The organism is Pseudomonas sp. Root329 (assembly GCF_001424925.1).
GTDB classification, from domain to species: Bacteria; Pseudomonadota; Gammaproteobacteria; order Pseudomonadales; family Pseudomonadaceae; genus Aquipseudomonas; species Aquipseudomonas arabinosi.
This window is the reverse complement of record NZ_LMCV01000008.1, coordinates 1-115,343: the sequence shown is the minus strand read 5'-3', so window position 1 is coordinate 115,343 and position 115,343 is coordinate 1. Positions and strand designations below refer to the sequence as shown.

The 115,343-nt window shown below is 60.3% G+C and carries 96 protein-coding genes and 2 pseudogenes (1 of these 98 running past the window's edge); 48 read left to right on the top strand and 50 right to left on the bottom strand.

The annotated features are described in order from the left end of the window. The 16 genes from ASC74_RS09920 to ASC74_RS09845 form a co-directional block, all read left to right on the top strand. Positions 1-1,148: the 3' portion of an acyl-CoA synthetase family protein gene (locus ASC74_RS09920; RefSeq protein ID WP_056741223.1), read on the top strand. The gene continues 535 nt to the left of window position 1, outside the view; 1,148 of the gene's 1,683 nt are visible here — the last part of the coding sequence; the start codon falls outside the window, past its left edge; its stop codon occupies positions 1,146-1,148. 131 nt (positions 1,149-1,279) lie between these two features. Next, positions 1,280-2,014 (top strand): glycosyltransferase family 2 protein, encoded by a 735-nt coding sequence (locus ASC74_RS09915; RefSeq protein ID WP_056741221.1) that lies wholly within the window; start codon positions 1,280-1,282, stop codon positions 2,012-2,014. Then, positions 2,011-2,952: an LpxL/LpxP family acyltransferase gene (locus ASC74_RS09910; RefSeq protein ID WP_056741219.1), complete on the top strand. Its 942-nt coding sequence runs from the start codon at positions 2,011-2,013 to the stop codon at positions 2,950-2,952. The genes ASC74_RS09915 and ASC74_RS09910 overlap by 4 nt, the downstream gene beginning before the upstream one ends. Beyond that, positions 2,933-4,477 carry an HAL/PAL/TAL family ammonia-lyase gene (locus tag ASC74_RS09905; protein ID WP_056741217.1) on the top strand — a complete coding sequence of 515 codons (1,545 nt, stop codon included), beginning with the start codon at positions 2,933-2,935 and terminating at the stop codon, positions 4,475-4,477. The genes ASC74_RS09910 and ASC74_RS09905 overlap by 20 nt, the downstream gene beginning before the upstream one ends. Next, complete coding sequence (locus ASC74_RS09900) at positions 4,470-4,895, top strand: acyl-CoA thioesterase (RefSeq protein ID WP_056741216.1); 426 nt, start codon at positions 4,470-4,472, stop codon at positions 4,893-4,895. The genes ASC74_RS09905 and ASC74_RS09900 overlap by 8 nt, the downstream gene beginning before the upstream one ends. Positions 4,896-5,050: 155 nt before the next feature. Next, positions 5,051-5,620 (top strand): outer membrane lipoprotein carrier protein LolA, encoded by a 570-nt coding sequence (locus ASC74_RS09895; RefSeq protein ID WP_056741247.1) that lies wholly within the window; start codon positions 5,051-5,053, stop codon positions 5,618-5,620. Continuing rightward, entirely contained in the window at positions 5,604-7,943 is a 2,340-nt protein-coding gene (locus ASC74_RS09890) for an MMPL family transporter (protein WP_056741214.1), read from the top strand. Before ASC74_RS09895 ends, ASC74_RS09890 begins: the two co-directional genes overlap by 17 nt. Further along, positions 7,940-9,100, top strand: a complete 1,161-nt coding sequence (locus ASC74_RS09885; protein WP_046045633.1) for a hypothetical protein — start codon at positions 7,940-7,942, stop codon at positions 9,098-9,100. Before ASC74_RS09890 ends, ASC74_RS09885 begins: the two co-directional genes overlap by 4 nt. Then, positions 9,087-10,334 (top strand): NAD(P)/FAD-dependent oxidoreductase, encoded by a 1,248-nt coding sequence (locus tag ASC74_RS09880; protein WP_056741212.1) that lies wholly within the window; start codon positions 9,087-9,089, stop codon positions 10,332-10,334. Before ASC74_RS09885 ends, ASC74_RS09880 begins: the two co-directional genes overlap by 14 nt. Beyond that, the gene (locus tag ASC74_RS09875) at positions 10,331-11,056 is read left to right on the top strand and encodes a class I SAM-dependent methyltransferase (RefSeq protein WP_056741210.1); all 726 of its coding nucleotides are present in this window, start codon (positions 10,331-10,333) and stop codon (positions 11,054-11,056) included. Before ASC74_RS09880 ends, ASC74_RS09875 begins: the two co-directional genes overlap by 4 nt. Continuing rightward, on the top strand, positions 11,056-11,691 hold the full coding sequence (locus ASC74_RS09870) for a hypothetical protein (RefSeq protein WP_082555791.1): 636 nt from the start codon (positions 11,056-11,058) through the stop codon (positions 11,689-11,691). Before ASC74_RS09875 ends, ASC74_RS09870 begins: the two co-directional genes overlap by 1 nt. Further along, entirely contained in the window at positions 11,688-12,884 is a 1,197-nt protein-coding gene (locus tag ASC74_RS09865) for a beta-ketoacyl-[acyl-carrier-protein] synthase family protein (RefSeq protein WP_056741208.1), read from the top strand. The genes ASC74_RS09870 and ASC74_RS09865 overlap by 4 nt, the downstream gene beginning before the upstream one ends. Continuing rightward, positions 12,881-13,342: a hotdog family protein gene (locus tag ASC74_RS09860; protein ID WP_046053972.1), complete on the top strand. Its 462-nt coding sequence runs from the start codon at positions 12,881-12,883 to the stop codon at positions 13,340-13,342. The genes ASC74_RS09865 and ASC74_RS09860 overlap by 4 nt, the downstream gene beginning before the upstream one ends. Then, complete coding sequence (gene fabG, locus ASC74_RS09855) at positions 13,339-14,067, top strand: 3-oxoacyl-ACP reductase FabG (protein ID WP_056741207.1); 729 nt, start codon at positions 13,339-13,341, stop codon at positions 14,065-14,067. Before ASC74_RS09860 ends, fabG begins: the two co-directional genes overlap by 4 nt. Next, positions 14,067-15,293, top strand: a complete 1,227-nt coding sequence (locus ASC74_RS09850; protein WP_056741205.1) for a beta-ketoacyl-ACP synthase — start codon at positions 14,067-14,069, stop codon at positions 15,291-15,293. The genes fabG and ASC74_RS09850 overlap by 1 nt, the downstream gene beginning before the upstream one ends. A 162-nt stretch (positions 15,294-15,455) precedes the next feature. After that, complete coding sequence (locus ASC74_RS09845; RefSeq protein WP_056741203.1) at positions 15,456-15,893, top strand: hypothetical protein; 438 nt, start codon at positions 15,456-15,458, stop codon at positions 15,891-15,893. Positions 15,894-15,935: 42 nt separating this feature from the next. Here ASC74_RS09845 and ASC74_RS31595 read toward each other — a convergent pair whose 3' ends face one another. The 3 genes from ASC74_RS31595 to ASC74_RS09835 form a co-directional block, all read right to left on the bottom strand. Then, positions 15,936-16,073, bottom strand: a complete 138-nt coding sequence (locus tag ASC74_RS31595; protein ID WP_156400810.1) for a hypothetical protein — start codon at positions 16,071-16,073, stop codon at positions 15,936-15,938. A gap of 176 nt (positions 16,074-16,249) precedes the next feature. Then, positions 16,250-16,540 carry a DUF6124 family protein gene (locus ASC74_RS09840; protein ID WP_056741201.1) on the bottom strand — a complete coding sequence of 97 codons (291 nt, stop codon included), beginning with the start codon at positions 16,538-16,540 and terminating at the stop codon, positions 16,250-16,252. A 516-nt stretch (positions 16,541-17,056) separates the two neighbouring features. Continuing rightward, positions 17,057-17,959 carry a LysR family transcriptional regulator gene (locus ASC74_RS09835; RefSeq protein WP_056741199.1) on the bottom strand — a complete coding sequence of 301 codons (903 nt, stop codon included), beginning with the start codon at positions 17,957-17,959 and terminating at the stop codon, positions 17,057-17,059. A gap of 166 nt (positions 17,960-18,125) precedes the next feature. On the opposite strand from ASC74_RS09835, the gene ASC74_RS09830 reads away from it, so the two are divergent. Beyond that, complete coding sequence (locus ASC74_RS09830; protein WP_442965772.1) at positions 18,126-19,352, top strand: MFS transporter; 1,227 nt, start codon at positions 18,126-18,128, stop codon at positions 19,350-19,352. Positions 19,353-19,539: 187 nt separating this feature from the next. Here the strand turns inward: ASC74_RS09830 and hemE are convergent, their stop codons facing one another. The 11 genes from hemE to ASC74_RS09775 form a co-directional block, all read right to left on the bottom strand. Continuing rightward, positions 19,540-20,607, bottom strand: a complete 1,068-nt coding sequence (hemE, locus tag ASC74_RS09825) for a uroporphyrinogen decarboxylase (protein ID WP_056741195.1) — start codon at positions 20,605-20,607, stop codon at positions 19,540-19,542. 252 nt (positions 20,608-20,859) lie between these two features. After that, positions 20,860-22,278, bottom strand: a complete 1,419-nt coding sequence (locus ASC74_RS09820; RefSeq protein WP_008149580.1) for an FAD-dependent oxidoreductase — start codon at positions 22,276-22,278, stop codon at positions 20,860-20,862. A 33-nt stretch (positions 22,279-22,311) separates the two neighbouring features. Continuing rightward, the gene (gltB, locus tag ASC74_RS09815; protein WP_056741193.1) at positions 22,312-26,757 is read right to left on the bottom strand and encodes a glutamate synthase large subunit; all 4,446 of its coding nucleotides are present in this window, start codon (positions 26,755-26,757) and stop codon (positions 22,312-22,314) included. A 507-nt stretch (positions 26,758-27,264) separates the two neighbouring features. After that, positions 27,265-28,857 carry an AAA family ATPase gene (locus ASC74_RS09810; RefSeq protein ID WP_056741191.1) on the bottom strand — a complete coding sequence of 531 codons (1,593 nt, stop codon included), beginning with the start codon at positions 28,855-28,857 and terminating at the stop codon, positions 27,265-27,267. Positions 28,858-28,867: 10 nt separating this feature from the next. Next, positions 28,868-29,968 carry a 3-dehydroquinate synthase gene (aroB, locus tag ASC74_RS09805; protein WP_056741189.1) on the bottom strand — a complete coding sequence of 367 codons (1,101 nt, stop codon included), beginning with the start codon at positions 29,966-29,968 and terminating at the stop codon, positions 28,868-28,870. Positions 29,969-30,119: 151 nt separating this feature from the next. Further along, positions 30,120-30,638, bottom strand: a complete 519-nt coding sequence (gene aroK, locus ASC74_RS09800) for a shikimate kinase AroK (protein ID WP_010464421.1) — start codon at positions 30,636-30,638, stop codon at positions 30,120-30,122. 4 nt (positions 30,639-30,642) lie between these two features. Beyond that, positions 30,643-32,733 carry a type IV pilus secretin PilQ gene (pilQ, locus tag ASC74_RS09795; RefSeq protein ID WP_056741187.1) on the bottom strand — a complete coding sequence of 697 codons (2,091 nt, stop codon included), beginning with the start codon at positions 32,731-32,733 and terminating at the stop codon, positions 30,643-30,645. A 13-nt stretch (positions 32,734-32,746) separates the two neighbouring features. Further along, entirely contained in the window at positions 32,747-33,274 is a 528-nt protein-coding gene (locus tag ASC74_RS09790) for a pilus assembly protein PilP (protein ID WP_056741185.1), read from the bottom strand. Continuing rightward, positions 33,271-33,894 (bottom strand): type 4a pilus biogenesis protein PilO, encoded by a 624-nt coding sequence (gene pilO / locus ASC74_RS09785; RefSeq protein WP_056741183.1) that lies wholly within the window; start codon positions 33,892-33,894, stop codon positions 33,271-33,273. Before pilO ends, ASC74_RS09790 begins: the two co-directional genes overlap by 4 nt. Next, positions 33,891-34,457 carry a PilN domain-containing protein gene (locus ASC74_RS09780; protein WP_056741181.1) on the bottom strand — a complete coding sequence of 189 codons (567 nt, stop codon included), beginning with the start codon at positions 34,455-34,457 and terminating at the stop codon, positions 33,891-33,893. Before ASC74_RS09780 ends, pilO begins: the two co-directional genes overlap by 4 nt. Continuing rightward, entirely contained in the window at positions 34,457-35,521 is a 1,065-nt protein-coding gene (locus ASC74_RS09775) for a pilus assembly protein PilM (RefSeq protein WP_046045616.1), read from the bottom strand. The genes ASC74_RS09780 and ASC74_RS09775 overlap by 1 nt, the downstream gene beginning before the upstream one ends. Before the next feature lie 218 nt (positions 35,522-35,739). On the opposite strand from ASC74_RS09775, the gene ASC74_RS09770 reads away from it, so the two are divergent. Beyond that, positions 35,740-38,181 (top strand): penicillin-binding protein 1A, encoded by a 2,442-nt coding sequence (locus tag ASC74_RS09770; RefSeq protein ID WP_442965771.1) that lies wholly within the window; start codon positions 35,740-35,742, stop codon positions 38,179-38,181. A 243-nt stretch (positions 38,182-38,424) separates the two neighbouring features. Here the strand turns inward: ASC74_RS09770 and ASC74_RS09765 are convergent, their stop codons facing one another. The 3 genes from ASC74_RS09765 to rpmE all read right to left on the bottom strand — a co-directional run bounded on the left by ASC74_RS09765 (position 38,425) and on the right by rpmE (position 40,922). Further along, complete coding sequence (locus ASC74_RS09765) at positions 38,425-39,693, bottom strand: malic enzyme-like NAD(P)-binding protein (RefSeq protein WP_056741177.1); 1,269 nt, start codon at positions 39,691-39,693, stop codon at positions 38,425-38,427. A 183-nt stretch (positions 39,694-39,876) separates the two neighbouring features. Further along, the gene (locus ASC74_RS09760; protein WP_056741175.1) at positions 39,877-40,677 is read right to left on the bottom strand and encodes a thermonuclease family protein; all 801 of its coding nucleotides are present in this window, start codon (positions 40,675-40,677) and stop codon (positions 39,877-39,879) included. Between the two features lie 14 nt (positions 40,678-40,691). Beyond that, complete coding sequence (gene rpmE / locus ASC74_RS09755) at positions 40,692-40,922, bottom strand: 50S ribosomal protein L31 (protein ID WP_008080648.1); 231 nt, start codon at positions 40,920-40,922, stop codon at positions 40,692-40,694. Positions 40,923-41,212: 290 nt separating this feature from the next. Between rpmE and ASC74_RS09750 the strand changes: the two genes are divergently transcribed. From ASC74_RS09750 to ASC74_RS09705, 10 genes are all read left to right on the top strand, one after another. Beyond that, positions 41,213-43,432 (top strand): primosomal protein N', encoded by a 2,220-nt coding sequence (locus ASC74_RS09750; RefSeq protein WP_056741173.1) that lies wholly within the window; start codon positions 41,213-41,215, stop codon positions 43,430-43,432. A gap of 210 nt (positions 43,433-43,642) precedes the next feature. Further along, on the top strand, positions 43,643-45,379 hold the full coding sequence (gene argS / locus ASC74_RS09745) for an arginine--tRNA ligase (protein ID WP_056741171.1): 1,737 nt from the start codon (positions 43,643-43,645) through the stop codon (positions 45,377-45,379). Between the two features lies 1 nt (position 45,380). Then, on the top strand, positions 45,381-46,085 hold the full coding sequence (locus ASC74_RS09740) for an SPOR domain-containing protein (protein ID WP_056741169.1): 705 nt from the start codon (positions 45,381-45,383) through the stop codon (positions 46,083-46,085). Between the two features lie 230 nt (positions 46,086-46,315). Beyond that, the gene (gene hslV / locus ASC74_RS09735) at positions 46,316-46,846 is read left to right on the top strand and encodes an ATP-dependent protease subunit HslV (RefSeq protein ID WP_007899242.1); all 531 of its coding nucleotides are present in this window, start codon (positions 46,316-46,318) and stop codon (positions 46,844-46,846) included. A gap of 55 nt (positions 46,847-46,901) precedes the next feature. Continuing rightward, complete coding sequence (hslU, locus tag ASC74_RS09730) at positions 46,902-48,242, top strand: ATP-dependent protease ATPase subunit HslU (RefSeq protein WP_056741167.1); 1,341 nt, start codon at positions 46,902-46,904, stop codon at positions 48,240-48,242. Positions 48,243-48,396: 154 nt separating this feature from the next. After that, a complete protein-coding gene (locus ASC74_RS09725; RefSeq protein ID WP_008149540.1) occupies positions 48,397-48,774 on the top strand; it encodes a gamma-butyrobetaine hydroxylase-like domain-containing protein in 378 nt (125 codons plus the stop codon). 257 nt (positions 48,775-49,031) lie between these two features. Beyond that, complete coding sequence (phaC, locus tag ASC74_RS09720) at positions 49,032-50,711, top strand: class II poly(R)-hydroxyalkanoic acid synthase (RefSeq protein ID WP_056741165.1); 1,680 nt, start codon at positions 49,032-49,034, stop codon at positions 50,709-50,711. 155 nt (positions 50,712-50,866) lie between these two features. After that, positions 50,867-51,721: a poly(3-hydroxyalkanoate) depolymerase gene (gene phaZ / locus ASC74_RS09715; RefSeq protein ID WP_056741163.1), complete on the top strand. Its 855-nt coding sequence runs from the start codon at positions 50,867-50,869 to the stop codon at positions 51,719-51,721. 128 nt (positions 51,722-51,849) lie between these two features. Then, positions 51,850-53,532, top strand: coding sequence for a class II poly(R)-hydroxyalkanoic acid synthase (phaC, locus tag ASC74_RS09710; RefSeq protein WP_056741162.1), 1,683 nt, complete (start codon positions 51,850-51,852; stop codon positions 53,530-53,532). Between the two features lie 27 nt (positions 53,533-53,559). Next, positions 53,560-54,177, top strand: a complete 618-nt coding sequence (locus ASC74_RS09705; RefSeq protein WP_056741160.1) for a TetR/AcrR family transcriptional regulator — start codon at positions 53,560-53,562, stop codon at positions 54,175-54,177. Positions 54,178-54,335: 158 nt separating this feature from the next. On the opposite strand, the gene ASC74_RS09700 is transcribed toward ASC74_RS09705, so the two are convergent. From ASC74_RS09700 to ASC74_RS09690, 3 genes are all read right to left on the bottom strand, one after another. Continuing rightward, entirely contained in the window at positions 54,336-55,169 is an 834-nt protein-coding gene (locus tag ASC74_RS09700) for a phasin family protein (protein WP_056741158.1), read from the bottom strand. Between the two features lie 10 nt (positions 55,170-55,179). Further along, complete coding sequence (locus tag ASC74_RS09695; RefSeq protein ID WP_056741155.1) at positions 55,180-55,602, bottom strand: phasin family protein; 423 nt, start codon at positions 55,600-55,602, stop codon at positions 55,180-55,182. A gap of 224 nt (positions 55,603-55,826) precedes the next feature. Next, positions 55,827-56,102: a polyhydroxyalkanoic acid system family protein gene (locus ASC74_RS09690; RefSeq protein ID WP_056741153.1), complete on the bottom strand. Its 276-nt coding sequence runs from the start codon at positions 56,100-56,102 to the stop codon at positions 55,827-55,829. Between the two features lie 155 nt (positions 56,103-56,257). On the opposite strand from ASC74_RS09690, the gene ubiE reads away from it, so the two are divergent. The 11 genes and pseudogenes from ubiE (at position 56,258) to ASC74_RS32600 (ending at position 64,297) form a co-directional block, all read left to right on the top strand. Then, positions 56,258-57,028, top strand: a complete 771-nt coding sequence (gene ubiE, locus ASC74_RS09685; protein ID WP_007948968.1) for a bifunctional demethylmenaquinone methyltransferase/2-methoxy-6-polyprenyl-1,4-benzoquinol methylase UbiE — start codon at positions 56,258-56,260, stop codon at positions 57,026-57,028. Then, entirely contained in the window at positions 57,028-57,651 is a 624-nt protein-coding gene (locus ASC74_RS09680) for a ubiquinone biosynthesis accessory factor UbiJ (RefSeq protein ID WP_056741151.1), read from the top strand. The genes ubiE and ASC74_RS09680 overlap by 1 nt, the downstream gene beginning before the upstream one ends. After that, positions 57,648-59,252: a ubiquinone biosynthesis regulatory protein kinase UbiB gene (gene ubiB, locus ASC74_RS09675; protein ID WP_056741149.1), complete on the top strand. Its 1,605-nt coding sequence runs from the start codon at positions 57,648-57,650 to the stop codon at positions 59,250-59,252. Before ASC74_RS09680 ends, ubiB begins: the two co-directional genes overlap by 4 nt. A gap of 79 nt (positions 59,253-59,331) precedes the next feature. After that, a complete protein-coding gene (gene hisI / locus ASC74_RS09670; RefSeq protein ID WP_056741147.1) occupies positions 59,332-59,733 on the top strand; it encodes a phosphoribosyl-AMP cyclohydrolase in 402 nt (133 codons plus the stop codon). Next, positions 59,726-60,058, top strand: a complete 333-nt coding sequence (locus ASC74_RS09665) for a phosphoribosyl-ATP diphosphatase (RefSeq protein ID WP_008047820.1) — start codon at positions 59,726-59,728, stop codon at positions 60,056-60,058. The genes hisI and ASC74_RS09665 overlap by 8 nt, the downstream gene beginning before the upstream one ends. A 25-nt stretch (positions 60,059-60,083) precedes the next feature. Beyond that, positions 60,084-60,353: a twin-arginine translocase TatA/TatE family subunit gene (locus tag ASC74_RS09660; RefSeq protein WP_046045601.1), complete on the top strand. Its 270-nt coding sequence runs from the start codon at positions 60,084-60,086 to the stop codon at positions 60,351-60,353. A 10-nt stretch (positions 60,354-60,363) separates the two neighbouring features. Beyond that, positions 60,364-60,813, top strand: a complete 450-nt coding sequence (tatB, locus tag ASC74_RS09655; RefSeq protein ID WP_056741145.1) for a Sec-independent protein translocase protein TatB — start codon at positions 60,364-60,366, stop codon at positions 60,811-60,813. Then, entirely contained in the window at positions 60,810-61,604 is a 795-nt protein-coding gene (gene tatC / locus ASC74_RS09650; protein ID WP_056741142.1) for a twin-arginine translocase subunit TatC, read from the top strand. The genes tatB and tatC overlap by 4 nt, the downstream gene beginning before the upstream one ends. Next, entirely contained in the window at positions 61,601-62,308 is a 708-nt protein-coding gene (locus tag ASC74_RS09645; RefSeq protein ID WP_046045598.1) for a 16S rRNA (uracil(1498)-N(3))-methyltransferase, read from the top strand. Before tatC ends, ASC74_RS09645 begins: the two co-directional genes overlap by 4 nt. 51 nt (positions 62,309-62,359) lie before the next feature. Continuing rightward, positions 62,360-63,439: pseudogene (locus ASC74_RS32605) on the top strand (methyl-accepting chemotaxis protein); the annotation flags it as partial. Next, on the top strand, positions 63,425-64,297 hold the full coding sequence (locus ASC74_RS32600) for a methyl-accepting chemotaxis protein (protein ID WP_442965770.1): 873 nt from the start codon (positions 63,425-63,427) through the stop codon (positions 64,295-64,297). The pseudogene ASC74_RS32605 and the gene ASC74_RS32600, both read left to right, overlap by 15 nt. A 154-nt stretch (positions 64,298-64,451) precedes the next feature. Here ASC74_RS32600 and ASC74_RS09635 read toward each other — a convergent pair whose 3' ends face one another. The 21 genes from ASC74_RS09635 to hutC all read right to left on the bottom strand — a co-directional run bounded on the left by ASC74_RS09635 (position 64,452) and on the right by hutC (position 90,390). Further along, the gene (locus ASC74_RS09635; protein WP_046045596.1) at positions 64,452-65,186 is read right to left on the bottom strand and encodes an amino acid ABC transporter ATP-binding protein; all 735 of its coding nucleotides are present in this window, start codon (positions 65,184-65,186) and stop codon (positions 64,452-64,454) included. After that, complete coding sequence (locus tag ASC74_RS09630; protein WP_056741138.1) at positions 65,179-66,138, bottom strand: amino acid ABC transporter permease; 960 nt, start codon at positions 66,136-66,138, stop codon at positions 65,179-65,181. Before ASC74_RS09630 ends, ASC74_RS09635 begins: the two co-directional genes overlap by 8 nt. Positions 66,139-66,315: 177 nt before the next feature. Further along, positions 66,316-67,113 carry a transporter substrate-binding domain-containing protein gene (locus ASC74_RS09625; protein WP_046045731.1) on the bottom strand — a complete coding sequence of 266 codons (798 nt, stop codon included), beginning with the start codon at positions 67,111-67,113 and terminating at the stop codon, positions 66,316-66,318. A 208-nt stretch (positions 67,114-67,321) separates the two neighbouring features. Continuing rightward, the gene (mdoH, locus tag ASC74_RS09620; protein WP_056741136.1) at positions 67,322-69,892 is read right to left on the bottom strand and encodes a glucans biosynthesis glucosyltransferase MdoH; all 2,571 of its coding nucleotides are present in this window, start codon (positions 69,890-69,892) and stop codon (positions 67,322-67,324) included. Then, a complete protein-coding gene (locus ASC74_RS09615) occupies positions 69,885-71,729 on the bottom strand; it encodes a glucan biosynthesis protein G (protein WP_046045593.1) in 1,845 nt (614 codons plus the stop codon). Before ASC74_RS09615 ends, mdoH begins: the two co-directional genes overlap by 8 nt. Positions 71,730-72,050: 321 nt before the next feature. After that, the gene (gene dtd, locus ASC74_RS09610) at positions 72,051-72,488 is read right to left on the bottom strand and encodes a D-aminoacyl-tRNA deacylase (RefSeq protein ID WP_008149496.1); all 438 of its coding nucleotides are present in this window, start codon (positions 72,486-72,488) and stop codon (positions 72,051-72,053) included. Then, complete coding sequence (pip, locus tag ASC74_RS09605) at positions 72,485-73,456, bottom strand: prolyl aminopeptidase (protein WP_056741134.1); 972 nt, start codon at positions 73,454-73,456, stop codon at positions 72,485-72,487. The genes dtd and pip overlap by 4 nt, the downstream gene beginning before the upstream one ends. A gap of 113 nt (positions 73,457-73,569) precedes the next feature. Next, complete coding sequence (locus tag ASC74_RS09600; protein WP_056741130.1) at positions 73,570-74,490, bottom strand: alpha/beta hydrolase; 921 nt, start codon at positions 74,488-74,490, stop codon at positions 73,570-73,572. Continuing rightward, positions 74,487-75,437 (bottom strand): choline ABC transporter substrate-binding protein, encoded by a 951-nt coding sequence (locus ASC74_RS09595; RefSeq protein ID WP_056741128.1) that lies wholly within the window; start codon positions 75,435-75,437, stop codon positions 74,487-74,489. Before ASC74_RS09595 ends, ASC74_RS09600 begins: the two co-directional genes overlap by 4 nt. Before the next feature lie 267 nt (positions 75,438-75,704). Beyond that, positions 75,705-76,508 carry an N-formylglutamate deformylase gene (hutG, locus tag ASC74_RS09590; RefSeq protein WP_056741126.1) on the bottom strand — a complete coding sequence of 268 codons (804 nt, stop codon included), beginning with the start codon at positions 76,506-76,508 and terminating at the stop codon, positions 75,705-75,707. 10 nt (positions 76,509-76,518) lie between these two features. Beyond that, positions 76,519-77,724: an imidazolonepropionase gene (gene hutI, locus ASC74_RS09585; RefSeq protein ID WP_056741124.1), complete on the bottom strand. Its 1,206-nt coding sequence runs from the start codon at positions 77,722-77,724 to the stop codon at positions 76,519-76,521. 17 nt (positions 77,725-77,741) lie between these two features. Continuing rightward, positions 77,742-79,151, bottom strand: a complete 1,410-nt coding sequence (locus ASC74_RS09580; RefSeq protein WP_046045587.1) for an amino acid permease — start codon at positions 79,149-79,151, stop codon at positions 77,742-77,744. Positions 79,152-79,309: 158 nt separating this feature from the next. Beyond that, entirely contained in the window at positions 79,310-80,842 is a 1,533-nt protein-coding gene (gene hutH, locus ASC74_RS09575; RefSeq protein ID WP_056741122.1) for a histidine ammonia-lyase, read from the bottom strand. Positions 80,843-80,957: 115 nt separating this feature from the next. Next, a complete protein-coding gene (hutH, locus tag ASC74_RS09570) occupies positions 80,958-82,481 on the bottom strand; it encodes a histidine ammonia-lyase (protein ID WP_056741119.1) in 1,524 nt (507 codons plus the stop codon). 157 nt (positions 82,482-82,638) lie between these two features. After that, positions 82,639-83,469 (bottom strand): quaternary amine ABC transporter ATP-binding protein, encoded by an 831-nt coding sequence (locus tag ASC74_RS09565; protein WP_008149478.1) that lies wholly within the window; start codon positions 83,467-83,469, stop codon positions 82,639-82,641. Next, on the bottom strand, positions 83,466-84,317 hold the full coding sequence (locus ASC74_RS09560) for an ABC transporter permease (RefSeq protein ID WP_056741117.1): 852 nt from the start codon (positions 84,315-84,317) through the stop codon (positions 83,466-83,468). The genes ASC74_RS09565 and ASC74_RS09560 overlap by 4 nt, the downstream gene beginning before the upstream one ends. A 70-nt stretch (positions 84,318-84,387) precedes the next feature. Further along, entirely contained in the window at positions 84,388-85,356 is a 969-nt protein-coding gene (locus ASC74_RS09555; protein WP_046045583.1) for an ABC transporter substrate-binding protein, read from the bottom strand. A 69-nt stretch (positions 85,357-85,425) separates the two neighbouring features. Next, positions 85,426-86,898: a purine-cytosine permease family protein gene (locus tag ASC74_RS09550; RefSeq protein WP_056741115.1), complete on the bottom strand. Its 1,473-nt coding sequence runs from the start codon at positions 86,896-86,898 to the stop codon at positions 85,426-85,428. 138 nt (positions 86,899-87,036) lie between these two features. Further along, positions 87,037-88,704, bottom strand: a complete 1,668-nt coding sequence (gene hutU, locus ASC74_RS09545; protein ID WP_162247439.1) for a urocanate hydratase — start codon at positions 88,702-88,704, stop codon at positions 87,037-87,039. Positions 88,705-89,141: 437 nt separating this feature from the next. After that, entirely contained in the window at positions 89,142-89,711 is a 570-nt protein-coding gene (locus ASC74_RS09540) for a HutD/Ves family protein (RefSeq protein WP_056741110.1), read from the bottom strand. Positions 89,712-89,721: 10 nt separating this feature from the next. Next, positions 89,722-90,390: a histidine utilization repressor gene (gene hutC, locus ASC74_RS09535; protein WP_236713266.1), complete on the bottom strand. Its 669-nt coding sequence runs from the start codon at positions 90,388-90,390 to the stop codon at positions 89,722-89,724. A gap of 200 nt (positions 90,391-90,590) precedes the next feature. Here hutC and ASC74_RS09530 point away from each other — a divergent pair, with 200 nt between their 5' ends. Further along, entirely contained in the window at positions 90,591-91,955 is a 1,365-nt protein-coding gene (locus tag ASC74_RS09530; protein WP_056741108.1) for a formimidoylglutamate deiminase, read from the top strand. A gap of 93 nt (positions 91,956-92,048) precedes the next feature. On the opposite strand, the gene ASC74_RS09525 is transcribed toward ASC74_RS09530, so the two are convergent. Both ASC74_RS09525 and ASC74_RS09520 read right to left on the bottom strand, forming a co-directional pair. Further along, the gene (locus ASC74_RS09525) at positions 92,049-92,618 is read right to left on the bottom strand and encodes a lipocalin family protein (protein WP_056741106.1); all 570 of its coding nucleotides are present in this window, start codon (positions 92,616-92,618) and stop codon (positions 92,049-92,051) included. A gap of 31 nt (positions 92,619-92,649) precedes the next feature. Next, positions 92,650-92,904, bottom strand: a complete 255-nt coding sequence (locus tag ASC74_RS09520; RefSeq protein WP_033055306.1) for a lipoprotein — start codon at positions 92,902-92,904, stop codon at positions 92,650-92,652. Between the two features lie 283 nt (positions 92,905-93,187). On the opposite strand from ASC74_RS09520, the gene ASC74_RS09515 reads away from it, so the two are divergent. Continuing rightward, on the top strand, positions 93,188-95,080 hold the full coding sequence (locus ASC74_RS09515; protein ID WP_156400809.1) for a methyl-accepting chemotaxis protein: 1,893 nt from the start codon (positions 93,188-93,190) through the stop codon (positions 95,078-95,080). A 135-nt stretch (positions 95,081-95,215) separates the two neighbouring features. On the opposite strand, the gene ASC74_RS09510 is transcribed toward ASC74_RS09515, so the two are convergent. The 5 genes from ASC74_RS09510 to ASC74_RS09490 all read right to left on the bottom strand — a co-directional run bounded on the left by ASC74_RS09510 (position 95,216) and on the right by ASC74_RS09490 (position 104,834). Further along, on the bottom strand, positions 95,216-95,818 hold the full coding sequence (locus ASC74_RS09510) for a DUF924 family protein (protein ID WP_056741103.1): 603 nt from the start codon (positions 95,816-95,818) through the stop codon (positions 95,216-95,218). A 3-nt stretch (positions 95,819-95,821) separates the two neighbouring features. Continuing rightward, a complete protein-coding gene (locus ASC74_RS09505; protein ID WP_056741101.1) occupies positions 95,822-96,832 on the bottom strand; it encodes a class 1 fructose-bisphosphatase in 1,011 nt (336 codons plus the stop codon). A 304-nt stretch (positions 96,833-97,136) separates the two neighbouring features. Then, positions 97,137-98,510, bottom strand: coding sequence for a DUF3999 domain-containing protein (locus tag ASC74_RS09500; RefSeq protein WP_056741099.1), 1,374 nt, complete (start codon positions 98,508-98,510; stop codon positions 97,137-97,139). Then, positions 98,507-102,094, bottom strand: coding sequence for a DUF2339 domain-containing protein (locus ASC74_RS09495; protein ID WP_056741098.1), 3,588 nt, complete (start codon positions 102,092-102,094; stop codon positions 98,507-98,509). The genes ASC74_RS09500 and ASC74_RS09495 overlap by 4 nt, the downstream gene beginning before the upstream one ends. A gap of 289 nt (positions 102,095-102,383) precedes the next feature. Then, entirely contained in the window at positions 102,384-104,834 is a 2,451-nt protein-coding gene (locus ASC74_RS09490) for a glycogen/starch/alpha-glucan phosphorylase (RefSeq protein ID WP_056741096.1), read from the bottom strand. A 255-nt stretch (positions 104,835-105,089) separates the two neighbouring features. Here ASC74_RS09490 and ASC74_RS09485 point away from each other — a divergent pair, with 255 nt between their 5' ends. After that, positions 105,090-105,533 carry a YkgJ family cysteine cluster protein gene (locus ASC74_RS09485; RefSeq protein ID WP_046045571.1) on the top strand — a complete coding sequence of 148 codons (444 nt, stop codon included), beginning with the start codon at positions 105,090-105,092 and terminating at the stop codon, positions 105,531-105,533. A gap of 133 nt (positions 105,534-105,666) precedes the next feature. Here the strand turns inward: ASC74_RS09485 and typA are convergent, their stop codons facing one another. Together typA and thiI are read right to left on the bottom strand one after the other, a co-directional pair. Beyond that, complete coding sequence (gene typA / locus ASC74_RS09480) at positions 105,667-107,487, bottom strand: translational GTPase TypA (RefSeq protein WP_046045570.1); 1,821 nt, start codon at positions 107,485-107,487, stop codon at positions 105,667-105,669. A 139-nt stretch (positions 107,488-107,626) separates the two neighbouring features. Next, positions 107,627-109,081 carry a tRNA uracil 4-sulfurtransferase ThiI gene (gene thiI, locus ASC74_RS09475; RefSeq protein WP_056741094.1) on the bottom strand — a complete coding sequence of 485 codons (1,455 nt, stop codon included), beginning with the start codon at positions 109,079-109,081 and terminating at the stop codon, positions 107,627-107,629. 330 nt (positions 109,082-109,411) lie between these two features. On the opposite strand from thiI, the gene glnA reads away from it, so the two are divergent. The 6 genes and pseudogenes from glnA to ASC74_RS09445 form a co-directional block, all read left to right on the top strand. Further along, complete coding sequence (gene glnA, locus ASC74_RS09470) at positions 109,412-110,818, top strand: glutamate--ammonia ligase (RefSeq protein ID WP_046045568.1); 1,407 nt, start codon at positions 109,412-109,414, stop codon at positions 110,816-110,818. A 325-nt stretch (positions 110,819-111,143) separates the two neighbouring features. After that, positions 111,144-111,653: a DUF4124 domain-containing protein gene (locus ASC74_RS09465; RefSeq protein WP_056741243.1), complete on the top strand. Its 510-nt coding sequence runs from the start codon at positions 111,144-111,146 to the stop codon at positions 111,651-111,653. Then, on the top strand, positions 111,650-112,270 hold the full coding sequence (locus ASC74_RS09460; RefSeq protein WP_056741092.1) for a DUF4124 domain-containing protein: 621 nt from the start codon (positions 111,650-111,652) through the stop codon (positions 112,268-112,270). Before ASC74_RS09465 ends, ASC74_RS09460 begins: the two co-directional genes overlap by 4 nt. A gap of 230 nt (positions 112,271-112,500) precedes the next feature. Beyond that, positions 112,501-113,586 carry a nitrogen regulation protein NR(II) gene (gene glnL, locus ASC74_RS09455; RefSeq protein WP_008149435.1) on the top strand — a complete coding sequence of 362 codons (1,086 nt, stop codon included), beginning with the start codon at positions 112,501-112,503 and terminating at the stop codon, positions 113,584-113,586. Beyond that, a complete protein-coding gene (gene ntrC / locus ASC74_RS09450) occupies positions 113,583-115,019 on the top strand; it encodes a nitrogen regulation protein NR(I) (protein WP_008149434.1) in 1,437 nt (478 codons plus the stop codon). The genes glnL and ntrC overlap by 4 nt, the downstream gene beginning before the upstream one ends. Positions 115,020-115,109: 90 nt before the next feature. Then, a pseudogene (locus tag ASC74_RS09445) lies at positions 115,110-115,343 on the top strand (IS110 family transposase); the annotation flags it as partial.

Here is a 115,343-nt window from a genome sequence, read left to right as displayed (position 1 = left end):
TTCGAGTGCTGTGGCCGCTGTGCGCCGGACGCTCGTTTGTGCGCAAGCAGCTGGCCTTCCCTGAAGACCTGCAGCGCGCCAGCCGCGAACACCCGGTGTTCGCCTGGGTCGCCAGCCCGGCGCTGCTCAAGCGCATGAGCGACAACCTCGACTGGCCCGCATTAAGTGCAGTTCGCCGAGTATTTTCCTCCGGCGGCGCCTTGCCGGCCGAGGCCGCGCAAAGCCTTCAGCAACGCCTGCAGCAATGGCCGACAGAAATCCTCGGCAGCTCGGAAACCGGCGGCATCGCCTGGCGTCAGGGCCACGCGCTCTGGCAGCCCTTTGCTGATATCGAGTTGAGCCAGGACAGCGACGGTGCGCTGCTCATTGCCTCGCCATACTTGCCGCCCGGGCACATCGAACACACCGCGGATGCCGCGCGAATCGCTGCCGACGGCCGATTCGAACTGCTCGGACGGCTGGACCGGATCGTCAAACTGGAAGAAAAACGTATCTCTCTACCAATGCTGGAACAGGCCCTAATGGCCCACGACTGGGTCGCCGAAGCGCGTCTTGGCGTGGTTCAGGAAAACCGCGCTTCGTTGGGCGCGCTGCTGGTGCTGACCGAGTCAGGCCTGCATGCCTTGCGCAATCAGGGTCGACGCACCCTCACGCAAGAACTGCGTCAGCATTTGAGCCAGCATTGCGAAGCCCTGGCGTTGCCACGACGCTGGCGCCTGCTGCGGCAACTGCCGCTGAACGCTCAGGGCAAACTGCCCCAGGCCACCGTTGAAGCCCTGCTGCTGGCACCGCGCCCAAAGGCGCCGGAAGTGCTGGATCAGGTCGAAGTCGATGGCGAATGGAGCCTGCAACTGGCGGTACCACCCGACCTCGCCTACTTCAGCGGCCACTTCCCTCAGGCGCCGGTATTGCCCGGTGTGGTGCAAGTAGAGTGGGCACTCACCCTGGGCCAGCAATTGATGGACCTGCCGGCAAAATTCGCCGGCATGGAAGTGCTGAAATTCCAACAGCTGGTGCGCCCTGGCGATGAAGTCCAACTGCACCTGCGCTTCGATCCGACGCGCAGCAAGTTGTATTTCACCTATCGCAACGAGTCCGCGACCTGCTCCAGTGGGCGGATCTTGCTGGAGGCTGCAGGCGATGCATAACCTTGGTGAGTGCTGCGCACTCATTCGCGAGCAAGCCCGCTCCCACAGGGGATTCGTGTTTAACAGAGATCCAGTGTGGGAGCGGGCTTGCTCGCGAAGCAGGCACCTCGGTCTTTCAGGTGTGAGCCAACATGCATAACCCCTGCGCAATCATCCCGGTCTACAACCACGAAACCGCCATCACCACGGTGGTCGATGCGGTACTCGCCAGCGGCCTGCCGTGCATTCTGGTGGACGATGCCAGCAGCCCGGCCTGCGCAAAGGTGCTCGATCAACTGGCCCTGCGCGACAAGGTGTTCCTGATCCGACTCGGCGCCAACCAGGGCAAGGGTGGCGCGGTCATGACCGGGTTTCGCGAAGCCTCGCGCCTGGGCTTCAGCCATGCCTTGCAGGTGGACGCCGACGGTCAGCATGACCTGCAAGACGTCCAGACTTTCATTGAACTGTCACGCGCCCATCCCGAGGCGGTGATCTGCGGCTATCCGCGATACGACGCCAGCGTGCCGAAAGGTCGCTTGTACGCCCGTTACCTGACTCACGTCATGGTCTGGATCAACACCCTGTCGTTGCAGATTCGCGATTCCATGTGCGGCTTTCGCGTCTATCCGTTACCACCGACCCTGGCGCTGATCGATTCGGCGAAGATCGGCAAGCGCATGGACTTCGACTCGGACATTCTCGTGCGACTGGCCTGGCGCAATCTCCCCATGCAATGGCTGCAAACCAACGTCCATTACCCACTGGATGGCGTCTCGCATTTCCGCCTGTTCCACGACAACGTGCTGATTACGAGCATGCACACCCGGTTGTTCTTCGGCATGTTGCTGCGGGCGCCAGTGATTCTCTGGCGACGGTGGCGAGCATGAGCACAGACACGGAACACTGGGCTGACCGCCAGGAGCGCGGCAGCTTCTGGCTGATGAAGTTCACCGCGTTCTGCGCCAAAGTACTCGGGCGCAGGGTGTTGAGCCCGTTGCTGTACGGCATCGTTCTGTACTTTTTCCTGTTCGGTCGCAGTGCCCGTCACAGCGCCTGGCAATACCAGCAGAGGCTCGCCGACTGGAGTGGTCGCAATGAATTGCGCCCGACCCATTGGCGAGTGTTCGGCCAGTTCATGGCCTTCGCCGACTCCATGCTCGACAAGCTCGACGTCTGGAACGGCAAGTTGAGCATCGAGCAGATCGAAATCATCGACCCGGCCTTGCTGCGCAATCAACTGCGCGGCACCCGCGGGCAGATGCTGGTGGGCGCGCACCTGGGCAATCTCGAGGTGTGCCGCGCGCTGGCGGAGATCGGTGAAAAAGTCACGATGAACGTGCTGGTGCACACCAAGCACGCCGAGCAATTCAACCGCTTGCTCGGCGAAGCCGGCGCGACCAATTTGCGACTGATTCAGGTCAGCGAGCTGGACCCGCTGATCATGCTGCAACTCCATGAACGCCTGGAGCGCGGCGAGTGGCTGGCGATTGCCGGCGATCGCGTGCCGCTGCACGGCGGCCGCAGCGTGACGGTGGACTTCCTCGGCCATCAAGCCGCGTTCCCGCAGGGGCCATGGTTGCTGGCCGGTCTGCTGAAATGCCCGATCAACCTGATGCTGTGCCTGAAGAAACCGACGGGCGACTATCGACTGACCCTCGAACCGTTCGCCGAGGCCGTGGTGTGGAAGCGCAGCGACCGCGAGCAGGTCATTCATCAGTGGGCCTCCCGCTATGCCGAACGCTTGGGTCACTATTGCCTTGAAGCGCCCCAACAATGGTTCAACTTTTACCCTTTCTGGAAGACCGATGACGACGCCAACGCTTGAGCCGGTAACCTTCGGCGAACTCCCTTTGCGCATCGAAGACGTGCTGGCCCTGGCCAACCGTCAGGTGCCGACGCAGTTGCAAAGCGACCCTGCGTACCGCGAGCGTATCGCCAAGGGTGCGCGATTCCTGGACTCCCTGCTGGACAAGGAAGGCGTGATCTACGGCGTGACCACCGGTTACGGCGATTCTTGCGTAGTCGCGGTACCGCTGCATCACGTCGAGGCATTGCCCCGTCATCTGTACACGTTCCACGGCTGCGGCCTGGGCAAACTGCTCGACGCTCAGGCCACTCGCGCGGTGCTGGCGGCACGTTTGCAGTCGCTGTGCCACGGCGTGTCCGGGGTGCGTGTGGAACTGCTGGAGCGCCTGCAAGCCTTCCTCGAACACGACATTCTGCCGCTGATCCCGGAAGAAGGCTCGGTGGGCGCCAGCGGTGATTTGACGCCGCTGTCCTATGTCGCCGCGACCTTGTCCGGCGAGCGTGAAGTGATGTTCCGGGGTGAACGCTGGCAAGCGGCCGACGTGCACCGTGAACTGGGTTGGGAGCCGCTGGTTCTGCGCCCGAAAGAAGCGCTGGCGCTGATGAACGGCACCGCCGTCATGACTGGCCTCGCGTGCCTGGCCTACGCCCGCGCCGATTACCTGCTGCAACTGGCCACGCGCATCACCGCGTTGAACGTGGTCGCCCTGCAAGGCAACCCCGAGCACTTCGACGAGCGCCTGTTCGCCACCAAACCGCATCCGGGGCAGATGCAAGTCGCCGCGTGGCTGCGCAAGGATCTGGCGATCGACGCGCCGACCGCGCCACTGCATCGCCTGCAAGACCGTTATTCCCTGCGTTGCGCGCCCCACGTCCTCGGCGTGCTGGCCGACAGTCTGAACTGGCTGCGCTCGTTCATCGAAATCGAGCTCAACAGCGCCAACGACAACCCGATCATCGACGCCGAAGCCGAGCGCGTGCTACACGGCGGGCACTTCTACGGCGGCCACATTGCGTTCGCCATGGACAGCCTGAAAAACCTGGTGGCCAACGTCGCCGACCTGCTCGATCGTCAACTCGCCTTGCTGGTGGACGAGCGTTACAACCACGGCTTGCCGAGCAACCTGTCCGGCGCCACCGCGGATCGCGCAATGCTCAACCACGGCTTCAAAGCCGTGCAGATCGGCACCAGTGCCTGGACCGCCGAAGCGCTGAAAAACACCATGCCGGCCAGCGTCTTCTCGCGCTCCACCGAGTGCCACAACCAGGACAAAGTGAGCATGGGCACCATCGCTGCCCGCGATGCGATTCGCGTGCTGGAGCTGACCGAACAGGTCGCCGCTGCCACCCTGCTGGCCGCCAACCAAGGCGTCTGGCTGCGCAGCAAGGCCGAGGATGCACGCCCATTGCCGCCAGCACTGGCCGCCATGCACGAAGAGTTGGCGAAAGACTTCCCGCCGGTCATCGAAGACCGCGCGCTGGAAGGTGAACTGCGCCTGTGCCTGAAGCGAATTGCCGAGCAACACTGGAGGCTGCATGCGTAGCAAGGGAGTGCTTCACACCGATACGGAAATCCTCGTGCCGTTCTTTGATGTCGACACCATGAACGTCGTCTGGCATGGCCATTACATCAAATACCTGGAAGTCGCCCGCTGCGCGCTGCTGGACAAGATCGGCCACAACTACACGGCCATGGTCGAGTCTGGCTACGCGTGGCCAGTGATCGATCTGCAACTGCGTTATGTGCGCGGCGCCGTGTTCGGCCAAAAGCTCAACGTGCGCGCCAATCTGGTGGAATGGGAGAACCGTCTGAAGATCAGCTACCTGATCAGCGATCTGCAAACCGGCGAACGCTTGACCCGCGCCAGCTCCGTGCAGGTCGCCGTCGACATGAGCAGCCGCGAAATGCAGCTGGCCTCACCCAAGGTCTTCACCGACGCTGTTGAAAGGATGCTCGCATGACCCTGCTGAAAACCCTCTGTAGCAGCTGGCGAAGCCTGCGTTCGATTGCGCAGCAATCGCCCTGCATTTCTCCTGATGCACCGCAAGTTCAGGTTTTACGACGGCTTCGCCGCCGAACGCAGCCTCGCGGGCTCGGCAGCTGCTACCTGTTCGTGATGGCGCTGGGATTTACTTCGTTGGCGCAGGCTTTTGATTTGCAACAGCTCAGCGATCAACTGGCCAAGCCTGATGTGATCCACGGCAACTTCATCCAGGAAAAACACCTGCGCGCCCTGCCCCAGCCGCTGACCAGCAAGGGCACTTTCGTCCTCGCTAAAAACCACGGTTTGCTCTGGCTGCTGAAAACCCCGCTGCAACAGGATTATCGCATCAGCGACAAAGGCATTGCCCGGCGAGACGCCAACGGTTGGCAAATGCTGCCGAGCAAGAGTGCCGGCGCCGAGCAGAACCGTTTGTTCCTCGCCGTACTGCAAGGCGACAGCAGCGGGCTGCAACGGGATTTCGAGCTTTCACTGAACGGCGATGCGCAGAACTGGAAACTGACGCTGACCCCGCGCTCCATGCTGCTCAAGCAGGTGTTCACTCAGATCAACATCACCGGCGGCGAACTGGTGCACAGCATCGAGCTGCTCGAAACTCAGGGTGACAGCACCCTCTTGCGCATGCAGGACAGCACCAGCGCCCAACCGTTGAGCGATGCGGAGCAACATGACTTTGCCGAGTGAACGGAGTCTTCCGCGGCTGTTTCTGATCCTGCTGCTGGCGGTGCTCGCGCTCGCCGGTTGGCAATGGCGTGACGGCGCCCCGCTGTCGGCCAACCTGATGGAACTGGTGCCGGGCACGGCGCCAGACGCGCTGGAACTGCGCGCAGAACAACGCATGCAAGAACCGCTGAACCGCGAAATGCTGGTGCTGGTCGGCCACACCGATCGCCAGCAAGCGGTCGCGATGGCGCAGAAACTGGGCGAGCAGTGGCAGGCCAGCGGCTTGTTCGAAAAGGTCCAGTGGAACCTGCAAGCCGACTTGCCGGCGCTGCGCACGCAATTGCTCAATGGCCGACTGGCGATGCTCTCAGCGGCTGACCGGCAGCAACTGATCGAGCACCCCGACGCCTTTATCCAGCAGCGAGTACAAGCGCTGTTCGACCCTTTCACCGGTTTCAGCCTGGTGCCGAGTCAGGATGACTGGCTGGGCCTGACCGGACGCATCCAGAACAGCCAGCCGCAGCACGGTTCGGTGCAACTGGACATCGGCAGCGGTGCGCTGGTCGCCGATGCCGACGGCAAGAGTTGGGTGTTGCTGCGCTCGCGCACCACGGGCAACGCCTTCGACATGAACCTGCCGCTGCAAGTGACCGACCTGCTCCAGCACAGCCGTGAAGAAGCCGCCCAGGCAAACGTTCAATTGCTTGCCGCCAGCGGCTTGCTCTATGCGGCCAGTGGGCAAAAGCAAGCCACCCGGGAGATGACCTGGGTCGGTGGTGGCGCCACGGTGGGCATTCTATTGCTGTTGCTGCTGGCCTTCCGGCGCTGGCGGGTGTTGCTGGCCTTCGTCCCGGTGCTGGTCGGCATGCTCTTCGGCGCGGTGGCCTGCGTGGCGCTGTTCGGCCATATGCATGTGATGACGCTGGTGCTCGGTTCGAGCCTGATCGGCGTGGCGGTCGATTACCCGCTGCATTACCTGTCCAAGAGCTGGAGCCTGAAACCCTGGCACAGTTGGCCGGCCCTGCGCCTGACGTTGCCAGGCCTGACGCTGAGCCTGATCACCAGTTGCATCGGTTACCTGGCCCTGGCCTGGACACCGTTCCCGGCGCTGACCCAGATTGCCGTGTTCTCTGCCGCCGGTCTGCTCGGCGCTTATTTGTCCGCCGTGTGCCTGCTGCCGGCACTGCTCAAGGGCACAGACCTGCGTCCAGCGCAGTGGCCGCTGCGGGTGTCCGAGTTTTTGCTGGGTCGCCGTGAAGCGCTGCTCAAACTCGCGAGTACGCCGGTGCTGCTGGCGCTGCTGATTGCCTTTTGTGTGGGCGGCCTGTTGCAGCTCGACACCAAAAACGACATTCGCCAGTGGGTCGGCGCACCGCAGCAACTGACTGACGAAGCACAAACCATTGCACGCATCACCGGCTATCAACCCACCAGCCAGTTCTTCCTGGTGCGCGCCGCCAATCAGCAGCAACTGCTGGAACGCCAAACCGCGCTGAGCGAGCGACTGGATCAGTTGGTCAACCTGGAAAAACTCCAGGGTTATCTGTCGCTCAATCAATTGGTCAGCCAACCCAGCGAACAGCGGAAAGTGCGTGAAGCGCTGAACAAGTTGCCGCAGTTCTGGCAGCCGCTGCTCGATGTCGGTGTACCGGCCGAGGCGCTGCAAGCAGAGCTCACGAAATTGCAGGCACTGCCCACCGAAGACATCGACGCGGCGCTGGTCGGTCCGTTGGCGGAACCCTATCGCGCGCTGTGGCTGGGACCGACCGATAACGGCGTAGCGGCGATGGTCAGTCTGCAAGGGTTGAACAACCCTTCTCTGCTGCGAGTCCAGGCGCTGGATTTGCCGGGCGTAGAATTGGTGGATCGCCTCGGTGAGTTGAACAAGGTGTTCGCCGACACCCAGATCAGCGCCGCAGAGTTGAAACTCGCTTCCTGTGCGCTGATCGTGCTGGTGCTGATCCTGCCGTTCGGCTTCGGCGGCGCGCTGCGGATCGTCGCCCTGCCGCTGCTGGCCGCGCTGTGCAGCCTGGCCAGTCTCGGCTGGCTGGGGCAACCACTGACGCTGTTCAGCCTGTTCGGCCTGCTGCTGGTGACGGCCATCAGCGTCGATTACGCGATCCTCATGCGCGAGCAGGTCGGCGGCGCTGCCGTGAGCCTGCTGGGCACCTTGCTGGCGGCGCTGACCACCTGGCTGTCGTTCGGTTTGCTGGCGGTGTCCAGCACGCCGGCTGTGAGCAACTTCGGTCTGTCGGTGAGCCTGGGGCTGGCCTTCAGCTTCATCCTTGCGCCGTGGGCCGGACGCCAGATTCACGCCGCCCCGGTCGCGGAGTCAGCCACATGATGATCGCCGTGTTCTGGGTCATGGCCCTGGCGCTGTTCGCCGTGGCCACCCGTGTCGGTCGTCACTTCGGCGTGATCCCGATTGTCAGCCAGTTGCTGCTGGCCACCTTCGGCCTGCCGCTGCTGATGTACTTCTGGATCGAACCCCAGTGGCAATTGAGCGGCGCCGCGCTGGTCGCGCCGGCCTGGCTGAAAAACCTCTACAGCCTGGGCTTTGCCTTGTTGCTGGGGCACATTCTCAGTGACGTGATCGACCTGCGACTCGACCGTCAGAGCCTGAAAATCGCCCTGCCGAGTTTCTGCATTCCATTTGCCTGCGGCCTCGCGACTGCAGTGTGGCTGTTACCGCCGCAACCCTGGATCAGTTCCCTGGCCGTCGGCCTGCTGTTCGCCATCACCGCGATTCCGGTGTTGTATCTGTACCTGCGGCACATCAAATACCCGCCTGCCGCCACCCGGCGACTGGTGCAGACCGCCATCCTCATCGACCTCACCTGCTGGACCCTGTTCGCCATCGCCCAAGGCAGCCTGCACCTGAGCAGCCTCTTGCTACCGCTGGCCGGCGCTTGCCTGCCGTTGCTGCTGCGTCTGCTCCGCTTGCGCCAACCGTTGCTGCACAGCGGCTGCTTCTTCGCACTGCTGGTGGTGGCGGAACACTTCAAGCTCAATGCGTTGATTTTCGGCATCGGTTACCTGCTGTGGATGGCTGCGCTCAAAGTGCCGCTGGTGTTGCCGTTGCCGGTGATCTGGATGAGTCACTTGCAGACGTATATCGCGATCCCGCTGATCCTCACGTTCGGCATCGTGCAAATCAACGTCCACGCGGCCATGGCCAGCCTCGGCTGGGTGCAACTGGCCGCACTGCTGCTGTTTCCGATTGCCAGTAAACTGCTGGGCAACTGGCTGGGCCTCGGCTGGGCCGGCGCCTCGTTTGAAGGCGCCAGTCGCTGGCGGGAAAGTGTCTTGCTGAACATTCGTGGCTTGAGCGAGATCGTCTTTCTCAACCTGCTGCTGCAACAACAACTCATCAGCCCGGCGCTGTACTTCGCGCTGATGGTGATGGGCCTGATCGCGACACTGCTGCCGGCACTCGCCGGTATGCACCGAACCCCTCTGAACATCGCCGTCCCGGCAAGGAGCCCCCGTGCCAACAGTTGAAATGGAACATCGCCAGGTCGTGGTTATCGGTGCAGGTCCGTCGGGCGCCATCGCCGCCGCGTTGCTCAAGCGCAAAGGTCACGACGTATTGATGATCGAGCGCCAGCATTTCCCAAGGTTTTCCATCGGTGAAAGCCTGCTGTCCCACTGCCTGGATTTCGTCGAAGAAGCCGGCATGCTCGAGGCGGTGAACGCCGCCGGATTCCAGTTGAAAAACGGTGCGGCATTCGCTTGGGGCGAGCAATACAGCGCCTTTGATTTCGGCGAGACGTTCAGCAACGGCAAGCCGACCACCTTCCAGGTCCTGCGTGCCGATTTCGACAAGCTGCTGGCCGATCAAGCCGAGTTGCAAGGCGTCGACGTTCGTTACGGCGAAGCCATCGTCAGCGTCGATTTCACCCTGCCGAAACCGCAGCTCGATGTGCTTCGCGAAGACGGCAGTCAGTACCGCGTCGAAGCCGATTTCGTGCTGGATGCCAGCGGCTACGGCCGCGTGTTGCCGCGCTTGCTCGACCTTGAGGCGCCGTCGGATTTCCCGGTGCGCCAGGCCGTGTTCACCCACGTCGAAGACCACATCGACAGCCCGACCTTCGAGCGGGAAAAAATCCTCATCACCACCCATCCGATCCACCGCGATATCTGGTTCTGGACCATCCCGTTCAGCAACGGCCGTTGCTCGGTGGGCGTGGTCGCGGCAGCCGAACACTTCGAAGGCCGCATGGGGAATCTGGACGAGTGCCTGCGTGGGTTTATCGCTGAAACCCCAAGCCTGGCCGGTGTGTTGAACAACGCCGTGTGGGATACGCCTGCTCGAACCATTGGCGGTTACTCGGCCAACGTCAAAACCCTCCACGGGCCAGGCTTTGCCCTGCTCGGCAACGCGGCGGAATTTCTCGACCCGGTGTTCTCCTCCGGCGTGACCATCGCCATGCGCTCGGCGAGCATGGCCGCCGGGGTTCTGCATCGCCAACTGCAAGGCGAAAGTGTCGATTGGCAGACTGAGTTCGCCATCCCGCTCAAGCGCGGCGTCGACACGTTCCGTTGCTACGTCGAAGGCTGGTACGCCGGGACGTTCCAGGACGTGATTTATCACGTGGGCGGCTCGCCCGATATTCGCCGCATGATCAGCTCGATTCTGGCCGGGTATGCCTGGGACGAGCGCAATCCGTTCGTTGCCGAACCCAAACGCCGGCTGCGGATGCTCTCGGAGCTCTGTGCAAAGGACGCCACATGAGCTACTTGAGCGACACTTACGTCGAAGAAACCCGCTTTGGTCTCTGGTTCCTGCGCAGCCACACCTGGCAGCACCATGTTCTGCGAGTGGCAATCAGCGATTTGCGTAGCCTGTTCAGCGAAACACCGCCGAGCAACCCAGTGCTGCTGGATGCCGGTTGTGGTCAGGGCAAGTCGTTCCAATACCTGCGTCAGACCTTTGCCCCCCAGCGCCTGATCGGTCTGGACGCTGACCCTCACAGCCTGAAGCTGGCCGGCGAAGAAGCCGTCCGTCAGGGCATGGCCGTTGAGTTGACCGGCAGCGACTGCGCGAGTATCAACGTCCCGGACGCCAGCGTCGATCTGCTGTTCTGTCACCAGACCTTCCATCATCTGGTGCAGCAGGAACAGGCACTGGCCGAGTTCTACCGCGTGCTCAAGCCCGGTGGCTATCTGCTGTTCGCCGAATCCACCGAGGCTTACATTGATACCTGGGTGATTCGCTGGTTGTTCCGCCACCCGATGCACGTGCAAAAGAGCGCCGCCGGGTATCTGGACATGATTCGCCAGCAGGGTTTCGAACTCGGCCCGCAAAACGTGTCTTATCCATACTTGTGGTGGAGCCGCGCCAAGGATTTCGGCCTGTTTGAACGCTTGGGTCTGCGCCGGCCAAAGCCCTTTGGCCAACGGGAAGAAACCCTGGTCAATGTGGTCGCGCGCAAACCCCTTGAAGGTGCTGTGTGATGTTTACTCACGCTAAACCCTGTGGGAGCGGCGGTGCGGCGATCCGACTTGCTCGCGAAAGCGGTGTGTCAGTCAACAATAGTGTTGGATGTGCCGACGCATTCGCGAGCAAGTCGGATCGCCGCACCGCCGCTCCCACAGGGACTGCAAACATTCTGAGATTTCTGCTGCTAGGCGCGGTCCTGTTGCTGAGCGCCTGCGCCAGCCGGGCGCCGCTGCCCGAGCAAACCCCGAACCTGTCGTTGCCGCTGCAATTGCACATCCAGCGCCTGGTGGCCGACCAACGTCAGGACTGGGTGCTGGTGATCCAGCGTGAAGGCCCTGGCATTCGCTGGTCGATGATGGACTTGCTGGGCATTCCACAGGCACGCCAGAAACTGGTCGATGGCGAGTGGCAGGCTGACGGTCTGCTGCCGCCCAATCCGGAAGCGCGAGAGCTGTTCGCCGCGCTGCTGTTTGCGCTGACCCCCAAAGATGAACTGTCGGGCAATTATCCCGCCGCGTGGCAGCATGGCTCGCAACGGTCCTTGCCAGCGCACTGGGAAGTCCGCTACTCACAACCCATGAGCTTTGAATTGAACCTGCCCAAAGGCCCGAAATATCAAGTCACGCCACTCAGCGGGGACACGCCATGACGGCCTACCTGAATGCCCTCGGGGTGATCTGCGCCCTGGGCCGTGACAAGTCCGAAGTCACCCGCAACCTGTTTGCCGGTGACTGTTCGGGCATGCGTAATGAGGCCGGCTGGGTGGCGGAACGGTCATTGCCCGTGGCCGCGGTTCGCGGCGAACTGGCGCCGATCCCGGCTGAGCTTGCGCCGCAAGACACCCGCAATAATCAATTGCTGCTGGAAGCCGCGCTGCAAATTCGCGAAGACATCGACCAGGCAATCCAGACTTTCGGCCGCGACCGCATCGGTATCGTTCTGGGCACCAGCACCTCCGGCATCGACGAAGCCAGCAGCGGCCTGGCCCATTACATTCGCGAGCATCAGTTCCCGGCCGATTACGACTATCAGCAACAGGAACTCGGCGCCCCGGCGAACTTCCTCGCCGACTGGCTGCAACTGAGCGGCCCGGCCTATGTGATTTCCACGGCCTGCACCTCCAGCGCCCGGGCGTTGATGAGTGCTCAGCGACTGTTGGACCTGGGCATTTGCGATGCGGTGCTGTGCGGCGGCGTCGACAGCCTGTGCAGGCTGACCCTCAATGGGTTCTCGGCGCTGGAAGCGGTGTCCGGACAACGCTGCAACCCGTTTTCGGTGAACCGTAACGGCATCAACATTGGCGAAGCGGCGGTGCTGTTTTTGATGAGCAAAAATGTCGGCGACAGCCAGCCGATTGCCCTGCTCGGCAGTGGCGCCAGCTCCGATGCACATCACATTTCCGCACCGGAACCGACCGGCCGTGGCGCCCTGCAAGCGATGCGCAAAGCCTTGAACCAAGCAAATCTGCAACCGCAACAGATCGATTACCTGAACCTGCACGGCACCGCCACCCAACACAACGACGCCATGGAAAGCCTGGCGGTGGCGACGTTGTTCCCGGCGGGTGTGCCGTGTTCGTCGACCAAACCCATGACCGGCCACACCCTCGGGGCGGCCGGCGCTCTGGAAGCGGCGTTCTGCTGGTTGAGCCTGAGTGCAGGCAATCGCGAGCACGCCCTGCCGCCTCACGTCTGGGACGGCCAACCGGATCCCCAATTGCCCGCCCTGAATTGGGTGACCCCGGCCAATCGCCTGACGTCCATTGCACCTCGCTATCTGATGAGCAACTCCTTTGCCTTCGGTGGCAACAACGTCAGCCTGATTATCGGAGACGCCCCATGATTGACTGGCCGATCGCCGAACTGCTGCCGCACGCTGGCGACATGATCTTCATCGAGCAGATCCTGTCGTTCGATGACGAGCAGATTTACACCCGCCTCACGGTCAGACCCAATGGCCTGTTCAACCGCCCGGATGGCAGCCTTCCGGCCTGGGTCGGCATCGAACTGATGGCCCAGAGCGTCGCCGCCTACGCCGGTTGCCATGCGCGCCAGCGTGGCGATGCGGTGGAGCTGGGGTTTCTGCTCGGCACCCGCAAATTCGAATGCAACGTCGAGCACTTCCCCGCCGGCACAGAGCTGACCATCCACGGCATCCGCTCACTGGAAGACGACAACGGCATGGGCGTGTTCGAATGCCACATCACCGCCCCCGGCATTCACGCCACCGCTCGTCTGAACGTGTTCCGTCCGCCTCAGGCCGCTCAATACCTTCATGAAACCCAAGGAACCCAGCCATGACTGAATCCGTACTGATCACCGGTTCCAGCCGTGGCATCGGCCGCGCCATCGCTTTGCGTCTGGCTCAGGCCGGGCATGACATCGTGCTGCATTGCCGCAGTGGCCTGGCGGACGCTGAAGCCGTGAAGGCCGAAATCGAAGCCTTGGGGCGCAACGTGCGCATTCTGCAATTCGACGTATCCGACCGTGCCAGCTGTAAAGCCACTCTCGAAGCCGACGTGGAAACCCACGGCGCCTATTACGGTGTGGTGCTGAACGCCGGCCTGACACGCGACGGTGCTTTTCCGGCCTTGAGCGAGGATGATTGGGATGTGGTGATGCGCACCAACCTCGACGGTTTCTACAACGTGCTGCACCCGGTGATGATGCCGATGATTCGTCGTCGCGCCGCCGGACGGATTGTTTGCATCACCTCGGTTTCCGGGTTGATCGGCAACCGTGGCCAGGTCAACTACAGCGCCTCCAAGGCCGGTTTGATCGGCGCGGCGAAGGCGTTGGCGATCGAGTTGGGCAAGCGCAAAATTACCGTTAACTGTGTCGCACCCGGCTTGATCGACACCGCGATGCTCGATGAAAACGTGCCGGTGGAAGAAATGATGAAAATGATCCCCGCACAACGCATGGGCACCCCGGAAGAGGTGGCCAGCGCGGTGAATTTCCTGATGTCGGCGGAAGCGTCCTACATCACCCGGCAGGTTCTGGCCGTTAACGGAGGCCTGTGCTGATGAAGCGCGTCGTCGTCACCGGCATGGCCGGCATCACCTCACTGGGCAGCGATTGGGACACCATCGCCGGCAACTTCGCGGCCAACCGCAGCGGTATCCGCCGGATGGACGAGTGGGATCGCTTCACCGAACTCAACACACGCCTGGCGGGGCCGATCGACGACTTCAAAGTGCCGAGCCACTGGACCCGCAAGCAATTGCGCAGCATGGGCCGGGTTTCGCGCCTGGCGGTCGGTGCGGCAGAACAGGCATTGGCCGATGCCGGGCTGTTGGGTGACCCGTCGATCAAGGACGGGCGCATGGGCGTTTCCTGCGGCTCATCCACCGGCAGCACCGACGAGATCAAGGCGTTCGGCAACATGCTGCTCAACTCGGTGGCCGAGGGCCTGAACGCCAACTCTTATGTGCGCATGATGCCGCACACCACGGCGGCGAATATCAGCATCTTCTTCGGCCTCACCGGCCGGCTGATCCCGACCTCCAGCGCTTGCACCAGCGGCAGTCAGGGCATCGGTTATGCCTACGAGTCGGTCAAGTTTGGTCGCCTGCCACTGATGCTCGCCGGCGGCGCCGAAGAACTGTGCCCGACCGAAGCGATGGTCTTCGATGCGCTCTACGCCACCAGCCTGAAAAACGATGCGCCGCAGACTTCCCCGCGCCCGTACGACAGCGGCCGCGATGGCCTGGTGATCGGTGAAGGCAGCGGCATGCTGGTGCTCGAAGAACTCGAACACGCATTGGCTCGCGGTGCGCACATCCATGCCGAACTCGTCGGCTTCGGCAGCAACGCCGACGGCCAGCACGCCACCCGCCCAGAGCAGGTCACCATGCGCCGGGCCATGGAGCTGGCCCTGGAAGACGCCGGGCTGCAACCTTCAGACATCGGCTACGTGAATGGTCACGGCACGGCCACTGAACAGGGCGACATTGCCGAAACACTGGCAACGAGCGCGTTGTTCGGCGAGCACATGCCGATCAGCTCGCAGAAGAGTTTCCTCGGTCACACCCTTGGAGCCTGCGGCGCGCTGGAATCCTGGTTCAGCATCGAAATGATGAACCGCGACCTGTACGTCCACACCCTCAACCTCGACGACGTCGACCCAAACTGCGGCAAGCTCGATTACCTGCGCGGTGAGTTCCGGCAGATGAGCAACCAGTACGTGATGAACAATAATTTTGCGTTTGGTGGCGTTAATACTTCGCTGATCTTTCGGCGCTGGTCGTAACAGGGAAGTAGGTGATTGATCCTTCCCACGCAGGAGCGGGGGAAGGATCAATCAATCCCATCTACACTCGCTGAATCAGACCGCATGCACCCAGCCTGCTCGAATCGAAAACGCTGATACGTCGCATGACTCGCGGTCCTCTTTCACGTCAAGGAGATGACCATGCAAGTGAAAGCCTTGATCGCCGCGTTACTGTTCGGCCTGCTGCCCAGCGCCAGCCAGGCGACCAATCTGATGTACTTGCCTTTTGAGACAGTCCTGTCCAATGCGATCCGCGCCGGGCGGCTCGATGGCAGCGTGAGGTTCTACCTGGCCGGCAACGGACCGACGGAGCACCTTCAAGTGTTGCGCACGAATGTCGTCAGCGACTGGCCCACCAATGCCTCCAACAAGAGCGATTTCGATGCCTGCGAGTGGGCAGTGCAATCGACGTTGATCGAGTTGCAAGCAGAAGCAAAGCGGGTCGGGGCGAATGCGGTGACCAACATCGTGAGTTATTACGATCAGCATGTGCGCAAGGACCTGAACACCTATGAGTGCCGGGCCGGAGTGTTTGTGGCGCGAGTCGCGTTGCGCGGGGATTTGGTGCGCGTTCAGTAAAACGGAACACCCCCGCGCTCGGCGCAGGGGTTGTCCATAGGCTTACTGGGCTTGAATCAATTTGCTTTCAGCGACGCCAGCGCGACCTGTCTTGTCGTCGACGACTTGCAGGTTGTTGCGCGCCTTGATGAAGCCCACTTTCACTTCCTGCCAGACAACGTAGTTCTTGCCAGCTTCCATTCAACGATTTCCGTAACGTCAGAAACGACAAAGGGCGCCTTTCGGCGCCCCTTCACAAACAGGTCGGCTTGTCATCGCCCTGTACCTGTCCGGCTCTGCGATGGCTGGTTACCCAGGATCCTCAGAGTCTCACAAGCCCCTTTCGGGAAAGCAGGCAGTGTTAGCCCCCTGGCGCACTAGGATGGATCGAGGTTATCCAACACCCGGTTCACCGCCAATTCTCCCAGCATGATCGACTGTTGAATCCCCAGCAGTATGTTGCTTTGCGATCCTTCCAGACACCTCGCGAAATCACTCGCCATGACATTCGCTGATGCCAGGGATTCACAGGCGTATTCCAGCAAAGTTTGGTTGTCGATATCGGGGGCGATGAGGAAGATTTTGCTTGGTGTGCGTGTTTCGGAATCCGTTGATTCGGATGAAGTGACCGGATCGGAATCCGGCGGGTTCGGAGTTGGCTTGAACATTGGGAAGGTCTTCCTGTTAGTAGTGCCGCAACCTGTCTCGCTACTAAACGGAAGGGTGGCAGCTGTGCGCAAGTTAGTAGACCGGACACCGACCCAAATCCGGCGCACCCAAGGGCGCCATGCGCACAGCTACCATCAAGCGCAGGCGTATGCCTGACTGAACGACGCTTGTGCATTCGTTTGGGAGGGAAAACCAGGCTACTAAACCCGATCACTGGAAATCAGTGATGCGAACGAAGTTACCGATGCCCCCCAAAGCGCACAAGCCGGCGGATTCTGGAGTAGTTGTAGGCAATGCCGCAAGGTGCTGTGGCCTGTTCAAGGTAGTTCGGAAATGTCCTACACCCTTCAGCGAAGCGTCCGTTATGGCATAGGCAACTGCACCATTTTTGGTGAGATTGCGGACGCTTTCGCGAGCAGGCTCGCTCCCACAGTGGATAGCTGCTAGAGCAGAAATCGTGTTCACACCGCAAAACCCTGTGGGAGCGAGCCTGCTCGCGAATGGCTGCGAAGCAGTCACGTTTTCAGCGGCTCAACCTTACGCGTCAACAACTCCACAAACGCCTTGGCCATCGGCGACTTCTGATCCTTGCGCTGCACCAGCCACACCGCCGATACAGCCTCAGGATCGAGCAGAGGTCGATAGACCACCCCTTCGATCCGCATCCGCTGATAAGACGCCGGCAGCACCGAAACACCCAGCCCCGCCGCCACCAGACCAATGATCGTCATCGCCTCGCCAGCCTCTTGCGCAAAGTGCGGACTGAAGCCGGCATCCCGCGCCAGGCTGAGCAATTGTGCGTACAGACCACTGCCATAACTGCGTGGGAAAAATACGAAGGGCTCGAGGGCCAGGGCCGACAGAAACAAACCTTCTTCACTATCGGTCACTAATGGATGCTTGGAGCTGAGCACCGCCACCAGCGGCTCACGCATCAACTCCACCACGCTGAGCGAGTCCGGCAACCCAAGCGGCCGCATGATCCCGACTTCAATCGACTCATCCACCAACGCATCGGCAACCTGGGTGCTGCTCATCTCCCGCAGGTTCAGGTGCACCGCCGGGAATCGCTGACGAAATGAAAAAATCGCCTGGGGGATGGTCGAGTTGAACGGCGCTGACGAGGTGAAGCCAATCTTCAGTTCACCCAGCTCACCCAACTGCGCCCGCCGTGCAACATCCGCCGCCTTGTCGACCTGCGCCAACACCAGCCGCGCCTCTTCCAGAAACAGCCGGCCGGCTTCACTGAGTTCGACCCGACGATTGGTGCGCTCGAACAATCGCGCGCCCACCTCCTGCTCCAGCGCCTGAATCTGCTGACTCAGCGGCGGTTGCGAGATGCCCAGCACCTGGGCGGCGCGGCCGAAGTGCAGTTCTTCGGCAACGGCGATGAAGTAGCGCAGGTGACGCAATTCCATGAAAACTCCATTAGGTCGTTAAACCTATCAAACAGGTCGAACAATATATTGGATTGAATCATTAGGCAGCTATATGCTTTTTTCATTGCCTGACCGGCTGCGTCCTCCGAGGTCCGAAGTGAAAACTGCTGTCGCTCCACTTGCCCATGAAGTTCCGCCCGCAGCGGTGGACGATGTTGTCGCCGAATTAAAGGAGATCTACATCGAAAAAGGCACACCGATGTTCATGCGCACGGTACTGGCGCTGTTCTCCGGCGGCTTCGCGACTTTCGCCCTGCTCTATTGCGTGCAGCCGATGATGCCGCTGCTGTCCCATGAGTACTCCATCAACGCCGCCCAGAGCAGCCTGATCCTGTCGGTCGCCACCGGGATGCTCGCCATTGGTCTGCTGATCACCGGCCCGATCTCTGATCGCATCGGGCGCAAACCGGTGATGGTCGCCGCGCTGTTCGCCGCCGCGCTCTGCACAATTGCCAGTTCAATGATGCCTAGCTGGCACGGCGTGCTGGTGATGCGGGCGCTGATAGGGTTGTCATTAAGCGGTCTGGCAGCAGTCGCCATGACTTACCTGAGCGAAGAAATTCACCCGCAGCACATCGGTCTGGCCATGGGTTTGTACATCGGCGGCAACGCGATTGGCGGGATGTGCGGACGCTTGATCACTGGCGTGTTGATCGACTTCGTCAGCTGGCACACGGCGATGCTGGTGATCGGCGGCCTGGCCCTGATTGCAGCGGCGGTGTTCTGGAAAATCCTTCCCGAGTCGCGCAACTTCCGCGCGCGCTCATTGCACCCGCGAAGCTTGATTGACGGCTTCACCATGCACTTTCGCGACGCCGGTCTGCCGCTGCTGTTCCTTGAAGCCTTCGTGCTGATGGGCGCGTTCGTCACCCTCTTCAACTACATCGGCTATCGCCTGCTGGCCGAGCCGTATCACATGGATCAAGCCTTCGTCGGGCTGCTCTCGGTGGTGTATCTGTCGGGTATCTACAGCTCGGCGAAGATCGGTTCGCTGGCTGACAAACTGGGTCGCCGCAAAGTGCTGTGGGCAACCATCGTGCTGATGATCGCCGGCCTCGCCCTGACCATGTTTACGCCGGTGCCGGTGGTGATCATTGGTATGTTGATCTTCACTTTCGGCTTCTTCGGCGCCCATTCGGTGGCCAGCAGCTGGATCGGCCGCCGGGCGATCAAAGCCAAGGGGCAGGCGTCGTCGCTTTATCTGTTCAGCTATTACGCCGGGTCGAGCATCGCCGGGACGGCGGGCGGGGTGTTCTGGCACATGGGCGGGTGGAACGGGATCGGGCTGTTCATTGGCGGGTTGCTGGTAATTGCCCTGCTGGTGGCGTTGAAACTGGCGAAGTTGCCACCGCTGGAAAATGTGAAGGCGTGACGCACAACCCTGTGGGAGCGGCGGTGCGACGATTCGACTTGCTCGCGAAAGCGGTGGGTCAGTCGGCATCGAAGTTGAATGATCAACCGCTTTCGCGAGCAAGCCCTCTCCCACATTGACCGTGTACGATCTGGAACCTCATACAAAAACGCCCGGCATAAGCCGGGCGTTTTTTATCGGGCCACGATCACTCGTGATACTGCGCCGACAGTTCATGCACCGCGCGCAGGAAGGCGCCGGCGTGTTCCGGGTCGACTTCAGGCGTGATGCCATGGCCGAGGTTGAACACGTGGCCGCTGCCCTTGCCGTAGCTGGCGAGGATGCGGCCGACTTCGGTGCGGATGGCTTCTGGCTTGGCGTACAGCACGGTCGGGTCCATGTTGCCTTGCAGGGCGACTTTGCTGCCGACGCGATCACGGGCGCTGCCAATGTCGCAGGTCCAGTCCAGGCCGAGCGCATCAGCGCCAGCGTCGGCAATGCTTTCGAGCCACAGGCCGCCGTTCTTGGTGAACAGGATGACCGGCACTTTGCGACCTTCGTGTTCGCGGATCAGGCCGCTGACGATTTTGCGCATGTAAGCCAGGGAGAACTCCTGGTACGCCGCCGCCGAGAGGCTGCCGCCCCAACTATCGAAGATCTGTACCGCTTGCGCCCCGGCCATGATCTGGCCGTTGAGGTAGCTGGTGACCGTCTGCGCGAGCTTGTCCAGCAGCAGGTGCAAGGCTTGCGGGTTGTCGTAGAGCATGGTTTTGGTCTTGCGGTAGTCTTTCGACGAGCCGCCTTCGACCATGTAGGTGGCCAGGGTCCATGGGCTGCCGGCGAAGCCGATCAGCGGCACGCGGCCGTTCAGTTCGCGGCGGATGGTGCTGACCGCGTCCATGACGTAGCCGAGGTCTTTGTGCGGATCAGGGATTGGCAGGGCTTCGATGTCAGCCAGGGTGCTGACGACTTTCTTGAAGCGCGGACCTTCACCGGTTTCGAAGTACAGGCCTTGGCCCATGGCATCGGGGATGGTCAGGATGTCGGAGAACAGGATCGCCGCGTCCAGTTGTGGGTAGCGGTCGAGCGGCTGCATCGTGACTTCGCAAGCGAACTCCGGGTTCATGCACAGGCTCATGAAGTCGCCGGCCTTGGCACGGCTGGCGCGGTATTCCGGCAGGTAGCGACCGGCCTGACGCATCATCCAGACAGGCGTGACGTCTACGGGTTGCTTGAGCAGGGCGCGAAGGAAACGGTCGTTCTTCAGGGCAGTCATGTCGGCATCCGGAAAAAAAGTGCGGGCATTTTCTCAGAGCGCGACGCAAAAGGCACGGTTGCAGGTCAGCCTTTTGTCTATCGGGTCAATTTGTCGCGTTGGAACACGATTTTCGCGACACCGAGAAACAACTGTGGGAGCGGGCTTGCTCGCGAAAGCGGTGTGTCAGGCAACATCAATGCTGACTGGCACTCCGTCTTCGCGAGCAAGCCCGCTCCCACATTTTGATCGTATTCCAATCTCAGGAAATGATCAGACGCCCAGGTAATCCAGGATCCCTTCGGCGGCATTGCGGCCTTCGAAGATCGCCGTTACCACCAGGTCAGAACCGCGAACCATGTCGCCACCGGCGAAGATTTTCGGGTTGCTGGTCTGGTGCTTGTACTGACCTTGTTCCGGTGCCACAACGCGGCCCTGGCTGTCGGTCTGGATGCTGTGCTGTTCGAACCACGACGCCGGGCTCGGACGGAAACCGAACGCGATGACCACGGCATCAGCCGGGATGATCTCTTCGGAACCCGGAATCGGCTCGGGGCTGCGACGGCCACGTGCGTCCGGTTCGCCGAGACGGGTCTCGACCACCTTCACGCCTTCGACGCGGTCTTCACCGACGATCGCGATTGGCTGGCGGTTGTAGAGGAATTTCACCCCTTCTTCCTTGGCGTTCTTCACCTCTTTGCGCGAGCCCGGCATGTTCGCTTCGTCACGACGATAAGCGCAGGTCACCGACTTGGCGCCCTGGCGAATCGACGTACGGTTGCAGTCCATCGCCGTGTCGCCGCCACCCAGTACCACCACCTTCTTGCCTTTCATGTCGACGAAATCTTCCGGCGACTTTTCAAAGCCCAGGTTGCGGTTGACGTTAGCGATCAGGAAATCCAGCGCGTCATGCACGCCCGGCAAATCCTCACCAGCAAAGCCGCCCTTCATGTAGGTGTAGGTGCCCATGCCCATGAACACGGCATCGTATTCTTCGAGCAGTTGCTCGACAGTCACGTCCTTGCCCACTTCGGTGTTCAGACGGAACTCGATGCCCATGCCGGTGAAGACTTCGCGACGATTGCTCAGCACGGTCTTTTCCAGCTTGAACTCAGGAATGCCGAAGGTCAGCAGACCACCGATTTCCGGGTTCTTGTCGAACACCACCGGGGTCACGCCGCCACGCACCAGCACGTCGGCACAGCCCAGGCCCGCCGGGCCTGCGCCGATCACCGCAACACGCTTGCCGGTCGGTATGACCTTGGACATGTCCGGGCGCCAGCCCATGGCGAACGCGGTGTCGGTGATGTACTTCTCGACCGAACCGATGGTCACCGCGCCGAAGCCGTCGTTGAGGGTGCAGGCACCCTCGCACAGACGATCCTGCGGGCACACCCGGCCGCACACTTCCGGCAGGGTGTTGGTCTGGTGCGACAGCTCGGCAGCCTGGAGGATGTTGCCCTCGGCCACCAGTTTCAGCCAGTTCGGAATGAAGTTGTGCACCGGGCACTTCCATTCGCAATACGGGTTACCGCAACCCAGGCAGCGGTGAGCCTGATCGGCCGAATGCTGGGGTTTGAAGGGTTCGTAGATCTCCACGAACTCTTTCTTGCGTTGACGCAACAGTTTCTTCTTCGGATCTTTGCGCCCGACATCGATGAACTGGAAGTCGTTATTCAGACGTTCAGCCATTGTTAAAACCTCATCAAACTCTTCAGGCGCATATCACTGCGGGTTGGCACGGGTGCTGGAAAGCAACGATTTCAGGTTGGCAGCCTTGGGCTTGACCAGCCAGAAACGACGCAGATAGTCATCGAGGTTTTCAGCGAGGTTACGACCCCACTCGCTGTCGGTTTCCTCGACGTATTCGTTCAGCACGCGTTGCAGGTGGCTGCGATAGGCTTCCATCGCCTCACCGCTGATCCGCTGGATTTCCACCAGTTCGTGGTTGACCCGGTCAACGAAGGTGTTGTCCTGGTCGAGCACGTAGGCGAAACCGCCGGTCATGCCTGAGCCGAAGTTGTAACCGGTCTTGCCCAATACGCAGACGAAACCACCGGTCATGTACTCGCAGCAGTGATCGCCAGTGCCTTCAACCACCGTGTGAGCACCGGAGTTACGCACCGCGAAACGCTCGCCCGCGGTACCGGCGGCGAACAGCTTGCCGCCAGTGGCGCCGTACAGGCAGGTGTTGCCGATAATGGCACTGTCCTGAGTCTTGTAGACGCTGCCTTTCGGCGGAACGATGACCAGCTTGCCGCCGGTCATGCCTTTGCCGACGTAGTCGTTGGCGTCGCCTTCCAGGTACATGTTCAGGCCGCCAGCGTTCCACACACCGAAGCTCTGACCGGCCGTCCCTTTGAAGCGGAAGGTGATCGGCGCATTCGCCATGCCTTGGTTGCCGTGCTTGCGAGCGATTTCACCGGAGATCCGCGCGCCGATCGAGCGATCGCAGTTGCAGATATCCAGCGCGAAATCAGCGCCGCTCATGTCGTTGATCGCCGAGGTGGCGAGGTCGACCATTTTCTCGGCCAGCAGGCCTTTGTCGAACGGTGGGTTACGGTCGACCTGGCAGAACTGAGGCTTGTCCGCCGGGATGTGATCGCTGCCCAGCAATGGGGTCAGGTCCAGATGTTGCTGCTTGGCAGTCTGGCCTTCGAGGATGTCCAGCAGATCGGTACGACCGATCAGCTCTTCGAGGGAGCGCACGCCCAGCTTGGCCAGCCACTCACGGGTTTCTTCGGCGACGTAGGTGAAGAAATTCACCACCATGTCGACGGTCCCGATGTAGTGATCCTTGCGCAGCTTCTCGTTCTGAGTCGCGACGCCGGTGGCGCAGTTGTTCAGGTGGCAGATACGCAGGTACTTGCAGCCCAGGGCGATCATTGGCGCGGTGCCGAAGCCGAAGCTTTCAGCGCCGAGGATCGCTGCCTTGATCACGTCGAGGCCGGTTTTCAGGCCGCCGTCGGTTTGTACCCGCACTTTGCCGCGCAGGTCGTTGCCACGCAGGGTCTGGTGGGTTTCGGCCAGGCCGAGTTCCCACGGAGCGCCCGCGTATTTGATCGAGGTCAGCGGCGATGCACCGGTGCCGCCGTCATAGCCGGAGATGGTGATCAAGTCCGCGTAGGCCTTGGCCACACCGGCGGCGATGGTGCCGACGCCCGCTTCTGCCACCAGCTTCACCGAGACCAAAGCCTTCGGGTTGACTTGTTTCAAGTCGAAAATCAGCTGCGACAAGTCTTCGATCGAATAGATGTCATGGTGCGGCGGCGGCGAGATCAGGGTCACGCCCGGCACTGCGTAACGCAGCTTGGCGATCAGACCGTTGACCTTGCCACCTGGCAGTTGACCACCTTCGCCGGGCTTGGCGCCCTGAGCGACTTTGATCTGCAGCACTTCAGCGTTGACCAGGTATTCCGGGGTCACACCGAAACGGCCAGTCGCCACTTGCTTGATTTTCGAGCTCTTGATGGTGCCGTAACGCGCCGGGTCTTCGCCGCCTTCGCCGGAGTTGGAACGCGCACCGAGGCGGTTCATGGCTTCGGCCAGGGCTTCGTGAGCTTCCGGCGACAAGGCGCCGAGGGAGATGCCCGCGGAGTCAAAGCGCTTGAGCACCGATTCCAGCGGTTCGATCTCGCTGATGTCCAGCGGCGTGTCCAGGGTTTTGACCTCGAACATGTCACGGATCATCGAGACCGGACGGTTGTCCACCAGCGCCGTGTATTCCTTGAACTTGCTGTAGTCGCCCTGCTGCACAGCGGCTTGCAGGGTGTTGACCACGTCCGGGTTGTACGCGTGATATTCGCCACCGTGGACGAACTTCAGCAAACCGCCCTGCTGGATTGGCTTGCGCGGGCTCCAGGCTTCGGCCGCCAGGGCTTTCTGCTCGGCTTCGATGTCGACGAAACGCGCACCCTTGATGCGGCTTGGTACACCACGGAAGCTCAGGTCGCAGACTTCTTCAGACAGGCCGATGGCTTCGAACAACTGCGCACCGCGGTACGACGTGATGGTCGAGATGCCCATCTTCGACAGGATCTTCAGCAGGCCTTTGGTGATGCCTTTGCGGTAGTTCTTGAACACCTCATAGAGGTCGCCCAGCACTTCACCGGTGCGGATCAGGTCGCCCAGCACTTCGTAGGCCAGGAACGGATAGACCGCCGAGGCGCCGAAACCGATCAATACGGCAAAGTGGTGCGGATCGCGAGCGGTCGCGGTTTCCACGAGGATGTTGGAGTCGCAACGCAGGCCTTTTTCGGTCAAGCGGTGGTGCACCGCGCCGGTGGCCAGGGAAGCGTGGATCGGCAACTTGCCCGGCGCAATGTGACGGTCACTCAGCACGACCTGGGTACGACCGGAGCGCACAGCTTCTTCAGCCTGATCGGCGACGTTGCGGATTGCTGCTTCGAGGCCGACGCTTTCGTCGTAGTTGAGGTCGATGATCGCGCGCTCGAAGCCCGGACGATCGAGGTTCATCAGCGAGCGCCACTTGGCCGGGGAAATGACCGGCGAGCTGAGGATCACGCGCGAGGCGTGTTCCGGCGACTCCTGGAAGATGTTGCGCTCGGCACCGAGGCAGATCTCCAGCGACATGACGATGGCTTCACGCAGCGGGTCGATCGGCGGGTTGGTGACCTGCGCGAACTGCTGGCGGAAATAGTCGTACGGCGTGCGCACGCGCTGGGACAGCACGGCCATTGGCGTGTCATCGCCCATCGAGCCGACGGCTTCGTAGCCTTGCTCGCCGAGCGGACGCAGCACCTGATCACGTTCTTCGAAAGTGACCTGGTACATCTTCATGTACTGCTTGAGCTGGTCGACGTCGTAGAACGCCGAGCCGTGGTCGTTGTCTTCCATGGTCGCCTGAATGCGCAGGGCATTCTTGCGCAGCCATTGCTTGTACGGATGACGCGACTTCAAGCGGTTGTCGATCGCATCGGTATCGAGGATCTGGCCGGTTTCGGTGTCCACGGCGAAGATCTGACCCGGGCCAACGCGGCCCTTGGCGATCACGTCTTCAGGCTGGTAGTTCCAGACACCGATTTCCGAGGCCAGGGTAATAAAGCCGTTTTTGGTGGTAACCCAACGCGCCGGACGCAGACCGTTACGGTCGAGCAGGCATACCGCGTAACGACCGTCGGTCATTACCACGCCGGCCGGGCCGTCCCACGGTTCCATGTGCATCGAGTTGTATTCGTAGAACGCACGCAGGTCCGGGTCCATGGTTTCGACGTTCTGCCACGCCGGCGGAATGATCATCCGCACACCACGGAACAGGTCGATACCACCGGTGACCATCAGCTCAAGCATGTTGTCCATGCTGGAGGAGTCGGAACCGACACGGTTGACCAGCGGGCCGAGTTCTTCCAGGTCCATCAGATCGTTGGTGAACTTGGTACGACGGGCCACGGCCCAGTTGCGGTTGCCGGTGATGGTGTTGATCTCGCCGTTGTGGGCGAGGAAGCGGAACGGCTGAGCCAGCGGCCATTTCGGCAGGGTGTTGGTCGAGAAGCGCTGGTGGAACACGCAAATCGAGGTTTGCAGGCGCTGATCGCTGAGGTCTGGATAGAAGGCGGTGAGATCCGCCGGCATCATCAGGCCTTTATAAATGATGGTCTTGTGCGAAAAGCTGCAGACGTAGTGATCGGCGTCGGCGGCGTTGGCCACGGACGAGCGACGACGGGAGGTGAACAGCTTGACGGCCATGTCCTGATCGCTCAGGCCATCACCGGCGATGAACACTTGTTCGATCTGCGGCAGGCGCTCAAGGGCCAAGCGGCCAAGGACGCTGGTGTCGATCGGCACTTTGCGCCAGCCGACGAGGGTCAGGCCCGCAGCGAGGATCTCGCGGTTCATGTTCTCGCGAGCGGCTTCGGCTTTGACCGGGTCCTGGTTGAAGAAGACCATGCCCACCGCATATTGCTTGGGCAGTTCGACGCCGAAGGTTTCCTGGGCGATGGCTCGCAGGAACACATCCGGCTTTTGAATCAGCAGACCGCAACCGTCACCGGTCTTGCCGTCGGCGTTGATCCCACCGCGGTGGGTCATGCAGGTCAGGGCCTCGATGGCCGTTTGCAAAAGGGTATGACTGGGCTCGCCCTGCATATGGGCTATCAGGCCGAAACCGCAGTTATCCTTGAATTCATCTGGTTGGTACAGACCTGCTTTCATAGACACTTTCTCACCAGGCTGCCTCTTGTCGAGGCAAATTTCTTTTCAATTCAACCACTTACCATCCGCGCCGAACGTACGCCAGCTTTGCGGGGGCAAAAGGGAGGTCATTGTACACACCGACACAGAGGCTCACAAATTTGACGACGAAATGTCGCAAATCTATGTCGCATTTGTGAAAGGTTTAAAGCGATATGCTGTGCTAGTCAAAACTTTTTTAATTTTGACCGCAACGACTCAAAGACTACTGTGACGCAGACACCACAAGGCACGCGGCCCAGGGTCTGCTGGTGCTTGTTGACGAACCGCGTTGTGATGACAACGTGTGCGAGGCAAGGCGCGGGATGCTGCCAATGGCTTTTCCCTTGGCAAATCCCGCAACGCAGCCTCGCACATGTTGGCGCGCAACGCGGTCGTCAGCAAGCGCCAGCAGACCCTTAGGGCGGCATGCGCTTGTAGAAATTTTGAGGTGCCGGGAGAGGCGGCCTGGGTAAGGCCGCCGAATCTTCAGCGAGTTGTTGCCAGTTCCTGTTGGACGCTGGCGACAGTGCGAGGCCAAGGTTTACCAGCCTGAACCTTCGCTGGCAAGGCCTTGATGGCGGTAACGGCTGCATCGCGGTTGGCGAAGCTACCGTAAGTGATGACGTAAAGCGGCTTGCCGTTAAGGACTTTCTTGAAATAACGGTACTCGCCGCCCTGCTCCTTGACGAAGGATTGCGCGGCCGTTTCAGAGCTGGTGCCGAGGATCTGCACCACGTAGTTACCCGGCGCTTGCCCTGCGTACCAGGTGCCGCCGGCGGCCTTGGCCACGGTGGCTGGTTTCTCGGCAGGTTTGGCGGCAGCGGTGGCGGCGGCTGGTTTGGCTGGCACTGGAGCTGGCTTCACGGCAGGCGCAACCGGGGCTGGCTTGGCAGTCGCGACCTGAGTCGGAGCAGGCTTGGCGGCTGGCGTCGGTGCAGGACCGGCCGACAGACCTGCTGGAGGCGCGGTAGTGGTCACGGTCGGCGGCGTAGCGCTCGAACCTTCGACCGGCACGCCGTCGTCGCCTTCGGTGATGCCACCGGCGGCTTCGGCCAGCGGACCACGCATGACCGGCTGCGAGTTGCCGACCAGCGGCAATGGCATCGGTTGCGAGTTACCGGCGAATTCGACGGCAGGTGCGCCGCCGCTGTTAGGTTTTGGCGTGCCCTGGCCGAGCGGCAGTTGCGCCTGTTCGTTGGCAGGTGCGCCAGTGGTCGGTGCTTTGCTGCGACCCGGCATCAACCAGGCGGCGGCTACCGCGACCACGACAACGGCGGAAATCGCCAATACGTGTTTCTTCGGCATGTTGAACCCCATACTTGGACGCTTCACCGCTGAGCGGCTGGCAATCATGGCTTCGATCATCGCATCGCGGGCAACCTGGTTGATGGTGCCAGGCCAACCGTCGGAGCTTTCGTGAATATCAGAGATCTGATCTGCGGTGAAAAGTTCGATACCCCGGCCGGCGCCTTCGAGTCGCTGCTCCAGATATTCGCGGGTTTCTTCTTCGGTGTAAGGCTGCAACTCGATGACGTGGAAACGCTCTTCCTCGAGGGTCAGAGCCTCCAATTGAGCAATCAGCGACGACTCACCGAACAGGAACACATGCGGACGACCTTCCGGTGCACCGGCGGCCAGGGCCAGCAAGGCTTCCAGCGCGGACTCGTCGAGTTGCTCGGCGTCATCCACCAGCAAATAGACTTCCTGACCCGTCAGTGCAAGCTGCACCACTTGAGCCAGAATCGCACCGATCTCGGCCTGGGCGACATTCAGCGCCTGAGCCACCTGACGCAGCACGCCGGCCGCATCGCCGGCGCCACGGGCGGAAACCACCACGCTCTGCACCGATTGCTTGTTGGTGCTGGCCACCAGGGCCTGACGCAACAGCGTCTTGCCACTGCCTTGCGGGCCGGTGACGACCAGCAGCAACTGACTGTAGCGTGCCAGGTGATGCAGTTGCCCCAGCACCGGTTTGCGCTGGGCCGGGAAGAATTTGAAGCCAGGCACCCGTGGAGAAAAAGGGTCATGACTCAACTGGTAATGGCCGAGGAAAGCCTCGTCGGCGTGCAAACTAGTCATCGGGATCTTATTAACCTTTAAGCTGAGCCAGAGCGCGGTAATCCGCTCCCAGCGTGGCCTGTAAAACCTCTTTCGGATAATCGTCGGTCACCACCGCTTCGCCTATGTGGCGCAGCAGCACCAGGCGCAAACGACCGTCGATCACTTTCTTGTCAATTGCCATGTGTTCGAGAAAATCGGCTTCAGTCATCTCTTCAGGCGGGATGACCGGCAGGCCGGCACGCTGGAACAGACGAATGCCGCGATCGCGCTCTTGCTCGCTGATCCAGCCCAGGCGCGCGGACATTTCCAAGGCCATTACGGTGCCAGCAGCGACCGCCTCACCATGTAACCAGACACCATAGCCCATGTGGGTTTCGATGGCATGGCCGAAGGTGTGACCCAGGTTGAGCGTGGCGCGAACACCGGTCTCCCGTTCGTCGGCACCGACCACCGCAGCCTTGGCCGCGCAAGAGCGCTCGATGGCGTAAGTCAGGGCGACCTGGTCCAGGGCGCGCAGGCGATCGACGTTGTCTTCGAGCCAGGTCAGGAACGGCTCGTCGCAGATCAGCCCGTATTTGATGACTTCAGCAAGCCCGGCGGACAGTTCGCGGGCCGGCAGGGTATTGAGGGTAGCGGTATCAATCAGCACCACGTTCGGCTGATAGAAAGCGCCGACCATGTTCTTGCCCAGCGGATGGTTGATCCCGGTCTTGCCGCCCACCGAAGAGTCGACTTGCGACAGCAGCGTGGTCGGGATCTGGATGAAATCGACACCTCGCTGGTAGCAGGCGGCCGCAAAACCGGCCATGTCACCAATCACACCGCCACCGAGGGCGATGACCGTGGTACGGCGGTCGTGCCGCGCGGTCAGCAGACCGTCGAAAATCAGTTGCAAGGTTTCCCAGGTCTTGAACGCTTCGCCGTCGGGCAGCACCACGGAAACCACCGAGAATTGTGCAAGGCTGCGGGTCAGACGCTCGAGATAGAGCGGCGCAACGGTCTCGTTGGAGATGATCGCCACTTGCCGTCCGCGGATATGCGGGGCCAGCAGCTCAGGCTGATCCAACAAACCTTCGCCAATATGAATCGGGTAGCTGCGCTCGCCTAGATCGACCTTGAGTGTCTGCATGTGTCCCCACAGTGAAGATGGAATCAGGCGTCCTGCCTTGAGTTAACGAATGTCCACGGCGTCTGCTGATGTGACGCCGTTCGGTAGCCATCTGCCACAACCTTGAGCGGCCATGACAGGACGCCGAGGATAGCGCATTTCGCGCTGCGCTTTAACGGGGAGGTAGCTGCTGCAAGCGTTCGAGAATATCGAGCACCACCATTCGCGGCGGCCGCTCATCGGTTTCCACCACCAGATCGGCGATTTCCCGATAAAGCGGATCGCGGATCGCCAGCAGATCCCGAAGGGTCTTGGCCGGATCGGCAGTACGCAACAGGGGTCGATTGCGATCGCGGGAAGTGCGGCCGACCTGCTGCTCGACAGACGCATGCAGATAGACCACTCGCCCGCCGGCGTGCAGCGCCCGACGATTAGCCTCGCGCATCACCGCGCCGCCACCGGTCGCCAGCACCACGCCGTCGCACCCGCACAGCTCGGCGATCATCGCCTGCTCGCGGTCACGAAAGCCCGGCTCGCCTTCTTTATCGAAAATCCACGGGATATTGGCGCCCGTGCGCAATTCAATTTCCTTATCGGAATCTTTGAACGGCAGACGCAGCTCTTTGGCCAGCAACCGGCCGATGGTGCTTTTTCCAGCCCCCATCGGTCCAACAAGAATCAAATTTCGCACAGAATCAATGACTCACAGCAATCGCCTGGTTATTCATGATACGCGGAGTGAGAAATACCAGCAGCTCGGATTTTTTCTCCGAAACCACGTCACGCCGGAAAAGGCGGCCAAGATACGGCACATCACCGAGAAATGGCACCTTATCTACAACCTTGCTTTGAGTATTTGAGAAAACCCCACCAATCACGATGGTCTCGCCGTCGTTGACCAGGACCTTGGCATTGACCTCGTTTTTCTTGATCGGCGGTACATCCTGCACCTTGTTCAGGTAATCCGGTTCGTCCTTGGTGACCTTGACCTCCATGATGATCCGGTTGTCCGGAGTGATCTGCGGCGTCACCTCCAGCGACAGCGAAGCCTCCTTGAACGACACCGAGGTAGCGCCGCTGGAGCTGGCTTCCTGATAGGGAATCTCCGTGCCCTTGAGGATTTTCGCGGTTTCCTTGTCCGACGTGACCACCTTGGGCTGCGAGACAATTTCGCCGTTGCCGGTTTTCTCCATGGCCGTCAGCTCGAGATCCAGCAGCACATTGTCGGTGATGAAGGCGATGCCGAGCCCCGAGGTGTTGGCGGCGGCGCCCATGTCGACGAATGGCGAGTTGGTGCTGGTGCTGCCAGGCGTACCGATGGTCGACGAAGCATTAGCCCCATTATTGCTGACGCCCGAGGTGTTCCAGTTGCCCTTGTTCTGCAACGAACCGCCCCAGCGCACGCCGAGGCTTTTGTCATAGTCGACGTTGGCTTCGACGATGCGCGCCTCGATCATCACCTGACGCACCGGGATATCCAGTTGCGCGACGATACGGCGGAGCTCGTCCAGGCGATCCTGGGTCTGGTAGGCAATGATGTTATTGGTCCGCTCATCCACCGTGATCGAGCCCCGCTCGTCGGCTTTTGCCTCGGCACTGGTCACCGACTGGAACAGCTTGGCGATATCGGCAGCTTTGGCGTAGTTGACCTGCAACAGCTCGCGACGCAGGGGCGCCAGGTCGGCGATTTGCTTTTGCGACTCTAGTTCCTGACGCTCGCGGGCGGAAATTTCATCGGCCGGCGCCACCAGCAAAACGTTACCGATCTTGCGTTTATCCAGGCCCTTGGTTTTCAACACCAGATCCAGCGCCTGATCCCACGGTACGTTCTGCAAACGTAGCGTGATGCCGCCCTGCACTGTGTCGCTGGCCACCAGATTGAGGTTGGTGAAATCGGCGATCAGTTGCAGCACCGAACGCACATCGATGTCCTGGAAATTCAGCGAGAGCTTTTCACCGGTGTAGGCGAAGCGTTCGGTGTTGCGTTTCTGCAAGTCATCGACGGTCATCGGCCTGATGCTGACGGTCAGCTTGTTGTCGGTCTGGTAAGTCGAATAATCGAAAGCGCCGCCGGGCTCAATACTGATCGTGGCCCGATCACCCGTGGCACTGGCGTTGACGAACTGCACCGGCGTGGCGAAATCCTTGACGTCCAGACGGACACGCAACGGTTCAGGCAATTGGGTCTTGGCGAAACTGAGGATGATCTTGCCGTCGCGCTCCTGAATGTCCGGGGCGATGGAGGGATCCGACAGATCGATGACCACATTGCCTTCGCCCTGGGTGCCGCGCTGGAAATCCACACCCCGGATGGCCTTGCCCACTGGCGCATAGGCTTTTGCCGGGGCTGGCGTTGCAGTCGCTGCGCGCGGCGTTTTGGGCGCCGGACTGGAGACCGTTTTGTTGGCGCCTTGGCCGACCACCACGAACAGAGTATTGCCTTCGACCCGTGCGTTATACGGCGTCAACTGGGTCAGATTGATGATCAGTCGCGTACGGTCCTTGGCTTGCACCACCGTGGCGCTGCGGGCATTTCCGCCGCCCAGGTCACGATTTTTGCTTTTTAGCTGACTGACGACGCCAGGCAGATCCAGCGCAATCCGCGCAGGCGATTCCGTGGTGTAACCGTGGGGCGGTGGTGGCGGCCCATCGAACGACAACTTCAACTCGACGCGGTCCCCCGGCAGCGCGGCGACATCCAGCGCTTTGAGGTTGGCCGCTAGTACCATCGGCGACAGCAACGCTATCCATAGCGAAATACCGAAGGTTGAGAAAATCCTGTTCATTATTCGAGTTCCACTATGAGTGCTCTTTCAAAGGGATGGTCCGCGGCCGCTCCAGCCAGGCGCCTTCGCCGTCGGGAACGATTTCGACCACATCGACCTGCGAGCCACTGATGGCGACGATCCGCCCATCGTTACGCCCCAGGTAATCGCCGACTTTCAACCGATGCACCCCGCCCGCCCCGCGCAGCAGCGCAAAGGAGCCGGTCGCATTGGCGATCGTTCCGACCATTTCAAACTGCTCGATGTTGAAACCTTCGAGGTACTGCTTGACCCGATTCGGGTCGGGTTTGACGTTGCGCGAACCGTGTTTCTGGCCGGCCAGATCGACTCTGATCTGTCGGGAAAACGGGCTTCGCAGGTTGGCGGCGCTGTAGGTGAATGTTGGGTAAGACCGAAATGTCGGCGTTGGTTCAATCTTGCCGGGCGCACGTAAACGCATTTCGTTCATGTACGCGTCCAGGTCGCTGAAGTCATTACCACTGCCGCAACCAGTCAGGCTGGCGACCAATACCATCATCGAAAAGCAACGAATCGGGCTCATTTTTGCAGCCCCTTGTCGTTGTAGCGGTAGGTCTTGGCAAGGATGCTCATGCGCAACTTCGGGCCACCTTCCGGGTTGGCCGGCGCAAGATCGAAGTCATGCAGGGTGACAATCCGTGGCAGTCCGGCGACGCCGCTGACGAAGGTGGCAAGGTCGTGATAGGCACCGGTGACGGTGATCTGGATCGGCAGCTCGATGTAGAACTGCTGCGTGTTCTCCGGCAGCAGTTTGATCTCTTCGAACTCCAGGCCACTGCCCAGGCCGGTGCGAGTGATGTCCTCCAGCAGGCCGGGCACTTCGGTGTCACTGGGCAATTGCCGCAGCAGCACGCCAAAAGAGTTCTCCATTTCCTTCATCTGCTGCGTATACAGCTCCAGATTCGCCGCCATATGGGCTTTGTTGGCGAATTGCTCCTTGAGGGTCGACTCTTCCTCGCGCTTGAGTTCGAGATGGCTCTGAAGGTCGCTGATGGAAAAACTGTAGCCCAGCGAAAGCACCAGAATCATAAGCAGGATTCCCGCCAGTGCCTTGATGGCCGGCGGCCAGGAACCCATGTTATTGGTGTCCAGGTCACTGATGTCGATCTTGCGCAGGCCTTCGAACCAGTCAGACAGCCTCATTTGCCGCCCTCCGCAGCGGCGGGCTGAGTCTGACGAACGGTCAGCTGGAAGACGTTGGCCTGATCCAGCTGACCGGCGGTCGTCGCTTTGACTTCCGTGAGGCTGGGCGCATCAAACCAATCGGACGCATCCAGATTGCGCATCAGGTCCGAAACACGATTGTTGGATTCTGCCGCGCCCGTAATGGACAGGGTTTTGCCGGCCATTTTCACCTCGGTGAAGTACACCCCGTCCGGCAAGGTACGCGCTAACTGATCGAAGATCCGCCCGCTGATCGGACGGTTACCTTGCAGGTCCTGGATGATGCGCATGCGCTCGACCAGTTGCTGGCGACGGGCCTTCAAATCGCTGATCTGTTTAATCCGCTCGTCGACCACGGCAATCTGTTTGCCGATGTAATCGTTACGAGCCACTTGCCGATCAATAGCGCCACTGATGACCTGGTTCGCGATCAGCACCGCGCCCACGGCCCCCACCATCACACCGACCAGCGCCAGCAAAAAGCGTTTGCGGCGCGCTTCACGCTGCTCTTCGCGCCAGGGTAAAAGATTGATCCGCGCCATCAGTCGAAACTCCTGAGGGCCAGCCCGCAGGCGATCATCAGTGCCGGCGCATCGCTGGCCAGAGCACCGGCGTTGACCTTGCTGCTCAGGGCCATGTCGGAGAAGGGGTTGGCCACTTGCGTCGGCGTACCCAATCGTTGCTCGATCAACCGGTCCAGCCCCGGGACCGATGCGGTACCGCCGGCCAGCAGGATGTGATCAACCGAGTTGTACTGACCGGAGGCGAAGAAAAACTGCAATGAACGCGACACCTGCTGCACCAGCGCATCGCGAAACGGCTGCAACACCTCACTGACGTAATCGTCCGGCAAACCACCCTGCTTCTTCGCCAGCCCCGCCTGCTCAAGGGTCAGGCCATAACGTCGCTGGATTTCCTCCGTCAGTTGACGACCGCCGAACAATTGCTCGCGGGTGTAGATGATCCGCCCCTGGTGCAGCACGCTCAGGGTGGTCATGGTGGCGCCGATATCAACCACCGCTACCGTCAGACGCTCCTGAGAAGCCGCCAGTTGGCTCGCCAGCAATCCGTAGGAACGCTCTAGCGCATAAGCCTCGACGTCGACCACACGGGCTGTCAGGCCGGCCAGGGCCAGTGCCGCTTCCCGGACCTCGACGTTTTCCTTGCGACAGGCCGCCAGCAGCACATTGACTCGCTCGGGGTTGCGCGCAGAAACGCCCTGGACCTCAAAGTCGATGGCCACTTCGTCCAATGGATAAGGGATGTATTGATCGGCCTCGATCTTCAGCTGGTTTTCCATTTCGTCGTCGGAAAGACCGGCGTCCATCTCGATGGTCTTGGTGATCACCGCCGAACCGGCCACGGCCACGGCGACATTCTTGAGGTTGGTTCTGGCCTTGAGCAGCACGCGCGCGAGTGCCTGCCCTACGCCTTCGAGCTCGGCGATATTTTTCTCGACCACCGCGTTGGTGGGCAAAGGTTCCACCGCATAGGCCTCGACCCGATAGCGGTCGCCTTGGCGGCTTAGCTCCAGAAGCTTGACCGACGTGGAGCTGATGTCGATCCCCAGAAGCGTATTGGCCTTTTTATTGAAGAGTCCTAGCACTACCAATTCCCTATGACTATCCGTGTCTTACGGACTCTGTAATATCCGTTGCGTTCAAACCACCCGTCTTGACAGCAGCGCAAATGACGCCCTCGACGGAAAAATGCTTATAATGCCCAGCGTTTTTTTCCGGTTTTTACTTCAAGCGCGGGTCGTTCCCTGTTTATCTGAACCCTGATGCCAAATTCATTCTTTGCCCTGGATGTCCAAAAGCCTTGATTCGTCTGCTGAAATTTTTCGGTTGGTCCATCGTCGCCGTTTTCTGCGGACTGCTCCTCGGTCTTAGCGGCGCCTTTCTCTACCTTAGTCCGGGTTTGCCATCCGTGGAGGCGCTGAGAAGCATCCAGTTGCAGATTCCTTTGCGGGTCTACAGCAGCGACAACAAGCTGATCGCAGAATTTGGCGAAATGCGCCGCACACCGATCCGGTTCGCCGACATTCCCCCCAATTTCATTAATGCGTTACTAAGTGCTGAAGACGACAACTTCGCCAACCACTACGGCGTCGACCCCAGCAGCCTGATGCGCGCGGCCAGCCAGTTGGTAAAAAGCGGACACATTCAGTCCGGCGGCAGCACGATCACCATGCAGGTGGCGAAGAACTTCTTCCTGACCAGCGAGCGCAGTTTTTCGCGCAAAACCACCGAAATTCTCCTGGCCCTGCAGATTGAACGGCAGCTGACCAAGGACGAGATCCTTGAGTTGTACGTCAACAAGATCTATCTGGGCAACCGCGCCTACGGCATCGAAGCCGCCGCGCAGGTTTACTACGGCAAGTCGATTCGTGACGTCAGCCTGGCGCAGATGGCGATGATCGCCGGCCTGCCAAAAGCCCCCTCGCGTTTCAACCCGCTGGCCAACCCGGCCCGCAGCAAAGAACGTCGCGACTGGATCCTTGGGCGCATGTACAAGCTCGGCAAAATCACCGAAGCCGACTACACCACCGCGATCAACGAGCCGCTGAACGCCAGTTATCACGTGCCGACCCCGGAAGTGAATGCGCCGTACATCGCCGAAATGGCCCGTGCCGAAATGGTCGGCCGTTATGGCAGCGACGCTTATACCGAGGGTTTCCGCGTCACCACCACGGTGCCGAGCAACCTGCAGGAAATGGCCAACACCGCAGTCCACGAAGGGTTGATGACCTACGACCAGCGTCATGGTTATCGCGGCCCGGAGTCGCGCCTGCCGGGCAAGACTCGCGAAGCCTGGACAACCGAGCTGACCAAGCAGCGCACCATCAGCAGCCTTGAACCCGCCATCGTCACCCAGGTCGACAAGACCGGCCTGCAAGTGATGACCCGTACCGGTGACGAACACGTCAGCTGGGACAGCATGAAATGGGCGCGTCCGTTCCTGAACACCAACAGCATGGGCGCCAATCCGAAGCAGCCTTCGGACGTCGCCCAAGTCGGCGACCTGATTCGTGTGCAACGCCAGCCGGACAACTCGCTGAAATTCAGCCAGATCCCGCAGGCTCAGGGCGCGCTGGTTTCCCTCGATCCGCAGAACGGTGCCATCCGCTCCCTGGTCGGCGGCTTCGCCTTTGAACAGAGCAACTACAACCGCGCCATGCAGGCCAAGCGTCAGCCGGGTTCGAGCTTCAAGCCGTTCGTCTACAGTGCCGCGCTGGATAACGGCTACACCGCCTCCAGCCTGGTGAACGACGCACCGATCGTGTTCGTCGACGAGTACCTGGACAAGGTCTGGCGTCCGAAGAACGACACCAACACCTTCCTCGGCCCGATCCGCCTGCGTGAAGGCCTGTACAAGTCGCGTAACCTGGTTTCGATCCGGTTGGTGCAAGCCATCGGCGTTGGCAAGACCATCGATTACATCACGCGCTTTGGCTTCAACAAGCAGGACCTGCCGCCCAACCTGTCGCTGGCGCTGGGCACCGCGACGCTGACGCCAATGGAAATCGCCACCGGCTGGAGCACCTTCGCCAACGGCGGCTACAAGATCAGCCCCTACATCATCGACAAGATCGAAAGCCGCAATGGCGACACGCTGTTCGTCGCCAACCCGCCGAGCGTCCCGAAAGGCAACGTCGCCACCGACGGCATCGCCGCCCCTGTCGCGGCCAACGCCTTCACCGTCAACGCAACTCCGGGCGAAGCCTTGACCGCCCAGCCAGCGCCACAAACGCCGGCCGTGGCCGAGCGCATCGTCGATGGCCGCACCACTTACATCCTCAACAGCATGCTCGAGGACGTGATCAAACTCGGCACCGGCCGCCGCGCCCTGGCCTTGGGCCGCAGCGACATTGCGGGCAAGACCGGTACCACCAACGAGTCCAAGGACGCCTGGTTCTCCGGGTACAACGCCGATTATGTGACCACTGTCTGGACCGGTTTCGACCAGCCTGAAAGCCTGGGTCGCAAGGAGTTCGGCGGTACCGTCGCCCTGCCGATCTGGATGAGTTACATGGGCGCCGCACTCAAAGGCCTGCCGCCGCATACGCAGGCAGAGCCGGAAGGCATCCTCAGCCTGCGAGTCGACCCGGTCAGCGGCCGTGCGGCCACCCCAGGCACGCCAGGCGCCTACTTCGAGCTGTTCAAGGCCGAAGACACGCCACCCTCGGCGAACGAGCTGGGCAACGGCACTGCGCCGGGCAGCCCACTGCCTGCGGACGAAGCGGCACCGATCGATTTGTTCTGATCGCCTGAAGCTGCAAAAAGCCCCGCCTTCGAAAGAAGAGCGGGGCTTTTTGTTGCGTCAGTAATAAATGCATTTACCGGTCGGCCGCCTTCGCGAGCAAGCCCGCTCCCACAGGGGGAATGCATTCCAATGTGGGAGCGAGCCTGCTCGCGAAGACGTCCTCACTGACACCACAAAAACCACAGGCAATAAAAAGCCCCGACTCATTTGAGCCAGGGCTTTGTGTTGAAGCGCTACAACGACTTAGCCGTTGAACACGTCATCCACGCTTTTCAGCGGGTAGTTCTTCGGATACGGCAGGGTCGCTACGCCGGTCTCGATCGCAGCCTTGGCCACGGCATCGGAGATCACGGTGATCAGACGGGCATCCATTGGTTTCGGAATGATGTACTCACGACCGAATTCCAGTTTGATGCCGCCGTAGGCGTCGCACACTTCCTGAGGAACCGGCAGCTTGGCCAGTTCGCGCAGGGCGTTGGCCGCAGCCACTTTCATTTCTTCGTTGATGCGCTTGGCGCGAACGTCCAGGGCACCACGGAAGATGAACGGGAAGCCCAGCACGTTGTTGACCTGGTTCGGGTAGTCCGAACGGCCGGTCGCCATGATCACGTCATCACGAGTAGCGTGAGCCAGTTCCGGGGAGATTTCCGGATCAGGGTTGGAGCACGCGAACACGATCGGAGTGGCCGCCATGGATTTCAGGCCTTCAGCGCTCAGCAGGTTCGGGCCGGACAGGCCAACGAACACGTCCGCGCCTTTCAGGGCGTCGGCCAGCGTGCGTTTTTCAGTCGCGTGAGCGAAAACAGCCTTGTACTGGTTCAGGTCGTCACGGCCGGAGTGGATCACGCCGGTACGGTCAACCATGAAGATGTTTTCGATGTTGGCACCCATGCTCACCAGCAATTTCATGCAGGAGATGGCGGCAGCACCGGCGCCCAGGCAGACGATCTTGGCGTCAGCGAGGGTTTTGCCAGCGATTTCCAGGGCGTTGATCATGCCGGCCGCGGTAACGATCGCGGTGCCGTGCTGGTCATCGTGGAATACCGGAATGTCGCACTGCTCGATCAGAGCACGTTCGATCTCAAAGCACTCAGGCGCCTTGATGTCTTCCAGGTTGATGCCACCGAAGGTGATGGAGATGCGCTTGACGGTGTCGATGAAGGCTTGCGGGCTTTCGGAGTCGACTTCGATGTCGAAAACGTCGATGCCGGCGAAGCGCTTGAACAGCACGCCTTTACCTTCCATGACTGGCTTGGAAGCCAATGGGCCGAGGTTACCCAGGCCGAGAATTGCGGTGCCATCGGAAATGACTGCAACCAGATTGCCCTTGCCGGTGTACTTGTAGGCGAGTTCAGGGTCGCGGGCGATTTCGCGGACTGGTTCGGCTACACCGGGGCTGTAAGCCAGCGACAGGTCGCGGGCGGTAGCGGTGGCTTTGGTGAGCTCGACGCTCAGCTTCCCTGGACGAGGATGGGCATGATATTCGAGAGCGGCAGTTTTCAAATCAGACATATGGGCATTCCGCTTTTTACTGTGGGACAGACGGACCGCCGAGGATACTCGTGTCGCAAAGTCCCTACAAGACTGACCGGTCACCCCTGTCAAGCACCCGGCCCTACGACTTTGGACCAAGAGCCGCGGAACACAAGGGATTGACTGTTCACAATCGACATTAAAAATGTCTACAATTTTTTATCACTGCGCCATCTGAAGCATCGCCGGGTCGGTCAATGGCAGAAGCCAGCGCGCCTGCCCTTCTTTCAGTCCGCCGCGTCGCGAACGGTCCAGCACCCAGCCACGGGCCTCGATCTGCCTGCCCTTCAGCCGCTCGAGATTCGCCACATCGAACTGCCCCAGCAAATTGGGTGCAACGCGCAATACAACCGAATCCTGCAACTCGATCCAAACCCCGCCGCGATTGCGCTGAACCTTGCTCACACGACCGCTGAGCACAGCGAAACCGGAAGTGTTGATCTGCTCCGCTTTCAGCACAGGGGATTGACGCCACAAGCCGAGGCCGGCCTGACGGGCGCTGTGTTCCGCCGCTTGCTGGCAGTCGACCAGATCGACATTCGGCGCGACCGCTACCTGGAAACCGAGTCCTTCAGCGAGCATCTGCGCTTCAAGGTTGGCGCCATCGGCGCTGTAGACATGGGCCAAGGTGCGACCGTAATGGTCTTTGCTTTCTTTGCCGGGCAGTAAACCGACTCGCCCATCGCTGGCGGCCACCAAAGCCTCCAGGCGTTGGCGTGCCGCCACCGCGAACGGCTCGTCGGAGCGGCCTTTCTTGCCCAGCTCCGGCGTATTCAAACCGATCATGCGCACGCTGCGGCCATCGCTCAGGCGCAGCGTGTCACCATCCACCACCCGTTGCACCGCAACGGATGTCAACCCGCTCGGCGCCGGGCAGAAGGCCTGGGCACCGGAAAGCCAAATCGCAGACACAAAAAAGGCGCCCGCAAGGGACGCCTTTTTCATCAGCAAGGTAAAGCCCATGGGGCTTTGCAACCTTACTCTGCAGCAGCAGGAGCTTTCTTGCCGAAAGCACCGAAGCGGTCTGCGAAGCGCTGTACACGGCCGCCAGTATCCAGAGTCTTCTGCTTACCGGTGTAGAACGGGTGGCACTCGTTGCATACGTCAGTACCCAGTGGCTTGCACAGGTTCGAACGAGTTTCGAACTTGTTGCCGCAGCTGCAAGTTACTTCGATGGTTTCGTACGCTGGATGGATATCGGCTTTCATGGTGTATTCCTCAGGCTAGTGTGCCGCCACTCAACACTATTGTTGAATACCGCACATAATTAGGCCGCGGATTCTACCAGACCTTTGCAATCACGCAAGCTGTCCCTTACACCGACCGTCTGCTAGGCTCCCGGCCGAATACGCGCCCTTTGTGGGAGCGGGCTTGCTCGCGAATACGGTGTGTCAGGCAACGATGATGTGTCTGATCAACAGTATTCGCGAGCAAGCCCGCTCCCACATTTAATATGCGTCCGACTTCTTTTACTGCCCGTTTATCGAGATCCCCCCGCGTGCCCGACGCCATTTTGCGCCTCGCCCTGCCTTCGCCCCTGCGCCGCCTGTTCGATTACCGTGCCCCGGCCGGGGTCCTGCGTGCCCAGTTGCAGCCGGGCATGCGCCTGCGGGTGCCGTTCGGCCGGCGAGAGATGATCGGGATTCTGGTGGAGGTCACCGATCACAGCGAAGTGCCGATAGAAAAGCTCAAGCCGGCCCTGGCCCTGCTCGATGCCACGCCGCCGCTGCCACCCGCGCTGTTCAAACTGTGCCTGTGGACCTCCCAGTATTACCAGCACAGCCTCGGCGACACGCTGAGCTGGGCGCTGCCGGTACTGTTGCGACAAGGCGAACTGGCCGAAGCACGGCAGGAACGCTTCTGGTCCGCCGCGCCCGGCGCCAGCCTTGATGACCCGCGCATCGCTCGCGCCCCGCGCCAACGGGAGGCCCTGGCGACCCTGGCCCAGCATCCCCACGGCGTCGCCCATCAGTTGTTGAGCAAACTGATGCTGAGCAAGGACAGCCTGGATTTGCTGCTGGCCAAGGATCTGGTGCACGTCGAAATCCGCAAGCACGCCCCCGACGCCCGCCATGAACACTGGCTGGCGCAGCCGGAACTGCCGCTCAACCCGGAGCAACGCGCCGCTTATGAAGCGATTCGCGCCGGATTCGACAGTTATCACGCGTTTCTGCTGGCCGGCGTCACCGGCAGCGGCAAGACCGAAGTCTATTTGCAGCTGATCCGCGAAACCCTTCAGGCCGGCAAGCAGGCGTTGGTGCTGATCCCGGAGATCAACCTCGGCCCGCAGACCCTGGCGCGCTTCGAGCAGCGCTTCAATGCACGCATCGCGCTGATCCACTCGGCGGTCAACGATCGCGAACGCCTCGAAGCCTGGCTCGCCGCCCGGGACGGTGACGCCGACATTATTATCGGCACCCGTTCGGCGCTGTTCACGCCGATGAAGAACCCCGGCCTGATCATCATCGATGAAGAGCACGACGGCTCCTATAAACAGCAGGAAGGCCTGCGCTACCACGCCCGCGACCTGGCGTTGGTGCGCGCACGCCAGGAAAACATCCCGATTGTCCTCGGCTCCGCCACGCCTTCGCTGGAAAGTTTGCACAACGCCTACACCGGTCGTTATGGCCTCCTGCGATTAAACGAGCGCGCCGGCGGCGCCAAGCAACCACGCTTCCTGCGTCTGGACGTGAAAAGTCGCCCACTGGACAGCGGCATTTCCGGGCCGATGCAGCAGGCTATCGGTCAGACGCTGGCCGCCGGCCAACAAGTGTTGGTGTTCCTCAACCGTCGCGGCTTTGCCCCGACTTTGTTGTGCCACGACTGCGGCTGGATGTCCGAGTGCCAGCGCTGCGATGCGCGCATGACCGTGCACCAGCGCTCCGGCGAACTACGCTGCCACCATTGCGGCTACGTCGAACGCGTCCCTCGGCATTGCCCGAAATGCGGCAAAGTCGATTTGCGGCCAGTCGGCGCAGGCACCGAGCGCGCCGAGGAACGGCTGGGGATTCTATTCCCGGACGTCCCGGTGCTGCGGGTCGACCGCGACAGCACTTCGCGCAAGGACGCGATGAATCAGCTGTTCGCGACCATTCAGAAGGGCCAGCCATGCATTCTGGTGGGCACGCAAATGCTCGCCAAAGGGCATCACTTCCCACGGGTGACCCTGGTGTCGATTCTGGATGCCGACGGCGGCCTGTTTTCCGGCGACTTCCGCGCCAGCGAGCGCATGGCGCAGCTGATCGTTCAGGTGGCCGGGCGCGCGGGCCGGGCTGAAGAGCCGGGCAAAGTGATCATCCAGACGCACCTGGCCGACCATCCGCTGCTGGTGCAATTGACTGAGCAGGGCTATTTCGCCTTTGCCGAACAGGCGTTGAGCGAACGCCGCTCGGCGGGGTTACCACCGTTTGCGCATCTGGCGCTGCTGCGGGCCGAAGCGCACAAACCGGGACAAGCTGAAGGTTTCCTCGATGAGGCGTGCAGCGAGGCCGAGCGTTTGCTGGCTGAACAGAACCTGGCCGGTATCGAGCTGCTAGGGCCGGTGCCTGCGCCGATGGAACGCCGGGCCGGGCGTTATCGTGCGCAGTTGTTGCTGCAAGCGACGGCTCGGGCGCCGCTGCATCGACTATTAAGCAGCTGGCTGCTGGTTTTGGAGCAGATGCCGAGCGGGCGGGCGGTACGCTGGTCTTTGGATGTGGACCCCGTTGATTTGTATTGAAAGATCAAAAGATCGCAGCCTTCGGCAGCTCCTACGCCGATCGTGCGCCCCTGTAGGAGCTGCCGAAGGCTGCGATCTTTGCCGCTTTTGTCACCACATATCCATAACCTGCCCGCTATAGTTGGCAAGCCCGTCTTCGCAACGGATAATGCCCAGTTTTTCCACTAGCGCATCCAGGCGCCGCCGCGCTTGCGGTCGAAAGAGAACACCATGAAAGACACCATTCGCCAGCTGATCCAACAAGCCATCACCCAACTCGTCAACGAAGGTGTGTTGCCTGAAGGCCTGTCGCCGGCGATCCAGGTGGAAAACTCCCGTGACAAGACTCACGGCGATTTCGCTAGCAACATCGCGATGATGCTGGCCAAACCGGCCGGCATGAAGCCGCGTGACCTGGCAGAGAAAATCATCGCTGCGCTGCCGGCTGATGAAAACGTCACCAAGACCGAAATCGCCGGCCCTGGCTTCCTGAACTTCTTCCAGAACACCCAGGCCCTGGCCACTCGCCTGGACACCGCCCTGGCCGACGCCCATATCGGCGTGCGCAAGGCCGGCCCGGTGCAGCGCACTGTCGTCGACCTGTCGGCACCGAACCTGGCCAAAGAGATGCACGTCGGCCACTTGCGCTCGACCATCATCGGCGACGGCGTGGCCCGGGTGCTGGAGTTCCTTGGCGACGAAGTCATCCGTCAGAACCACGTCGGCGACTGGGGCACCCAGTTCGGCATGCTGATGGCTTACCTTCAGGAAAACCCGATCACCAGCGACGAGCTGTCGGACCTGGAAAACTTCTACCGCGCCGCCAAGCAACGCTTCGACGAATCCGAAGAGTTCGCAGATCGCGCCCGCGGTCTGGTGGTCAAGCTGCAAGCCGGCGACCCGGACTGCCTGGCGCTGTGGACCAAGTTCAAAGACATCTCGCTGTCGCACTGCCAGAAAATCTACGAACTGCTGAACGTCAAACTGACCATGGCCGACGTGATGGGCGAAAGCGCCTACAACGACGACCTGATCAACGTAGTCAACGACCTCAAGGCTGCTGGCCTGCTGGTCGAGAGCAACGGCGCCCAGTGCGTGTTCCTCGACGAATTCAAAAACGCCGACGGCGACCCGCTGCCAGTGATCATCGTCAAGGCTGACGGCGGTTACCTCTACGCCACCACCGACCTGGCGGCCGTGCGTTACCGCAGCGGCAAGCTGAAGGCTGATCGCGCGCTGTACTTCGTCGACCAGCGTCAGGCCCTGCACTTCCAGCAAGTATTCCAGGTCGCGCGCCTGGCCGGCTTCGTGACGCACCCGATGGACATGGAACACATGGGCTTCGGCACCATGAACGGCGCCGATGGCCGTCCATTCAAGACCCGTGACGGCGGCACCGTGAAGCTGATCGACCTGCTGACCGAAGCCCAGGAACGTGCCTACAACCTGGTGAAAGAAAAGAACCCTACACTTGCCGAAGACGAACTGCGCAACATCGCCAAGGTCGTGGGCATTGGCGCGGTGAAGTACGCCGACCTGTCCAAGCATCGCACCAGCGACTACAGCTTCAACTTCGACCTGATGCTGAACTTCGAAGGCAACACTGCGCCGTACCTGCTGTACGCCTACACTCGCGTGGCCGGCGTGTTCCGCAAACTCGGCAAGGACTTCAGCGAAGTCGAAGGCCAGATCGTCCTCGAAGCAGCGCACGAACACGAATTGGCGGCGAAGCTCGCGCAGTTCGGCGAAGTGCTAAACAACGTTTCCGACAAAGGCACGCCGCACATCCTGTGCACCTACCTGTACGATGTTGCCGGCCTGTTCTCCAGCTTCTACGAGAACTGCCCGATCCTCAGCGCCGACACCCCAGCGCAAATGCAGAGCCGTCTGCGCCTCGCCGCGCTGACCGGCCGCACTCTCAAGCAAGGCCTGGAACTGTTGGGTCTGGAAACTCTGGAGCGTATGTAAGTTGGCTGCCAAGAAAAAACCTGCACCCAAGCGTGGCGCCAGCCGTTACCAAGCTCCTGCAAAGCAACCGATCCCGGGCTGGCTGTGGATGGCCATCGGCCTGACGGTCGGCGCGTTTGTTGTGTTCCTGATGAAACTGGAACCGGGCAAGGGCAGCGAGAGCGTCAAGCGCGAGAAGATTGAGCAGCAGAAAGCCAAGATCGTCGAGGCCAACAAGACCCCGCCGAGCCCGACGCAACCAGTGAAGCCGAAGTACGACTTCTACACGTTGCTGCCGGAATCGGAAGTCATCGTGCCGCCGGATGCCGTGCCGGAGAAAACCTTGCCGACGCCACAAGTGCCGGCCATTCCGACGACGCCGGTCACACCAGAGCAAGCGGCGAAGATCGATACCGCGCGGGCTCAGGCCGCACTGGCCGGGATTACTCCGCCACCTGCGCCACCAGTGTCCAAAGCGGCGCCAGTGACCAAGTTCTTCCTGCAGGCCGGTTCGTTCCGCAAGGAGGCTGATGCGGACAAGGTTCGGGCGCAGATCATTTTGCTAGGTCAGGCTGTGGCGGTTGAATCCGGCACCGTGAAGGATGAAACCTGGTATCGGGTATTAGTCGGACCGTTCAGCAACCGCGAACAACTGACTACCGCCCAGAAACAACTGGCCGGCAGCGGGTTCAGCAACCTGTTGTTACAACAACGCCAAAGCCGCTGATCCCGTCAGTATCACCGCGTCATCGTTCATCGCGAGCAGGCTCGCTCCCACAGGATATGCACTAACCCTGTGGGAGCGAGCCTGCTCGCGATGGCGTCCTTAACAGCACCACACATCTCATTCGCCTCGCACCGCTCGTCCCCTCTCCCTCTCCGCAGTTGAAATACGCTCCACCACCCCCATATGAGTTGGCATAAGGCATTTTCGCCCCGCTGCGTGGAGACTCTCCCTTGACCACCATCGTTTCAGTTCGCCGCCACGGCAAAGTCGTCATGGGCGGCGACGGCCAGGTTTCTCTCGGCAATACCGTGATGAAAGGCAACGCGAAGAAAGTTCGCCGCCTGTACCACGGCCAGGTGATCGCCGGTTTTGCCGGGGCCACCGCTGACGCCTTCACCCTTTTCGAGCGCTTTGAAGGCCAGCTTGAGAAACATCAGGGCCACCTGGTTCGCGCCGCTGTCGAACTCGCCAAAGAATGGCGCACTGACCGCTCCCTCAGCCGCCTCGAGGCCATGCTCGCGGTCGCGAACAAAGACGCCTCTCTGATCATCACCGGCAACGGCGACGTGGTCGAACCCGAAGAAGGTCTGATCGCCATGGGTTCCGGCGGCGGTTACGCCCAGGCCGCCGCCAGCGCGCTGCTGAAGAAAACCGATCTGTCGGCCCGGGAAATCGTCGAAACCGCCCTCGGCATCGCCGGCGACATCTGTGTATTCACCAACCACACCTTCACCATTGAGGAGCAGGACCTCGCTGAGTAAGCCTGTTTTGGCCACCACGCCACGGCTCACTTTTACCTGAGGACCGCCAATTACTATGTCCATGACTCCCCGTGAAATCGTCCACGAACTCAATCGCCATATCATCGGCCAGGACGATGCCAAGCGCGCCGTCGCCATCGCGCTGCGTAACCGCTGGCGCCGGATGCAGCTGCCTGAAGAGCTGCGCGTTGAAGTCACGCCAAAAAACATCCTGATGATCGGCCCGACCGGTGTCGGTAAAACCGAGATTGCTCGTCGCCTGGCGAAACTGGCCAACGCGCCGTTCATCAAGGTCGAAGCGACCAAGTTCACCGAAGTCGGCTATGTCGGCCGCGACGTTGAATCGATCATTCGTGACCTGGCCGACGCGGCGATCAAGCTGCTGCGCGAACAGGAAATGACCAAGGTTCGCCACCGCGCCGAAGACGCCGCCGAAGAGCGCATCCTCGACGCCCTGCTGCCACCGGCACGCATGGGCTTCAGCAACGACGACGCCGCACCGTCGGCCGATTCCAACACCCGTCAGCTGTTCCGCAAGCGCCTGCGCGAAGGTCAGCTGGATGACAAAGAGATCGAAATCGAAGTCGCCGAAGTGACTGGTGTCGATATCTCCGCGCCGCCGGGCATGGAAGAGATGACCAACCAGTTGCAGAGCCTGTTCGCCAACATGGGCAAGGGCAAACGCAAGAGCCGCAAGATCAAGGTCAAGGAAGCGCTGAAACTGGTGCGTGACGAAGAAGCCGGTCGCCTGGTCAACGAAGAAGAGTTGAAGGCCAAGGCGCTGGAAGCCGTTGAGCAGCACGGCATCGTGTTCATCGACGAAATCGACAAGGTCGCCAAGCGCGGCAACACCGGTGGCGTCGACGTCTCCCGTGAAGGCGTACAGCGTGACCTGCTGCCGCTGATCGAAGGCTGCACCGTCAACACCAAACTGGGCATGGTCAAGACCGACCACATCCTGTTCATCGCGTCCGGTGCGTTCCACCTGAGCAAGCCGAGCGATCTGGTGCCCGAGCTGCAAGGTCGCCTGCCGATTCGTGTCGAACTGAAGGCCCTGACGCCTGAAGATTTCGAACGCATTCTCAGCGAGCCGCACGCGTCGCTCACCGAGCAGTATTGTGCCCTGCTGAAAACCGAAGGCCTGGTGATCGAGTTCCAGCCGGACGGCATCAAGCGTATCGCCGAGATCGCCTGGCAGGTCAACGAGAAGACCGAGAATATCGGCGCCCGTCGCCTGCACACGCTGCTTGAGCGCCTGCTTGAAGAGGTGTCGTTCAGCGCCGGTGATCTGGCCAGCGCCCACGACGACAAGGCGATCCTGATCGACGCCGATTACGTCAACAGCCACTTGGGCGAATTGGCGCAGAACGAAGACCTGTCCCGTTATATCCTGTAAGCCATACTTACAAGTGAACGCGGACCTGTGGGAGCGGGCTTGCTCGCGAAAGCGGTCTGACATTCAACGTTGATGTTGAATGTCATGGCCCCTTCGCGAGCAAGCCCGCTCCCACATTTGAACCGAGCTCGCCCACACAAATGGATTGCCGGTCATGACCCAACTCCCCACCGACATCAAACTGCACAAAGCCTCGAAAACCCTGTCGCTGAAATACGCGTCCGGCGAGGAACATCACCTGCCCGCCGAGTTCCTGCGCGTGCACTCTCCTTCCGCCGAGGTCCAGGGCCACGGCAAACCTATCCTGCAATTTGGCAAGATCGGCGTAGGCCTGACCAAGGTAGAACCGGCCGGTCAGTACGCACTGAAATTGACCTTCGACGACGGCCACGACAGCGGCCTGTTCACCTGGGAATATCTGTACCAGTTGGGCGTGCGCCAAGAGGATCTCTGGAACGATTATCTTGCCGAGCTTAAAGCCGCCGGAAAGACCCGCGATCCGAACGAATCCATCGTCAAGCTGATGCTCTAAATCAGGCCTTTCGCTCATTAGAAGGCATTTTCTAATTCCATCTGTTTGAATGCTCCGCTTCCTGGCCGACGATTGGCCTGCTTGCGAAAAAAATTAAACTCGGGTAACCAATGGAGCTGGCAAGGTACCTGCAGTGCTCTCTGAACTAAAAAGCAGCGATGCAGAATTAACGGTCACCCGAGCAGTAGTACCTGGCATTGGCTGTGGACTGCACAGCTGGACCCAGGTACTCGTCTCAGGACAATGGAGCGTCGTAGATGAGTAACAAGAATAACGATGACCTGAAAGTACAGGCCTCGGAAAATACCTTGGGGCTGAATCCGGTCGTTGGGCTGCGTAGAAAAGATCTGTTGGGCTCTGCCCGCATGGTGCTGACCCAGGCCATCAAACAACCGATTCACAGTGCAAAGCATGTCGCTCATTTCGGTATCGAACTGAAGAACGTGCTGTTCGGCAAATCCGCGCTGCAACCGACAAGCGATGACCGTCGCTTCCACGACCCGGCCTGGAGTCAGAACCCGCTCTACAAACGTTATTTGCAAACTTACCTGGCGTGGCGCAAGGAGCTCCACGACTGGATCGGCGAAAGCAACCTCTCGCCCAAGGACGTCGCACGCGGGCATTTCGTGATCAACCTCATGACCGAAGCCATGGCCCCGACCAACAGTGCGGCCAACCCGGCGGCGGTCAAACGCTTCTTCGAAACCGGTGGCAAAAGCCTGCTCGACGGCCTTTCCCATCTGGCCAAGGATCTGGTGCACAACGGCGGCATGCCGAGCCAGGTCAACATGGGCGCGTTCGAGGTCGGCAAGAGCCTGGGCGTCACCGAAGGCGCGGTGGTGTTTCGCAATGATGTGCTGGAGCTGATCCAGTACCGGCCGACCACCGAGCAGGTGCACGAGCGCCCACTGTTGGTGGTGCCACCGCAGATCAACAAGTTCTATGTTTTCGACCTGAGCCCGGACAAGAGCCTGGCGCGCTTCTGCCTGCGCAACAACATGCAGACGTTCATCGTCAGCTGGCGCAACCCGACCAAGGAGCAGCGCGAGTGGGGTCTGTCGACCTACATCGAAGCGCTCAAGGAAGCGGTCGACGTGGTCACCGCGATCACCGGCAGCAAAGACATCAACATGCTCGGCGCCTGCTCCGGCGGCATCACCTGCACCGCCCTGCTGGGCCACTACGCCGCGATCGGCGAGAACAAGGTCAACGCCCTGACGCTGCTGGTCAGCGTGCTGGACACCACCCTGGACAGCGACGTGGCACTGTTCGTCGACGAGCAGACCCTCGAATCCGCCAAGCGCCACTCCTATCAGGCCGGCGTACTGGAAGGCCGCGACATGGCGAAAGTTTTCGCCTGGATGCGCCCCAACGACCTGATCTGGAACTACTGGGTCAACAACTACCTGCTGGGCAACGAGCCGCCGGTGTTCGACATCCTGTTCTGGAACAACGACACCACACGGTTGCCCGCAGCGTTCCACGGCGACCTGATCGAGATGTTCAAAACCAACCCACTGATCCGTCCTGACGCACTGGAAGTGTGCGGCACACCGATCAATCTGAAGCAGGTCACTGCCGACATCTTCTCCCTGGCTGGAACCAACGACCACATCACCCCGTGGAAGTCCTGCTACAAGTCGGCGCAACTGTTCGGTGGCAAGGTTGAATTCGTGCTGTCCAGCAGCGGGCATATCCAGAGCATTCTGAACCCGCCGGGTAATCCGAAATCGCGCTACATGACCAGCAGCGAGATGCCGGTCAAGGCTGAGGAGTGGCAGGAGAACTCCACCAAGCACACCGATTCCTGGTGGCTGCACTGGCAGGCATGGCAAGCCGAGCGTTCGGGCAAGCTGAAGAAGTCTCCGGGCAGTTTGGGCAACAAGGCTTATCCAGCAGGTGAAGCTGCGCCGGGCACCTATGTGCATGAGCGATAACTGACACACCTCGCCCCACTGTGGGAGCGGGCTTGCTCGCGAAAGCGATTGATCATTCAACAGTGATGTCGACTGACCTGACGCATTCGCGAGCAAGCCCGCTCCCACAGGGGATCGGGGGTGAAATTGAGATAGCGACCCACAGGGCCTGAAGCATGCCGCAACCGTTCATATTTCGTACCGTCGACCTGGATGGCCAGACCCTCCGCACGGCGGTACGCTCCGGCAAGCCTCACTTGACGCCCTTGCTGATTTTCAACGGCATCGGCGCCAACCTGGAGCTGGTGTTTCCGTTCGTCGCGGCGCTGGACCCGGACCTGGAAGTCATCGCCTTCGACGTCCCTGGTGTCGGCGGTTCGTCGACGCCAAGGCGACCATATCGCTTTCCGGGCCTGGCGAAACTCACGGCGCGGATGCTCGACTATCTCGACTATGGGCAAGTCAACGTAATCGGCGTTTCCTGGGGTGGCGCCCTCGCCCAGCAGTTCGCTTACGACTATCCCGAGCGCTGCAAGAAACTCGTTCTGGCGGCCACGGCGGCTGGCACGGTGATGGTGCCGGGCAAGCCGAAAGTCCTGTGGATGATGGCCAGCCCACGACGCTACATCCAGCCGTCTCACGTGATTCGCATTGCGCCGATGATCTATGGCGGTGCGTTCCGTCGCGATCCAACCCTCGCCGCCAGCCATGCCGCCAAGGTCCGCTCGGCAGGCAAACTCGGTTACTACTGGCAGCTGTTCGCCGGCCTCGGCTGGACCAGCATTCACTGGTTGCACAAGATCCACCAGCCAACCCTGGTGCTGGCCGGTGACGACGATCCACTGATTCCGCTGGTCAACATGCGGTTACTGGCCTGGCGGATTCCCAACGCCCAGTTGCACATCATCGATGACGGGCATCTGTTTTTGATTACCCGGGCCGAAGCAGTGGCACCGATCATCATGAAGTTTCTCGAGGAAGAACGTCAGCGTGCCGTGATGCATCCGCATCCGGCGCCATTGGGTGGCTAATCGGCCCTGGCTTTTGTTACAAAAAGGGGTCGGGTAGACGCAGCGCCGCGCAACATTCCGCAACAGCGTCTATGGTGTTCTGGTTCGGTGTATCTGTATTTGGCCTGAAGACGAAGGAGTGTTTATTCATGCGCGAAAAACCAGCAAGGGAATTTTTGCCCACTCCCGCCGCGTTCATCAACGCACAGAGTGCGATTACCGGCCTGCGTGGCCGGGATCTGTTTTCCACCCTGCGCAGCGTTGCCGCCCATGGATTGCGCAACCCGGTGCACACCGCCCGACACGCCTTGAAGCTGGGCGGTCAACTGGGCCGCGTGCTGCTGGGCGAAACCCTGCACCCGACCAATCCGCAGGACAATCGCTTTGCCGATCCGGCGTGGAGCCTCAACCCTTTTTATCGCCGCAGTTTGCAGGCCTACCTGAGCTGGCAGAAGCAGGTCAAACACTGGATCGACGACAGCAACATGACCCCGGACGATCGCGCCCGCGCGCACTTTGCGTTCGCCCTGCTCAACGACGCCATGGCTCCGTCCAACAGCCTGCTTAATCCGCTGGCGATCAAAGAGATCTTCAACTCTGGCGGCAACAGCCTGGTGCGAGGTCTCGGCCACCTGGTCGACGACTTCCTGCACAACGACGGTCTACCCAGACAAGTCACCAAGCAAGCTTTCGAGGTCGGCAAAACGGTCGCCACCACTACGGGCTCCGTGGTGTTTCGCAATGAGCTGCTGGAGTTGATCCAGTACAAGCCCATGAGCGAAAAGCAGTATTCCAAACCGCTGCTGGTGGTGCCGCCACAGATCAACAAGTACTACATTTTCGACCTGAGCCCGCACAACAGTTTCGTCCAGTTCGCCCTGAAGAACGGCCTGCAAACCTTCATGATCAGTTGGCGTAATCCGGATGTACGTCATCGCGAATGGGGGCTGTCGACGTACGTCGAAGCCGTGGAAGAAGCGATGAATGTGTGCCGGGCGATCACCGGCGCTCGAGAGGTCAACCTGATGGGCGCCTGCGCTGGCGGGCTGACCATTGCCGCGCTGCAAGGCCATTTGCAGGCCAAGCGACAACTTCGGCGGGTGTCCAGCGCGACCTATCTCGTGAGCCTGCTCGACAGTCAGATGGACTCGCCGGCGACCCTCTTCGCCGACGAACAGACGCTTGAGGCGGCCAAGCGTCGCTCCTATCAGAAAGGCGTGCTGGACGGTCGCGACATGGCCAAGATCTTCGCCTGGATGCGCCCCAACGATTTGATCTGGAGCTATTTCGTTAACAACTACCTGTTGGGCAAGGAGCCGCCGGCATTCGACATCCTTTACTGGAACAACGACAACACACGTTTGCCGGCAGCCCTCCATGGCGACTTGCTGGACTTCTTCAAACACAACCCGCTGAGTCATCCGGGTGGTCTGGAAGTGTGTGGCACGCCAATCGACTTGCAGAAAGTCAACGTCGACAGCTTCAGCGTCGCGGGCATCAATGACCACATCACCCCGTGGGATGCGGTGTATCGCTCGACCCTGCTGCTGGGTGGCGAGCGACGCTTCGTGTTGTCCAACAGCGGTCATATACAGAGCATTCTCAACCCACCCTCAAACCCGAAAGCCAACTTCGTCGAGAGCACGAAGCTGAGCACTGACCCACGGGCCTGGTACTACGACGCCAAGCAAGTCAGCGGCAGTTGGTGGACTCAGTGGCTGGGCTGGATTCAAGAACGTTCAGGCGCGCTAAAAGAAACCCACATGGCGCTTGGCAACCAGAACTATCCACCGATGGAGGCAGCACCCGGTACTTACGTGCGTGTGCGCTGACGTTCAACGAACCATTAAGAAGACTGGATGAAAACCCGCGACCGGATTCTCGAATGTGCTTTGCAGTTGTTCAATCAGAAGGGCGAGCCGAACGTCTCCACCATGGAAGTTGCCAACGAAATGGGCATCAGCCCGGGCAACCTCTACTACCACTTCCACGGCAAGGAACCGTTGATTCTCGGACTGTTCGAGCGCTTCCAGGCCGAACTGGCGCCCCTGCTCGATCCACCGGCCGATGTGGAACTGGCACCGGAAGATTACTGGCTGTTCCTGCACCTGATCGTCGAGCGCCTGGCTCACTACCGGTTTCTGTTCCAGGACCTGTCGAACCTCGCCGGGCGCTTGCCGAAATTGGCCAAAGGTATACGCAACCTGCTCAATGCGTTGAAGCGCACGCTGGCTTCGTTGCTCGCACGATTGAAGGCTCAAGGGCAATTGGTCAGCGATACCCAAGCGTTGGGGCAACTGGTGGAGCAGATCACCATGACGCTGCTGTTCTCGCTGGACTATCAGCGGATTCTTGATCGGGAGGGCGAGGTGAGATTGGTGGTTTACCAGATCATGATGCTGGTGGCGCCGCATCTGCTGCCGCCGATCAAGGTCGCGACCGAGCAGTTGGCGCTTCAATACCTCGAAGAGAATTAAGATCAAAAGATCGCAGCCTTCGGCAGCTCCTACATTGGATGGCGTACACCTGTAGGAGCTGCCGAAGGCTGCGATCTTTTCAACAGTCACCGCATATTTCGCGCACAAATAAAAACGCCCGACCTTTGCAGGCCGGGCGTTTTCTTGAGCCCTGAAAATCAGGACTGACTGGTTGGCGTCGAAGGAGCTGGCGCAACAGTCGGGGTTACAGCAGGGGTCGGCGCAGTAGCGGAGTTCGATGTGCTGACCGGCGCCGGGGTTGCCGGTTTGGCGGCAGCCACTGCTGGTTTTGGTGCAGCCGCTTTCGGAGCTGCCGGCTTTTTCACCGCTGGCTTCTTCGCTGCGGCAGGTTTGGCCGCTGGCTTGGTAGCGGGTTTGGCCGCTGCAGTTTTGGCAGCCGGTTTAGCGGCTGGTTTGGCTGCTGCTTTGGCGACGACCGGTTTGGCCGCTGGCTTGGCTGCTGCAGGTTTCGCTGCGGCTGTTTTGGCAGCCGGTTTAGCGGCAGCTTTAGCCAGTGGTTTGGCAGCAGACTTCACTGCAGGTTTGGCCGCCGCGGTTTTCGCCGCAACAGGCGCGACCTTGGCACCGGTGAGTTTTTCGATTTGCTTGGTCAGGGTATCGACCTTGCTGTGCAGTGCTTTGACTTCATTGCGGCTCGGTACACCCAGGCGCGAAATGGCGCTGTTCAGACGCTTGTCGAAAGCCCCTTCCAGCTCATCCCACTTGCCCAGTGCGCGATCTTTCACGCCGCTGATGCGCGACTTGGCCGACGAAGCAGAGTCCTTGGCAGCATCGACTTTTTTGCCGACAGCGCTCTTGGTGAGCTTCTCGGCTTTCTCGCCGTCTTTAACCAATGTATCGAAGAGTTTGCTGCCGTCAGTGTCGATCTTCGAGTACACGCCTAAACCAGCCAGCCAGATTTTGCGGGAGTAGTCTTCGACTTTCCCGATCCACGAGCTGCCTTCTTTTTCGGTGTTCTTTTTACCAGCCATCCCGTTCTCCTTAAGATTTACGCGCGACGCGTTCGAGCAATGCCGTCAGCTCATCGAGCTTGGCAGAGAGTGTCTCAACGTCATGTTTAGACGGAATGCCGATACGATTCAAGGTACTTGCGACACGCGAGTCAAAAGCCTTCTCGACCTTGTCGAGTTGAAGTTCGACCTTACCTTTGAAAGTACTCACTTCACTCTTGGCTTCATCGATCTCGGCATTGGCCGCTTCAAGCTTCTCGGCAACTACTTTTTTGCCTTTCTTTTCAACAGTTTGACCAGCCTTGATCAGCTCTTGAAAGTACTCGCTGCCCTCTTGGCCGACCTTGGCGTAGGCACCCAGGCCTGCCAGCCAGATCTTGCGGGCATAAGATTTAACGTCGCTCAGAGCAGTTGTCGAAGCGTCGATTTTTTTCTTCAAAATAACTTTGGCCATGGTGCACCTCACGCGCAGAAGGTTTGAGGAACTGCCCGCGAAAGAGTCGGGCTCAGGCACAAAGTAGTGAGAATAATTAGAAACGGCACCCTAACAACTGACACAAATCGGTGATGCCTGATGGAAGAGATCGCAGCCTCGTTTCACTCGACAGCTCCTACAAAAGACGGTGGTGTACACCTGTAGGAGCTGTCGAGTGAAACGAGGCTGCGATCTTTTCGGTCTCACACCAACGCTTTATCCAACGCCTTTTCGATTTCCGATTTGATCGTGCCGCTCATGGCCGACATCAACAAGCCAAGTTCGACATCGACCTTGATCGAATCCTCGCCCACATACACCGCGCCTTTCACACCGGAACGCTTGAGGTTCAAGGTGTCGCCGGACCATTGCGGCTCCAGGCCATATTGATCGGACAGTTTCTGCGCCAACTGGTCGGCCTTCTCGCGGGCCGCTTCCTTACCCAGGCCGTGGGAACGCTCAACACTAATACGGGCCATCGAATGACTCCTGCTTTATGAATACTTTCCCGAAGCATCCTGACCGCTACTGCGGCAAAACGTCCCGGTGGTTACCTATCTTACCTGCAGCCTTGCCAAGACAAAGCAGGCCACCGGGATTAGAATGTCCCGCATTCTCTTTTGGTGACAGCGATATGACTGATCAGCGCAAAGGCAGCGATGCCGAACCCACCACTCACTTCGGCTTCAAAAACGTTCCGGAAAGCCAGAAAGCGGAAAAAGTCGCTGAAGTTTTCCACTCGGTAGCCGCCAAGTACGACTTGATGAACGACCTCCTGTCGGGCGGCATGCACCGTCTGTGGAAGCGTTTCGCGATCGAACTGTCGGGCGTTCGCACCGGTAACCGCGTGCTGGACATCGCCGGCGGCACGGGCGATCTGACCAAGAAGTTCTCGCACCTCGTTGGTCCGACCGGCCAGGTCGTGTTGGCCGACATCAACGAATCCATGCTCAAGGTCGGTCGTGACCGCCTGCTGGATCTGGGTGTGGCCGGCAACGTCGAATTCGTCCAGGCCGACGCTGAAAAGCTGCCGTTCCCGGACAACCATTTCGACTGCGTGACCATCGCTTTCGGCCTGCGCAACGTGACCCATAAAGAAGACGCCCTGCGCTCGATGCTGCGCGTGCTGAAACCGGGCGGCCGTTTGCTGGTGCTGGAGTTCTCCAAGCCAACCAACGCGCTGATGTCCAAAGCCTACGACGCCTACTCGTTCGCCTTCATGCCGCTGATGGGCAAGCTGATCACCAACGACTCGGAAAGCTATCGCTACCTGGCCGAATCGATCCGCATGCACCCGAATCAGGAAACCCTGAAGTCGATGATGGTCGAGGCCGGTTTCGACCGCGTGACCTACCACAACATGACCGCAGGCATCGTCGCCCTGCACCGTGGCATCAAACCCTGATGTTGCTGGCCGGCCTGCTCGCCAGCGTTGAGCTCGGTCTGAACCGGGTGCTGCGTCTCGACAGCACGGCGTTGCCGCGGCTGGCGCATTTGAGTGGCAAGGTGATTGCCATCGACTGCCGCAGCCCGGCGCTGCAAGTGTTCATCCTGCCCAGCGACGAAGGCCTGATGCTGGCTTCCCACTGGGAAACCGGCGCCGACTGCACCTTGCGTGCACCGGCCTCCAGCCTGCTGAAACTGGCCATGAGCAAGGACAAGACTTCGGTCCTGCATGCCCCTGAAGTCGAACTCGACGGCGACAGCGGCGTGCTGCTGGAACTGGCGGCGATCCTTCAGGACCTTGAGCTGGACTGGGAGTACGAACTCTCGCGCTGGCTGGGACCGGTCGCCACGCAACTGCTTGGCGGTCACCTGCGCAGTCGCGCACGCTGGTATCAGCAAGGGTTCGCCAGCCTCAATCAGAACCTTGGCGAGTACCTGGCCGAAGAATCGCGCACCCTCGTCGGTCAGCGCGAAGCCGAAGCCCGTTTCAGTGAACTGGACCAGATCAAACTCGATCTGGAACGTCTCGAGGCGCGATTCGAGCGCCTTTTCCGATCCCTCGACCCAAGCGATAACGCATGAAGCTGCTTGCCGTCCGCCGTTTGTTGCGCATCCAGCGCGTTGTGATTCGCTACCGCCTAGATGACCTGCTGTTCGCCCTGCCACTGCCGTGGTTTCTGCTGGCGCTGCGCTACGCGTTGCCGTGGCGCTGGTTCCCGCGCAAGACGCTGGACCTGAGCCGCGGCGCGCGATTGCGTCTGGCGTTGCAGGACCTGGGACCGATTTTCATCAAGTTCGGGCAAATCCTGTCCACCCGCCGCGACTTGCTGCCGGAAGACATCGCCGATGAGCTGATGAAGCTGCAGGACCGCGTGCCGCCGTTCGACTCACAAGTGTCGGTCAATCTGATCGAAGAACAGCTCGGCAAAAAGATCAGTGAAGTCTTCAGCCGCTTCGACGTCGAACCGCTGGCCTCAGCCTCGGTGGCACAGGTGCATGCCGCGCAGCTGAAAACCGGTGAAGAAGTGGTGGTCAAGGTCATCCGCCCGGGGCTCAAGCCGATCATCGCGCAGGATCTGGCGTGGCTGTTCATCCTCGCCCGCACCGCCGAAAAACTCTCGGCCGACGCGCGCCTGCTGCACCCGGTGGACGTGGTCCAGGACTACGAAAAAACCATCTACGACGAACTCGACCTGCTGCGCGAAGCGGCCAACGCCAGCCAGTTGCGGCGTAACTTCGACGGCTCGGAGCTGCTCTACGTGCCGCAAGTCTATTGGGACTGGTGCCGGCCGAAAGTGCTGGTGATGGAGCGCATCTACGGCATTCAGGTGACCGACCTGGCGACCCTGGCCGACCAGCGCACCGACATGAAAATGCTCGCCGAACGTGGCGTCGAGATCTTCTTCACCCAAGTTTTCCGCGACAGCTTCTTCCATGCCGACATGCACCCCGGCAACATTTTCGTCAGCACCGTTAACCCATGGAGCCCGCAGTACATTGCGATCGACTGCGGCATCGTCGGCAGCCTGACCCCGGAAGACCAGGACTACCTGGCGCGCAACCTGTTCGCGTTCTTCAAACGTGATTACCGGCGTGTCGCGCAGCTGCACATCGATTCGGGCTGGGTACCGGCGGAAACCAAACTCAACGAATTCGAGGCGGCGATCCGCACCGTGTGCGAGCCGATCTTCGAAAAACCGTTAAAAGATATTTCCTTCGGTCAGGTGCTGATGCGCCTGTTCCAGACCGCCCGACGCTTCAACATGGAAGTGCAGCCGCAACTCGTATTGCTGCAAAAAACCCTGCTGAACATCGAAGGCCTGGGCCGTCAGTTGTACCCGGACCTCGATTTGTGGAACACCGCCCAGCCGTTCCTCGAACGCTGGATGCGTGAGCGCGTCAGCCCCAAAGCCTTGATCGGCAACGTGCAGAGCCAGTTCGAACAGCTGCCGCACCTGGCCAACATGGCCCGCGACCTGCTCGAGCGCATGTCCCAGCCCCACGCCTACGACCCGCCGCCGCCGTGGCACCGCCGCAAGGACGATTGGCTGCTGCGACTGCTCGGCTGTGCGCACCTGGCCGGCGGCACCATACTCGCTGCCGGTGGGCCGTTGAACGAACTGGGTCATTGGCCGGCCGGGATCATGGTGGCCGTCGGCTTGTATCTGGTCGTTCGCCGATAGCCAGAGCTCCCGCGCGCTGGCACACTGTTTCAACGCCTGCCCGACTAATGAAGTGTCGGGCCCGCTGTCGGAGTCGAAGATGAAAAACTGGCTGGACGAGATCAAGTGGGACGCTGATGGCCTGGTGCCGGCGATTGCCCAGGATCACAAGACCGGGCGCGTCCTGATGATGGCCTGGATGAACCGTGAAGCGCTGGAACTGACCGCTGCCGAGAACCGCGCCGTTTACTGGTCACGTTCCCGTGGCAAGCTGTGGCGCAAGGGCGAAGAGTCCGGCCACGTGCAAACCCTGCATGAGATGCGCCTGGACTGTGACGCCGACGTGATCATCCTGATGGTCGAGCAGATCGGCGACATCGCTTGCCATACCGGCCGTCAGAGCTGCTTCTATCGCGTCTTCGAGAACGGCGACTGGAAAACCGTCGACCCGGTTCTGAAAGACCCGCACGCTATCTATTCCGCAGGACACAGCCATGAGTGACACTCTGACCCGTCTGGCCGAAGTGCTGGAAGAGCGCAAAGGCGCCGCCGCCGACAGTTCGTATGTCGCCAGCCTGTACCACAAGGGCTTGAACAAGATTCTGGAAAAAGTCGGCGAAGAGTCGGTCGAAACCATCATTGCCGCCAAGGATGCCGCCATCAGCGGTGACTGCAGCGATGTGATCTACGAAACCGCCGATTTGTGGTTCCACAGCATGGTCATGCTCGCCCAACTGGGGCAGCATCCACAGGCTGTACTCGATGAACTGGACCGTCGTTTCGGTCTGTCCGGACACGCCGAGAAAGCCTCGCGTCCGTCCGCCTGAACAACTATTAGAGAGGAGCAGCGACATGGGCATTTTTGACTGGAAACACTGGATCGTCATCCTGGTTGTTGTCGTGCTGGTGTTCGGCACCAAGAAACTGAAAAACCTCGGCACTGACGTCGGTGAATCGATCAAGGGCTTCAAGAAAGCCATGAACGACGACGAAAAGCCGGCCGACCCGGCAGCGACCCCGGTTCCGCCTGTTCAGCCACAGACCACGCAGTCCGTGAACCAGCCGCACACCATCGACGTGCAGGCGCAAAAAGTCGAAGAGCCGATCCGCAAAGACGTGTGAGCACTGACTAATGTTTGGTATCAGCTTCTCTGAACTGCTGCTCGTCGGCCTCGTGGCCCTGCTGGTGCTGGGTCCCGAGCGTTTGCCGGGTGCTGCGCGCACCGCCGGCCTGTGGGTCGGCCGTCTGAAGCGCAGCTTCAACGCGATCAAACAGGAAGTTGAACGTGAAATCGGTGCCGACGAGATTCGTCGGCAACTGCACAACGAGCACATTCTGTCGCTTGAGCAGGAGGCGCGGAAGATTTTCACGCCGACTCAGCAAGAGGCTACGCCGGTTCAGCCGGTTGAGCCTGTGGCGGAGCAGACGATTCATGCTCCAGTCGCCGAGCCAACACCTGTGGTAGCGGCTGTCGAATCCGCGCCCGTTGTTGCAGCGCCCCCGGTTGAACCCGTTACGCCTGCGGCTGCGCCTGTTGCGCCGGCCCCTCATGACCCAACATTGCCGCCGCGAGCCCCATGAGCGATCTTCCCGAAAATGACCAGCACATGCCGCTGGTTTCGCACCTCACCGAGTTGCGTACCCGTCTGCTGCGTTGCGTAGCGGCGATCTTCATCATCTTCGCCGGGTTGTTTGCCTTCACCCAGCAGATCTACACCTTCATCTCCACGCCGCTGCGCGCGTACCTGCCGGCCGGCGCGACGATGATCGCCACCGACGTGTCGTCGCCGTTCCTGACGCCACTGAAGTTGACCATGATGGTCTCGCTGTTCCTGGCGATCCCGGTGATCCTGCATCAGATCTGGGGCTTCATCGCACCGGGCCTGTACAAGCATGAGAAACGCATTGCGGTGCCGCTGCTGGTGTCCAGCATCCTGCTGTTCTATACCGGCATGGCGTTCGCCTATTACCTGGTGTTCCCATTGATCTTCAAATTCTTCGCCGCCGCCACCCCGGCCGGCGTGGAAATGATGACCGACATCACCAGCTACCTCGATTTCGTCATGACGCTGTTCTTCGCCTTTGGCGTGGCGTTCGAGATCCCGGTGGCCGTGGTGCTGCTGGTGTGGATCGGCGTGGTCGACGTCAAATACCTGAAGAAGATCCGCCCGTACGTGGTCATCGGTTGCTTCGTGGTCGGCATGATCCTGACGCCACCGGACATCTTCTCGCAGACACTGTTGGCCGTACCGATGTGGCTGCTGTTTGAAATCGGCATCCTGTTCGGCAGCCTGGTCAGCAAGCGCGGCGAGCACCCTGACGACCAACCGGCCGACGATCACAACGACCAGCCGCCAGCGACTCAACCGTGAACCTGCTGCTGCTCGAAGAGGCCGATTTCATTGCGGCCGACCGGGCGATCCTGCGTGATCGCCGGTTGACGCACATGCAGGAAGTCCACCGCTCCGTTGTCGGCGACAGCCTGCGGGTCGGGCGCATCGGCGGACTGATGGGCTCGGCCGAACTGCTGCGCCTGGACGCCGATGAAGCCGAATTGCGCGTCACGCTCGACCAGCCACCTCCGGCCAAGCTGCCGCTGACCCTGGTGTTGGCCCTGCCACGGCCGAAAATGCTCCGTAGGGTGTTTCAGACCGTGGCGGCCATGGGTGTGCCGCGAATCATTCTGGTGAACAGCTATCGCGTCGAGAAGAGCTTCTGGCAAACGCCGTTCCTGGAGCCCGAGGCGATTCGCGAGCAACTGATCCTCGGCCTCGAACAGGCCCGGGACAGCGTGCTGCCGGAAATCGTCATCGAGAAACGCTTCAAGCCATTCGTCGAGGACCGTCTGCCGGCGATTACCGACGGCACCCTCGGCCTGGTCGGCCACCCTGGCCATTACCCGCCCTGCCCTCGCGGCCTGGACGAACCGGTGACCCTGGCCATCGGCCCCGAAGGCGGCTGGATTCCTTACGAAATCGACCTGCTCGGCAAGGCCGGCCTGCAACCGGTGCAGCTCGGCGACCGCATCCTGCGGGTCGAAACCGCCGTCACTGCGCTGCTCGCCCGCCTCTTCTAATCCCTACAGATTCCCGGCTGCCTGCCGATACAGTTCCCATAAAACCAACGAATGGTTCGAGGGAGTTGCAGCATGTACCGATGGCTAGCCGAGAAACTGGGGAACGTCAGCGTCAATCGCAAACTGGGTGTCGGCTTCGGTCTGGTGCTGCTGCTTACCTTGTTGATCACTTTCACCGGCTGGACCGGCCTGAGCGGTGTGATGAGTCGCGGCGATAAGCTGGGGTTTATTGCCAGCCTCAATGACCTGACCAAAGACCTGCGCCTGGCCCGTCTGGATTACGAAATGCGTCGCGGCGAACAAGGCCCCGGTGCGGTCAACGACCTGCTCGGCCAACTCGATACCGGCCTGAAAACCGCGCGTACGTTGATCGAACAACCGGCCGACGTGGCCATGATCGACCAGCAACTGGCCGCCGTCAGTGAGTACAAACAAGCCTTCACCGCCATGACCCAGGCCGGCGCCACCCGCGAAGACGCCCGCGGCAAACTCGGCGCCACCGCCGACAACGCCGTGGCCCGTGTCGCCGAAGTCGAAAAATCCATGCTGCAAGGTGACAGCGTCACCGATTTCAACGCCGTGATCGACCTGAGCAAACTGATCCAGCAAGCACGCTTCCAGGTTCGCGGTTACACCTACAGCGGTAAAACCGAGGCCGAGCAACCGGCGCTGGCCGCCATCGACAACGCGTTGAAAAACCTCGAAAGCCTGCCCTCCAAACTGCCGGAACAGCACATCGCCAACCTGCAACAGGCCACTGACTCGCTCAAGGCCTATCGCGCCGCCGTCAGCCAGTTCCGCGACTCTCAGGTTGCCAGCGCCGCGGCCCTCCAACGCATGGCCGTACAAGGCGACATCCTGCTCGACGTCAGCAAAAAACTCACCGTGTCGCAAACCATCGTCCGAGACACCGACGCCGCGCATGCCAAAAACCTCCTGCTGCTAGCCACCGTCCTGGCGCTGGCCTTCGGCCTGCTTGCCGCGTGGGCGATCACTCGCCAGATCGTGATCCCCCTGAGCCAGACCCTCAAAGTGGCGAAGCGTGTTGCTGCCGGCGACCTGACCCAAAACCTTATCTCTGAGCGTCAGGACGAACTCGGTCAGCTACAGCGCGCCATGCAGAGCATGACCCTGGGCCTGCGCGAGTTGATCGGCGGCATCAGTGACGGCGTCACGCAAATCGCCAGCGCTGCCGAAGAGCTGTCGGCAGTCACTGAGCAGACCAGCGCCGGGGTCAACAGCCAGAAGGTCGAGACCGACCAGGTGGCCACCGCCATGAACGAAATGACCGCCACCGTGCAGGAAGTCGCGCGTAACGCCGAAGAAGCGTCCGAAGCCGCCGTCGCCGCCGACCAGCAGGCCCGTGAAGGCGACAAGGTGGTGGGCGAAGCCATCGCCCAGATCGAACGTCTGGCCAAGGAAGTCGGCAATTCCACCGAGGCCATGAGTCACCTCAAACGCGAAAGCGACAAAATCGGCAGCGTGCTCGATGTGATCAAGTCCGTGGCGCAACAGACCAACTTGCTGGCTCTCAATGCGGCCATCGAAGCGGCCCGTGCCGGTGAGGCCGGACGTGGTTTCGCGGTGGTTGCCGATGAAGTCCGCAGCTTGGCCCAGCGCACCCAGAAGTCCACCGAAGAAATCGAAGAACTGATCGGCGGCCTGCAAAGCGGCACCCAGCAAGTCGCCACTATCATGGACAACAGCCGCAGCCTGACCGAAAGCAGCGTTGAACTGACCCGCCGTGCCGGGGGCTCGTTGACCAACATCACCCGTACCGTCTCAGCGATTCAGGCGATGAACCAACAAATCGCAGCAGCGGCGGAGCAGCAAAGCGCCGTAGCTGAAGAGATCAACCGTAGCGTGCTGAACGTGCGCGACGTGTCCGAGCAGACCTCGGCAGCCAGTGAAGAGACCGCGGCGTCCAGCGTTGAGCTGGCACGGTTGGGGACGCATCTGCAGATGCTGGTGGGCAGGTTCAAGGTTTAAGGTTTAAGGTTTAAGGCGATTCAATGACCTCGGTTCGCTTGGGACCGGGGTGATGCTTTCGCGAGCAAGCCCGCTCCCACAGGGGATATGTGTCGATCACAAAACCAATGTGGGAGCGGGCTTGCTCGCGAAAGCGGTCTGACAGGCGCTGAAGTTAGAGGACCTGCCGCAAGAAGGCCTGTGCCCGTGGATCCTTCGGCGCATCGAAGAATTCGGCCGGTGAGGCGTCTTCCAGCAATTTGCCGTGATCGAAAAACAGCACCCGATCCGCCACTTCCCGGGCGAAGCCCATTTCGTGGGTGACGCAAACCATGGTCATGCCTTCCACCGCCAGGGTTTTCATCACGTCCAGCACTTCGCCGACCATTTCCGGGTCGAGCGCCGAGGTCGGCTCATCGAACAGCATGACCTTTGGCTCCATGGCCAATGCCCGGGCGATGGCCACGCGCTGTTGCTGACCGCCGGACAGGCGCGACGGAAACTCGTTGGCTTTCTGCGCAATACCAACCTTCTCCAGCAACGCCAAGGCCTTGGCCTCGCGCTCTTTCTTGCCGCGCTTGCGCACGACTTTCTGGGCCAGGCAGAGGTTTTCCAGCACGGTCATGTGCGGGAACAGGTTGAAATGCTGGAAGACCATGCCGACTTCGCGGCGATAGGCATTCACATCGGTTTTCGGGTCGGCGAGTTGCAAGCCGTCGATGCTCACCGAGCCCGAGTCGAACTCTTCCAGGCCGTTGAGACAGCGCAGGAAAGTCGACTTGCCGGAACCGGACGGACCGATCACCACCAGCACTTCGCCCTTGGCCACGTGCGTCGAGACGTTATCCACCGCGCGAACCACGTGGCCGCGGGTGTCGAAAACTTTTACCAGATCGCGGACTTCAATCACTTTGCGCGAGCCTCCGCTCAAGCCGGCTGGCGATTTTCGACAGCGGCAGGTTGATCAACAGGTACAGACCGGCCACGCAGAACAGGATTTCGAACGGCGAGAACGAGGTGGTGATGACTTCGCGACCGCTTTTCAGCAGTTCGGTAATGGCGATCACCGACACCAGCGAGGTGTCCTTGACCAGACTGATGAACTGACCGGCCAGCGGTGGCAGCACTCGTTTGAACGCTTGCGGCAGCACCACGTGGCGCATCGACTGACCGGCGCTCAGGCCCAGGGAGCGCGCGGCTTCGTTCTGGCCACGGGCGATGGATTGCACGCCGGAACGGATGATTTCCGCCACATAAGCACCGGTGAACAGCGACAACGCGGCGATACCGGCGAACTCCCGGGAGAGGTTCATCACGGTGCCGATGAAGAAGTAGAAAATGAAGATTTGCACCAGCAGCGGCGTACCGCGGACCAGTTCGACGTAGATCGTCGAGAGATCGCGCAGGGTCGGGTTGTTCGACAGTCGGCACAGGCCCGTGGCGAGGCCGATCAGCAGACCGAGCACTCCGGAAACCACGGACAACCACAAGGTGGTCCAGAGTCCCCACATCAGCGGTCCGGCGGCCCAATGGCGGGTCACGCCGATCACGTCGCCTTCGGCCACGTCATCACCTTGGGCGACTTGCAGGCTGTTGTCGTCGACGGTCAGGTGCTGCTCGACGCCGGCATCATTGCGCAGGGTGACTTCAGCCTTGTCGCCCTTGCGCACCAGTTCGCTGACGGTGGAGATATCGGCGGCACGCTGGGATTCTCCGGCGTGGTAGGCGAAGTATTGCGGCACGCGGTTCCAGCGCCATTCGTAGGACATCAGCGAGGTGGCGTAGTACAACGCGCCGGCCAGGCCGATCAGCAGCAGCACGGTTAACACGTGCCACGGCCATAGGGCTTTTTTCTGTTTCATCTGTAAGCAGATTCCGAAATTTGTGTCGACAGGGAGGCCGTCTTCGCGAGCAAGCCCGCTCCCACATTTGATCTTCAGTGAATACAGATTTTGTGTTCGACCGCGATCTAGTGTGGGAGCGGGCTTGCTCGCGAATGGGACGCCGCGGTCTAGCTGACCGAGCGCCGCCAGTCAGCCTTATTCCATGTCCTTCAGCCAAGCGGTGTCTTTGAACCACTTGTCATGGATGCGATCGTAGGTGCCGTCTTCGTGAATCTGGCGCAGGAAGTTGTTGATGAAGTTGATGCTGTCGTAGTCACCCTTCTTCAGACCGAAGGCCAGCGGTTCGTAGGTGAACGGCTTGTCGAGGAATACCAGTTTGCCGGCACCAACCTTGTTCACGGCCACGACGTTGTAAGGCGCGTCGTAGATGAAGGCGTCGGCCTTGCCGTTGACCACGTCGAGCACGGCTTCCTGCTCGTTGTCGTAGCCGTGGTAGTTGGCTTTGGAGATGAGCTTTTTGGCCACCATCTCGCCGGTGGTGCCAAGCTTGGAAGTAATGCGGTAGTCGGCGGTGTTCAAGTCTTTATAGGACTTGATGGTGCCTTCCAGTTCCTTGCGGATCAGCAGGGTCTGGCCCACCACGATGAACGGTTCGCTGAAGTTCAGGCGCAGGTTGCGTTCCTGGGTCAGGGTCATGCCGCTGCCGATCATGTCGAACTTATCGGTGAGCAGGGCCGGGATGATGCCGTCGTAGCCGGTGGAAACCATCTCCAGCTTAACGCCCATGGCCTTAGTCATGGCTTTGAGGATGTCGACTTCGAAGCCGATGATCTCGCCGCGCTTATTGGTCATTTCGAACGGCATGTAGGTCGGGTCCATGCCAACTTTCAGCGTGCCGCGCTTGACCGCGTCATCGATGGCACCGGCCTGCGCCGTGTTGACTGCAACCAATGCCGTGACGCCGACCAGCAGCATCGAGAGATACTTCTTCATCATCAAGTCCCCAAAACCATCGCGTTGTGAGGCGCGCAAACTGCGGATTCCCCTTGGAAAACCGGCAGATACGAACATAAAGTTGTCCGGGCGCACCAATTCGGGGACGGATGCTAACGCACTCGTTCGTTTGCACAAGGGTTTCAGCAGGAATTGTTGTTCGACGCTGATCAGCACAAAAAAAACCCCGCTTTCGCGGGGTTTTTTGTCAGGCCAACTGAGGCTGCACACTCAGCGGCTTGAGCGGCAACAGCGGCGCATGGGGATCGGCTTTCACCGATTTACGCCACGCCTCCAGCCACTCGGGGTGAGCTTCGTTCCAGATCTGCTCATGCAGACGACCCAGTGCTACCGGATCACTGAGCAGTTGCACGCGCTCATTGTTGTTCAGCCCCTCAGGCCCGGCTTTCAGCGCATGACGCACCCGTTCGACCCGCAGCCACTCAATCGGCTCGGCCTGACGGTGACGGGACGTCGCCAGCGAGCACGCCAAGGCGTTCTGCTGTGGATCGACCACTGCCCGGACGAACCCGTCGTTCAGCGCATGCCAACGGTTTTCGTGGGTGTACTGGTCGGTCGCCAGCAACGCCTGTGGCGGATTGTATTCCTCAGGGATCAGGAACAGGCTTTCGTCACGGGACTTGAGGCCCAGGCCAACTCGACTGGAGATCACCGACACCGGAATCGACAGCATCAACGAACCGACGATCGGCACCAGCCACCAGAGGAAGCTCGGGTTCAGCCAGATCACCAGCAGGGCCCAGAAGAAGCCCAGCAAGGTTTGCGGACCGTGGCGTTTGACCGCTTCGCTCCATGGCGTGGAGTCGTCGTCACGTTGCGGCGAGTTCCAGGTCGCGGCCCAGCCGAGGAACGCGGCGAGTACGAAACGGGTGTGGAAAATCATCCGCACCGGCGCCAGCAACATGGAGAACAGCATCTCCAGCAGCATCGACAGGGTCACCTTGAACTTGCCACCAAACTCTTTCGCGCCCTTGGCCCAGATCAGGATGATGCTCAACAACTTCGGCAGGAACAGCAGCACGACGGTGGTCGAGAACAGCGCGATCGCCTTGTCCGGGTGCCATTGTGGCCACAACGGATACAGCTGACGTGGCTCAAGGAAGTACTGCGGCTCCATCAGCGTGTTGACCGCCAGCAGCGCCGTCGACAGCACGAGGAAGAAGAACCACAACGGCGCCGACAGATAAGACATCACGCCCGTCAGGAACACCGCACGGTGCACCGGGTGCATGCCTTTTACCAGGAACAGCCGGAAGTTCATCAGGTTGCCGTGACACCAGCGACGGTCACGCTTGAGTTCGTCCAGCAGGTTCGGCGGCAATTCTTCGTAGCTGCCCGGCAAGTCGTAGGCAATCCATACGCCCCAGCCGGCACGGCGCATCAGCGCCGCTTCAACGAAGTCGTGGGACAGAATTGCACCGGCGAATGCGCCTTTACCGGGCAACGGCGCCAGGGCGCAGTGCTCGATGAACGGCTTCATGCGGATGATTGCGTTGTGGCCCCAGTAGTGGGATTCGCCCAACTGCCAGAAGTGCAGACCGGCGGTAAACAGCGGACCGTACACGCGGGTGGCGAACTGCTGCATGCGTGCATACAGCGTGTCCATGCCAGACGCGCGCGGCGCGGTCTGGATGATCCCGGCGTCCGGGGTGGCTTCCATCAAGCGCACCAGACTGGTCAGGCAATCGCCGCTCATCACGGAGTCCGCGTCGAGCACGACCATGTACTTGTAATCACCGCCCCAACGACGGCAGAAGTCGTCGAGGTTACCGCTTTTACGTTTAACGCGACGGCGGCGGCGGCGATAGAAGATCTTGCCGAAGCCCTTGGCTTCACGGCAGACGTCCAGCCAGGCTTGTTGCTCGGCGACGCAGATATCGGCGTCGTTACTGTCGCTGAGGACAAAGAAGTCGAAGCGATCCAGGTTACCCGTGGCCGCAACCGACTCGAAGGTCGCCCGCAAACCGGCAAACACCCGTGGCACGTCTTCGTTGCAGATCGGCATCACCAGTGCGGTGCGCGCATCCGTAGGAATCGGCTCGTTACCGGCGCTTTTACCGGAAATGCGGTATTTGTCGTGACCGGTGAGCAACTCGAGGAAGCCCATCAACGCGGTCCAGAAACCAGCCGACACCCAGCAGAACAGAATCCCGAACAAGATCAGGATGCTGGTTTGCAGTGCATACGGCAGTACTTGCGTGGCCGTTTGCGACAGCGGTTGATGCAGCACTTCGTTCAGGTCGACGAACGACCAGCCCTGGTACGGCATGATGCCTTTCATGTACCAGCCGGCGACGATGGTCTGGCCGAGCATCAGCACCAGCAAAATGTAGCGACGGATCGAACCGACGGTGCGCCAGCGAGCAGCCGGCAGCACGCGCTCATCCTTCGGCGGGGCCGGCGGATTGGTGCGACCGGTCAGACGACGCCAGCCACGCACCAGAATGTTGGTGCGCCACGGCTCCGGCACGACTTTGGTCCGACGAATCGGCGGGGTTGCCCGCAGGCAAACCCGGCCGCTGGCGTCGAGCACCAGCATTTCAGCATCGGCCAGTTCTTCGGCGGTGTTCAGCGTCAAACGACGCCCCACCGAAGCTTGAGCAGCCTCGGTCGGCGCGTCGAACGTCGAGGACGAAAGGCGCTCATGCAATTCGCTGAAAGACTGGCAGCCCGCGAGTTCCGCGCGCTGCTCGTCGGTCATCGGCAGATGCGCCAGATACTCGGCAAGAGTCTCTGGCTGTACTTGAGAATTACTCATCGGCAGGCAACTGGTAGCTCCAGGTCTCGGTCAGGACTTCTTCAGTCGGTGCCGATTCCGGTGTGGCTGGGGCCGCTTCGGCAGCAACAGGCTGCTTGGCGTCTTTGTTGTCCTTGTCCTTGGAATCTGCGGCTGGCTTGGCTTCGACCTTCTTGGCTTCAACCTGCTTGGCCTCAGCTTGTTTGGTTTCCTTGGCTTCCTTGGCTTCCTTGTCCAGCTTCTCCTGCTGCCGAGCGGCAATCTTGTCAGCCTTGGCGACGGAAGAATTGGATGCCGGATACGATGTTTTGGCCAGGTCGGCAGTCACGATGTTCTTGACCAGTGCAGCACGCATCTCGGTAGGCTTGCCCGGATCCTTGATTTTCATCCGCAGCGTCAGGCGCCAGCCCTTGGTTTCAGGGTTGTAACGCACGCTGTTCTCGACCAGCTCGGCATTCTCGCCAACGCTGACCTGGCTACGAACGTCCGTATCATCCGGCAATGCCGCAAGGGACGGGCCTTCGAAGTCCACCAGATAAGCAACGCTACCGTCCGGCTGACGGATCAGGTTGGACTGTTTCACGTCACCCGTGGAACGCAGGGTCTGTTGAACCCAGGCGCTGTCCGGTGCGTGAAGCGCGGCTTCGTCGATGGTCCAGTGCATGCGATAAGCGACGTCCAGCGGTTGGCCAGGCTCAGGCAGTTTTTCCGGACTCCAGAACGCAACGATATTGTCGTTGGTTTCGTCGGCAGTCGGAATCTCTACCAGATCGACGGAGCCCTTGCCCCAATCGCCCCTTGGTTCGATCCAGGCACTTGGGCGCTTGTCGTAGCGGTCGTCGAGGTCTTCGTAGTGGCTGAAGTCGCGGCCACGTTGCAGCAGGCCGAAACCGCGCGGGTTCTCGATCGAGAAGTTGCTCACCGCCAGGTGTTTCGGGTTGTTCAGTGGGCGCCAGATCCACTCGCCATTGCCGGCATGGATCGACAGACCGCTGGAGTCGTGCAGTTCGCGACGATAGTTCAGCACTTTCGACGGCTGATTGGCGCCGAACAGGAACATGCTGGTCAGCGGCGCAACGCCAAGCTTGGTGACCTTGTCACGCAGGAACATCTGGGCCTTGACGTCGACAACCGTGTCGCTGCCAGGACGCAGGGTCAGGCGATAGGCACCGGTAGCGCGTGGCGAATCCAGCAGGGCGAAGATCACCAGGTGCTTGTCACCCGGTTTTGGCTGTTGAATCCAGAACTCGGTGAAACGCGGGAATTCTTCGCCGGACGGCAACGCCGTATCGATGGCCATGCCGCGAGCGGACAAACCATAGGTGTGACCCTTGCCGACAACGCGGAAGTAACTCGCGCCGAGCATGGTCATGATTTCGTCTTGCTTGTCAGCCTTGTTGATCGGGTACAGCACACGGAAACCGGCATAACCCAGTTGTTCGGTGGCTTTCGGATCGAACTTCACGTCGCCAAAATCGAAACGACTTGGGTCGTATTTGATCTCTTCGACGGTGTTAGCTGTGATTTCGTTGATTTTCACCGGTGTATCGAAATGCATACCCTGGTGATAGAACGACAGCTTGAACGGGGTTTTCTGATCGGCCCACTCGGCTTTTTCGGTCAGGAAACGAATTTTTTGATAGTCCGCGAATTTCATCTCGCGGAACTCGTTCGGCAGGTTACTGCGCGGAGCTTCGTATTTCTGCCCGGCCAGCTCTTTTGCCTTGACCGATACATCATCCAGATTGAATGCCCAAAGCTGACCGGCGCTGAGCAGGCAGAGCAGTGCAGAGCCCGCTACCAGAGCGCTTCGTAACCGTTTGGCAGACAATTTTGCATTACAGGGACTAACAATCACGAGCAACCCTCGCCGAAAACAGATCAAAAAACCAACGGCCAGTTAAAGTGCCTGTGGGGTGTGCGGCATGAAAAAACCGACCCTACAGACCACTCTTGCCAAGTTGGCGAGCATTGTTCCGACTCCTATGGGGCTAAATGATTCCCCAAGAGGTCCAGGACAAGTCTCTACCTAAGTCAAAATGGACCAACGAACGCTGATCCCCGTAGCGCGCGATTATCTAGTAGGCCGCGTTACAACGCATCAGGGGTAGCAAAGTATTTATCGCGAAAAACCCCTGTTTTCAGTCGAAAAGCCCTTAAAAACATGTTTCAAGGGCTTTCAGGTCTGTAACAGGAAGGTTACCGGGCCGTCGTTGACCAGGTGCACCTGCATATCCGCGCCGAATCTACCTGATGCCACAGTGCCATGCACCTGTTTCGCTTTGCCTAATAGATAGTCGAAAAGTTCCTCGCCCAGGGCCGGAGGGGCAGCGGTCGAAAAACTCGGACGCAACCCGCTCTTGGTATCGGCGGCCAGGGTGAACTGTGAGACCAGCAGCAACCCACCGCCTACATCCGCCAGGGACAGATTCATCTTGCCCTCGGCGTCACTGAACACACGATAGTTAAGCAGTTTCTGCAGAAGTTTGTCGGCGCTGGCCCGAGTATCCTCGGGCTCGACCGCCACCAGCACCAGCAATCCCTGATCGACGGCGCCAACCACCTCCCCCGCTACCTCGACTCGCGCGCCACGCACGCGTTGCAGCAGGCCCTTCATGCTTCTTCAGGGGCCAGGTCGAGCAGACGATGGGCCATCTGATCGGCGGCGCGAACCAGTGCGTCGGTAATGCCAGGTTCGGAGGCGGCATGGCCGGCGTCACGGATCACCTGCAACTCACTGTTCGGCCAGTTCTGATGCAGTTCCCAGGCGTTATCCAGCGGGCAGATCACGTCGTAGCGGCCATGGACGATCACGCCAGGCAAATGGGCGATCTTGCCCATGTCGCGGATCAGCTGGTTGGGCTCAAGGAACGCATTGTTGGTGAAGTAGTGACATTCGATGCGGGCGATGGACAACGCGCGCTGTGGCTCGGAGAAACGATCGACCACCATCGGGTTCGGGCGCAGGGTGGCAGTCCGGCCTTCCCAGGTGGACCAGGCCTTGGCCGCGTGCATCTGGGCAATCTGATCGTTGCCGATCAGGCGCTTGTGGAAAGCCGAGAGCAAGTCTTCGCGCTCGTCCAGCGGGATCGGCGCGATGTAGTCCTGCCAGTAATCGGGGAACAGACGACTGGCGCCACACTGGTAGAACCACTCGATTTCCTGCGGACGGCAAAGAAAAATCCCGCGCAGAATCAGACCGTGTACACGCTCCGGGTGGGTTTGCGCGTAGGCCAGTGCCAGGGTCGAACCCCACGAACCGCCGAACAACACCCACTTATCGATGCCAAGGTGTTGGCGAATCCGCTCAAGGTCGGCGACCAGATCCCAGGTGGTGTTGTTTTCCAGGCTGGCGTGAGGCGTGGAACGACCGCAACCGCGCTGGTCGAAGGTCACAATGCGATACAGGTTTGGATCGAAAAACCGACGGCTCTGGGCATCACACCCGGCGCCGGGGCCGCCGTGGATGAATACAACCGGCAAACCTTCCGGCGAACCGCTTTCGTCGACATACAGCGTGTGGGTTTCATCGACGGCCAGATCGTGCCGGGCGTGGGGTTTGATCTGCGGGTACAAAGTCTGCATTGCGCGCTCCGTAAGGGGTCGAGGTCATCCCTGGGGGGACTTCTATTATTCTGCCGTCCGGCATCATAAACCCGAATTACGCCAATGAGCATGCCTTGCAGAGTCAGAGTTTTTCAGCCGGTTTTTTCAGACAAATAGCCAAGCAGCGTTTCATAGAGTGCGTCGACCTCGGCGACCTGCCCCCGAGCCCGCAAACAGCCGTGAACCAACCCCTCCCCGTAATAAAGCGTCGCTGCCACGCCTGCTGCGTTCAGTCGCTCGGCGTAGAGCATGCCGTCATCGCGCAACGGATCGAATTGCGCCACGGCGATCAAGGCCGGCGGCAACCCACTGAAATCCTCGGCGAGCAACGGCATCGCGTAGGCACTTGGCTGTCCAGTGCCGCGCAAGTACAGGGCGTGATAACAGTCCAGATCGCTACTGCTGAGCAAGGGAGCATCGACGCATTCACTGCGCGACGGCAATCGGTGATCACCGCCCAGCCCCGGATAAATCAGCACCTGAGCCGCCGGTAATGGCTCGCCCGCATCGCGCAACGCCAGACACAACGCAGCCGCAAGGTTGCCACCGGCGCTGTCCCCGGCCACCAGCGTTCGTTCAGGATCGAGCCGGAATGGCCCGGTCCGTAGCGCGCGCCAGACACCCAGGCAGTCCTCAAACGCCGCCGGAAACGGATATTCCGGTGCCAATCGATAATCGACCGCGATCACCAGCACGCCGAGCGTCGATGCCAGTTCAGCGCAGATGAAATCGTGGGAGTCCAGATCCCCCACCACCCACCCACCGCCGTGCAGATACACGATGCACGGGCAACCGCTGGTCGGTGGCGAAACCGGCGGTTGATAAGACCGCACTGGTACGCCGACCAATTCAAAGTCGACCACGTAAAGCCCGGCGGGACGCAGCGGGGTGAACGCCCGGCACATGTCGCTGTAGGCCTGACGCAAACCGCCGAGACTGCTGTCTGTGCTGTTGAAGCTGACGGTTTTCTCGACGAAAGCCGTCATTTGCTCGGATAACGGATAGGAACTCATAAAGGCTTCAAACTGGCCTGAACGGTCGCCACGCCATCCTTGCCATCAAAACTGCTGACACCGGCGAGCCAGCGCTGCAGATCCTCGGGATGATCACGCAGCCATTGCTTGGCAACGTCCTGAGGCGTTTTACGCTCCATGATCGGCACCATCAACTGGCTTTCCTGGGCGGCGGTGAAGGTCAGGTTTTCCAGCAGACGGTTTACGTTCGGGCAGCGCTGGGCGTAGTCCGGGGCGGTCACGGTGGAAACGGTGGCGGCGCCCTCGTTCGGGCCGTAAACGTCTTCGCTGCCGGTCAGGTAGGCGATTTTCATGTTGATGTTCATCGGGTGCGGGGTCCAGCCGACGAACACCACGAACTCCTTGCGATTCACCGCCCGCTGAACGGCGGCAAGCATGCCGGCCTCACCCGACTCGATCAGTTTGAAATCCTTCAAGCCAAATTGATTGGTCTCGATCATGGTTTTAATGGTGGTGTTGGCGCCGCTGCCCGGCTCGATGCCGTAGATCTTGCCGCCGAGTTGATCCTTGAATTTGGCGATATCGGCGAAGGTTTTCAGACCCGCTTCGGCGACGTACTCCGGTACGGCTAGCGTTGCCTGGGCGTCGGCCAGGCTCGGTTTGTCCATGACTTTCACTTGATTGGCAGCCAGGAACGGCGCGATGTTTTTGTCCATCGCCGGTTTCCAGTAACCGAGGTAGATGTCCAGACGCTTGTCGCGGATGCCGGCGAAGATGATTTGCTGCACGGCGCTGGTTTGCTTGCTTTCGTAACCGAGGCCGTTGAGCAGCACATCGGCCATGCCACTGGTGGCGATCACATCGGTCCAGTTGACCACGCCCATGCGCACAGCCTTGCAGGAAGCGTCGTCACTGGCCAGGACGCTGGTGCTCAGGAGAGCAGTGCCGCAGAGGATTGAGAGACAGCGGGTGAACAGTCTTTTCATCGGGATGATCTCGTGCGGCAGCGGATTATTGTGGGCCCGGTGTCTTCATGCACCGTGCCCAGAACATTACGCAGCGTCGAGAGGGTAAAAGCGAACTGTAGCGACCGTGTTTTGCACGGTGGCGACTGTCGTCATCCGTTATCAAGTCGAACTCATACCCTGTGGGAGCGGGCTTGCTCGCGAAAGCGGTGGGTCAGTCAACATTGTTGTTGCCTGACACGCCCTCTTCGCGAGCAAGCCCGCTCCCACAGTGTTTTGCGTCAGGCTTTAACGTTTGTAGTTTTTCTCGCCCCAGGCCAGCAGCCCTTGCAGCAATTCCTTGAGCACCACCTGAGTCGGCGCCGCCAAGTCCGGACGATAACGGAACGGCTCGAACTCTTCCATATACGTGCACTGGCCCAACTCCAGTTGCACCGCATGGATGTTCTCGGCCGGATTGCCGTAGTGCCGGGTGATGTGGCCGCCCTTGAAGCGACCGTTCAGCACATGGCTGTAATCGCCATGGCGCGCGCAGATCGCTTCCAGCTGAGTGGCCAACTGTGGATCGCAACTGGCGCCGTTGAAGGTGCCGAGGTTGAAGTCCGGCAGTTTGCCGTCGAACAGGTGCGGGATGATCGAGCGGATCGAGTGCGCATCAAACAGCAATGCGTAGCCGAACTCGGCTTTCAGTCGCGCCAGCTCGTTCTGCAACGTGCTGTGGTACGGCGTCCAGATCTGCTCCAGGTAAGTCGCGCGTTCTGCGGCCGATGGCTCATGCCCTTCGCGGAACAACGGAATGCCGTCGAACAGCGTCGCCGGGTACAGGCCGGTGGTGGCGCCGACATACAAAGGCTTGTCGTCAGACGGTCGATTCAGGTCGATGACAAAACGCGAGTACTCGGCGGCCAAGGTGCTGGCGCCCAGCTCGGCAGCAAATTCGTAAAGCTGCGGAATGTGCCAGTCAGTGTCGGGCAGGCTTTTCGCGTCGGGGATCAACCCGGCTTCGACCGTCGGGGTCAGGCGCAGGCCGGCGTGGGGCATGCTGATCAGCAGCGGTACGCGACCTTGTTTGAAGTTCAGAACCTTATCCACAACTGTTCTCCTAAATGCTCACTTCAACGCCGTGACGCACGACGCGTTTTTCCAGGTCACCGCCCAGCCAGTACGACAGATCAGCCGGACGATCGATTTGCCAGGCGACGAAATCTGCACACTTGCCGACTTCCAGCGAACCATGGGTTTCAGCCATGCCCAGCGCCGTGGCGGCATGAATCGTTGCACCCGCCAAGGCTTCTTCCGGGGTCATGCGGAAACAGGTGCACGCCATGTTCAGCATCAAACGCAACGACAGCGCCGGTGAGGTGCCTGGGTTGAGGTCGCTGGCGATGGCGATTTTCACGCCGTGTTTGCGCAAAGCCTCCATCGGCGGCAACTGGGTTTCCCGCAGGAAGTAGAAGGCGCCGGGCAGCAACACCGCGACGGTGCCAGATTCCGCCATGGCGATGGCGTCGTCTTCGGTCATGAATTCCAGGTGATCGGCCGACAGTGCGTGGTAACGCGCCGCCAGACTCGAACCATGCAACGACGACAACTGTTCGGCGTGCAGCTTCACCGGCAAACCGAGTTGTTGAGCGGTGATGAACACCCGCTCGACCTGCGCCGGCGAAAACGCCAGGTATTCGCAGAACGCATCCACCGCATCCACCAGCCCTTCGGCGGCCAGGGCCGGGAGCATCTCGGCGCAGATGTGATCGATGTAGTCGTCGGCACGATCCGCGTATTCCGGCGGCAAGGCGTGAGCGGCCAGGCAGGTGCTGCGCACGCTGACCGGCAATTCAGCGCCGAGACGGCGGATGACCCGCAGGATCTTGCGTTCGCTGGCCAGGTCCAGGCCGTAGCCGGATTTCATTTCGACCGTGGTCACGCCGTCGCGCATCAGGCTCTTCAGACGCTTGGCGGCGCTGGCGAACAGCTCGTCTTCAGTGGCCGCGCGAGTGGCGCGCACGGTGCTGGCGATGCCACCACCGGCCGCTGCGATTTCTGCGTAGCTGACGCCTTGCAGACGCTGTTCGAATTCACCGCTGCGGTTACCGCCGAACACCGTGTGGGTGTGGCAGTCGATCAGGCCCGGCGTCACCCAGGCCCCTTTAAGATCATTGACTGCCGGGTACTCGCCCGACGGCAGTTCAGCGCGTGGGCCGATCCACTCAATGTGCGCTCCTGACGTCACGATGGCCGCATCCTCGATGATCGAGTAGGCGCCTTGCGCCATGGTTGCGACGTGGCAGTGTTGCCAGAGAGTTTTCATCCGTGGCCTCCGTTAGGTTATCGATGAGAAAAAGAGGGTTCCCGCTCAACCGGTACTGCCTTGCCTGCCGCCGGTTTCACCCACGTCAGGTAGGCCAGCACCAGCAATACAATCCAGACCACGCCGACGATCAGAGCCGCCTGGGTATCCGGGAAATAGCCCAGCACGCCAAAGATGAACAGCATGAAGGCAATCGCCGCCATCGGCGCATAGGGCCAGAACGGCACCGGGAATTTCAGTTGGGCGACTTGCTCGGCACTCATGGAGCGACGCATCGCCACTTGAGTGAACAGAATCATCAACCAGACCCATACAGTGGCGAAGGTCGCGATGGAGGCGATCAACAGGAACACGTTTTCCGGAATCAGGTAGTTCAGCAGCACGCCCAGCAGCAGCGCGGCACTCATTACCACCACGGTCATCCATGGCACGCCATTGCGCGACAAGCGGGCGAAGCCCTTGGGCGCATGCCCTTGCTGGGCCAGACCGTACATCATGCGGCCAGCGCCGAAGATGTCACTGTTGATCGCCGACACTGCCGCCGAGATCACCACGATATTGAGAATGGTTGCCGCCGAGCTGATCCCCAGGTTGTCGAAAATCTGCACGAATGGACTGCCTTGGCTGCCGATCTGCTGCCATGGAAAGATCGACATCAGTACGAACATCGTCAGCACGTAGAACAGCAGGATACGCAACGGTACGGCATTGATCGCCCTGGGCAGTACGCGCTGCGGGTCTTTGGCTTCACCGGCGGTCACGCCGATGATTTCAATGCCGCCGAACGCAAACATCACCACCGCAAACGAAGCGATCAGGCCGCCCACGCCATTGGGCATAAAGCCGCCATGGCTCCAGAGATTGCTGATGTCGGTCGCCTGGGCGCCGGGCGCGGTGCTGATACCGAACAGCATGATGCCGAAGCCACCGAGGATCATCGCGACGATGGCTGCGACCTTGAGCAGCGACAGCCAGAACTCCATTTCGCCGAAGACTTTGACGTTGCACAGGTTCAAGCCGCCGACCACCGAAACGATGCCCAGTACCCAGATCCAGCGGGCGACTTCCGGAAACCAGAAGCCCATGTAAATACCGAATGCGGTGACGTCGGCCATGCCGACGATGACCATTTCAAACGCGTAGGTCCAACCGAGGATGAAGCCCGCCATCGGCCCAAGATAAGTGCTGGCGTAGTGGCCGAAAGAGCCGGCCACCGGGTTGTGTACCGCCATCTCACCGAGGGCGCGCATGACCATGAACACCGCCGCGCCACCGATCAGGTAAGCGAGCAGGACCGCGGGCCCGGCCATTTGAATGGCTGAGGCAGAACCGTAAAACAGCCCGGTGCCGATCGCCGACCCCAGCGCCATGAAGCGAATATGTCGGGCAGAGAGCCCGCGTTTCAAACCTTTTTCTGACTGCTGCATTGCTCGTCCCTATTATTTTTATTGGCGGAAATGATCGTTCCCACGCAGAGCGTGGGAACGATCAGAATCGAATCGCGAGCAAGTCGAATCGTCGCACCGTCGCTCCCACAGGTTCAGCGCAATCCAATGTGGGAGCGAGCTTGCTCGCGAAGAGGCCATTACAGGCTAGGCAGCAACTTCGCCGGTACCAGCGCGTTCAGGCAACGGGACGCCAACAACTCGCTCGCCGCGTTGATGTCCGGCGCAAAGAAGCGATCCTTCTCATAGAAAGGCACTTGCGCACGCAGAATCCCGCGGGCCTCTTCCAGCTTCGAAGAAGTCTTCAGACCATCGCGCAGATCCAGACCCTGGACCGCAGCCAACCATTCCACCGCGAGAACGCCGCGAGTGTTTTCGGCCATTTCCCACAGGCGCTTGCCGGCAGCCGGCGCCATGGAAACGTGGTCTTCCTGGTTCGCCGAAGTCGGCAGGCTGTCCACCGAGTGCGGATGGGACAACGCCTTGTTCTCGCTGGCCAGTGCCGCAGCGGTCACCTGGGCGATCATGAAGCCGGAGTTCACGCCGCCATTGGCCACCAGGAACGGCGGCAGTTGCGACATGTGCTTGTCCATCATCAGCGAGATACGACGCTCGCTCAGGGAACCGATTTCCGCGATGGCCAGCGCCATGTTGTCGGCAGCCATGGCGACCGGTTCGGCGTGGAAGTTACCGCCGGAGATCACGTCGCCTTCAGCGGCGAATACCAGCGGGTTGTCCGAAACGGCGTTGGCTTCGATGGCGAGCACTTCGGCGGCCTGACGGAACTGGGTCAGACAGGCGCCCATGACTTGCGGCTGGCAGCGCAGGGAGTACGGGTCCTGGACCTTTTCGCAGTTCTGGTGCGAGTCGGACACTTCGCTGCGCTCGCCCAGCAGATCGCGGTAAGCGGCAGCGGCATCGATCTGGCCTTTCTGGCCACGAGCGGCGTGGATACGTGCGTCGAACGGCGAGCGCGAGCCCAGCACGGCTTCAACGGTCAGTGCGCCCAGCGCCACAGCGCCAGCGAACAGATCCTCACCTTCGAACAGACCACGCAGCGCGTAAGCGGTGGACACCTGAGTACCGTTGAGCAGCGCCAGACCTTCTTTGGCCGCCAGGGTCAGCGGCGTCAGGCCGGCAACTTTCAGTGCTTCGGTAGCTTCCATCCACTCGCCTTTGTAGCGAGCCTTGCCTTCGCCCAGCAGCACCAGCGACATGTGGGCCAAAGGCGCCAGGTCACCGGATGCACCGACCGAACCTTTCAATGGAATGTGCGGGTAAACCTCGGCGTTGATCAGGGCGATCAGCGCATCGATGACCTTACGACGAATGCCGGAGAAACCACGGCTCAGGCTGTTGACCTTGAGCACCATGACCAGTCGAACCAGCGCGTCGCTGATCGGCTCGCCGACACCGGCGGCGTGGGACAGCACCAGCGAGCGCTGCAGGTTTTCCAGGTCTTCGCTGGCGATACGGGTCGACGCCAGCAGGCCGAAACCGGTGTTGATGCCATATGCGGTGCGGTTCTCGGCGAGGATCTGTTCCACGCAGGCAACGCTGGCTTCAATCTGGGCGGCAGCGCTTTCATCGAGGGTGATTTTGACCGGCTGCTGATAAACATCACGCAGTTGGGCAAGGCTCAGTTGGCCGGGAATCAGGTTTAACGCAGTCATTTCTATGCTCCTTTTGAGAGTTTTTGTTAACTCACCAGACGCTCCGGAGATGTCCGTTGTCCGTCGCGTCTCGCCTTCTGGGGAGCCGCGCCTTGGCACGCTGGTGTGGTGGAAATCAGTTCAGGTTCGGTAACACTTTGTGCAGCAAAATCGGGTCTTTCAAAACGGCGGCGGCACTGGCGATGTCCGGTGCCAGCCAGCGGTCCTGGTCGTAGGCCGGAACTCGCTCGCGCAGCAGACGCCAGGCGGCATCAGTACCCGCGCCGAAGCGTTGCTCTTTCAAGAACTCAAATGCCTGAGACGCCAGCAAGTACTCGATGGCGAGGATCTGCGTGCAGTTTTCCAGGGCACGATGCAGCTTCAGCGCGGCGTTGGTGCCCAGGCTCAGGTGATCTTCCTGCAGGCCCGAGGTGACGTAGTTGTCGAGTACCGCCGGTTGCGCCAACTGACGGTTTTCCGCACACAGGGACGCGGCGACGTACTGGACGATCATCATCCCGGAGTTCACCCCCGGATTGGCCACCAGGAATGCCGGCAAACCGCTGACATGCGGGTTGATCAGGCGGTCCAGACGACGCTCGGCGATGGAGCCGATTTCCGCCATGGCGATGGCCAGCAAGTCCGCCGCCAAGGCCACGGATTGACCGTGCGGGTTGGCCTGGGACACCACCCGGAAGTCGTCCGGCGTACCCAGCAGCATCGGGTTGTCGGTGACCGAGTTGAGTTCGGTTTCAATCTGCTTTTTCGCGTGTTCAAGCTGATCGCGAGCGGCGCCGTGGACTTGCGGGATCGAGCGAATGCTCAGCGCATCCTGAGTGCGAATGCCTTTGCTGCTGGCGATCACTTCACTGCCATCGAGCAACGCACGCAGGTTGATGCCGACTTGCTGCATGCCCGGGTGAGGCTTGAGCGCGATGATCTCGGCATCGAACGCGGCAATCTGACCGCGCTGGGCTTCGAAGCTCATGGCACCAATCACATCAGCCCATTGCACCAAACGCGTCGCGTCGGCGATTGCCAGGCAGCTGAGGCCGGACATGCACGGCGTGCCGTTGACCAGGCACAGGCCATCTTTGGCGCCCAGTTGAACCGGTTGCAGACCTTCTTCGGCCAGGGCTTGCTGCGCGGAAACGATCTGCCCGCGATAGCTGACATTGCCGACACCCAGCAGCGCAATGCTGATGTGGGCCATGTGGGTCAGGTAACCGACCGAACCCTGGGACGGCACTTGCGGGGTGATACCGCGATTGAGCAGCGCCAACAGCGCTTCGACCACCCGGCGGTGAATACCGGATTTGCCATGGCTGTAGTTGCGAATAGCGGCGCAGATGATTGCGCGGGTCTGTTCGTCGGCCAGTGGCGCGCCAACGCCACAGGCGTGACTGAGCAGGGTGTTGCGCGACAGTTGGCTGAGTTGCTCGTCTTTGAGTGAGACATTGCACAGCGCGCCGAGGCCGGTGTTGACGCCATAGGCGCGCTCGCCGCTGACGACGATGCGCTGGACGATCGCCTGGGCATTCTCGATCCGCGCCCAGACCTGTGGTGACAGCTCAAGTTGTGCGCCATGGCGGGCTACGGCGACCACATCCTGCCAACGCAACGGGGCGTCGGCGATAACGATTTTTTCAGCCTGGGACATCTTCAACCTCGTGCGTACAACTTGAATATTGATGCAGCTTCACCGCCGCCTTCGCGAGCAAGTCGAATCGTCGCACCGCCGCTCCCACATTTGGAATGCGTACCCCTGTGGGAGCGGGCTTGCTCGCGAAGGGGCCGGCACAGACACCGCAAACCTCTTAAACCACCGCAGCCCGACGCTGAACGAACCGATCGACATACTCATCCGCCGGCGAATGCAGGATCTCTCTTGGCGTACCCACCTGAATCAGGCGGCCATCCTTGAGAATCGCAATGCGGTTGCCGATGCGCACGGCCTCGTCGAGGTCGTGGGTGATGAAGACGATGGTCTTGTGCAGGGTCTTTTGCAGTTCCAGCAACTGGTCCTGCATCTCCGCACGAATCAGCGGGTCGAGGGCACTGAAGGCTTCGTCCATCAGGATGATGTCGGTGTCTGCCGCCAAGGCACGGGCCAGACCCACACGCTGACGCATGCCGCCCGAAAGCTGATGCGGGTATTTGTTTTCGTAGCCCTTGAGGCCCACGGTGTTGATCCAGTGCAGCGCGCGCTCGGAGCACATTTGCTTGGTCTCGCCACGCACTTTCAGGCCGTAGGCGACGTTATCCACCACGGTCTTGTGCGGCAGCAGGCCGAAGCTCTGGAACACCATGCTGATCTTGTGCCGGCGAAATTCGCGCAGGGCTTCCATGTCGTATTGCAGGATGTCCACGCCGTCCACCAGGATCGCGCCGCTGGTCGGGTCGATCAGGCGGTTGAAGTGGCGCACCAGGGTCGACTTGCCGGAGCCCGACAGGCCCATGATCACGAAGATCTCGCCGGTGCCGATGCTCAGGGACAAGTCGTTCACGCCGACCACGCAGCCGGTTTCGGACAGCACCTGATCCTTGGTTTTGCCCTGGCCGATCATGGCCAGCGCATCCTTGGAACGGTTGCCGAAAATCTTGAAGACGTTTTTGACTTCGATCTTGCTGATGGCTTCGTTGTTCATTTGCTCACCTCATGCCGTGCCCGACCATACGCCTGAGTAATACGGTCGATAACCACTGCCAGAATCACGATCGCCAGACCCGCCTCAAGACCACGTCCGACGTTGAGGGTCTGAATCCCCACCAACACGTCTTCGCCCAAACCACGGGCACCGATCATCGAGGCAATCACTACCATCGACAGGGCCATCATGGTGGTCTGGTTAATCCCGGCCATGATGCTCGGCAGGGCCAGCGGAAGTTGCACGCCAAACAGTTGCTGCCAACGGTTGGCACCGAAGGCGTTGATCGCTTCCATCACTTCGCCGTCGACCTGGCGAATACCCAGATCAGTCAGACGGATCAGCGGTGGTGCGGCGTAGATCACGGTGGCGAAAATCGCCGGGACTTTGCCCAGGCCGAACAGCATCAGCACCGGGATCAGGTACACGAAACTCGGCATGGTCTGCATGATGTCCAGCAACGGCATCAAGATCGAACGCAGGCGGTTGCTGCGCGCCGAAAGAATGCCCAGCGGAATGCCGATCAGCACCGAAATGATCGTCGCCACCATCATCAGCGCCAGGGTTTGCATCAGCTTGTCCCAGAGGCCGACCGCACCCACTAGGAATAACAAGCCGACAATCACGGCCGTGGTCACGACCTTGCGGGTCGCGTGCCAGGCAATGCCCGCGACGATGGCGAGCATCAGCCACCAGGGTGCCGCACGCAGCAGGCCTTCAAGGTTGACGATGGCCCACAGCAGCGTGTCAGAGATCTGCCGGAACACATCGCCGTAGTTGGTAACCAGCGAATCGACCCAACTGTTGACCCAGTCGGCGATGGAAAAGGTAAAGCTTTCGGGAAACATAAGAGACTCTCAATCAAGGGGTTGCGATCAAGCACCCGACTGCCGCTCAGGGCAGTCGGAGAGGCTCAACCTACAAGGCCGCGTCGATCTTTTTGGCTGCGTCTTCGCTCACCCATGCGTGCCAGACTTCAGGATGTTCCTTGAGGAAGATTTTCGCCAGTTTTGGTGACTCGATCCGCTCTTTGGCCATGCGTCCGAGGTTCTGGTTGAGCAGGTCGATTGGCAGGTTGACCTTCTCCAGCACCGCCACCAGTTCCGGGGCTTGCTCGTGGAAAGTCTTGGACAGGCCGACCTTGATGGTCACTTGCTTGTTCACGCCTGGTTTCTCGTCGAGTTTGACCAGGTCCACCTGGCCCATCAGCGGGGTTGGCGACCAGTAGTAGAACAGGATCGGCTCGCCACGCTTGTAGCTCGACAGCACCGCGGCATCCAGTGCCGGACCGGTGCCCGGACGGAAGTTGGTGTAGGTGCTTTCCAGGCCGTAGCTTTTCAGCATTTCGCTGTTGTCGAGCTCACAGGTCCAGCCGGCCGGGCAGTTGTAGAAACGACCCTTGGATGGCTCTTCGGCGTCTTTGAACACAGCGGAATACTTGCCCAGGTCAGCAATGTTTTTCAGGTCCGGTGCCTTGGCTTCCAGCTTGCGCTTGGCGTCGCCTTCGATCACGTAACGCGGCACGTACCAACCTTCGACAGCACCCACGACCGGGGCGCCGACACCGACGACCTTGCCGGCCTTCTCGGCCTTGTTCCAGACTTCGCTACGGCCAACCCACTCTTCGGCGAAGATTTGAATATCGTTGCTGCTCAGGGCGTTTTCCATGGTGATGGAGTTGCCCGGCAGGCTGTCGGTCTTGCAGTCGTAGCCTTTCTCCAACACGACTTGCAGCACGTCGGTCAGCAGCATGGCGCTTTCCCAGTTCAGGCCGGCAAATTTCACCGGTTTGCCCGACTCGCACCAACCCGCCGCCTGAGTGGCGCCGGCGCTGGCCAGCAGGCCCATGGAAAGCAATGTGGTCAGCAGGGTCTTGTTCGATTTCATTGTAGTGACGCTCCTAATCATGAGTTGGCTTACGGCAGTCAAGAGGCATCCAGCCCTGTCCACGTCCAATCAGGCCTGCGCCGCAGCGCGACCAGCCCCGCTTGTTATAGGTGCTGCATTGCTGTCCTGCTCGACCGGCAGAATCAGGTGATCGGGTACTGCGCTGTGCCATTTTTTCGCGCACACGTAGTACAGGGCTGCGGGAAGCGCCAGACCGATGATCCAGGAAATATCCACATCACCCAGGGCCGCCACCAGCGGACCGGTATAGAACTTGGTGGAGATGAACGGCAATTGCACCAGCACACCGAAGACATAAACGCTGATACCGAGGACGTTCCAACGGCCGTAGCGACCATTCGGATCGGCCAGCGCCGGCACGTCATAGCGCTCGCGGGTGATGCAGTAGTAGTCCACCAGGTTGATCGCGCTCCATGGCGTAAAGAACGCCAGCAGGAACAGGATGAAGGACTTGAACGCACCGAGGAACGAGTGCTGACCGAGCAACGCCATCAGGGTCGCAGCACCGACGATGACCAGCACGAAGACCAGACGCTGCAAGCGCGTTACTTTCAGATCTCCACGGAAACCGCTGATGACGGTCGCAATGCACATGAAGCTGCCGTAGGAGTTCAGGGTGGAGATGGTGACCTTGCCAAACGCGATGCTGAAATACAGCAACGCAGCGGTGGCACCGGTACCGCCCAAACCAACGATGTAGGCCACTTCATGGCCGGCGAATTGGCCGTTGGCCGAAGCGGCGGCAAACACGCCGAGGATCATCGCCACTTGTGCGCCAATCACCGAACCCGCGCCAGCGGCGAAAAAGGTTTTCACCGAAGACGTCTTGCTCGGCAGGTAGCGTGAATAGTCAGCCACGTAAGGACCGAAGGCGATCTGCCAGGACGCCGCGAGCGATACCGCGAGCAAGAAGCTGCTCCAGCTGAAGTGGCGGATTTGCAACAGTGCGCCAACATCAACTTGGCTCATCAGACGGCTGAACAGATAAACAAAGGCAATCACGCCAATGACACTCGCAACACGGCCGATCCAATGGATCACCCGATAACCGAGCACCGTGACCAGCACGATGACACTGGCGAAAAGGAGGATGCCGACGCTGTCGCTGACACCAAACAACTGGCCCAGCGCCTGGCCGGAAAGCACGGTGCCCGTTGCGGTGAAACCGAGGTACATCAGACAGACCAGCACGATCGGGATGGCCGCGCCATACACGCCGAACTGTACCCGGCTGGAGATCATCTGCGGCAGGCCAAGCTTGGGCCCTTGCGCCGCATGCAGCGCCATTACGCCACCGCCAAGCAGTTGACCGATCAACAGACCGATCAACGACCAGAACACGTCACCGCCCAGCACCACGGCCAGGGCCCCGGTGACAATCGCGGTGATTTGCAGGTTGGCACCCATCCACAGGGTGAACTGACTCAATAGACGACCGTGTCTTTCCGCTTCCGGGATGTAGTCGATCGAACGTTTCTCGATCAACGGTTTACTGCCTGCACGATCGCTGTTAACAGCCATGATTCAACCTCTGTGGATTGTTATTCGGTGTTGGTGATCCCTGTAGGAGCTGTCGAGTGAAACGAGGCTGCGATCTTTTGCCTTTAAAGGATCAAGATCAAAAAATCGCAGCCTTCGGCAGCTCCTACAGGGCAAGCATTACTTGCCGGTAATCATCGGCAGGTTCAGCCCCTGTTCCTTGGCGCAGTCGATCGCGATCTGGTAACCCGCATCGGCGTGACGCATAACGCCAGTCGCCGGGTCGTTGTGCAGGACGCGAGCAATACGCTCGGCCGCTTCGTCTGTACCGTCGCAGACAATCACCATGCCCGAGTGCTGGGAGAAGCCCATGCCGACGCCGCCGCCGTGGTGCAGGGAAACCCAGGTCGCGCCGCTCGCGGTGTTGAGCAGAGCGTTGAGCAGTGGCCAGTCGGATACGGCATCGGAACCGTCTTGCATGGATTCGGTTTCGCGGTTCGGGCTGGCGACCGAACCGGAGTCCAGGTGGTCGCGACCGATCACGATTGGCGCGGACAATTCACCGCTGCGAACCATTTCGTTGAACGCCAGACCGAGCTTGGCGCGCAGGCCCAGGCCAACCCAGCAGATACGTGCCGGCAGACCCTGGAAGCTGATGCGCTCGCGCGCCATGTCCAGCCAGTTGTGCAGGTGGGCGTCGTCCGGGATCAGTTCTTTTACTTTGGCGTCGGTTTTGTAGATGTCTTCGGCATTGCCCGACAGTGCAGCCCAACGGAACGGACCGATACCGCGGCAGAACAGCGGACGGATGTAAGCGGGTACGAAGCCTGGGAAGTCGAATGCGTTCTCGACGCCTTCTTCTTGGGCCATCTGACGGATGTTGTTGCCGTAGTCAAAGGTCGGAATGCCCATTTTCTGGAAGTCCAACATCGCTTTAACGTGCACGGCCATCGATTGCTTGGCGGCTTTGACGACAGCGGCTGGCTCGGTCTTGGCGCGAGCGCGGTACTCTTCCCAGGTCCAGCCGGCTGGCAGGTAACCGTTCAACGGGTCGTGGGCGCTGGTCTGGTCGGTGACCATGTCCGGGCGCACGCCGCGCTTGACCAGTTCCGGCAGGATTTCAGCTGCGTTGCCGAGCAGGGCGATGGAAATCGCTTTGCCTTCTTTGGTGTATTTGGCGATGCGTGCCAGAGCGTCGTCGAGGTCGGTGGCTTGCTCATCGACGTAACGGCTGTTCAGGCGGAAATCGATGCTGACCTGCTGGCATTCGATGTTCAGCGAGCAAGCGCCGGCCAGGGTCGCGGCCAGAGGTTGAGCGCCGCCCATGCCGCCGAGGCCTGCGGTCAGGACCCAACGACCTTTCAGGTCATCGTTGTAGTGTTGGCGACCGGCTTCGACGAAAGTTTCGTAGGTGCCTTGAACGATGCCCTGGCTGCCGATGTAGATCCAGCTGCCGGCAGTCATCTGGCCGTACATGGCCAGGCCTTTGGCGTCCAGTTCGTTGAAATGTTCCCAGCTCGCCCAGTGTGGCACCAGGTTGGAGTTGGCGATCAGTACGCGCGGGGCATTGCTGTGGGTTTTGAACACGCCGACCGGCTTGCCGGATTGCACCAGCAGGGTCTCGTCGTCGTTCAGGTTGGTCAGGCTTTCGACGATCTTGTCGTAGCATTCCCAGTTACGCGCCGCACGACCGATACCACCGTAAACCACCAGTTCTTTAGGGTTCTCGGCGACTTCCGGGTCGAGGTTGTTCATCAGCATGCGCAGCGGCGCTTCAGTCAGCCAGCTCTTGGCGGTCAGCGTGTTACCGCGGGCAGCGCGGATTTCAACGTCACGAAACTTGGTCATTTTATTGTCAGTCACGAAAGAGACTCCTCAGCGATCAATCCAAACCTGAATCAGTGGGCGTTGCGAGGAGTCTCGATCGACTCATACGCATACGTCTTTACTTGTACATACAAGCATATGCAATCAAGCGGCCAACTTGCTGGATGAGCGTTCAAGAAAAGTTTTAAAAGGGCTGGAAGGCGCCTGGATCAAGGGTTCTGGCAAAGATGAAATTTTTCGGGGGGATTTTGCGAGGAGGGTTACAGCTGTTACTTGAGCGGGGTTTTGCGCCACGCTGGGGCGTTCGGTAACAAGTTGGTGCGCATTCGGGAACATTGAAAAGCAAAAAGATCGCAGCCTCCGGCAGCTCCTACAGTTCGATGTCCATCCGCAAAATTTGTGGTGTACACGATCAATGTAGGAGCTGCCGGAGGCTGCGATCTTTTGGGGATTTTGAATCAGCGTGCGGTCAGTTCAATCACACAGCACTGGCCGCCAAGGGAGACTTCCAGCAGGCCGGCGTTACCGTCGAGTTGCAGGCAATCATGGCGACCGAGTTGTGAGGCGCTGTTACCAACCTTCACTTCAAGCTCGTCGGTGACACTGAACACGAGCACGGTGCCTGCCGAGCTGAAAAACCGCTGCTCGCCGTCCAGCCACTGCAATCGTGCGCTATAACGCTGCGGCGCATAAATCAGGTTGAAGTCGCGGATCGGCCCACCGAGCAATGTGCAGGAGACCTGGCTCTCGCCGCCGAAAGCAAATGGGTCCAGCGGTAACAATGGCTGCGTGTCCTGGCCATCAACCCGCAAGGTCATGCCCTCGCCTTGCAACACAGTGATCACTCGCTCATAGCCGGCGAATGTCGAGAAACCGCCCGACTCGCCGATATCGGCAATCGACAGACGCCAGCCGAAGCCCTCAAGGCCGGCACCTCCATCACGGGTGATTTCTTCAGTGCTGCCGCCGCCGTTTTTCCATGGCATGCGTGGGTAATCTATTGCGCGTAGAACCTTCATCTCACTCATTTATGGCTCTCTATTTATGGAACCGCCCTTCCAGACGATGACGGGAACCGGGATGGATCAAACGGGCGGCAGTCACTGGCTGACGGCCGGACCAGGTGCGGCGACGAATCAGCAGGCACGGCTCGCCCTTTTCAATCTGTAGCAATTTGCACTCGCTGGCCTCGGCCAGAATCGCCTCGACCACATGCTCGCCTTCAGTCAGCGGCGCGACCTGGTTCAGATAGGCGTATGGCGTTTGCAGGGTGAAGTCCTGCTTGAGGTAGTCCGGCGCCACCAGTGCGTTGACGAAACGGTCTTCGATTTGCACCGGGATATCGTTTTCGAAATGCACGATCAGCGAGTGAAAGACTTTCTGGCCTTCGCGCATGTCCAGTGCCAGTGCCCGCTCGGAACCGGCGGCCTCTTCTTCGAGGGTGATGACTTTGCACGTATGGCGATGGCCACGGGAGGCGATTTCGTCGGCGATGTTGTGCACTTCAAACAGCGCGGACTGACTTTTCGGCTCGGCGACGAACGTGCCGACACCCTGCATGCGCACCAGCAGACCGTCGGCGGTCATCTCGCGCAGGGCGCGGTTGATGGTCATGCGGCTGAAACCCAGTTGGTTGACCAGCTCGCTTTCCGACGGAACGCGGTAGTGCGGCGGCCAGTTTCCACTGTCGATTTGCTGGGTGATCATCTGTTTGACGCGGGCGTACAAGGGCGCCGGACTGTCGCCCAGATTGGCGCTCAGATTGGCATTCGGCGGCAATGTGGCAGACGGAGTTGGCACGGTTAATCCTTGTTCGTTTAGTAAAGGTTGCTAGCTTGCCGGAGTTTACCGAGCAGGCAAACGTCTGTATATGTATATACAAATAACACACGATGGGGTGCTGAACCATGTCCGCCTTCTTTGCCGAACGCGCGCTGCTGCCTAGTGGATGGGCCAACAATGTACGTCTTGAGGTCAGCGCCGATGGCGTGTTGACCCATATCCAGGCCGATTCCAACGCAGATGGCGCCGAACGGCTAAGCGGTCCGCTGCTGCCGGGTATGCCGAATTTACACTCCCACGCCTTCCAGCGGGCCATGGCCGGGCTGGCGGAAGTGGCGGGGAATCCGAATGACAGTTTCTGGACCTGGCGCGATTTGATGTATCGCCTCGTCGGAAAAATCAGCCCGGATCAACTCGGCGTCATCGCCCGTCAGCTGTACATCGAAATGCTCAAGGCCGGTTACACCTCGGTCGCGGAATTTCATTACGTACACCACGACACCAACGGCCAGCCTTACGCGGACCCGGCCGAACTGGCGCTACGCATCAGCCAGGCCGCCAGCTCCGCCGGTATCGGCCTGACGCTGCTGCCGGTGCTCTACAGTCATTCCGGTTTCGGCGGCCAGGCCCCGAACGAAGGCCAGCGCCGCTTTATCAACAGCACCGAAAACTACCTCAAGCTTCAATCGCGCTTGCAGCCGATCCTGGCGCAGCAACCGGCGCAGTCGCTGGGTTTGTGTTTCCACTCGTTGCGCGCGGTAACACCACAACAAATCAGCGAAGTGCTGGCCGCCAGCGACCAGCAGTGCCCGGTGCACATTCACATTGCTGAACAGCAGAAGGAAGTCGATGACTGCCTGAGCTGGAGCGGCCGCCGTCCGCTGCAATGGTTGTACGAAAACACCGAGGTCGATCAGCGCTGGTGCCTGGTTCACGCGACCCACGCCAACCCGGAAGAAGTCACGCTGATGGCCAAGAGTCGCGCCATCGCCGGCCTGTGCCTGACGACCGAAGCCAACCTCGGCGACGGTATCTTCCCGGCGGTGGAGTTCCTCGCTCAGGGCGGGCGCATGGGCATCGGTTCCGACAGCCATGTGTCTTTGAGCGTGGTGGAAGAATTGCGTTGGCTGGAATACGGCCAGCGTCTGCGCGACCAACGGCGTAATCGTTTGTATGGCGCGGATCAGCCGATGGTTGGCCGCACGCTGTACGACGCGGCGCTGGATGGCGGGGCTCAAGCGCTGGGTCAGTCGATTGGTGCGCTGAAAGTTGGCAAACGTGCGGATTGGCTGGTGCTGGATGGCAACGATCCGTACCTGGCGACAGCCAGCGGCGACGGGATTCTCAATCGTTGGTTGTTTGCCGGCGGTGATCGCCAGGTGCGGGATGTGCTGGTCAATGGCCAGTGGGTTGTGCGCGACGGGCGTCATGCGGGCGAAGAAGAGAGCAATCGGGCGTTCACCCAAGTCCTGCGCGACTTGCTCGGTTAAAAGCAAAAGATCGCAGCCTCCGGCAGCTCCTACAGAATCACTCGATCCCTGTAGGAGCTGCCGAAGGCTGCGATCTTTTTTTCAGCCGCACCGTCAGTTCGAGGTCTTGGCCATCTGCGTATCGGTCGCGCGCCAGATCAGTCGCGTGGTGTCGTAGCCCTGCTGACGTGCCTTGCTCAGCAGTTCCTCACGCACTACACCATTGACCGTCGGGGTCCGTGACAGCAGCCAGAGATACTTGCGGCTCGGGTCGCCAACAATGGCGGTCTTGTAGTCATCGCTGACGTACAACACCCAGTACTCTCCCTTCGCCGTACCCGGTATCAGCCGCGAAAACCAGGTATCGAACTCGACCCACAGCTTGTCGGTTTTGCCCGGCTCCTGTGGCCAGGCCACGCCTTTGGCCTCTTCCCATTGCCAGTCTGCCGTCAGGCAGCGATTGAGCACCGACACCTTGCCGTCAGGCTTGAGCGTGTAATGGGCTTCGGATTGCGCGCAGTTGCGCTGGAAATACATCGGCAGACGAGCCAACTCATACCAGGTCCCTTGGTACTTCTTGAGATTGACGCTGTTGACGGTTTTCGGTGCCAACGGATCTACGCCGGAAGTGGCGCAGCCGGCCAATACCAGGCCGGCTAAAAGGACTATCAGTAACCGTTTCATTGTTTTTCTCCCGTGGGCGCATAGCCCCGGATTACTTCAGGCCTTGGCCGGAAAACATCAGCACTTTGTCACCGGCGTACTGCACGCTGATAAAGCTGTTCTTGTCGCCCCAAGTGCAACTGGACATGCCGAGCGCGCCCGAGCAATCAGCGGGTTTGCCCAGCAAGGTTTCTACCTCGGCCTTGGGCATGCCTGACGACAGCTTCGAGTAGTTTTCCTGATTGATCTTGCTGCAAGCGGCCAACAACACGCAGAACGAAAGCAGGGCGATAGAACGCAGCGACATGGTGTAGCTCCTGGGGCGAAGGGGAATGGCATGGCTGCCAAGCTGAAGCTTAGAAGAGAAAACCCCTGTCTGGTTCCCTGGCCGGCCGGCTATTTATCAGGCCGCTCGTCTGCCTTGTTTCGAAAATCAGCATCTTTCTTTCGCTATTGAGTATTTCGTCGGTTTTCACAAAAATCCGCCTAATCTTTGACGCCGGTCAGTCGACATAAAAGCAGCGCAATGCCCACGACTGTGGCAAATTGACGCCCCTTTGTTGACCAGCCTCTCCGCGGTAGCTCATTTAATGACCAGAAACATGAAGTTCAGCCACAAGATCTTGTTGGCTGCCGCCCTCGTGGTGGCCGTTGCATTCGCTTGTTTCATCCTCTTCAACGACTACCGCCAGCGGCAAACCCTGCGCAGCAGTACCGAATCCTCGATGCAGGAACTCGGCAGCCTGACCACCAGCAACATTCAGACCTGGCTGGACAGCCGCATTCAGTTGCTGCAATCGCTGTCCCAGCAGATCGCGGTGGACGGCAGCGCCCAGGCCAACCTCAAGCGCGCCATCGACCTGCCCGCCTACACCAGCAATTTTCAGTTGAGCTACTTCGGTGGCACCGATGGCGTGATGTTCTCGGTTCCGGCCGGCAATCGTGCCGCGGATTACGACCCCCGCGCCCGTGGCTGGTACAAGGCGGCCAACGGTGCGCAACAGACCATCGTCACCGAACCGTACATCGCCGCGTCGTCGGGTAAACTGGTGATCACCGTTGCCACCCCGGTGAAACATCAGAATCAAATGATCGGCGTCGCCGGCGCAGACATCGACTTGTCCAGCGTCAGCGCGATCATCAACTCGCTGAACTTCGGCGGCCACGGCCATGCGTTTATCGTCAGCGCCGACGGCAAGATCCTGATCCACCCGGACAGCAAGCTGGTGCTCAAGAGCCTGACCGACGCCTACCCGAACGGCGCGCCGAAAGTCAGCCCGGGCATGAAAGAAGTCGAGATCGACGGCAAGGCTCAATTCATCTCCTTTACCCACGTCAACGGTGTGCCCTCGGCAGACTGGTACGTGGCGCTGGTGCTGGATCAGGACACCGCGTTCTCGATGCTCAGCGAATTTCGCACTTCGGCGATCATCGCCATGGTCATTGCCGTGGTGATCATCATCGCGTTTCTGGGCATGTTGATCAGCTTCCTGATGCAGCCGCTGCTGACCATGGGCCGCGCCATGCATGACATCGCCGAAGGCGAAGGTGACCTGACCAAACGCCTGACCATCCACGGCCAGGACGAATTCGGTGCGCTGGGCACCTCGTTCAACCGTTTTGTGGAGCGTATTCACACCTCGATTCGCGAAGTGTCCTCGGCCACCGGCCAGGTCAACGAAGTCGCCTTGCGTGTGGTTGCCGCGTCGAACTCGTCGATGTTCAACTCCGACCAGCAAGCCTCGCGCACCAGCAGCGTCGCCGCCGCCATCAACGAGCTGGGCGCCGCCGCACAGGAAATCGCCCAGAACGCCGCCCTCGCCTCTCAACATTCGAGCGATGCTCGCGCATTGGCCGAAGACGGCCAGCAAGTCGTGGATAAAACCATCGCGGCGATGCAGCAGCTCTCGGCGAAGATCAGCGATTCGTGCGGCAACATCGAAACGCTCAACAGCAACACCGTGAACATCGGGCAGATTCTGGAAGTGATCACCAGCATCTCCCAGCAGACCAACCTGCTGGCACTCAACGCCGCCATCGAAGCGGCCCGTGCCGGTGAAGCCGGTCGTGGTTTTGCCGTGGTGGCAGACGAGGTGCGTAACCTCGCGCACCGTACTCAGGATTCGGCGCAGCAAGTGCAAAAGATGATCGAGGAACTGCAAGTCGGCGCCCGGGAAGCCGTGATCACCATGACCGACAGCCAGCGCCAGAGCGAAAGCAGCGTCGGTATTGCCAACCAGGCTGGCGAACGCCTGGGCAGCGTGACTCAGCGTATCGGTGAGATCGACGGGATGAACCAGTCGGTGGCCACTGCGACGGAAGAGCAAACGGCTGTGGTGGAGTCGATCAACGTCGACATTACCGAGATCAACACGCTGAATCAGGAAGGCGTGGAGAACTTGCAGGCGACCTTACGCGCGTGTTCAGACCTTGAGCAGCAGGCGGCGCGGTTGAAGCAGTTGGTTGGCAGCTTCCGGATCTAAGGCGCTCCTACGGGCCCCTTCGCGAGCAAGCCCGCTCCCACATTTGATCTTCAGCGGACACGGATTTTGTGTTCGACCGAGATCAAATGTGGGAGCGGGCTTGCTCGCGAAGACGGCACCAGCAACAACAAAGATTTAGAACCGAGAACCAGGTCCCGAAAGAAACGCCAACTCCTCAGCCGTAGACTCCCTTCCCAACACCGCATTGCGATGCGGAAACCGTCCAAACCGCGCAATCACTTTCTGATGCCGCTCGGCATAATCCAGGTTATCGGCAAACACCGCCCGATCAGCCTCAGGCTGCTGCGCCACCAGATCGATAAATCGCGAAACCGCTTCGTTCTGCACCGCCAGATTCTCGCAATGCTCAAACACCAGGTAGATGAACACCCGCTGGATCGGCCGCAACTGCCGATCGAAATCCGCAGCAATGCCTTGCGCCACCAGTGCCTGAGCCCTGAGATCGCCTGAAAAGGATTTGGGAGTGTCGCGAAAGATCATTCGCGGGAGTTGGTCGAGTAACAGCACCAGGGCCAGCCAACCTTCGGGGCGTTGCGCCCACTCGGTCAATCCGCCGGCCAGTGCCTGCTCGACCCAGTCCCCGAAACGCGTCTGCGCTTCGAGGTCCTGGCTGTCGCGCTTGCCGAACCATAACTTGCCCTTGTCAGCCGCTATTTCGTTGGGGGATTCGAGCGTTCCGAACCACCATTCGAGCAACGGCTGCCAAGGCGAGGTCATGGTTTATTCCTTGTGGTAAGCCGTGACGCGTTCAACTTCTTCTTTCGAGCCGAGGAACACCGCTACGCGCTGGTGCAAGCCGTCAGGCTTGATGTCGAGGATGCGCTGATGGCCATCGGTGGAAGCGCCGCCGGCCTGTTCAACCAGAAACGACATCGGGTTGGCTTCGTACATCAGGCGCAGTTTGCCCGGCTTGGACGGCTCGCGGCTGTCGCGTGGGTACATGAATAAGCCACCACGGGTCAGGATGCGGTGCACGTCCGCGACCATCGCGGCGACCCAGCGCATGTTGTAGTTCTTTTTCAGCGGGCCTTCTTCGCCAGCCAGCAATTCGCCGACGTAGCGTTGTACCGGCGCTTCCCAGTGACGCTGGTTGGACGCGTTGATCGCGAATTCCTGAGTGGACTCCGGAATCTTGATGTCTTCATGGGTCAGGACGAAGCTGCCCATTTCGCGGTCCAGGGTGAAGCCTTTTACGCCGTCGCCCAGGGTCAGGATCAACATGGTCTGTGGACCGTAGATCGCGTAACCGGCAGCCACTTGCTCGGTGCCTGGCTGCAGGAAAGCCTTTTCGTTCAAGGGCTCGTTTTGGCTCAGGTATTCGTTCGGGCAACGCAGCACCGAGAAGATAGTACCGACTGGCGCGTTGATATCGATGTTCGACGAGCCGTCCAGTGGGTCGAAAACCAGCAGGTACGCGCCTTTCGGGTATTTGCCCGGGATCTGGTAGGCGTTGTCCATTTCTTCGGACGCCATGCCGGCCAGGTGACCGCCCCATTCGTTGGCTTCGAGCAGGATCTCGTTGGAGATCACGTCGAGTTTCTTCTGCACTTCACCTTGGACGTTTTCAGTGCCCATGCTGCCCAGAACACCACCGAGGGCGCCTTTGGACACGGCGTGGTTGATCTCTTTGCAAGCACGCGCCACCACTTCGATCAGGAAACGCAGATCGGCAGGGGTGTTATTGCTACGGGTCTGCTCAATCAAATAGCGACTCAGGGTAACGCGGGACATGGAAGGCTCCGGTGGAATGGGGGGGCTAAAAACCCGCGCAGTTTAACGCGAGTCGGGGCGCATTTCCTCCTATCAGACGTGTTACACCCAATAGAGTTCATGCGCCCGGTTGAGCGTAGTTCGAAACGCAGGAGATGTGAGCGGAGGATGAGTGGCAGTTTCGAGACTTTCCTTGCCTGACATTCCGTCTTCGCGAGCAAGCCCGCTCCCACATTTAATCTTCAGCAAACACAAAATATGTGTACAAAAGAAATTCAGTGTGGGAGCGGGCTTGCTCGCGAATGGCGCGCAGCGCCAGCCATTCTCAGGATTTGGCAGCAGGCTTGCGCAACAGACTGAACGCCATCGAGGCCAGAAACAAAACACTGAGCAGCAGCACCGCCCACAACCCGAATTTCTTCCAGTTTGTGTCCGCCGGCGCAGCCGTTGTCACGGTCGACGCCGGCGTGGCCACCGCCCCGCCGTCCACCGTAGCCTTGCCCAATGTCGCCAACTTTGCAGCGCTGTAATCCGGAATCAACGTCGACAGCGGCAGGCTCGCCGCCTTCACCGTGGCACTGCCCAGCCCTAGCGTATAAGGCCCTGCTCCGCGCGCCAGGAACACCAATTGAATGGAGCGCACGGCGAATCGCACAGTCGGTGCCTCGGCCCCCAGACCGCCGCCACGCTCGTCCACCGTCAGCTTCAACTGCTGAACGGTTTGCCCTGACAGCTGCAATTCGTTCTGCACCACGTCCTGGCCACTTTGAGTCAGGCGATAGAGCAAACCGCTGCTCAGCGGCTGCCACGGCAGGCTGCTTTCCCGACGACCGGACAAGGTCACGGGCGCCAAACTGTTGGGCTGACTCAACTCGACCTGCAAGCGCTCGACATTCAGCCCCATGGGTAATTGCCAGGTGTATTCACCGGCCTTTGCGCTGCTGCCGGCCAGCCGTTGCGACCAGACAAGCGGTAGCGGCAGGCTGCGGGTCTTGGCGCTTTGCAGTTGCGCCGAGGTCAATGTCGGTGCCGATTGCGGCGTGCTCCATAGCAATCGCAGATACCGGGCCGACTGACCCGGCAAGGCGACTTCATGTTGCTCGACCCGCTCGTCGGCGAACGTCAGACGCGCCACCTGCCCTTCGCCCCACGACTGCCAATGCTGCAGGTCATCGCTGGCTTCGATGGTGAAATGCTGAAAGCCGTCGCGTTCGCTGGTCCAGTCGAGGATCAACTGCTGCAACGGTGCTTTGATGCTGCTGGCATCGAGCAACCAGCCGCGCAGCATTTCTTCGCCCGCCTCCAGCTGACTGGACGGCTGCACTTCGACCAGCGTGCCGTTGGCGCTCGATTGCACCCGCACGCTCGGCGCGTGCTCGGTGGAATCCGCCGAGTTGTACAGCGGGAACCACTTCACGTCGGTCAGGGTGCGGCTGTCGCTGGTCTGCGCCGGCGCGCGCGCCAAGGCATACGCCTGAGCCTCACCGGCGCCATTGAACACGCGCACATCGCTGAGATCGGTTTGCCGCGCATTCAGTTGCACGCTCAACGGCAATTCGAGGCGATACCACGGACCTTCGCCGCTGACCGACAATGGCACCTGCGTGGCGAAGTCCGCCAATTTTTCCTGAGCACTGGCCGACAGCGCCACACCCAGCGCAACAGCGCCCAACCAGACACGGTTCAGCTTCTGACTCAAGACGACACTCCTTCGGTTTGCGGAGCCGGTTTTTCAGCCTCCGGCACAGCCTCGGCGCGCTTGGGCGGCAACGGGGCGAAATAGCCCACCACCAACAGCAACACACCAACGCCGATAAACGAGACGATCCGGGCGAGTCCGCCGCGGTTGCTCAATTCGACAAAGAACAGTTTGGCCACCACCACACCGATCAGCGCCGCACCGATCAGCCAGACTTCGCGGCGATAACGCAGATGGCCGCCGATCATCAGACTCAGGGCCATCAAGGTCCAGACGATGGACAGACCGGCCTGCACCAGCATGGATTCGAGCAACGCCTCCAGCTCGAACGGCACACCCCCCCAATGATGGGCAGTGCGCATCACCAGCGCCGTGAAGAACACAAACAGCGAGGCTCCAGCGATCAGTTGCGTGGCGTGTTCGGCATAGTCCTTGCGAATCGCCAGTTGCGCCACAGCGCTGCGGGACCACACGTAGACGCCGAACAGCGCAAACAGCAGACCCAACTCCAGCGGGTTGATCAGCGGTACGTAAGGCAACGGCTCGGCGGTGCCGTCGCTGACGACGTTCGCCAGCCAGAACCAGCCGAGCATCAGCAACGCCAGCGGGGCCGCCGCGTACACGCGGTATTCGCGCGAATAAGCCGACACCGGCCATGACCAGGCACGGGGCGCTGCCATCAGCACCAGATACAGGCTCGGCAGAATCGCCCAACCCAACCAGCGCCAGGCGTTGTACTGCTCGGACAACAGCAACAGGCCGTAACGCAGCTCCAGGGCCAACACACCGATCAATAGCCAGCAGCCGAGCACATGGGCGGTACTGAGGGCGCGCGCCGGCAACATCGGCGCCAGACGCCGCAGAGAGAGGAAATGCACGACGAACACGGCCGCCCATACCAGCCAACCAAAATTGGCCGCCGGGTGATAACGCGAGTGCCACGCATCCAACAACACCAAACCGGTCGCAGGCATCAGCAAGGTGCAAAGCAAACCCAGCGACGACCATTTCAGGCGCAGCGCCAAGACTGTCCACAGCGCCACGCTCAGCGCCGCAACGGCCAGCAACAACGCCGCGTGCAGATTCAACGGTGCGAAGCGCAGCACTTCACTGATCCACGCCAGTGCCCACCAACCCGCACCCCACACCAGCAAAACTTCGGACAAACGCTGCAAGCTCAGCACATCGAAGGCCGAAGCATGGTTGCCGAGCTGCAAGCGCCAGGCGCCAACCATCGCGGCCAGACCCAACACCAGCGGCGTCCAGAAACCGCTATGAGCCAGAGGCTTCAATCCTTCGCTCGCAAGCGGTCCGAGCAAATCAGGCCCGGCCATCAGGAACGCCGCGCCGCCGATGACCTGCAACAGCAGACCGAAGACGAAACTCACGCGCTGCTTCAGGTACAGGCTCAGCCAGATGATGAACAAACCGCTGGCCGCCCATACCGCACTCGCCGTTTGCCAAGGCAGGACGAACAGCACCGCCAGATTGATCAACACCAGACCGGCCAGCAGCACCACCGACAAGCCGCGCAGCAATCGCACGTCGCTGCGGACCATCTCATCGCGCGCCGCCAGCAACATGCCAGCGATCAGCGCCAGGCCGATCAACGACGCGCTCAGCAAACCGCTCCAACCCGCGTTGAACACAGCGCCGGACTCACCGCTCGAACCTTGCAGCCGCAGCAGGAACAACGCACCGCCGAGCAACTGCACGGCGAACGCGGTGAACAGGAACGTGCGCGATTGCAGACGCAAGCCAACAAACAAGGTCGCCAACCCCGCCAGCGCCCAACTGATCGTCGTGCCGTGAGTTAAGAAGAACAACGGCGCCAGCAGATAGAGGAAGGTCAGGCCGAGGCAGGCCAACACCGGCAGCCCTTTGCGCTCCCATTCCGACGTCTGCTCGGGCAAGGCTTTGCGCAATTGGTAGAAACTGAACAGCAATGCCGCGCCAAGCATCAGCGCGCCCAACGGTGCCCCTTCCAGCAGGCTGCTTTCGCCGATTCGCAGTTCACTGAGGAAGGCCAACGCCGAGCCCAGTTGCAGCAGCAAGGCAAAGGCTCGGGCCAGCGGTCGTTGCTGACGCAGGCCAAGCCAGAAGATGCCGGCGCCTTCGACAGCCCAGGCAGCAGCGGTCCAGCGCGCATCGAGCCCCAACGGAATCGCCAGGCTGGCGAAGATCACCCCCAGCGCCAGACAGGTTTCCGCCAGCAGCAGCGCTCGTCCCCCCATCAGCAGCCGTGCCAGCCCCATGTAAATCATGCCCAACGCCAACGCACTGAAGGCTGCAGCGAATTCCATGTGCTGGACCAACGCGAACTGCAAGCCGAAGCCCACCAAAGGAGGACCGAACAGCATCGTGCCGTCGACGTAATCGCCCTTGCGCGCCGACCAGTGCAGCAGCGCTTCACGGCTGTCGCTCTCGGGTGCGTCGCTCATTTCCAGCAACTTGCGCCGGGCGAACAGCAGACCGATGGCCAGGTACATCAGGAAGAACACAATCAGGAACGGCTCGGTGCTCCACAGCAGTTCCGGGGTATAGGAACGCAGGCCCCAAGCGAAACCGATGCCGAAGGTGCCGACGAAACCGATCAGGTTAAGCAGCCGCCAAGCCTTGAACCAGGCGATGGCGAGGATGCCGGCGTTGAGCAAGGCGAAGTAGCTGAACAGCGCGACATGGTTGCCGGCGCCGGTGGAGGTCAGGATCGGCGCGGCAAAACCGCCCAACGCCGCAGCGGCAGCCAGGCCCAAGGCATCCTGGGTGATGGCGAGGATCGCCGAGAACACCGTCACCGCGACCAGCAGACCTAACGCCGCCGTAGGATCGAGCAGCGGATGCAGGCGCATCGCAGCAAACACGGTCAGGTACAACACCGCGATCCCGGTGCCTTGCAGCATCAACGCGTAATGGCTGTTGCGTGTTCTAAGCCACCAACCCAGCCCAAGAAGACCCAATGCCGCCGCCGCAACACCGGCGTAACGCAACTCGATCGGCACCACCATGCCTTCGGTGGCATAACGCAGCAGGAAGGCCAAGCCGAGAAACAACAGCACCACACCGACCCGCAGCACAGTGTTGCCGCCGAACAGCCAGTTGCGTGCGCCGCTGATGGCGCGGTCGATGAAGTTCGGGCCACGCGGGATGGCAGGTTGTTGTGGCTCGCGGGCGACCGGTTCGGGTTTCCAGGCATCGACGGGCGCTGGACGGCTCGCTTCGGCGGCGACCGCGGTGATCGGTTCCAGTTCGGGAGGGAGTTCCCAGATCAGCTCCGGGGCCTCGGCAGGGATTTCGTCGAGTGTGAATTCAGGAGGTGCAGCGGCTTCGCTGGCAACTGGCTCACTGGTTAGCGGCGCCTTGACGCCTGACACCTCCAGCAATGCCAGACGTTGCTCGACTGCATTCAGCGCCACCTGCGCGTGTTCAAGCAGCCGGCGCTGCTCGTCAGCTAGTGAACCCAAGCGGCCAATGCGAATGGCCTGGCCAATACCCAACCCGAGCAGCCCGCCCAGCAGCGCATCGCTGAACGACTCGTCGAGTACCCAGCCCAGCACCAGCCCAATCAGCATGAACATCCATTGCATGGTCGATATCCCTAAGCGGCCCCGCTGCGGGGCGAATCCGGGCGATACAGCGTCTGGTTCAGTCTAGTGACCAGTCACCCGGAATCCAGTGTGAGAGCAGATTGCATCTGCACCACAAATCCAATGTGGGAGCGGGCTTGCTCGCGAAAGCGGCAGGTCAGTCAACATGAATGCTGAATGATCAACCGCTTTCGCGAGCAAGCCCGCTCCCACAAGGGGTCAAGTTGGCGCCTAGTATATCGGCCAGTCCCAACAACCGTCGGGCCTTGCTCGCAATTATTGCTAAAAGTTACTCCAACGCTTTCCAGATATCCGTGGCGTACTCGCGAATGGTCCGGTCGGACGAGAACCAGCCCATCCGGGAAGTGTTCAACACAGCCGAACGCCACCATTCCTTCGAATCGTGCCAATGGGCTTCAACGCGCATCTGCGCGTCCCAGTAAGAGTCGAAATCGGCGCAGACCAGGAAGCGATCGTAGTCGATCAGCGAATCGATCAATCCTGTGTAACGGGAAGGATCATCCGGCGAGAACACCCCGCCACGAATCGCTTGCAGCACGTCATTCAGCCGGTGGGATGCCGCAATATCCGGCGTCGCGTTGAATTCATGGTTCTGCTTGCGCGCTTCAACCTGCTGAGCGCTGAGGCCGAAGATGAACATGTGTTCGGCGCCGATGCGTTCGCACATTTCGACGTTGGCCCCGTCCAGGGTGCCAATGGTCAGCGCACCGTTGAGGCCGAACTTCATGTTGCTGGTGCCCGAGGCTTCGAAGCCTGCGGTGGAAATCTGCTCCGACAAATCCGCTGCCGGGATGATGCTTTCCGCCAGACTGACGTTGTAGTTGGGCAAGAACACCACTTTCAGCAAACCGCGCACCGTCGGGTCGTTGTTCACCACCCGGGCGATGTCGTTGGTCAGTTTGATGATCAGCTTGGCCTGGTGATAACTGGCCGCCGCCTTGCCGGCGAAGATCTTCACCCGCGGCACCCAATCGATTTCCGGCTCGGCACGAATCGCCTGATACAGCGCAACGGTGTGCAACAGGTTAAGCAACTGACGTTTGTATTCGTGGATCCGCTTGACCTGCACGTCGAACATCGCCGCCGGGTTGACCGCAACGCCAAGTCGCTCGTGAATGATGTACGCCAAGGCTTTCTTGCTATGCAGGCGCTGTTCGGCGAACGCCTTGCGGAACGCGGCTTTCTCGGCGAACGGTTCCAGGCCGAGCAAACGCTCTTCGGCGTTGTCCAGCAGATCCGGGCCGAGCGCGTCGACCATCATCGAGGTCAGCTCCGGGTTGGCCTGGTAGAGCCAGCGGCGGAAGGTGATGCCGTTGGTCTTGTTGTTGATCCGGTCCGGGTAGAGTTTGTGCAGCTCGGAGAACACCGTTTTGCGCATCAGCTGCGTGTGCAGCCCGGACACGCCGTTGACGCTGTGGGAGCCAAGGAACGCCAGGTTACCCATGCGCACGCGACGGCCGTTGTCTTCCTCGATCAGCGACACCGCACGCAGCACCTCGAAGTCATGGATACCCTTGGCTCGCAGCGAATCGATGTGCTGGGCGTTGATCAGGTAAATGATCTGCATGTGCCGCGGCAGCATCCGCTCCATCAAACCGACTGGCCAGGTTTCCAGCGCTTCCGGCAGCAGCGTGTGGTTGGTGTAGGACAGCGTGTCGACGGTGACCTGCCATGCCGCATCCCACGCGACGTCGTAAACGTCGACCAGTTGCCGCATCAGTTCGGCCACGGCAATCGAAGGGTGGGTGTCGTTGAGCTGGATCGCGGCATGATCGCCCAGGGTCAGGACCGAGGTGTGCATGTTGCGATGACGACGCAGCAAGTCCTGCAAGGACGCGGCGACGAAGAAATACTCCTGACGCAGGCGCAGTTCCTGGCCGGCTTCGGTGCTGTCCGCCGGGTAGAGTACCCGGGAAATACTTTCGGCCCGGGCGACTTCTGCCACGGCGCCCAAGTGGTCGCCAGCATTAAAGCGTTCCAGGTGCAAATCTTCCATGGCCCGGGCGCGCCACAGGCGCAGCGTGTTGACGCTCGCCCCGCGCCAGCCGACGACCGGTGTGTCATACGCAATCGCGCGAACGGTTTCCACTGGCGTCCAGACTTGCTTGGACTTGCCGGTTTCGTCGGTGACGGTTTCGACGCTGCCACCGAAGCCAATCGGGTAAACGACCTCTGGTCGTTCGAACTCCCAAGGGTTACCGAAATCCAGCCAGTGTTCGGTCTGTTCCTGCTGCCAGCCGTCGACGATGGCCTGGCGGAACAAGCCGTGTTCATAACGAATGCCGTAACCGTGCCCGGCAATGCCGAGGGTCGACATGCTTTCCATGAAGCACGCGGCCAGACGACCGAGGCCGCCATTGCCCAACGCTGCGTCGGGTTCCAGCAGGCGGATGCGCTCAAGGTCGACGCCAAGTTCAGTCAGGGCCTCACGGGCGACGTCCAGCAGGCCAAGGTTGCTCAGGCTGTCGTAGAGCAGACGGCCGATCAGAAATTCGAGGGAGAGGTAATAAACCCGCTTTTGACCTTTGCGGTAGATCTGCCGGGTGTGATCCATCCAGTGCTCGACCATGTGATCGCGCGCCGCCAGGGCAATGGCTTCGAACCAGTCGTGGTCGAAGGCGTGATCCGGGTCTTTGCCCACCGCGTAGGTGAGTTTGGTCAAGACGGCGTCGCGGAATGCGGCCACCTCTGCTTCGCGAACAAGTGGTTCTTGAGTCATCGATAGGACCTCGAGCGAGCTTGGAATTGTCTGAGCCTAGACGGTCTGACAGGCCGTTGGAACTCTGGTTCGGCAGTTTTTCCTGATAGTGCAAGATAGGTCGACATTACAACCTCATGTGCCGGAAAGAATGCAGGGCCCGTGCCGGAATACAGGTGTTACTGGGCGGAATACGAAAAAATCTGGCGAAAGGTTGTTCAAAAATCCACCAGTCCCGGTATGATCGCGCGCCCTGATGCACGCTGGTAACAACCGATGATGAAGTCCAACCTGATCGCCGCCGCGGAGATCGATCGCCTCGATACCTGGGCCAAGTACTCCGCCCCGATGTGTGGTTCGTGCGTTTCCAGCTGCTGCACCCTGCCGGTCGAGGTCAAGATCAAGGATCTGATCCGTATCGGCATCGTCGATGAATTCGAGCGCGGCGAGCCGCCGAAGAACATCGCCAAGCGTTTGCAGAAGGAAGGGATCGTCGAGCGTTACAACCAGAAGTCCGAGATCTTCACCCTTCAGCGCATGAGCAACAACGATTGCCTGTACCTGGATCGTAAGAGCCGTCTGTGCACTATTTATGAAAAGCGCCCGGATACTTGCCGCAACCACCCGAAAATCGGGCCGCGGCCTGGGTATTGCGCTTATAAGCCGAAAGAAGTGGCGCGCGAGAGCAGCGAGAGCCGTCGGACCCTCGAGAAGTTCTGATCCGGAATCTCACCGCCTGACCGGGCCTGCTCGCGAAGGGGCAGGCACAAACACCGCACAAACCCCAGACAAACAAAAACGCCCCCGACCTTGCGGTCGGGGGCGTTTTTTTAGCTGCTAACTAAGTCGAAACTCAGTTACCGGCTTTCTTGGCAGCGCGGGTACGCTCGCTTTCGCCCAGGATCTTCTTACGAAGACGGATGGACTTAGGAGTGACTTCGCACAGTTCGTCTTCTTGCACGAACTCAAGAGCTTGTTCCAGGGTGAAACGGATAGGCGGAACCAGAGCGATGGTTTCGTCTTTACCCGAGGCACGCATGTTGTCGAGCTTCTTGCCTTTGGTTGGGTTAACGCCCAGGTCGTTGTCGCGGCTGTTGATGCCGACGATTTGACCTTCGTACACGTCTTCACCGTGACCCAGGAACAGTTTGCCGCGAGCTTGCAGGGTTTCCAGCGAGTAAGTCAGAGCCTTACCGGTAGCAACCGAAACCAGCACGCCGTTCTGACGGCCGGACATGTCGCCGGACTTCATCACGTCGTAACGGTCGAAGATCGAGGTCAGGATGCCTGCACCGGAGGTCAGGGTCAGGAACTCGTTACGGAAACCGATCAAGCCACGAGCCGGGATGTTGTACTCAAGGCGCACACGGCCCTTGCCATCCGGAACCATGTTGGTCAGGTCGCCCTTACGGATACCGATCTGTTCCATGATCGAACCTTGCGATTCTTCTGGCAGGTCGATGGTCACGTTTTCGTACGGTTCGTGCTTGACGCCGTCAACCAGGCGGATGATCACTTCCGGACGACCAACACCCATTTCGAAGCCTTCGCGACGCATGGTTTCGATCAGTACCGAGAGGTGCAGCTCACCACGGCCGGAGACTTTGAACTTGTCGGCGGTGTCGCCTTCTTCAACGCGCAGAGCAACGTTGTAGAGCAGTTCTTTGTCCAGACGCTCTTTGATGTTACGGCTGGTGACGAACTTGCCTTCACGACCGCAGAACGGCGAGTCGTTAACCTGGAAGGTCATGGAAACGGTTGGTTCGTCAACGGTCAGCGGCTTCATCGCTTCGACGTTCAGTGGGTCGCACAGAGTGTCGGAGATGAACAGCTGGTCGAAGCCGCTGATGCAGACGATGTCGCCGGCAGCTGCTTCATCAACGTCGATACGGTGCAGACCGTGGTGACCCATCAGCTTCAGGATACGACCGTTACGGCGCTTGCCGTCGGCGTCGATAGCCACAACTTGAGTGTTCGGCTTGACGCGACCACGGGCGATACGGCCAACGCCGATAACACCCAGGAAGCTGTTGTAGTCCAGTGCCGAGATTTGCATCTGGAACGGACCGTCACGGTCAACTTTTGGAGCCGGCACGTGGTCAATGATCGCCTGGTACAGCGGGGTCATGTCTTCAGCCATGTCGGTGTGTTCCAGACCGGCAATGCCGTTCAGGGCCGAGGCGTAGACGACTTTGAAGTCCAGCTGTTCTTCGGTAGCACCCAGGTTGTCGAACAGGTCGAAGATCTGGTCCAGAACCCAGTCCGGACGCGCGCCTGGACGGTCAACCTTGTTGATGACCACGATTGGACGCAGGCCGGCTTCGAAAGCCTTCTTGGTCACGAAACGGGTTTGCGGCATAGGGCCGTCTTGAGCGTCAACCAGCAGCAGAACGGAGTCAACCATCGACATTACGCGTTCAACTTCGCCGCCGAAGTCGGCGTGGCCCGGGGTGTCCACGATGTTGATGTGGTGGCCGTTCCAGTTGATGGCGGTGTTTTTCGCCAGAATGGTAATACCGCGTTCTTTCTCCTGGTCGTTGGAGTCCATCACGCGCTCGTCGTTGAGCTCGTTGCGCTCCAGGGTGCCGGATTGACGCAAGAGTTTGTCTACCAGGGTGGTCTTACCATGGTCAACGTGAGCAATGATGGCGATGTTGCGTAGATTTTCGATCACTTGTGTATCTCGATCAGAGGATTCGGTGTGCTGACAAGTCTTGGCAGCGATTTACAGTAGAGTCAGGCCTTGCCGTTACAGCTTGACGGCAGAGTCGGGGGGCCGGTGACGCAGGCCACAGGCATACAGCCCCGGGCTCTTAGCTCGGTCGATAAACGCGCACATTGGCATGCCCCTCACTGAGCAAATGGTGGGCATGCAGGCGACTCATCACGCCTTTGTCGCAATACAGCAGGTACTGGCGAGTAGGGTCCAGTTCCTTGAAACGAGCGTTCAATGCATAAAACGGCATCGTTTGTACCTCAATGCCAACGAGGCCCAGCGGGTCATCTTCAGCGGCATCCGGATGACGGATATCGATGACGATCTGACCAGCCAGCGCTTCGCTGACTTCTTCGATCTGCAAGTCCTGGCCCAATTCGTCGATCACACGATCGATCGGCACCAGTTTGGCGTTCTCAAGCGCACGCTCAAGTACTGCCATGTCGAACTGTTGTTCTTCGTACTCCACGCGTGGACGCTTGGCGTGGGTCTTGGGGTTCACCGAGATGACCCCGCAGTATTCCGGCATGTGCTTGGCGAAGTCGGCAGTGCCGATTTCGTTGGCCAGGTCGATGATGTCCTGCTTGTGACTGGCGATCAGCGGACGCAAGACCAGCTTGTCGGTCACGCAGTCGATCACGGACAGGTTCGGCAGCGTCTGGCTCGACACCTGGGAAATCGCTTCGCCGGTGACCAGCGCTTCGATCTCCAGCCGATCGGCAATACGGGAAGCAGCGCGCAACATCATACGCTTCAAAACTACGCCCATATGACTGTTATCGACTTTCCCGAGAATTTCTCCCAGTACTTCCTCGAACGGCACACTCACAAATAACACGCGTTGGGAGCTTCCGTACTTCTTCCAGATGAAGTGCGCGACTTCCATAACGCCCAGTTCATGGGCTCGTCCGCCCAGATTGAAGAAGCAGAAATGGCTCATCAACCCGCGGCGCATGATCTGGTAAGCAGCAACAGTGGAATCGAAGCCGCCGGACATCAGCACAAGCGTCTGTTCCAGGGCACCCAGCGGATAACCGCCGATGCTGTTGTGCTGGTTGTGGATCACGAACAACCGTTTGTCGCGAATTTCGAGGCGTACTTCGATTTCCGGCTCTTTCAGCGAGATTCCGGCGGCGCCGCACTGACGACGCAGTTGGCTGCCGACGTATTTCTCGACGTCCATCGAACTGAATTCGTGCTTGCCGGCACGCTTGCAGCGCACCGAAAAAATCTTCCCGGCCAAGGAATCACCGAAGTGTTGCTTGCACTTGGCGACGATGTCGTCGAAGTCGCCCAGCGGGTATTCATCGACCTGCAGGAAATGCGCGATGCCCGGCATGCAGCTCAGGCGCTCGGTCATCTCCTTCAGGGCTTTGGGCTCGCTGACGCGGGTTTCCAGCTCGAGATTGTCCCACACACCGTTCACCACCACAGCCGGGTCCAAGTCGCGGAGCACGGTACGGATGTTTTTGGCCAACTGGCGGATGAAACGCATCCGTACCGGGCGGCTCTTGATGGTGATCTCGGGAAAGACTTTTACGATTAGTTTCATGAAAACAGCGCGCGCTGGGCCAGCCGAAAAAGGGGGGCGCGGATTATAGCGGAAATTGCTCAAGGTTTAACCAGTTAATGTGCAGAAGGTTTTGTGCGCACCAAAACAGGTCATTTATTGAATTTGACGCTACATTACGGGGCGCTATTTCCAGCTTTGCTGCGCTTTGCACCTTTATAAGCGTGAAATTGGGGCAAAAAACCCATGGTGGGGCACTGGCATGCAATTTGCTCCCTTGTGAGGCAGGTTGCCTTGGCAGAGTATTCGCGCCGGCATCACCCACATTCTAAGGGCATCCACTACTAAGCCCGAAGCCACCCGGAGGACACTATGTCGAAGTCGGTTCAACTCATCAAAGATCATGACGTCAAGTGGATTGATCTGCGCTTCACTGACACCAAAGGCACTCAGCACCACGTGACCATGCCGGCTCGCGACGCGCTGGATGAAGCTTTCTTCGAAGAAGGCAAAATGTTCGACGGTTCCTCCATCGCTGGCTGGAAAGGCATCGAAGCCTCCGACATGATCCTGATGCCGGACGACAGCACTGCCGTTCTCGACCCGTTCACCGAAGAGCCAACCCTGATCCTGGTTTGCGACGTGATCGAGCCTTCGACCATGCAAGGCTACGACCGTGACCCACGTGCGATCGCCAAGCGTGCCGAGGAATACCTGAAGTCGACCGGTATCGGCGACACCGTATTTGTGGGTCCAGAGCCTGAATTCTTCATCTTCGACGAAGTGAAGTTCAAGTCCGATATCTCCGGCTCGATGTTCAAGATCTACTCCGAACAAGGTTCGTGGATGTCCGACCAGGACGTGGAAGGCGGCAACAAAGGCCACCGTCCAGGCGTCAAAGGTGGCTACTTCCCGGTTCCGCCGTTCGACCACGACCACGAAATCCGTACCTCCATGTGCAACGCCATGGAAGAAATGGGCCTGGTCATCGAAGTTCACCACCACGAAGTGGCAACTGCTGGCCAGAACGAAATCGGCGTGAAGTTCAACACCCTGGTTGCCAAGGCTGACGAAGTTCAGACCCTGAAGTACTGCGTACACAACGTTGCTGATGCATACGGCCGCACCGCGACCTTCATGCCTAAGCCTCTGTACGGCGACAACGGTTCGGGTATGCACGTTCACCTGTCCATCGCCAAAGATGGCAAGAACACCTTCGCTGGCGAAGGCTATGCCGGCCTGTCCGACACCGCTCTGTACTTCATCGGCGGCATCATCAAGCACGGTAAAGCGCTGAACGGCTTCACCAACCCGTCGACCAACTCCTACAAGCGTCTGGTCCCAGGTTTCGAAGCCCCAGTAATGCTGGCCTACTCGGCTCGCAACCGTTCCGCTTCGATCCGTATTCCTTACGTGTCCAGCCCTCGCGCTCGCCGTATCGAAGCTCGCTTCCCGGATCCAGCAGCTAACCCGTACCTGGCCTTCGCTGCCCTGGTAATGGCCGGCCTGGACGGTATCCAGAACAAGATCCACCCTGGCGACGCTGCTGACAAAAACCTGTATGACCTGCCGCCTGAAGAGGCGAAAGAGATCCCACAAGTTTGCGGCAGCCTGAAAGAAGCCCTGGAAGAGCTGGACAAAGGTCGTGCGTTCCTGACCAAAGGCGGCGTTTTCAGCGACGACTTCATCGACGCTTACATCGCTCTGAAAAGCGAAGAAGAAATCAAAGTACGTACCTTCGTACACCCACTGGAATACGAGCTGTACTACAGCTGCTAATCCAGTAGCGCCTGCGCAAGCGGCGTGACAAAAAAGAGGCCTCCTTCGGGAGGCCTTTTTTGTGGGCGCTATTCAACGGCTGACAATGCCCCTGTGGGAGCGAGCTTGCTCCGGGCGGCGTTCCGACGATTGCGGTTTTTCATCCAACATTGATGTTGGCTGATGCACCGTCATCGTCGGAACGCCGCCCGGAGCAAGCTCGCTCCCACAGGGTTTCGCGTCGCCTGACAGGCCTTGTCAAATCATGCCCAAATGTTAACGACTTGGGTCTATTGCCAGCCCTGACCTATGCTGCACCTCAATGCTTTCGCTTCCGGTCAATTTTATGGGTCGTGGTTTTCTACTGATGTTGCTGTTGATCGCCCTGCCCGCCGCAGCGCAGATCTATAAGTACACCGACGCCGACGGCAACACCGCCTACAGCAATCAACCGCCCGATGGCGTGAAGGCTCAGCCAGTCGAGTTGCCACCGCTTAACAGGGTTGAGCCTCAAGCCCCTTCTGCGCCACCTGTCGAAGCCACCAGCCGCGAACAGCCGCGCAGCGCTTACGAGGTGCTGGAGTTGACCAACTTACCCACTACCGAAGCGCTGCGTGCCAACAACGGCACCTTCACCGTCAACGTGTTGATCAAACCCCGCCTGCAAGGCCCTCATCTGCTCAGGCTCTTGCTGGACGATCAACCTTACGGCCAGCCGAGCAACGTGCCGATCCTGCAACTGGTGAACGTCGATCGCGGCGAACACAGCCTCGCGGTGCAGGTGATCGATGGAGAGAACATCGTCCAGCAAAGCCCCACCGTGACGTTCACCGTACAACGGGTGCATAAGCCGTGAGGCTGTGGCTGCTGATCACCTGCTTGATCGCCCTGCCGGTGACGGCCGAGGTGTTCACCTACGTCGACGCCCAGGGCAATCGGGTCTACACCGATCAGCCAGGTTCCGGCAACGCCAAGCGCGTGCCGCTGGCGACGAGCAATCGCATGTCCGCCAACCCTGGCGGCGCCGCACCGGCGAATGCTGGAAAGAAGACCGAAACAAAACCACTGTTCCACTACGACCTGCTGAGAGTACTGGTGCCGGAGCCAGACGCCACGGTGCGCAGCAGTGCTGGCGAGATTATCGTCAGCGTCACCAGTGAACCCGGCCTGCAGCGAGGCCATCGCTACCAACTGTTGCTCGACGGCCAACCCACCGCAGCACCCGGCCTGAGCCCAGTATTTGCCCTGAGCAACATCGATCGTGGCGGCCATAACCTCTCCGTGGAAATCCTCGACGAGCAGGGCCGCACGGTCGAGCGCACCGCCAACCAGCCGTTCCATATGCTGCGCATCTCCCTCGCGCAGAAGCGTCAGGTCAAACCCTGCGCCCCTGCCGACTACGGCCAACGGCCGGAGTGCCCGCTCAAAGACAAACCCGTAGAAGAAAAAAATCCCTTCCTGCGCTTCTTCTAACGCCGTTCAGGTTTGCGCACTATATTGGTGCAATTGGTTGCACCGTACTCACATTCCAACCCATTTTGGTTCGAAAGTACCCGTCAAAGCTGGCAGAACGCCACGCAAACGAGCGTCAAACGCCCGTTTCAGGCCTTAAACGCTTCTTTTCGGAGCCTTGGTTTGGTTTTTGCATTTTCCTCGTATCAGCGCTTTATTCATGCGCGCGCCCTGCTCCAAAAGAGGTCCTGATGACCATTAGCGACGCACTGCATCGATTGCTACTCGACAACCTGACCACCGCCACCATTCTGCTCGACGCCGAACTGCGCCTCGAGTACATGAACCCGGCGGCGGAGATGCTCCTGGCCATCAGTGGTCAGCGTAGCCATGGGCAGTTCATCAGTGAGTTGTTCACCGAATCCACCGAGGCGCTGAACTCCCTGCGCCAAGCGGTCCAGCAGGCCCACCCGTTCACCAAGCGTGAAGCGATGCTCACCGCCCTCACCGGCCAGACGCTGACCGTCGACTACGCGGTAACGCCCATCCTGGCCAACGGCGCCACGATGCTGCTGCTGGAAGTCCACCCCCGTGACCGCTTGCTGCGCATCACCAAGGAAGAGGCGCAGCTGTCGAAGCAGGAAACCAGCAAGATGCTGGTGCGCGGCCTCGCTCACGAAATCAAGAATCCTCTCGGCGGGATTCGCGGCGCGGCGCAATTGCTCGCCCGCGAACTGCCGGAAGAAAGCCTGCGCGACTACACCAACGTGATCATTGAAGAGGCCGATCGCCTGCGCAATCTGGTCGATCGCATGCTTGGTTCCAATAAGCTGCCGTCACTGGCGATGTGCAACGTCCACGAAGTGCTGGAACGCGTTTGTCATCTGGTGGAGGCCGAAAGCCAGGGTTGCATCACTTTGGTGCGCGACTACGACCCGAGCATTCCCGACGTATTGATCGACCGCGAACAAATGATTCAGGCGGTGCTGAACATCGTGCGCAATGCGATGCAGGCCATCAGCAGCCAGAACGAGCTGCGCCTTGGCCGCATCAGCCTGCGGACCCGCGCCATGCGCCAGTTCACCATCGGCCACGTGCGCCATCGCCTGGTGACCAAGATCGAAATCATCGACAACGGCCCGGGCATTCCCGCGGAGTTGCAGGAAACCATCTTCTTTCCCATGGTCAGCGGCCGCCCGGACGGTACCGGGCTGGGCCTGGCCATTACCCAGAACATCATCAGCCAGCACCAGGGCCTGATCGAATGTGACAGCCATCCAGGCCACACCACCTTCTCGATCTTTCTGCCACTGGAACAAGGAGCCACATCGACATGAGCCGTAGTGAAACCGTGTGGATCGTCGATGACGACCGTTCTATCCGTTGGGTCCTGGAAAAAGCCTTGCAGCAAGAAGGCATGACCACGCAAAGCTTCGACAGCGCCGATGGCGTGATGAGCCGCCTGGCGCGCCAGCAGCCGGACGTGATCATCTCCGACATTCGCATGCCGGGTGCCAGCGGTCTGGACCTTCTGGCGCGGATTCGCGAACAACACCCACGGCTGCCGGTCATCATCATGACCGCTCATTCCGATCTGGACAGCGCTGTCGCGTCCTATCAGGGCGGCGCGTTTGAATACCTACCCAAGCCGTTCGACGTTGACGAAGCGGTGTCGCTGGTCAAACGCGCGAACCAACACGCCCAGGAACAGCAAGGCCTGGAAGTCCCGGTCGCCTTGACCCGCACCCCGGAAATCATCGGTGAAGCACCGGCGATGCAGGAAGTGTTTCGCGCCATCGGGCGCTTGAGTCACTCCAACATCACTGTGCTGATCAACGGTGAATCCGGTACCGGTAAAGAGCTGGTGGCGCACGCGCTGCACCGTCACAGCCCTCGCGCGGCTTCGCCGTTCATTGCGCTGAACATGGCGGCGATCCCGAAAGACCTGATGGAATCCGAGCTGTTCGGCCATGAGAAAGGCGCGTTCACCGGTGCGGCCAACCTGCGTCGCGGGCGCTTTGAACAGGCTGACGGCGGCACGCTGTTCCTCGATGAAATCGGCGACATGCCGGCAGACACCCAGACTCGTTTGCTGCGGGTGTTGGCGGACGGCGAGTTCTATCGCGTCGGCGGCCATGTACCGGTGAAGGTCGATGTGCGAATCATCGCCGCGACTCACCAGAATCTGGAAACCCTGGTACACGCCGGGAAATTCCGTGAGGACTTGTTCCACCGCCTCAACGTGATCCGCATCCACATTCCACGGCTGTCGGACCGTCGCGAAGACATCCCGACCCTGGCCAAGCACTTCCTCAGCCGCGCCGCGCAAGAACTGGCGGTGGAGCCGAAGCTGCTGAAAAGCGAAACCGAGGAATACCTGAAGAACCTGCCGTGGGGCGGCAACGTGCGACAGCTGGAGAACACCTGCCGCTGGATCACGGTGATGGCTTCGGGTCGCGAAGTGCACATCAGCGACCTGCCGCCGGAGCTGCTGAACCTGCCGCAGGATTCGGCGCCGGTGACCAACTGGGAGCAAGCGCTGCGCCAGTGGGCTGATCAGGCGTTGGCTCGCGGTCAGTCGAGCCTGCTCGACAGCGCCGTACCAGCCTTCGAGCGGATTATGATCGAAACCGCCCTCAAACACACCGCCGGCCGCCGCCGCGATGCTGCGGTTTTGCTGGGTTGGGGGCGTAATACCCTGACGCGCAAGATCAAGGAATTGGGGATGAAGGTTGATGGTGGGGATGATGATGAGGGGGATGAGGGTTAAACACTCGGTCTAATAATGAAATGGCTACCCTCGCTGCCCTCTGTGATCGCCCACTAAGCTTTCACAGGGGGCTCACCGGAGACCGTTGCCATGAAAGTAGCTATTGCCGCCATCGACCTGGGAAAACACACCTTTCATCTGCATGCACAAGATGATCGTGGTCATGAGCTTTACCGCAAAAAATTTAACCGGGTGGCGCTCATCCAGCATTTGGCGAACCTCGAATCCTGCACCGTCGTGATGGAAGCCTGTGGTGGCGCCCACTACATGGCGCAGGAGGTCGCAAAGCTGGGGCATGCGCCCAAGCTCATTGCGCCGCATCTC

What these genes read in the sequence shown, in the direction of transcription:
- ASC74_RS09915 (WP_056741221.1), top strand. Translation starts at nt 1,280, where the DNA reads ATGCATAACCCCTGCGCAATCATCCCGGTCTACAACCACGAAACCGCC.
- ASC74_RS09910 (WP_056741219.1), top strand. Translation starts at nt 2,011, where the DNA reads ATGAGCACAGACACGGAACACTGGGCTGACCGCCAGGAGCGCGGCAGC.
- ASC74_RS09905 (WP_056741217.1), top strand. Translation starts at nt 2,933, where the DNA reads ATGACGACGCCAACGCTTGAGCCGGTAACCTTCGGCGAACTCCCTTTG.
- ASC74_RS09900 (WP_056741216.1), top strand. Translation starts at nt 4,470, where the DNA reads ATGCGTAGCAAGGGAGTGCTTCACACCGATACGGAAATCCTCGTGCCG.
- ASC74_RS09895 (WP_056741247.1), top strand. Translation starts at nt 5,051, where the DNA reads ATGGCGCTGGGATTTACTTCGTTGGCGCAGGCTTTTGATTTGCAACAG.
- ASC74_RS09890 (WP_056741214.1), top strand. Translation starts at nt 5,604, where the DNA reads ATGACTTTGCCGAGTGAACGGAGTCTTCCGCGGCTGTTTCTGATCCTG.
- ASC74_RS09885 (WP_046045633.1), top strand. Translation starts at nt 7,940, where the DNA reads ATGATGATCGCCGTGTTCTGGGTCATGGCCCTGGCGCTGTTCGCCGTG.
- ASC74_RS09875 (WP_056741210.1), top strand. Translation starts at nt 10,331, where the DNA reads ATGAGCTACTTGAGCGACACTTACGTCGAAGAAACCCGCTTTGGTCTC.
- ASC74_RS09870 (WP_082555791.1), top strand. Translation starts at nt 11,056, where the DNA reads ATGTTTACTCACGCTAAACCCTGTGGGAGCGGCGGTGCGGCGATCCGA.
- ASC74_RS09865 (WP_056741208.1), top strand. Translation starts at nt 11,688, where the DNA reads ATGACGGCCTACCTGAATGCCCTCGGGGTGATCTGCGCCCTGGGCCGT.
- ASC74_RS09860 (WP_046053972.1), top strand. Translation starts at nt 12,881, where the DNA reads ATGATTGACTGGCCGATCGCCGAACTGCTGCCGCACGCTGGCGACATG.
- fabG (WP_056741207.1), top strand. Translation starts at nt 13,339, where the DNA reads ATGACTGAATCCGTACTGATCACCGGTTCCAGCCGTGGCATCGGCCGC.
- ASC74_RS09850 (WP_056741205.1), top strand. Translation starts at nt 14,067, where the DNA reads ATGAAGCGCGTCGTCGTCACCGGCATGGCCGGCATCACCTCACTGGGC.
- ASC74_RS09845 (WP_056741203.1), top strand. Translation starts at nt 15,456, where the DNA reads ATGCAAGTGAAAGCCTTGATCGCCGCGTTACTGTTCGGCCTGCTGCCC.
- ASC74_RS31595 (WP_156400810.1), bottom strand. Translation starts at nt 16,073, where the DNA reads ATGGAAGCTGGCAAGAACTACGTTGTCTGGCAGGAAGTGAAAGTGGGC.
- ASC74_RS09840 (WP_056741201.1), bottom strand. Translation starts at nt 16,540, where the DNA reads ATGTTCAAGCCAACTCCGAACCCGCCGGATTCCGATCCGGTCACTTCA.
- ASC74_RS09835 (WP_056741199.1), bottom strand. Translation starts at nt 17,959, where the DNA reads ATGGAATTGCGTCACCTGCGCTACTTCATCGCCGTTGCCGAAGAACTG.
- hemE (WP_056741195.1), bottom strand. Translation starts at nt 20,607, where the DNA reads ATGACTGCCCTGAAGAACGACCGTTTCCTTCGCGCCCTGCTCAAGCAA.
- ASC74_RS09820 (WP_008149580.1), bottom strand. Translation starts at nt 22,278, where the DNA reads ATGGCTGAACGTCTGAATAACGACTTCCAGTTCATCGATGTCGGGCGC.
- gltB (WP_056741193.1), bottom strand. Translation starts at nt 26,757, where the DNA reads ATGAAAGCAGGTCTGTACCAACCAGATGAATTCAAGGATAACTGCGGT.
- ASC74_RS09810 (WP_056741191.1), bottom strand. Translation starts at nt 28,857, where the DNA reads ATGACTAGTTTGCACGCCGACGAGGCTTTCCTCGGCCATTACCAGTTG.
- aroB (WP_056741189.1), bottom strand. Translation starts at nt 29,968, where the DNA reads ATGCAGACACTCAAGGTCGATCTAGGCGAGCGCAGCTACCCGATTCAT.
- pilQ (WP_056741187.1), bottom strand. Translation starts at nt 32,733, where the DNA reads ATGAACAGGATTTTCTCAACCTTCGGTATTTCGCTATGGATAGCGTTG.
- ASC74_RS09790 (WP_056741185.1), bottom strand. Translation starts at nt 33,274, where the DNA reads ATGAGCCCGATTCGTTGCTTTTCGATGATGGTATTGGTCGCCAGCCTG.
- pilO (WP_056741183.1), bottom strand. Translation starts at nt 33,894, where the DNA reads ATGAGGCTGTCTGACTGGTTCGAAGGCCTGCGCAAGATCGACATCAGT.
- ASC74_RS09780 (WP_056741181.1), bottom strand. Translation starts at nt 34,457, where the DNA reads ATGGCGCGGATCAATCTTTTACCCTGGCGCGAAGAGCAGCGTGAAGCG.
- ASC74_RS09765 (WP_056741177.1), bottom strand. Translation starts at nt 39,693, where the DNA reads ATGTCTGATTTGAAAACTGCCGCTCTCGAATATCATGCCCATCCTCGT.
- ASC74_RS09760 (WP_056741175.1), bottom strand. Translation starts at nt 40,677, where the DNA reads ATGGGCTTTACCTTGCTGATGAAAAAGGCGTCCCTTGCGGGCGCCTTT.
- rpmE (WP_008080648.1), bottom strand. Translation starts at nt 40,922, where the DNA reads ATGAAAGCCGATATCCATCCAGCGTACGAAACCATCGAAGTAACTTGC.
- argS (WP_056741171.1), top strand. Translation starts at nt 43,643, where the DNA reads ATGAAAGACACCATTCGCCAGCTGATCCAACAAGCCATCACCCAACTC.
- hslU (WP_056741167.1), top strand. Translation starts at nt 46,902, where the DNA reads ATGTCCATGACTCCCCGTGAAATCGTCCACGAACTCAATCGCCATATC.
- ASC74_RS09725 (WP_008149540.1), top strand. Translation starts at nt 48,397, where the DNA reads ATGACCCAACTCCCCACCGACATCAAACTGCACAAAGCCTCGAAAACC.
- phaC (WP_056741165.1), top strand. Translation starts at nt 49,032, where the DNA reads ATGAGTAACAAGAATAACGATGACCTGAAAGTACAGGCCTCGGAAAAT.
- phaZ (WP_056741163.1), top strand. Translation starts at nt 50,867, where the DNA reads ATGCCGCAACCGTTCATATTTCGTACCGTCGACCTGGATGGCCAGACC.
- phaC (WP_056741162.1), top strand. Translation starts at nt 51,850, where the DNA reads ATGCGCGAAAAACCAGCAAGGGAATTTTTGCCCACTCCCGCCGCGTTC.
- ASC74_RS09705 (WP_056741160.1), top strand. Translation starts at nt 53,560, where the DNA reads ATGAAAACCCGCGACCGGATTCTCGAATGTGCTTTGCAGTTGTTCAAT.
- ASC74_RS09700 (WP_056741158.1), bottom strand. Translation starts at nt 55,169, where the DNA reads ATGGCTGGTAAAAAGAACACCGAAAAAGAAGGCAGCTCGTGGATCGGG.
- ASC74_RS09695 (WP_056741155.1), bottom strand. Translation starts at nt 55,602, where the DNA reads ATGGCCAAAGTTATTTTGAAGAAAAAAATCGACGCTTCGACAACTGCT.
- ASC74_RS09690 (WP_056741153.1), bottom strand. Translation starts at nt 56,102, where the DNA reads ATGGCCCGTATTAGTGTTGAGCGTTCCCACGGCCTGGGTAAGGAAGCG.
- ubiE (WP_007948968.1), top strand. Translation starts at nt 56,258, where the DNA reads ATGACTGATCAGCGCAAAGGCAGCGATGCCGAACCCACCACTCACTTC.
- ASC74_RS09680 (WP_056741151.1), top strand. Translation starts at nt 57,028, where the DNA reads ATGTTGCTGGCCGGCCTGCTCGCCAGCGTTGAGCTCGGTCTGAACCGG.
- ubiB (WP_056741149.1), top strand. Translation starts at nt 57,648, where the DNA reads ATGAAGCTGCTTGCCGTCCGCCGTTTGTTGCGCATCCAGCGCGTTGTG.
- hisI (WP_056741147.1), top strand. Translation starts at nt 59,332, where the DNA reads ATGAAAAACTGGCTGGACGAGATCAAGTGGGACGCTGATGGCCTGGTG.
- ASC74_RS09665 (WP_008047820.1), top strand. Translation starts at nt 59,726, where the DNA reads ATGAGTGACACTCTGACCCGTCTGGCCGAAGTGCTGGAAGAGCGCAAA.
- ASC74_RS09660 (WP_046045601.1), top strand. Translation starts at nt 60,084, where the DNA reads ATGGGCATTTTTGACTGGAAACACTGGATCGTCATCCTGGTTGTTGTC.
- tatB (WP_056741145.1), top strand. Translation starts at nt 60,364, where the DNA reads ATGTTTGGTATCAGCTTCTCTGAACTGCTGCTCGTCGGCCTCGTGGCC.
- tatC (WP_056741142.1), top strand. Translation starts at nt 60,810, where the DNA reads ATGAGCGATCTTCCCGAAAATGACCAGCACATGCCGCTGGTTTCGCAC.
- ASC74_RS32600 (WP_442965770.1), top strand. Translation starts at nt 63,425, where the DNA reads ATGCAGAGCATGACCCTGGGCCTGCGCGAGTTGATCGGCGGCATCAGT.
- ASC74_RS09630 (WP_056741138.1), bottom strand. Translation starts at nt 66,138, where the DNA reads ATGAAACAGAAAAAAGCCCTATGGCCGTGGCACGTGTTAACCGTGCTG.
- ASC74_RS09625 (WP_046045731.1), bottom strand. Translation starts at nt 67,113, where the DNA reads ATGAAGAAGTATCTCTCGATGCTGCTGGTCGGCGTCACGGCATTGGTT.
- mdoH (WP_056741136.1), bottom strand. Translation starts at nt 69,892, where the DNA reads ATGAGTAATTCTCAAGTACAGCCAGAGACTCTTGCCGAGTATCTGGCG.
- dtd (WP_008149496.1), bottom strand. Translation starts at nt 72,488, where the DNA reads ATGAAGGGCCTGCTGCAACGCGTGCGTGGCGCGCGAGTCGAGGTAGCG.
- pip (WP_056741134.1), bottom strand. Translation starts at nt 73,456, where the DNA reads ATGCAGACTTTGTACCCGCAGATCAAACCCCACGCCCGGCACGATCTG.
- ASC74_RS09600 (WP_056741130.1), bottom strand. Translation starts at nt 74,490, where the DNA reads ATGAGTTCCTATCCGTTATCCGAGCAAATGACGGCTTTCGTCGAGAAA.
- ASC74_RS09595 (WP_056741128.1), bottom strand. Translation starts at nt 75,437, where the DNA reads ATGAAAAGACTGTTCACCCGCTGTCTCTCAATCCTCTGCGGCACTGCT.
- hutI (WP_056741124.1), bottom strand. Translation starts at nt 77,724, where the DNA reads ATGAAAACTCTCTGGCAACACTGCCACGTCGCAACCATGGCGCAAGGC.
- ASC74_RS09580 (WP_046045587.1), bottom strand. Translation starts at nt 79,151, where the DNA reads ATGCAGCAGTCAGAAAAAGGTTTGAAACGCGGGCTCTCTGCCCGACAT.
- hutH (WP_056741122.1), bottom strand. Translation starts at nt 80,842, where the DNA reads ATGACTGCGTTAAACCTGATTCCCGGCCAACTGAGCCTTGCCCAACTG.
- hutH (WP_056741119.1), bottom strand. Translation starts at nt 82,481, where the DNA reads ATGTCCCAGGCTGAAAAAATCGTTATCGCCGACGCCCCGTTGCGTTGG.
- ASC74_RS09565 (WP_008149478.1), bottom strand. Translation starts at nt 83,469, where the DNA reads ATGAACAACGAAGCCATCAGCAAGATCGAAGTCAAAAACGTCTTCAAG.
- ASC74_RS09560 (WP_056741117.1), bottom strand. Translation starts at nt 84,317, where the DNA reads ATGTTTCCCGAAAGCTTTACCTTTTCCATCGCCGACTGGGTCAACAGT.
- ASC74_RS09555 (WP_046045583.1), bottom strand. Translation starts at nt 85,356, where the DNA reads ATGAAATCGAACAAGACCCTGCTGACCACATTGCTTTCCATGGGCCTG.
- ASC74_RS09550 (WP_056741115.1), bottom strand. Translation starts at nt 86,898, where the DNA reads ATGGCTGTTAACAGCGATCGTGCAGGCAGTAAACCGTTGATCGAGAAA.
- hutU (WP_162247439.1), bottom strand. Translation starts at nt 88,704, where the DNA reads ATGACCAAGTTTCGTGACGTTGAAATCCGCGCTGCCCGCGGTAACACG.
- ASC74_RS09540 (WP_056741110.1), bottom strand. Translation starts at nt 89,711, where the DNA reads ATGAGTGAGATGAAGGTTCTACGCGCAATAGATTACCCACGCATGCCA.
- hutC (WP_236713266.1), bottom strand. Translation starts at nt 90,390, where the DNA reads ATGATCACCCAGCAAATCGACAGTGGAAACTGGCCGCCGCACTACCGC.
- ASC74_RS09530 (WP_056741108.1), top strand. Translation starts at nt 90,591, where the DNA reads ATGTCCGCCTTCTTTGCCGAACGCGCGCTGCTGCCTAGTGGATGGGCC.
- ASC74_RS09525 (WP_056741106.1), bottom strand. Translation starts at nt 92,618, where the DNA reads ATGAAACGGTTACTGATAGTCCTTTTAGCCGGCCTGGTATTGGCCGGC.
- ASC74_RS09520 (WP_033055306.1), bottom strand. Translation starts at nt 92,904, where the DNA reads ATGTCGCTGCGTTCTATCGCCCTGCTTTCGTTCTGCGTGTTGTTGGCC.
- ASC74_RS09515 (WP_156400809.1), top strand. Translation starts at nt 93,188, where the DNA reads ATGACCAGAAACATGAAGTTCAGCCACAAGATCTTGTTGGCTGCCGCC.
- ASC74_RS09510 (WP_056741103.1), bottom strand. Translation starts at nt 95,818, where the DNA reads ATGACCTCGCCTTGGCAGCCGTTGCTCGAATGGTGGTTCGGAACGCTC.
- ASC74_RS09505 (WP_056741101.1), bottom strand. Translation starts at nt 96,832, where the DNA reads ATGTCCCGCGTTACCCTGAGTCGCTATTTGATTGAGCAGACCCGTAGC.
- ASC74_RS09495 (WP_056741098.1), bottom strand. Translation starts at nt 102,094, where the DNA reads ATGCAATGGATGTTCATGCTGATTGGGCTGGTGCTGGGCTGGGTACTC.
- ASC74_RS09490 (WP_056741096.1), bottom strand. Translation starts at nt 104,834, where the DNA reads ATGACTCAAGAACCACTTGTTCGCGAAGCAGAGGTGGCCGCATTCCGC.
- ASC74_RS09485 (WP_046045571.1), top strand. Translation starts at nt 105,090, where the DNA reads ATGATGAAGTCCAACCTGATCGCCGCCGCGGAGATCGATCGCCTCGAT.
- thiI (WP_056741094.1), bottom strand. Translation starts at nt 109,081, where the DNA reads ATGAAACTAATCGTAAAAGTCTTTCCCGAGATCACCATCAAGAGCCGC.
- glnA (WP_046045568.1), top strand. Translation starts at nt 109,412, where the DNA reads ATGTCGAAGTCGGTTCAACTCATCAAAGATCATGACGTCAAGTGGATT.
- ASC74_RS09465 (WP_056741243.1), top strand. Translation starts at nt 111,144, where the DNA reads ATGGGTCGTGGTTTTCTACTGATGTTGCTGTTGATCGCCCTGCCCGCC.
- glnL (WP_008149435.1), top strand. Translation starts at nt 112,501, where the DNA reads ATGACCATTAGCGACGCACTGCATCGATTGCTACTCGACAACCTGACC.
- ntrC (WP_008149434.1), top strand. Translation starts at nt 113,583, where the DNA reads ATGAGCCGTAGTGAAACCGTGTGGATCGTCGATGACGACCGTTCTATC.